The sequence below is a fragment of the Streptomyces sp. NPDC058279 genome (genome assembly GCF_042881255.1).
Taxonomy (GTDB): domain Bacteria; phylum Actinomycetota; class Actinomycetes; order Streptomycetales; family Streptomycetaceae; genus Streptomyces.
Genome location: NZ_JBHVYA010000001.1, coordinates 857,632 through 967,428, shown reverse-complemented (window position 1 = coordinate 967,428; position 109,797 = coordinate 857,632). Strand labels below are relative to the sequence as shown.

Sequence of the window (109,797 nt, the reverse complement as noted above, 5' to 3'; positions counted from 1 at the left end):
CGCGGACGAGCCGCGTCCGGTGTGGACCCGACTGCCCTTCGCGGAGGCCGAGGCCAACTTCGACGCGGCCTGCAGGTACGGGATCGACGCGCGGCTGCACTGGCCGCGCCGGGGTCGGGGCGCGGGCCTGGCGAGCGTGCCCGCGGTGCGCCTGGTACTGGACGAACTGCTGCCCATGGCGGCGGCGGGCCTGGACGCCTGGGGCATCGCCCCCGCCGACCGGGACCGGTACCTCGGGATCATCGAGGAGCGGTGCAGGCGCCGGGTGAACGGCGCGACCTGGCAGGTCGACACCTACCACCAGGCGCTCGCGGGCGGGCTGGAGCGCGGCGCCGCGCTCGCCGCGACGACCCGGCGGTACAGCGAGCTGATGCACCGGGGAGACCCGGTGCACACCTGGCCGGTCGGGCTCCCGGAGCGGGAGACGGACGCCACGGCGGCGATCGGCCGCTGACCCGCCGGGTCCGGTGCGTCCGCGGCCCCGTCCACGAGGCAGTATGGGGATCGTGGCGGACAACGGGACGGCGGGACGGGAGTCGCACGTGCGGGTGGAGCCGGAGCCGGTGGCCGAGGGTCGGCGGGAGGACGGCCGCGGGTACCTGCGGACCGAGACGCTGCTGGTGCTCGCGCTCTCCCTGGGCGCGAGCGCGGTCTCCGCGCTGATCAGTTTCATCGGCTCGCTCACCAAGCCGGGCGGCCTCAGGCACCAGGCCGCCACCCTCAACGGCTCCTACGCTCCCGGGCGGCCCTGGCTGGACCTGGCCTGGCAACTGTTCGGCATCGCGACCGCGCTGGTTCCCGTGCTGCTCGTCGCCCACCTGCTGACCCGCGAAGGCGCGCCGGGCCTGCGGGTGCTCGGCTTCGACCGCACCCGGCCCGGCTGGGACCTGGCCCGCGGCGCGCTCGTCGCCGCCGGGATCGGGAGCGCGGGGCTCGCGTTCTACCTGGCGTCGCGGGCCGCCGGTTTCAACCTGACGGTGGTGCCCGAGGCCCTGCCGGACGTGTGGTGGAAGTTCCCGGTGCTGATCCTCTCCGCCGTGCAGAACGCGGTGGTGGAGGAGATCATCGTGCTGGCGTACCTGCTGCGGCGGCTGGACGGGCTCGGCTGGTCCCCGACGGCGGCGCTGGTGGCCAGCTCGGTGCTGCGCGGTTCCTACCACCTGTACCAGGGCGTCGGCGGCTTCCTCGGCAACGTGGTGATGGGCGTCGTCTTCGTCCTGGCCTACCGCCGTTGGGGCCGGGTGGCCCCGCTGGTCGTCGCCCACGCGCTGCTCGACATCGTGGCCTTCGGCGGGTACGCGCTGCTGGCGGGCCACGTCTCCTGGCTGCCGACGCCCTGACGCGTCAGGGACGGGGGTGCAACTCCCCGTCCAGGACCGTGACGGCGTCGCCGGTCAGGAGCGTACGGTCACCGGCGAGCCGGACGGTGACGAGTCCGGTGCGCGTCCCGCCCTGGCGGCCGACGAGTTCGGTGCGGCCCAGCCGGGCGGCCCAGAACGGGGCGAGCGCGGTGTGGGCGCTGCCGGTGACCGGGTCCTCGGCGATCCCGACGGCCGGGAAGAATCCCCGGGAGACGAAGTCGTACCCGCGGGCGGGGTCCTCGGCGGCCGCGGTGACGATCACGCCGCGGCGGGCGTAGGCGCGCAGGGCGGCGTGGTCGGGCGCGAGGTCCCGTACGGTCCGTTCGTCGGCCAGCTCGACCACCAGGTCCCCGATGTGCGGGGACGTGTCGTGCACTGACCGGGCGGCGGCGCCGAGGGCGCGCTCCACGTCGACGGGCGTCTCGACCGGGGTGAGCGAGGACGTCGGGAAGTCCATGGTGATCCGGCCGTCCTCGTCGGCCAGTGCCGTCAGCACACCGCTGCGCGTGGCGAAGCGGATCAGGCCGTTCGCGAGGCCGTTCGTCGCGAGGACGTGGGCCGTGGCGAGGGTGGCGTGGCCGCACATGTCGACCTCGGTGGCCGGAGTGAACCAGCGCAGCGCCCAGTCGGCGTCCCCGCCGGGCGGCAGGGGGTGGGCGAAGGCGGTCTCGGAGAGGTTGACCTCGGCCGCGACCTGCCGGAGCCAGTGGTCCGGGGGGAACCCGCCGTCGAGGAGCAGCACTCCGGCGGGGTTGCCGCCGAAGGGGCGGTCGGTGAAGGCGTCGACGATTCGGATGCGCATGCCCTCGACCGTAGGGCCGGTCCTTGATCGTCGGCCAAGGCCAATACGCGGTGACTGGCTCTGTCGGCGAACAGTTTCCGATATATCGTTGACGCATCGCGAGTAGTCAACGATAGTAGAGACATCGGAGCCCGCACCTCGGGTCCGAGGGTCGATCGCGACGATCGACATCAAGATCAATCGGTATCGACATCCCCGATGAGAAAGGAGCGCAGTCATGCGTTCACACGGACAGCACGGACATGACCACGGCCACGAGCACGGACGGGGTCACGGGCACTGCGGCCCTGACCGTCGGGAGGAGTTCAAGGGGCGGCGCGCCGCCTTCGGCCCGTTCGGACCGCCCTTCGGCGGCGGCGCCTTCGGTGGACGCGGCGGACGCGGCGGACCGCGCGGCCGCGCCCGCCGCGGCGATGTGCGCGCCTCGATCCTGGCGCTGCTCGCCGACCGGCCGATGCACGGCTACGAGATGATCCAGGAGATCGTCGAGCGCAGCGGCGGGGCGTGGAAGCCCAGCCCGGGCTCGGTCTACCCGACCCTCCAGCTGCTTGAGGACGAGGGCCTCATCACCAGTGAGAGCGACGGCGGCAAGAAGCTGTTCACGCTCACCGACGCCGGCCGCGCCGAGGCCGAGTCGGGCCCGTCGGCCCCCTGGGCCGAGGCGGGCCGGGGCTTCGACTTCGAGGCGATGCACGAGGTCCGGACGGCCGGGATCGGCCTGATGGAGGCGTTCGGGCAGGTCTTCAAGGCCGGCACGCCCGAGCAGCGCGAGAAGGCACTCGCGGTCATCAACGACGCCCGCAAGAAGCTCTACCTCATCCTCGCCGACGAGCACTGAGTCGGCCGCACCTCCCGCACACACGGCCGCGCGCCCCCACGAGAGACTCGTGGGGGCGCGCCGACGTGTGTGCCCGGCGGCCGGGCGGGTGCGGCCGTGTCTGCGGAGAGGTCAGGCGACCAGCGCCGCGAGCCTGCGCAGCGACTCGTTCAGGGCGGCGGTCGCGGAGTCCTTGAGCTTGCCCGCCATCAGCGAGACGGCGGCCCCGGTGAACTCGCCGTCGATGCGGACGGTGGTGGCGCCGCCGTCCGGGACGAGGGTGTAGCGGGTGAGGACGGCCACGCCCATCGGGCCCTTGCCGGTGATGGCGAAGAGGCGTTCGTCCTCCAGCTCCGAGACGGTCCACAGCACCTCGGCCGGGAAGCCCATCATCTTCATGTTCTCGGTGAAGGTGGAGCCGAGCGCGAGGCTCGTCGGGCCGCCCTTCGGGAAGTCGGTGTGGGTCATGCTCCACCGGCCGTAGGCGTCCCAGTCCGTCAACTGCGCCCAGACCTTCGCGGCGGGCGCCTCGATGCGTGATTCCGCGGTGACTTCGGCCATGCGACCACCCCTTCTCGTCGGGTACGTGCGCGGAACGTAGTCCCGGTGGCCGGAACATTCAATACTGACGACCTGTCAGAAATGGCCGGGTCGTCGGCCCTGCCCCGGGGTCCGTCTCAACAGGTGTCACCCGGGTGATACTCCTGTCCGGCCCTGCCATGATGACCCCATGCAAGCGTCAGGGAAGAACGCCGGACTGGGCCTCGCCCTCGTCTCGGCGTGTGCGTTCGGCGGTTCCGGGGTCGCGGCGAAGCCGCTGATCGAGGCGGGTCTGGACCCGCTCCACATGGTGTGGCTCAGGGTGGCCGGGGCGGCCCTGGTGATGTCCCCGCTGGCCTGGCGCCACCGCGACCTGGTGCGGCGCAAACCGCTCCTGCTGGCGGGCTTCGGACTCATAGCCGTCGCCGGTGTGCAGGCCTTCTACTTCGCCTCCCTCTCGCGCATCCCGGTCGGTGTCGCCCTGCTGCTGGAGTACCTGGGGCCGTGCCTGCTCCTCGGCTACATCCGGTTCGTCCAGCGCAAGCCGGTGACCCGGGCCGCCGCGGCCGGCGCGACGGTGGCCGTCGCCGGCCTGGCCTGCGTCGTGGAGATCTGGGCCGGGCTCAGCCTGGACCTGCTCGGTGTGCTGCTCGGCCTCGCCGCCGCCTGCTGCCAAGCCTGCTACTTCGTCTTCGCCGACCAGGGCAGCGGCGAGGGCGACGTGCCGGACCCGCTCGGCGTGATCGCGTTCGGCATGCTCGTCGGAACCCTGGTCATGACCGTGATCGCGCGGCCGTGGCGGATCGACTGGCAGGTGCTGGCCGGTGACGCGGTCATGGGCGACATGACCGTACCGGCGGCGATCCTGCTCGCCTTCGTGGTGCTGGTCGCCACCGTGTTCGCGTACGTCACCGGGGTCGTCTCCGTGCGCAAGCTGTCGCCACAGGTGGCGGGCGTCGTGGCCTGCCTGGAGGCGGTCGTCGCCACCGTGCTCGCCTGGGTGCTCCTGGGCGAGCACCTCTCCACCTGGCAGACGCTGGGCGGCGCGCTCGTCCTGGGCGGGGCCTTCATCGCGCAGTCCTCGCGCCCCACACCGCCGGCGGCCCCCGAGCCGGCCGCGGTGGACCGCGAGGCGACGCATGTCTAAGGTGGCGATCGTGCCTACGACCGCAGTGCTTCCGCCTCCCGCCGCCGCGTAGCGCGGGCGGCCCTCACGCGAACAGACCCGGCCCGGGGAGTGACCCGGGCGGGCTCGCGCTGCCCGCGAAGCGATGACCCGTTCTTCTCATCCTTCACGCATGCGCGGAGACACCTGTGTCGAACCATTCGCCCGCTTCCGGGCGCAGTCTGCTGTACCTCGTCGTCGCCGGAGCCGCCTGGGGCACCGCCGGGGCGGCCGCCTCGCTCCTCTTCCTGACCAGTGACCTCGGCCCGCTCGCCCTCTCGTTCTGGCGGAGCGCGGGCGGCCTCGTGGTCCTGGCGGGGGTGCTCGCCGTACGCCGCCGCCCCGGTCGTGCGCCCCGTCCTTCCGTCCGGTCCCTGATCGGCACCGGTCTGATGTTTACCGTTTTCCAGGCCGCGTACTTCGGCGCCGTGCGGGAGACGGGCCTGGCGGTCGGCACCGTGGTCACCCTGGGCGCCGGGCCCGTGCTGATCGCGCTCGGCGCGCGGTACTGGATGGGCGAGCGGCTCGGCCGGGGCGGGGCCGCGGCGGTCGGCGGGGCGCTGGCCGGCCTCGCCGTTCTGGTGCTGGGCAGCGGCGGCGGTGAGGTGCGGCCGGCCGGTGTCGGCTGGGCGCTGTTGTCGGCGGCGGGCTACGCGGGGATGACCCTGCGCGCCCGGTGGCTGGGGCGGCGCGGGGCGGGCGGGGACCCGCTCGTCACCACCGCCTGGTCGGTGGGGGTGGGCGCGGTGTGCCTGCTGCCGCTCGCGGTGGCGGAGGGGTTGCTTCCGCACACCGCCGAGCCGGCCCGGGTGGGGTGGCTGCTGGTCTACGTCGCCGTGGTGCCGACGGCGCTGGCCTACGCCCTGTACTTCACGGGCGCCGCGGCGGTGCGGGCCGCGACGGTGTCCGTGATCATGCTGATCGAGCCGGTGAGCGCCGCGGTGATCGCCGTCCTGCTGCTCGGTGAGCGGCTGACCGGCGCGGTGGTGCTGGGCACCGTACTGCTGTTGACGGCGGTCGGGGCGCTGATCGTCGCCGAGTCGCGGCGGCCGGCGGGCGGGCCGGAAGAGGTCCGGCCCGCCCCCTTGGCTCAGAGCGCGGCGAGGTAACCGGGGACGGCGATGCCGGGGGCCAGGTCGGCGGCCGGGACCGGGGCTCCGTACGCCGGGGCGACCGGGACCACGCCCGACCAGAAGGGCAGGCCCAGGTCCTCGGCGTCGTCGTTCGGGCCGCCGGTACGGAGCTTCGCCGACACCTCGTCGAGGTCCAGGCGGATCACCGCCGTGGCCGCGAGTTCCTTGGCGTTGGCCGGGCGGGAGTCGGCGGAACGGCCGGGGACGACGTGGTCGACCAGGGCGTCGAGCGCCATGCGGCGCTCTTCCTCGTCGGTGACCTGGTACGCGGTGCCGTGTACCACCACGGAGCGGTAGTTGATCGAGTGGTGGAAGGCGGAACGCGCCAGCACCAGGCCGTCGACGTGCGTGACGGTCACACACACGGGCAGTCCGGGGTCGGTCGTGCCGGCGGCGAGCAGCGGGCGGGAGCCCGTCGAGCCGTGCAGGTAGAGCCGTTCGCCCACCCGGCCGAAGAGGGTCGGCAGTACCACCGGCGCGCCGTCGCGGACGAAGCCGAGGTGGCACAGGTAGGTCTGGTCGAGTATCGAGTGGACCGTCTCGCGGTCGTAGCGGGCCCGTTCCTTGGAGCGGGTCGGGACGGTGCGCGGGGTGGGGGCGTACGAGTCGGTGGGTGCGGCGTCCGTGGTCGCCGGGTCGGTCGGCTGGTCGGTCGGCTCGGTGACGGGCGTGACGCTCATGGTGCGAACTCCGTTGTACTAGTGCATAATCTTGTTTGTGCTAGGAGAGTATCGGATCATCGGGCGTCGCGCATCGGACATCGCGGCCAGCGTCGAGGCGGGCATCGGATCGGGCGCGCTCGCGCCCGGAGCGCTGCTGCCGCCGATGCGGGAGCTGGCGGGCGTGCTGGGGGTGAACCCCAACACCGTCGCCGCCGCGTACCGGACCCTGCGCGAACGCGGGGTCATCGAGACGGACGGCCGGCGCGGCAGTCGCGTACGGGCCCGACCCGCGAGCGCGCCCCGCGACGAACTGCGCGCGGTGGTCCCGGACGGTGCCCGGGACGCCGCCTCGGGCAACCCCGACGTGGCGCTGCTGCCCCCGCTGGACGGCGCCCTCGCCGCCGCGGCCGGCCGGTACGCGAAGGCGCCGACGCTGTACGGGGACGACCCGGTCGCGCCGGAACTCGCCCGGCTGGCCCGGGCCGGCTTCGACGCGGACGGGGTGCCGCCCGGAGCGATGGCGGTGACCTCGGGCGCGCTGGACGGCATCGAGCGGGTGTTGGCCGCGCACCTGCGGCCCGGGGACGCGGTGGCGGTGGAGGACCCGGGTTGGGGCAGTGTGCTGGATCTGGCGGCGGCCCTGGGGCTGCGGGTGCTGCCGGTGGAGCTGGATGACGAGGGGCCGCGGCCGGAGGCGGTGGCGCGGGTCCTGGCGGCCGGCGCGCGGGCGCTGGTGGTGACGTCCCGGGCGCAGAACCCCACGGGCGCCGCGGTCGGCGGGGCCCGGGCGGCGGAGCTGCGCGCCCTGCTGTCCCGCCATCCCGGGGTGCTGGTCCTGGACGACGACCACGGCCACGGCATCGTGGACCTGCCGTTGCACTGCCTGGGCGGGGTGACCCGGCACTGGGCGCTAATCCGCTCGACGGCGAAGGCGTACGGCCCCGACCTGCGGCTCGCGGTGCTGACCGGCGACGCGGTGACGATGGACCGGGTGCGCGGCAGGCAGCGACTGGGGCCGGGGTGGGTGAGCCGACTGCTCCAGTACGCGGTGGTGGAGCTGTGGTCCTCCGGCGCGGTCGACCCCGCGGCGGTGGCCCGGTCCTACGGGGAGCGGCGGGACGGCCTGGTCACGGCGCTCGCGGAGCGCGGGGTAGCGGCCCGGGGGCGCAGCGGGATGAACGTGTGGGTGCCCGTCGCCGACGAGACGGGGACGGTGACGCGGCTGCTGGGCTCCGGGTGGGCCGTCGCCCCGGGGGCGCGGTTCCGGGTGGAGAGCGGCCCCGGGGTGCGGGTGACGGTGTCCGGGGTAGGGCCCGCCGAACTGCCGGGCCTGGCCGACGCGGTGGCGGCGGCGGTGCGGCCGGGGCCCGTGGGGGTGCGCTACGCGTGACGCGGCGCGGGCCCGGGTGTGGGCGGGTGCGCGGGCGGGGGGCGGGTGCGCCCTGCCTCTCGCCGGGAGGCGGCGAGGCGGCCGATCCCCGTACGTTCAGGACGGGCCGGCCGCCGGGAAGGGCTCCGGCCGGGCCCGGCGTCAGCAGGAAGACGGTGCCGTTCATGTGCCCCCGGGCGTCGTGGTGGTCGCCCGGACCGCGGTAGCCGTCAGGCGGCCCCGCGGACCGAGGGTCGGGCCTGGGTGAGGGCGGCGCCCGCGAGGACGACGGCCGCGCCGACCGGGGTGTTCCAGTGCAGCTGCTCGCCGAGGACGAGCACGCCGGCCGTGGTGGCGATGACCGGGACGAAGTACGTGACCATCTGCGCGGTGGTCGGGCCGACCTCCGCCACCAGGCCGTACTGCATCTGCAGGGCCGTGCCCGTGCCGAGGGCGCCCAGGGCCACCACCGCCAGGGTGGGCCAGAGCGGGAAGCCGCTGGGCGCGGAAGTGAACAGCGCGCTCACCAGGAGCAGTTGGAGCGCCGAGACGATGAGCTGGGCGCCGGTCATCGCCACCGGCGAGCCCGGCGTGCCGGCCAGGGTGCGGCGGACGTAGATCCAGCCGATCGGGTAGCAGAGCGAGGCCAGCAGGGCGAGGGCGGCGCCCTTGGCGTCGACGCCGGAGAAGCCCTGCCAGGCGCCGAGCACGGTCAGGACCCCCAGGAAGCCGAGCCCCAGCCCCGCGAAGCGGCGCCTGGTCGGCCGGTCCTCGGACAGCGCCACGAGCGACAGCACCATGCCCCACAACGGCGACGTGGCGTTGCAGATGCCCGCCAGGCCGGACGGGATGCTCTGCTCGGCGAAGGCGAACAGCGAGAACGGCGCGGTGTTGAGCAGCAGCGCGCTCACCGTCAGGTGCGCCCAGGTGCGCCGGCCGCGGGGGAGCGGCTCGCGGCGGACCAGCAACACCGCCAGGAGGGCGAGCGCCCCGCACAGGACCCGCCCGAAGGCCACGTGGAACGGCGCGTAGCCGTCGGTGCCCACCTTGATCAGGAGGAAGCTGAAGCCCCAGATCACCGAGAGGACGGCGAACCGCATGCGCCAGTCGAGGGTGCGGGTGCCGCGGGCGGGGGAGAGGGTGGTGGTCGGGACGGACCTGGTGGTGGCGGGTGCGCTCATGCGTTCACCCTGGTGCCTGAGAACGATTAGAACAAGCGAGATTTTGTGGCCAAGACCCCGTAGCATCGCTTACATGTTGAACCTGGAGCGCCTGCGCACCCTGGACGCCCTCGCCCGCCACGGATCGGTCAGCGGCGCGGCGGACGGCCTGCACGTCACCACCTCCGCGGTCTCCCAGCAGATGGCCAAGCTGGAGCGCGAGGTCGGGCAACCCCTGCTGGCCAAGAACGGGCGCGGGGTCCGGCTCACCGACGCGGGACGGCTGCTCGCCGGTCACGCGGCGCGGATCATCTCGCAGGTCGAACTCGCGCAGGCCGATGTCGAGGCCCGGCGCGGCTGCGCCGTCGGGGAACTAAGCATCGGCGCCTTCCCGACCGCGATGCGCGGCCTGCTGCCGCCGGCCCTGTCCGCGCTGCGCGACGACCACCCCGAACTGCGCCCGCGGGTCCGGGAGCAGGAGCCCGAGGAGGCGATGGCGGCCGTCGTGCGCGGCGACCTCGACATGGCGCTGGCCATCGACTGGTACAACAAGCGGATGCCGGTGCCCGCCGAACTGACCCGCGCGCACCTGCTCGACGACTCCTGTGACGTCGCGGTCCCGGCCGGGCACCCGCTGGCCGGGCGGAGCGAGGTCGCCCTCGCGGACTTCGCCGCCGACGAGTGGATCTCCTGGAACGAGGGCCAGTTCTGCCACGAGTGGCTGGTGTTCACCCTGCGCGGCATGGGCATCGAGCCCCGCGTCGCGCACATCGCCGAGGAGCACCACACCCAACTGGCCTTCGTCGAAGCCGGCCTGGGGGTGTGCGTCACGCCGCGGCTCGGGCGCGGGCCGATGCCCGAGGGGGTCCGGCTGCTGCCCGTCCGGGACGCCGTCCAGCGTCACGTGTACGTGGTCTGGCGCGCCGATGCCGACCGGCGGCCCTCGATCCGGGCCGCCGTGGAGGCCCTGCGGACGGCCGCCCTCGCCCTCTGAGCGCCACCGGCCCGCGGCACCGGCCGGCCTACAGCTTGCGGAAGTCCCAGGAGACGACCGAGTCCGGAGTGAGCCGGATCCAGGCGTGCCGGCCGTCGTGCGGCATCTCCGAGATGCCGAAGTTCTTGGCCGGGAACAGGCGCTCCGGCTCCGCCAGTTCCGGGCAGGGCTCGCCCGTGCGGGGAGCCTCGCCCACGAACACGGCGTCGCCCGAGAGCTCGACCCCGCGCAGTTCGTCGTACGCCTCGCCCGCGTCCACGACCACCGACATCCGCGGGTCCGCGCGCAGGTCCGACCAGCGGCGGCTGCGCGTGATCGAGTACAGCCACAGCGACCGGCCGTCCCAGGCGAACCACAGGGCGCCCACGTGCGGGCGCCCATCGGGGGAGACCGTGGCCACCCGACACGTGCGCTGCTCGCGCAGGAAGACGTCCACCTCCTCGTCGGTCATCATGATGCGCCGGCCCCGCCGCTGTGTCCCGTCCATATGTCCCGTGCCCCTTCACATCTGACTGTGTGTCAGGAATCATGCGGGCTCTTCGGCCGTCACGCCAGGGGGAGCCATGCCGGAACCCGCACCCGCACCCGCACCCGATACCGCGACCACCGCCCTCCTCACCGTCGAATGCCAGAACGGCGTGGTCGGCGACGAGAGCGCCCTGCCCGAACTGGCCGGGGAGGCGCGGGACTCCGGGATGCTGGACCGGGTGGCCGCCCTGGTCGCCGCCGCCCACCGGTCCGGCGTGCAGGTGGTGCACGCGGTCGCCGAACGACGCCCGGACGGCCTCGCGGCCAACACCAACGCCCGGCTCTTCCGGGCCGCCGGGCGACTGCCGGTGCGCCAACTGTCCGGAACGCGGGCGGTGGAAGTGGCCCCGCCCATCGAGGTGGCCGAGCGGGACCTGATCGTGCGCCGGCTGCACGGCCTGTCGCCGATGGCCGGGACCGACCTCGACCCCCTGCTGCGCAACCTCGGCGTCCGCACCCTGGTCGTCACCGGCGTCTCGTCCAACATCGCGATCCCCAACACCGTCTTCGACGCCGTGAACCTCGGCTACCGGGTCGTGGTGCCCTCGGACGCCGTCTGCGGAGTGCCCGCCGCCTACACCGACGAGGTGATCCGCAACTCCCTGTCCCTCGTCGCGACCGTCACCACGACCGAAGCCCTCCTTAACGAGTGGGATCCCCCGCGCTGACCCCCGTAACCTGGGCGGATGCTGTCCGAAGTGATCGCGACCCGTTACGTCACGCCCCTGCGTGAGGGCGGCTCGCTCCCGGGGATCGTCGAGGCCGACGATCTCGGGACCTACGTCATGAAGTTCACCGGAGCCGGCCAGGGCCGCAAGACCCTGGTCGCCGAGGTCATCTGCGGCCTCCTGGGTCAGCGGCTGGGGCTGCGGGTCCCGAGGCTGGTGCGGATGCAGCTCGATCCCGTCATCGGGCTCGGCGAGCCCGACCAGGAGGTGCAGGAGCTGCTCAAGGCCAGCGGCGGGCTGAACCTCGGCATGGACTACCTGCCCGGCTCGATCGGCTTCGACCCGCTCGCGTACCAGGTGGACCCGGTCGAGGCCGGTCGAGTGGTGTGGTTCGACGCCCTGATCAACAACGTCGACCGGTCGTGGCGCAACCCCAACATGCTGGTCTGGCACGGGGACGTCTGGCTCATCGACCACGGCGCCACCATGATCTGGCACCACAACTGGCCCACCGCCCCGAGCGCCGCCGCGAAGCCCTACAACGCCTCCGACCACGTACTGGCGCCCTTCGGCCCGGACATCGCGGCCGCCGCCGAGGTGCTCGCGCCGCTGGTCACGCGGGAACTGCTCACCGAGGTCGCCGCCGACGTCCCCGACGAGTGGCTGGTCGACGAGCCCGGCTTCGACTCGACCGACGCCCTGCGGCTGGCCTACGTGGAGGCGCTGCTGACGCGCGCGGCCACGATCCACGAGAGGATCTCGATGGAGGCAGAGGTGAAGGCCCCGTCCAAGCCGCCGGGCTGGCTGACCGACCACCTGCCCGAATGGCCCCACCAGACCAAGAAGAAGAGCGACAACGAGTGATCAAGCGGGACGTGTTCGAGTACGCGCTGGTGCGTGTGGTGCCCCGCGTGGAGCGCGGCGAGTGTTTCAACGCCGGCGTGATCGTCTACTGCCGGGCGAAGTCCTACGTCGCCGCGCGCACCCATCTCGACGAGGCCAAGCTCCGCGCCCTGGACCCCGGCGCCGACGTGGCGGGCGTACGGGCCGCCCTGCACGCCGTCGAGGGGCTCTGCCGCGGCGGGGAGCGCGCCGGTCAGGCGGCGGGCGACGATCCCGGGCGCCGGTTCCGGTGGCTGATCGCGCCGCGCAGCACCGTCGTGCAGCCGGGCCCCGTCCACACGGGGCTCACGGCCGACCCGGAGGCCGAGGTGGAGCGACTGCTCGACCTGCTGGTGCGCTGAACGCGGACGAGTATCCGTACGACCTGGGGCCCTGGGGCCCGGTGCCGTTGACACCGGGTGCCAGGGCTCCTAGCGTCTCCTCAGCTGAAGCTACTAAGCGGTTGCTCACCCGTGAGACACCGCTCCAGAGGATTCCGAGCGCGAGGAGACCCAGCATGTCCACCACCGAGCAGCGTGTAGCGATCGTGACCGGAGCGGCCCGGGGCATCGGCGCGGCCACCGCCGTGCGCCTGGCCGCCGAAGGCCGTGCGGTCGCGGTGCTCGACCTCGACGAGGCCGCCTGCAAGGACACCGTGGAGGCGATCACGGCGGCGGGCGGCACGGCCCTCGCGGTCGGCTGCGACGTCTCGGACAGCGCACAGGTGGAGGCCGCGGTCGAGCGCGTCGCGAACACGCTCGGCGCGCCGACCGTCCTCGTCAACAACGCGGGTGTGCTCCGGGACAACCTGCTCTTCAAGATGAGCGACACCGACTGGGACACCGTCATGAACGTGCACCTGCGCGGTGCGTTCCTGATGGCCCGGGCCTGTCAGAAGTACATGGTGGAGGCCAAGTTCGGCCGCATCGTCAACCTCTCCAGCAGCTCGGCGCTGGGCAACCGCGGCCAGGCCAACTACTCCGCCGCCAAGGCCGGCCTCCAGGGCTTCACCAAGACGCTGGCCGTCGAACTCGGCAAGTTCGGCGTCACCGCCAACGCCGTGGCCCCCGGCTTCATCGTCACCGAGATGACCGCCCAGACCGCCGCCCGCGTCGGCATGGGCTTCGAGGAGTTCCAGGCCGCCGCCGCCACCCAGATCCCCGTGCAGCGCGTGGGCCGCCCCGACGACATCGCCAACGCCATCGCCTTCTTCACCGGCGAGGCCGCCGGCTTCGTCTCCGGCCAGGTCCTGTACGTGGCGGGCGGCCCGCTCAACTGACCGGGGTCCGGCAACCGACGCGAGGCACGGCAATCGAGGAGAGGCACGGCGCGATGACGACGTACGAAGGAACGGACAGCGGCAAGGTCGCCCTGATCACGGGGGCGAGCCGGGGCATCGGCTACGGCATCGCCGAGGCGCTGGTCGCCCGCGGCGACCGGGTCTGCATCACGGGACGCAACGAGGACGCCCTCAAGGAGGCCGTCGAGGCCCTCGGGGCGGACCGGGTGATCGGCGTGCCCGGCAAGGCGCACGACGAGACCCACCAGGCCCTCGCCGTGGAGCGCACGATGGAAGCCTTCGGGCGGGTGGACTTCCTGATCAACAACGCGGGAACCAATCCCGTCTTCGGACCGATCGCGGACCTCGACCTCGGCGTGGCGCGCAAGGTCTTCGAGACCAACGTGATCTCGGCGCTGGGCTTCGCCCAGCGCACCTGGCACGCCTGGCAGAAGGAGAACGGCGGCGCGATCGTGAACATCGCCTCCATCGCGGGAATCTCCGCCTCGCCCTTCATCGGCGCGTACGGGATGAGCAAGGCCGCCATGGTCAACCTGACCCTCCAGCTCGCGCACGAGATGGCGCCGGGGGTCCGGGTCAACGCGATCGCGCCCGCGGTGGTCAAGACCAAATTCGCGCAGGCCCTGTACGAGGGGCGCGAGCAGGAGGCGTCGGCCGCCTATCCGCTCGGCCGGCTCGGCGTCCCGGAGGACATCGGAGGGGCCGCCGCGTTTCTTACATCTGCACAAGCGGAATGGATCACGGGGCAAACTCTCGTCGTCGACGGGGGGATGTTCCTCAATGCCGGAGTGCACTGACCGGTAACCGGACGCATTTGCCTCCTAAAGGGAGGCAAATGCGTATCGAATGTGCATGAAATCGGTCAAGTGCCTCACCAAACCTGCCCATTGGATTCGTGAGGCACTGCGGTAGGGTCTGCCGCACCCCTGGCTGATCGAGGAGCGTGCACGTGTTCAACCGGACCAGATGCCTGCAGATCACTGCAGCCCTTGCGTCCATATCCCTGCTCGCCGGATGCGGTCTGCTTTCCGATGACAGCGGTGCCGACAAGAAGCCGATCGTGGTCGGTACGACGAGCAAGCCGAGCACCCTCGACCCGGCGGCGGCCTGGGACGGCTCCTGGGAGCTGTACCGGAACATCTACCAGACCCTGCTGGCCTTCCCCACCGGCAGCACCAAGCCCGAGCCGGACGCCGCGCAGAGCTGCGAGTTCACCGACTCCGCCAACGAGTCCTACCGCTGCACGCTGCGCAAGGGCCTGAAGTTCTCCAACGGCGAGGCCCTCGACGCCAAGGCCGTCAAGCACTCCCTGGACCGCATCCAGACGATCGGCGCCAAGACCGGTCCGAAGGACCTGTTCGGCAGCCTGGACAAGATCGAGACCCCGGACGCGTTGACCGTCGTCTTCCACCTGAAGACCCCCGACGCGACCTTCCCCTACGTGCTCGGCTCGCCGGCCGCCTCCCTCGTGCCGCCCGGCGAGTACCCCGCCGACAAGGTCCGCAAGGACGGCAAGACCACCGGTTCCGGCCCGTACGTCCTGACGTCGTACAAGGACGGCGAGGCCGTCCTCGGCCGCAACGACAGCTACGCAGGCTTCGCCAACCGGCGCAACGACTCCGTGACCATCCGCTACTTCACGGACTCCAAGAAGATGGTCGCGGCGCTCAAGGACAAGGAGATCGACGCCACCTACCGTGGCCTCTCCGCCGCCGAGATCAAGGACCTCCAGACCCCCGCCTCGCACGACAAGGGCGTCCAGGTCGTCGACAACGTCGGCTCCGAGATCCGCTACCTGGTCTTCAACCCCAAGGACCCGCAGGTCGCCAAGCCGGCCGTGCGCCAGGCGATCGCCCAGATCATCGACCGCGGCGCCCTCGTCAGCAAGGTCTACCAGGGCACGGCCGAACCGCTGTACTCGATGGTCCCCAAGGGTGTCCTGGGACACAAGACGCCGTTCTACGACATGTACGGGCAGCCCAGCGTCGAGAAGGCCAAGAAGACCCTCCGGGACGCGGGCGTCACCCAGCCCGTCGAGCTGACCTTCTGGTACACCACCGACCGCTACGGCTCCTCCACGGCGGACGAGTTCACCGAGATCAAGCGCCAGCTGGACGAGAGCGGCCTCTTCAAGATCACCCTGCGCAGCAAGCCCTGGGTCGAGTTCCAGGACGGCTACAAGAACGGCGAGTTCCCCGTCTTCGGTCGAGGCTGGTTCCCCGACTTCCCGGACCCGGACAACTTCATCGCGCCGTTCGTCGGCAAGGAGAACGCGGTCGGTACGCCGTACGAGCCGGCCGACATCCTGAACGACCTGCTCCCCAAGTCCCGCCGCGAGAGCGACCGCTCGGCGGGCGTCAAGGAGTTCGAGCAGGCCCAGCAGACCTTCGCGCAGGACGTCCGGCTGCTGCCGCTGTGGCAGGGCAAGCTGTACGTGGCGGCGCGCGACGACGTCGCGGGCGCCGAGCGGGCGCTGGACCCGCAGACCGTCATGCAGATGTGGGAGCTGTACCGCAAGACCAGCTGGTAGCCCGGCCCCACGGGACGGGTCCCGCACGGGCGGATGAGGCGTTGTCAGTGCCTCCGGGTAGGTTCGGATCCAGTCGCACCAAGCAGTTGCACGGACCTGTACCGGAGGATGTAGACGTGAGTCAGATGCTGCCCGAGTCCTGGCTCCCCGCGATCGGCGGGGAGCTGGACCAGCCCTACTTCAAAGAGCTCCTGGAGTTCGTCGAGAAGGAGCGGGCCAACGGGCCGGTCTACCCGCCCCACGAGCAGGTATTCGCCGCCCTGGACGCCACACCGTTCGACAAGGTGAAGGTGCTGGTGCTCGGCCAGGACCCCTACCACGGCGCGGGTCAGGGCCACGGCCTGTGCTTCTCCGTGCGTCCCGGGGTCAAGACCCCGCCGTCGCTCCGCAACATCTACAAGGAGATGAAGGAGGAGCTCGGCCTCCCCATCCCCGACAACGGGTACCTGATGCCGTGGGCCGAGCAGGGTGTCCTGCTGCTCAACGCGGTACTCACCGTCCGCGAGGCCGAGCCCAACTCCCACAAGGGCAAGGGCTGGGAGAAGTTCACGGACGCGGTGATCCGCGCCGTCTCCGCCCGCCCCGACCCGGTCGTCTTCGTCCTCTGGGGCGCCTACGCCCAGAAGAAGATCCCGCTCATCGACGAGGAGCGGCACGTGATCGTCAAGGGCGCGCACCCCTCCCCGCTGTCGGCCAAGAAGTTCTTCGGCTCCCGGCCCTTCACGCAGATCAACGAGGCCGTCGCCGCGCAGGGCCATGAGCCGATCGACTGGCGCATTCCGGACCTGGGCTGACGCCACACCGCGCCTCGGTCTCTGAGCCGGTTGCTCCGGTTAGCGTCTTGATGATCAGACCGGAGCAGGTCTGGCGGAGCAGTCGGAGGTCGCGTTGACGGAGCAGCGGGGGGCGTCGGAGGACGCCGTCATGACCAGGATCGGCCAGGCGGTCATCCTGCTGCACGCCGGTGACCGCGAGGAGGCCCGCAACCGGCTGGGCGAGATCTGGTCCGAGATCGGGGAGGGCGGCCACCTGCTCCATCGCTGCACCCTCGCGCACTACATGGCCGACGCCCAGGACGACCCCGCCGAGGAACTGGCGTGGGACCTGCGGGCCCTGAGCGCGGCCGAGGGGAACGCCGCCGAGGGGATGGCGGTCGAGGGGATCGCGGACGGGCCGCCCCCACGGCGGGAGCCGCAGCAGGCGGTCCGGGTGTTCTACCCGTCGCTGCACCTGAGCCTGGCCGCCGACTACGTGAAGCTGCGCCGCCCCGAGGCCGCCCGGGCCCACCTCGCGCGGGCCCGGGCCGCCGCGGGCGCGCTGGCCGACGACGGCTACGGCAACGGGGTGCGGGCCGCCATCGCCCGGCTGGAGCGGCGGCTCGACGCGGACCGGGCCGGCCGGGCCCGGCCGTTCCCCGAGCAGGGCCCGTAGCCCGGCCGGGCACCCGCGTACCTGGCCTGCCCTGTTCTGCCCTGGCGGGCGCCCCCGTACGGCGTCAGCCGCCGTGGACGCCGGCGCAGATCCGGGCCTCCGGGCTGTCCGGATGCCAGCGGCCGTGGCGCCGCCCGAGGGCGCACACGTCGGCCGGGCGGACCGGCAGCTCCCGCACCACCTCGCGGCCGACCTCCGCCTCGTGCCCGGAGGCGTCGGGCACGGCCCCGGAATGCCGCGGGGCCGCCCCCGCGGGTCGTCGGGGCTCCGGGATGTCGATGAGGGGCGGCGCGGCCTCCTGCGCGCCCGCGGCGGCCCGGCCCGACGGGCGCGGGGCGGGCAGGCGGGAGGCTCCCGAAGCCGCCGGGTGCGCGGACTCCCGCGGCGCCGCCTTCAGCGCCTCCAGCGCGGGGGCCTGGACCACCACCGGTACGGCCCCCGGCCCGCCGCGCGGCTCGTGCCGGGGCGGCTGCCCGCTGGAGCTTCCCGCCGCGGGCTGCGTCGCGGTGGGGCTCACATTCACACAGCCGGAGACGGCCGAGACGGCACAGGCCACTCCGAGCAGCAGTTTTGTCGTGGTTCGGGTTGGATGCACCCGCGCAACTCTGCTGTGCGGGGACCCCGTTGCGAAAACCCGGAGCGGATATTGCCCCCGCACGGGTGACGGCCGGCCGCCGGAGCGCCCCAGGTTGACGCCCGGCCTGGGGCCCGGGCCCGGACCCCCAGGGCCACAGCACTAGTCGCCCGTGGCGCCGTCGATGTGCTCGCGCAACAGGTCCGCGTGACCGTTGTGGCGCGCGTACTCCTCGATCATGTGGGTGTAGACCCAGCGCAGGCTGAACACCTCGCCGCGGTGGTGGCTCTCGGGCTCCGACAGCAGGTCCAGGGACCGGCCCGCGGCGGCCTGCCGGGCCAGCTCGACCTCCGTCTGCCAGACTTCCTCGGACTCGGCCCAGGTGTCGTCGGCGGTGAAGTGGAAGTCGCCGTCCGGGTCTTCGCGCGTGGAGTACAGCTCCGGCAGGTCCGCGCCGAGCATGATCTCCCGGAACCAGTAGCGCTCCACCTCCGCCATGTGGCGTACCAGGCCGAGCAGGCTCAGCTCGGACGGCGCGAGCGGAGTGCTGCGCAACTGCTCCTCCTTGAGGCCCTCGCACTTCCAGGCGAGGGTCGAACGGTGGTAGTCGAGCCAGCCGTCCAGCATCTCCCGCTCGTTCGCGGTGGTGGACGGCTCGTCACGGTGTGATCCAGAACTGGTCATGCCGCTCATCTTCGGCGAACGCGGCCCCTGTCACCAGGGATTAAGCTGCCAGCGTCCCACAAGGAAGCAACCAGGAGGTACCCGGTGAAGGTCGGCGTCATCGGACTCGGCGACATCGCCCGCAAGGCGTACCTGCCCGTCCTCACCACCCGCCCCGACGTCGAGCTGCACCTGCAGACCCGAACCCCCGAAACCCTGCGGCGGATCGGCGACATCCACCACGTCCCCGCCGAACGCCGCCACGCCACCCTCGACGCGCTCATCGCCCAAGGCATGGACGCCGCTTTCGTCCACGCGCCCACCACCGCCCATCCCGAGATCGTGACCCGGCTGCTGGAGGCGGGCGTACCGACCTACGTGGACAAGCCCCTGGCCTACGAACTCGCGGAGTCGCGGGCGCTCGTCGAACTGGCCGAGGCGCGCGGGGTGTCCCTCGCCGTGGGCTTCAACCGCCGTCACGCACCCGGCTACGCGCAGTGCGCCGACCACCCGCGCGAGCTGATCATCATGCAGAAGAACCGGGTGGGCCTCCCCGAGGACCCGCGCACCCTGGTCCTGGACGACTTCATCCACGTCGTCGACACCCTGCGCTTCCTGCTGCCCGGCGAGGCCGACCACGTCGACGTGCGGGCCGTGGTGCGCGAGGGGCTGATGCACCAGGTGGTCCTCCAGCTGTCCGGCGACGGATTCACCGCGCTCGGCGTCATGAACCGCCTCTCCGGCTCGACGGAGGAGATCCTGGAGGTGTCCGGGCAGGACACCAAGCGCCAGGTCGTCAACCTCGCCGAGGTCATCGACCACCGCGGCCAGCCGACCGTGCGCCGACGCGGCGACTGGGTGCCGGTCGCCCGCCAGCGGGGGATCGAACAGGTGGTGGACACCTTCCTGGAAGCCGTCGGCGCGGGCCGGGTCCTCAGCGCCCGCGACGCCCTGCTCACCCATGAGCTGTGCGAGCGGGTGGTGCGCTCGGCTCTGGAGCAGGCCGCCTGAGCGAACTCGCCGCCCGCGCCGCGCAGTACGCGGCCAGGGCGGCGAGGGCCGCGCCCACCGGCCAGTCCCCGAAGCGCACGTAGAGCGTGGTGCCCCGGGCGAGCGGAACCTCGTACACGGCCGCCGTGCTCGCCGAGGTGGGCAGCGCCGGCCCGACCCGCTCCCCGGACGGGCCGTGTACCTCGCTGATCCCGGTCAGGGTGGCGTGCACCACCGGTCGACCGTCCTCCGCGGCCCGCAGGGCGGCCAGCGAAGCGTGCTGGGCCGGCGCCCAACCGTCCTGGAAGCTGGAGGTCGACGACTGGGTGACGAGCAGCTCGGCCCCGTCGCGGGTGAGCCGCCGGCTCATGTCGGGGAAGGCGGACTCGAAGCAGATCAGCGGGCCCAGCCGCACCCCGGGCCGGTCCGGCAGCGCCATCAGGGCGGCGGTGTCCCCGCGCCTGCGGTTCTCGCCCGCCGCCTTGCCGACCGAGGTGACCCAGCCGAGCAGGGCCCTGGCCGGTATGTACTCGCCGAACGGCACCAGCCGCATCTTGTCGTACCGCTCGCCGGTCGGCCCTTCCGGGCCGATCAGCAGGGAACTCTTGTAAATCCCGGGCCGATCACTGCGCCGGGCGTCCACGTTGACCAACAGCGGGGCGCCCACCCGCGCCGACAGCGCCGCGAGCCGCCGGGCGAGGTCCGGCCGGGCCGTCAGGTCCTCCCCGACGCTGCTCTCGCCCCACACCACCAGGTCCGGGCGCCGGTCGGCCGGCCGCTCCGCCAGCTCCAGGGTCAGCCGCTCCCCGACCGCGAACCGCCGCTCCGCGCTGTCCGGACCGTCCGCGACCAGCCCCGGCTGTACGACCGCCACGCGCAACCCGCCCGACACCTCCGGACGCGGCGCCCACAACCACACCGCCCCCGTCAGCAACGCACACCCCGTCATTCCCGCCACCGCGGGCACCCGTGCCCCCGGCACCGCGACCAGCAGCGCCAGCGCACAGTTCACCGCCACCACCAGCAGGCTCACCAGCCACACACCCCCCGCCGACGCCAGCAGCAGCGCGGGCGGCACCTGCCACTGACTGGCCCCGAGCAGCCCCCAGGGGCCGCCCAGCCCCTGCCAGGACCGCACCAGCTCCGGCAGCAACCAACCCGCCGGTAGGAGCACCAGCGCCGCCCCCGCCCGACCGGCCGTCGCGACCCCGCCGAGCAGTTCCCGTACGAGCAGTGCCCAGGGCATCCACAGCACGCCGAGCAAGGCCGACAGCAGGAAGAGGAATACGTGCAGGCTGGGCAGCAGCCAGTGGTGGACGGCGAAGACGAACCCGGTCCCGCCGAGCCAACCCTCCACGGCCGCGCGCCGCCCGGAGGGGGCGGACCTCAGCAGCAGCATCCAGGGCACGAGGGCGACGTAGGCGAACCACCAGAGCGCGGGAGCGGGGAAGGCGAGCGCGGGCAGCGCCCCCGCGGCGACCGCGGCGGCCGCACGCCACCACCCGTTGTGCTCCGGGACCATCAGGCGCCTCCGCTTCCAGTGTGGGACGACCGGGCCGCTTCAGCCCGCCGGGTGCCGCCACTTCTCGTGCACGGTTACCCCGGAGAGCCGCCAGCCATCGCGCGTGCGGGCCAGGGCGAAGGCATAGCGGCCCGCGGCGACGAAGTTGGGGACGGTGACCGCCGGGTCGGACCCGGCGTCGGCCAGCCGCATGGGGTTGAGGAAATCGGCCCTCACCTGCGCCGTGTCGCCGGGGGCGCCGTCGGTGACCTCCAGCCGGACCAGCCGGTTGACGATCAGGTGCTGGCGTACGGGGAACAGGGTCATGGTCCGCGCGAGCCACCGCGCGACCTCCCCGGCCGGGCCCTCCACGCCGCCCGCGGACCGGTAGTCCGCCCGCCCGTCCGGGGTGAAGAGGGCCCGGTAGGCGTCCCAGTCGCCGTCGTCGACGGCCATCGCGTACCCCGACACCACCTCGTCGATCGCCAGCCGGTCCAGCACGGTCGCGAGATCCACACGCTGCGTCATCGGGTCAGTGTGCGGGCGCCCGGCCGCGAGGCCAAGGGGCGTGCGCGAACGTGACCCGGCCGGCCCGTCGCAGCTGCTCCCGGCCGGTCCGTCAGCGGCCGGAATGCGCCTCCCGCTGGCGCACGACGACCAGGAAGGCGTCACTGTCCAGGTCCATCACCACCTCGGCGGGCACACCCTCCCGCATCCGCTGGGCCGCGTACTCCTCGGCCGGCCAGCTTCCCCTCGGACTTCCGGCCGGAAAACGCTCCAACACCACTCGGCGCATGGGACACCCCCTGCTGCTTGCTCTCAGGTCTCTCGTCTCTTTACAGGCACAACGACGCGGAGGCCGTCCGGGAACGTTCCCGGACGGCCTCCGATTCACGCGAAACGGTGATTTACCCCGCCGATTCGCCCGCGTGCGGGCTCAGCACGTTCATGCTGATCAGGACGATCAGGGCGATGCCCAGCAGGATGCGGTAGACCACGAAGGGCATGAAGCTCTTGCTGGAGATGAACTTCATGAACCAGGCGATCACCACATAACCGACGAAGAAGGCGATGACCGTGGCGAAGACCGTCGGGCCCCAGGACACCTGGCCCTCACCCAGCTTCGTCAACTCCATGCCGCCCGAGGCGAGTACCGCCGGGATGGCGAGGAGGAAGGAGTAACGTGCCGCGGCCTCGCGGGTGAAGCCCATCAGCAGACCGCCGGAGATCGTCGCGCCGGACCGGGAGACACCCGGCACCAGCGCCATCGCCTGGCAGATGCCGAAGATCAGACCGTCCTTGACGCCGAGCTCCTTGAGCGTCTTGCGCTCGCGGACGGCGCGGTGCCGGCCGCCCTCCTCGTCACGCGCCGCCAGGCGGTCGGCGATGCCGAGCACGATGCCCATCACGATGAGGGTGGCGGCGGTCAGCCGAAGATCGCGGAAGGGGCCCTCGATCGCGTCCTTGAGTGTGACACCCAGCACACCGATGGGGATCGAGCCGACGATCACCAGCCAGCCCATCTTGGCGTCCTGGTCCCCGCGCAGCGACTTGTCGAAGAGCGAACGGAACCAGGCGGACACGATCCGCGCGATGTCCTTGCGGAAGTAGATCAGCACGGCGGCCTCGGTGCCGATCTGCGTGATCGCGGTGAAGGCCGCGCCCGGGTCCTGCCAGCCGGCGAATGCCGCGGTCAGCCGGAGGTGGGCGCTCGAGGAGATCGGGAGGAACTCCGTAAGCCCCTGGACGAGACCGAGGATTAGGGATTCGAACCAGCTCATGTCGGGGTGCGCTCGTCCTTGTGATCGTCGGGAAGGTCGCGTCCGATGCTAGGGCCCGTGGTTGACACCGGTGACCGCAGGGGGGTGCTGGGGGGCGAGACCGTACGCCGCCGCCGGCGCGGACGGGGGCGCGAGGCGGTGCCGCTTGCGCCAGGCGACCGCCGCCGCGACCACCCCCGACACCGCGATGAATCCGAACGAGACGAGGAACGCGGGGGAATCCGGGGAGGAGGCGCTCGCCCCGGCGATCACGTACGCGGCGGTGTTGGGGACGGTGCCCAGGGCGGTCGCGCAGAGGAAGGGCAGCCAGCCGCAGCGGGACACCGCCGCACAGTAGTTGGCTGCCGCGAAGGGAACCCCCGGGAAGAGGCGGATCACGAGCATCGAGCGAAAGCCGTGGCGGTCGAGCTGTCCGTCGGCCGCGCGCAGCCACCGGCCGCGCACCAGCGGCCGTAGCGCGCCACGGCCCAGTGCCCGGCCCAGGCCGAAGGAGATCGCGGCGCCGAAGACCGTGCCGGCGACCGCCGCGACCAACCCGAGCGGGGAACCGAACACCGCGCCGGCCGCCAGGTTCAGCAACGGCCTCGGGACGAACGCCGCCGTGCACAGGCCGTACACCGTCGCGAACAGCAGCGTCGCCGTCCCCACCGGGAGCCCCGGCGGCAAGCCCTCCGAAAGCAGCCGCTGGGGCTGGTACGACAGCACGCCCACGCCGCCCGCCGCGAGCAGCAGGACGAGCAGCGACAGCCGGGTCCACGGCGCGAGGAGAAGGGACATTCCGGGAGACTAGCCGACGGGTCAGACGAGGCGCCGTCCCGCGGGTCACGCGCGGACGAACGGCGGCCGACACCCACGAGGCCGGCGGTCCGCGCCCCGCGCGGACCGTGACGAAGGCCACGTCGTGCCGGGCGCCGTTCGCCGTCCTGAAAAAGCGTTCGCGGCCCCCGGGCACCCTGAGGCAGGATCAACCGCATGTCCCGGTACGCCTTCCCCGCAGCGCCGTCCGCAGTCGCGGACGCGCCGAAGGCTGCCGTCCTCGCAGAGGCACTGCCCTTCGCCGCATTCGACGGCGCACGAAGCTGACCCTTCCCGGAACGTCCGGCGGACCCCACAGGGGGAGGGTCGGTTCGCTCCGGGGGTCCCGCTCTCAGCTTCGCGACACACGGGAAGACATCATGGCCAAGACGGCCTTCGTGCGTACCAAGCCGCACCTCAACATCGGCACCATGGGACACGTCGACCACGGCAAGACGACCCTCACCGCCGCCATCACCAAGGTCCTCGCCGAGCGCGGCGGAGCCTCCTTCGTCCCCTTCGACCGCATCGACCGGGCCCCCGAGGAGGCCCGGCGCGGCATCACCATCAACCTCACGCACGTCGAGTACGAGACCGACACCCGCCACTACGCCCACGTCGACATGCCCGGCCACGCCGACTACATCAAGAACATGGTGACGGGAGCGGCCCAGCTCGACGGCGCGATCCTGGTCGTCTCCGCGCTCGACGGGGTGATGCCCCAGACCGCCGAGCACGTGCTGCTCGCCCGCCAAGTCGGCGTGAACCACATCGTGGTGGCCCTCAACAAGGCCGACGCCGGGGACCCGGAGCTCACCGACCTGGTCGAGCTGGAGGTCCGCGACCTGCTCACCGCCCACGGCTACGGCGGTGACGGCGCGCCGGTCGTACGGGTCTCCGGGCTCGGCGCGCTCGAAGGCGACCCGCGTTGGACCGCGGCCGTCGAGGCGTTGTTGGACGCGGTGGACACGTACGTGCCGATGCCCGTGCGGTACACGGACGCGCCGTTCCTGCTGTCGGTGGAGAACGTGCTGACCATCACCGGGCGCGGCACGGTCGTCACCGGGGCCGTCGAGCGCGGCGGCGTGCGGACGGGCGACCGGGTCAGCGTGCTCGGCGGCGCCGGCGAGCCGGTCGAGACGGTGGTCACCGGCCTGGAGACCTTCGGCAAGCCGATGGAGTCCGCCGAGGCCGGGGACAACGTGGCCATGCTGCTGCGCGGCGTGCCGCGCGACGGGGTGCGCCGCGGGCACGTGGTCGCGGCGCCCGGCAGCGTCGTGCCCGGCCGCCGCTTCACCGCCCGGGTGTACGTGCTCTCCGGCCGGGAGGGCGGCAGGACGACGCCGGTGGCCTCCGGGTACCGGCCCCAGTTCTACATCCGAACCGCCGACGTGGTCGGGGACGTGGACCTGGGGGCGGTGGCGGTGGCCCGGCCGGGGGAGACGGTCACCATGACCGTCGAACTGGGCCGTGACGTTCCCCTGGAGGCCGGCCTCGGCTTCGCGATCCGCGAGGGCGGCCGCACGGTCGGCGCGGGGACGGTCACCTCGGTGGGCTAGCTCCGGCCCCAGGGGAGCCGGTGGGGCACCCGGTGTGGTGGCGGTGGTGGGGCTGCGTCAGACTGCCGTCACCACAAGGGCGCGACGGGACGAGGGGCGGGCGGCGATGGACGGCAAGACGGCACTGGTGCTCGGCGGCGGCGGACTGACCGGGGTCGGCTGGGAGACCGGCATCCTGTGCGGGCTGGCCGCGGCGGGCACGGACCTGACCACCGCCGACCTCGTGGTCGGCACCTCGGCCGGTTCGGTCGTCGGCGCCCAGCTGACCTCCGGGCTGCTCACGCCGAGGGAACTGTACGAGCGCCAGCTCGGGGACCCGGCCGGCGAGCTCGCGGCGAGGCTGGGAGCCGGCACCTTCGCGCGGTACGCCGTCTCGATGCTGCGTTCCCGGGACGCCGCGACCTACCGGCGCCGGGTCGGTGCCTTCGCGCTGGCCGCCCGGACCGAGCCCGAGGCGGTGCGCCGCGAGGTGTTGAAGGCCCGGCTCGTCTCGTACGAGTGGCCCGAGCGGCGGCTGGTCGTGACCGCCGTCGACGCGCTGACCGGGGAACTGGCGGCCTTCGACCGGGAGAGCGGAGCCGGGTTGGTGGACGCGGTCGCGGCGAGCTGCGCGGTGCCCGGGGTGTGGCCGCCGGTGACCGTGGACGGCCGGCGGTTCATCGACGGCGGCGTCCGTTCCGCGACCAACGCCGACCTCGCCGCCGGCTACGAGCGGGTGGTGATCATCGCGCCGATGTCGCTCGGATCGAAGTTGATCCCCTCGCCCGCCGCGCAGGCCGAGCGGCTGCGGAAGGCCGGGGCGGAAGTCCTGTTGATCACCCCGTCCGCCGAGGCCCGCAAGACCTTCGGGCGCAACGTCCTGGATCCCGCCCGGCGGGACCCGGCCGCCCGCGCGGGGCTGGCCCAGGCGGTGGCGCACGCGGCGGAGGCGGCGCGCGTCTGGGGGGCCTGACCGGCGTCCGGAGGGCCTGACAATGGTGGGGTGAACGACGAGCAGATCCCGGTGATCCGGGACGTGGGCCAGGGAACCGCCAAGCTGATGCCGGACGTGGACCTGGAGCGGGCCTGGCTGCTGACCGTCGACGGGGCGCCGCAGTCGTACGTCGACCTCGACGAGCCCGAGCACCTGGAGTTCGAGTACGTACGCCGCCTCGCCCACGTCCTGGACCGCGCGGCGGAGCCGGGGGCGCCGCTGGACCTGCTGCACCTGGGCGGGGGCGCGCTGACGCTCCCGCGATACGCCGCCGCGACCAGGCCGGGGTCCCGGCAGCAGGTCGTGGAGTTCGACGCGGGGCTGGTGGCCCTGGTGGCGGAGCACCTCCCGTGGGGCGAGGACTCCGGGATCACGGTGCACGCCGCCGACGCGCGGGCCTGGCTGGAGGGCGCTCCCGAGGCGAGCGCCGATGTGGTGGTCGCGGACGTCTTCGGGGGCTCGCGGGTCCCGGCGCGGCTCACCTCGCTGGAGTACGCGCGGGAGGTGGCGCGGGTGCTGAGGCCCGGCGGACTGTACGTGGCGAACCTGGCGGACGGGGCGCCGTTCGCCTTCCTGCGCGGGCAGTTGGCGAACTTCGGGGCGGTGTTCGCGGAGTCGGCGCTGATCGCCGAGCCGGGGGTGCTGCGGGGGCGGAGGTTCGGCAACGCGGTGCTGGTGGCCTCGGACCGGGAGATCCCGGTGGCGGCCCTGGCCCGGCGGTGCGCGGCCGACGCGTTCCCGGCCCGGGTGGAGGCGGGCGCGGCCCTCGCCCGGCTGGTACGGGGCGCGGTTCCGGTGCGGGATGCCGAGGCGGTGGCCTCGCCGGAGCCCCCGGCGGGGGCGTTCAGCGTCGGATAGCCGCACCGCTGTGGGCGGGGCTTCACACGGCTGCGGGCTCGGGCGTCGGTTCGGGGGCCGACTCGGGTGTCGGACGGCGGGTGAGGCGGCGTACGTCCGGGACGGCGAGGACCAGGGCCGTGGCCACGACCACGAGCGTCGCGCATCCCCACAGGGCCCGCGTACGGCCGAGGAGCGTCTCGGCGGGGCCGGCCAGTGCGGTGGCCAGCGGGAGCATCGACACGGAGCCGAACCAGTCGTAGGCGGAGACCCGGGAGAACTTGTCCTCCGGTATCTCCTGGTGCAGGGTCGTCATCCAACTCACGCCGAACACCTCGATGGCCACGCCACTGACGAGCATCACGGCGCACAGCCCCCAGGCCGGCAGCGGCACCGCCAGCGCGGCGGACGGCAGCGCCATCGGGAACACGCACAGCGTGCCGACCAGCAGCAAGCGGCGCGGCTTCCACAGGGTCATGAGGAGCGCCCCGCCGATCGTGCCCAGGCCGAAGAAGGCCAGGGCCGCCCCCCACGGAGCGGGGCCGCCCAGTCGGTCCCGGGCGACCAGGGGCCCGTACACGGCCTCCGCCGCGCCCACGACGGCGACGACGACGGAGAACTGGAGCACGATCCCCCACAGCCAGGAGCGGCTCGTGACCTCGTGCCAACCTTCGCGCAGATCCGCCAGGAGACCTCCGCCGGGGGCCCGGTCGGCGATGTGGCCGACCCGCAGGAAGGCCCGTAGCGCGCCCGCGACGGCGAAGGCGGCGGCGTCCACCGCCAGTACCCAGCCCGGACCGATCGCGGCGATCATCGCCCCGCCGAGGGCCGCGCCGCCGATGCCCGCTCCGTTCACGGCCATCCGGAACAGGGCGAAGGCGCGGCTGGCGTGCTCGCCCGAGACGCCGGCCATCAGCATGCCCTCGGCGGCCGGGTTGAAAAAGGCGGTGCCGGTGCCGCAGAGGGCGGTGAGCAGCATCATCTGCCACAGCTTCGGGTCACCGGCGAGGACGAGCGTGGCGAAGGCGCCCTGGGAAAGGCAGTTGAGGGCGTTGGCCGCGACCATCACCCGGTGGCGCGGCAGCCGGTCGGCCAGCGCGCCGCCGATCAGCAGGAAGAGGACGAGCGGCAGGGTGCGGGCCGCCGCCACCAGACCGACGTCGCCCGTGCTGCCGCCCGCGTCCAGGACGGCGAAGGCGGCGGCGATCAGCGCCCCGTGGCTGCCGAGGTTGGTGACGACGGCGGCGCCGGTCAGCAGGGTGTAGTTGCGGCCGGCCCAGGCGGGCCGGCGGCGGAACGGCGTGCGGGACGGGGCGGCGGGGGGAGAACTCACCCCGGGACTATCCCCCGCCCCTGGTCGGGAATCCAAACGGATTGTCGGCCCGGGGCGGGGGAGACCGTGGATCAGCTGCCGGTGAGGCGGACCGAGCTCAGGATCTTCTCGTACGTCTCCTTGGAGACCTCTCCCGGGACGCCCGCGGCCGCGTAGAGGACCCAGACGGCGAAGTCACCGTTGGCGAGTTTGTACGCGAAGGCGATGCTCTTGCCGTCCGAGGAGCACTTGTTCTTCTTCGGCAGGCCGGTGGCGGTGGCGGTGGAGAAGCTGCCTTTGAGGCCGGAGAGGGTCGTGTAGTCCTTGGCGTCCGTGGACTTGACCGTCTCCTTCGGGTTCGGCGCGTCCTGGGCGTAGGCGGCGTACACCCAGTTCTCGGCCGCGATGCGCGCGGCCTCGGCGGTGTCCTTGGCGCCCTGGGCGCCCTTGGCGCCGGTCCCGGCCAGCTCGGTGGTCTCCTCCTTGCCGTCCTTGTTGGAGTCGACCTTGCACCAGTCCTGCTTGTAGTAGGCCGGCGCCGTCATCATGACGAGCGGCGAGCCGTCGCCCTTCTTCGAGTCCTCGAAGCCGCTGCTCATGCCGGAGCTGGCGACGGTCCAGTCCGCCGGTACGTCGAAGGCCGTGCCGTGCAACGGGTTGACGACGACCTTCCAGCCGGGGATCACCGGCTTGACCTCGCCGCCGGCGCGCGGGTTGCCGCTCGGGGCCGGCGGCGGGGGCGAACTGACGGGGGGAGCCGACGACGCGGTGACCGGCTTGTCGTTCGCCTGGTGGGTGGTCTTGTTGTCGCGCGTGAGGACGAAGGTCCCGGTGACGGCCGCGGTCACGACCACGGCGGCGGCGGCGACGATGGCCACGGTCTTCGTGGCGTACGGGCTCCTGCCGCGGGTCGGCGGCTGCGATGCCGGCTGGGGCTGACCCCACGGCTGAACGGGCGGCGGCGTCTGGTAGCCCGCCTGCGGGTATCCGTAGCCGGGCTGCGACTCACCGAATCCCGGTTGCGGCGGCTGCTGGTACGGGTTCGGCTGTCCCGGCTGCTGCTGGTACGGGTTCTGTTGCGCGTCCCGGGGGTCGGGTTGTCCCCCGGGCGGCTGCTGCTGTCCTGGCCACATGGCCGGTAACGATAGTGGGAGGCAAGGACAGTGGCCACGGCCGCCCCCTCGTCCGGTCTGGTCAAGGGCGCTTACTCGTGGGTAACATCGCGTGTCATGAGCGCAGAACAGATGAACGTGGGCGAACTGCTCGCCGCGACCGTGCCGATGGCCCGCACCTTGAACCTCCAGTTCCTGGAGACGACCCCGGAACGAGCCGTTGTCCGGCTGCCCGACCAGCCCGACTTCCACAACCACGTCGGCGGTCCGCACGCGGGCGCGATGTTCACCCTGGCCGAGTCCGCGAGCGGAGCCATCGTCCTCGCCGCGTTCGGGGACCAGCTCTCGCGCGCCGTACCGCTCGCCGTCAAGGCCGAGATCGGCTACAAGAAGCTGGCCAAGGGCGTCGTCACCGCCACCGCCACCCTCGGCCGCCCGGCCGCCGAGGTCGTGGCGGAACTCGACGCGGGCGGTCGCCCCGAGTTCCCCGTCACCGTCGCGATCCGGCGCGAGGACGAGGCCGTGACCGGCGAGATGACCGTCGTCTGGACCCTGCGGCCCAACGCGTAACACGTCGTCGGCGCCGCCGCGGGGCCGACCCCACGGGCACCGGGGGCGCATCCCGGCGCGGGCCGGCGGGCGCGGGCCGACAGTGGGCGGGGAGCGGTCCGGCGCGGGCCGCTCCAATCGAGCGAACCGCCGCTGAGCGGGAAGGCTGTCGTGGCGAGCGGATAGGCTGCCTGTTCGGCGTGTCACAGGGGGCGCGCCGGGGACGACTCTGGAGGACGTACCGGTGCACATCCAGGAATGGCTGGAGACGATCCCGGCGATCAGCGTCTACCTCCTGGTGGGGCTGGTCATCGGACTGGAGAGCCTGGGCGTTCCGCTGCCCGGTGAGATCATCCTGGTCAGCGCGGCCCTGCTGGCCTCGCAGCAGGGGCACATCGACCCGGTGGTGCTGGGACTGTGCGCCATCGCGGGCGCCGTCATCGGCGATTCCATCGGGTACGCGATCGGGCGCCGGGGCGGCAAACCGCTGCTGGAGCGGCTGGGTCGGCGTTTCCCCAAGCACTTCGGGCCGCAGCACGTCGCCCTCGCGGAGCGCTCTTTCGAGAAGTGGGGCATGTGGGCCGTCTTCTTCGGGCGGTTCGTGGCCCTGTTGCGGATCTTCGCCGGACCGCTGGCGGGCGTGCTGCGCATGCCGTACTGGAAGTTCCTCATCGCCAACGTGCTCGGCGGGATCATCTGGGCGGGCGGCACGACCGCCGTCATCTACACCGTCGGCGTCGTCGCCGAACCCTGGCTGAAGCGGTTCTCGTGGCTGGCGCTGGTCGCGGCCCTGCTGATCGGGCTCACGGTGACCCTGGTGCTGCGCCACCGGATGCGGAAGGCGGCGGCCGCGGCGAGCGCGGCCGAGGACGAACCCGCGGCCCCGGCGCCGGCGTCGATCTCGGACTGAGACCGACGCCGGGCGGCTCCGGTGGGCCCGGTCAGGCGGTCGGGCCCACCGCCGCGCGGTGCTGCTCGGCCAGCCCCGTGTACATCCGGGCGTTGACCCGGATGCCCTCGCGCTCCTCCCCCGTCAGCTCCCGCCGCACCTTGGCCGGGACTCCCGCGACCAGCGAGCCGGGCGGCACCACCATGCCCTGTGGGACCAGGGCCTGCGCCGCCACCAGCGACCCGGCGCCGATCACCGCGCCGTTCAGGACGGTCGCGCCCATGCCGATCAAGCAGTCGTCCTCGACGGTGCAGCCGTGCACGACGGCGTTGTGGCCGATGGAGACGCGCTCGCCGATGGTGACGGGGAACCCGGGGTCCACGTGGACGGTGCAGTTGTCCTGCACGTTGCTGTCGGCGCCCAGGACGATCGGGCCGCAGTCGGCGCGCAGCACCGCCGAGTACCAGATGCTGGAGCCGGCGCCGAGCGTGACGTCGCCGACCACCACGGACGTGGGCGCGGTGAAGGCCGACGGGTCGACGAACGGCCGCTTCCCGCCCACGCCCGCCACGAGTGCCCGGTCCGTCTGCTGTGTCATGTTCTCTTCCCTCGGTTCGCTGTGCTCCGTGCCGCGCTCACAGCACCGTAGGACACGGGGGCGGGGCCTTCGCCGATGGGGTGAAGATCACGGCGCGGTGGCGGCGCGCGGCACGCTACGGTGACCCGGTGCCGAAGAACCAGAACACGTTCTCATCCCTGCGCCGTCGTATGGCCAACCGCGCCGTCCACGCCGGGTGGCGTTGGATGCAACGGGCCGGGGCCGTGACCCCCGAGACGCCCGGGCGGCTGCGCTTCGGCGCGATCGGCCACGGCACGCGCCTCGCCTTCCCCCAGGGAACCGTCTTCGGCGAGCGGTGGATCCGCCTCGGCGACCACTGCATCATCGCCGAGCAGGTCACCCTGACGGCCGGGATGATGCCCGACCTGGACCTCGGCCCCGACCCGTTGCTCGTGCTCGGCAACGGCGTCGTCCTCGGCCGCGGCAGCCACGTCATAGCCGATGCCCGGATCAGTATTGGGGACGACACCTTCTGCGGACCGGGCGTGTACATCACCTCCACCAACCACAGCTACGACGACCCGCACGAGCCGGTCGGCCGGCAGTGGCCGCGCAGCGCGCCGGTGGAGATCGGCCCGGGCTGCTGGCTGGGGACCGGGGCGGTGATCCTGCCGGGCGCGCGGCTCGGCCGCAACGTCGTCGTGGCGGCCGGAGCCGTCGTACGGGGCGAGGTGCCGGACCACGCGGTGGTGGCGGGGGCCCCGGCGCGCATCGTGCGGCGATGGGAGCCCGAGACGGGCTGGCAGCCGCCACTGCGCACCCCGGCGCCGGTCCCGATCGCCGACGGCATCACCTCGGAGCAACTGCGCGGCCTGGCCGCCCTGGCGGAGGCCGAAGCCAAGGCGGAGGCCGCGGCGGAGGCGGAGGCCACGGCGGTGGCAGTGGCAGTGGCCGAGCCGGAGAGGGAGACGGACCCCAAGGGCGAGCGGCTCGGCTCCGGCGCGGGCCGACCGGCGGTGGGCCGACCGGCGGGCTAACCGGCGGCGAGCAGGACGGTGCCCGCGAGGGCGAGGCCGGCTCCGGCGGCCTGGACCGTACGCAGGCGCTCCTTGAGGACGGCGAAGGCGGCGAGCGCCGTGATCACCGGGTAGAGCGAGGAGAGCACGGCGGCCACCGTGACCGGGCCGCTCTGCGCGGCGACGGAGTACGTGCCGTTCGCCGCGACGTCCGCGAGCCCGACGAAGGCCAGCGCCGGCAGCAGCCGCCACAGGACCCGCGGTCCACTGCCGTCCGGCAGGGCGGGCGCGCCCCGCCGCACCTGCGCCCACAGGGCCGTGCCGCCCGCGACCACATTGGTCACGCGCTGCACGAACAGGGCCAGGAAGAGCCCGGTGACGGTGTGGGACGCCTCCGCGATGAGGGCCATCACCGCGCCGAAGCCGAACGCGGCGACCAGGGTGAGCAGGACGGCCCGGCGCTGTACCGGCGCTCCGCGCAGTTCCGGTCCGCCGGCCAGGACGATGCCGACGACGGCCACCGCGATGCCGGCGAACTGACCCGGACCCGGGCGCTCGCCCAGCGCCAGACCGGCTCCGACGGGAACGATCACGCCGAGGGAGCCGAGCGGGGAGACCACGCCCATCGGACCCAGGGCCAGCGCCTTGTAGAAGCTGAGCATCGCGACCGGTCCGACGAGCCCGGCGGCCACCGCGAACCACAGCTGCGGCCCGGCCTCCCGCCAGGCGCCGGTGGCGAGCACCACCGTGCCGAGCACGACGACGGCGACGACCTGTGAGACCACCACCACCGTCAGCGCCGGTATGCGGCGCGTCAGCAGCCCGCCGCCGAAGTCGGCGAGTCCCCACAGCAGGGCTGTCGCCAGGGCGAAGAGGACGGTCATGCGGGGACCTCGCAGTACAGTGTGGTGAACGGTGGGGTGCAGCGTCGAGTACACCACACCGTAGTTCAGTCTGCTGGACTGTGTCATCCAAGATATTGGACGCAGAAGCTGGGGGAATGGTGTCGGACCTGGAACAGCTCACCCAAGCGCTCGCGCGCAACCTCAGGCGTTGGCGAGGTGAACGCGGCTTCACCCTGGAGGCGTTGGCGGCGCGGGCGGGCGTGAGCCGCGGGATGATCATCCAGATCGAGCAGGCCCGCACGAACCCCAGCGTCGGTACCACGGTCAAACTGGCCGACGCCCTCGGCGTGAGCATCACCACGCTGCTGGACCGCGACCGCGGCCCGCGGGTCCACCTCGTGCCGCCCGGCGAGGGGGTGCGGATGTGGTCCACGGACGGGGGCAGCGGCGCGACGATGCTGCTCGGCGACGACCGGCGCGGCCCGCTGGAGGTGTGGGCGTACCGGCTGGAGCCGGGCGAGGGCACGGCGTCGGACCCGCACCCGGCCGGGACCCTGGAGATGTTGCACGTCACGGCGGGACGGCTCACCCTCACCGTCGACGGCGAACCGTACGAGGTGCCGCAGGGCGGGGCGGTCTCCTTCGAGGCGAACGTCCCGCACGAGTACCGCAACGACGGCCCGGAGCCGATGGAGATGACGATGGCGGTCTCCATCCCGCCGGTCGGCGGCCAGGAGCCGCCGGCCTCGCCCTGACGGGCGTCGGCGACGCCGCGGGCGCCGCTACAGGGCGGAGATCTCGATCGCGGGGCACCGGTCCATGACCATCAGCAGGCCCGCCTCGCGCGTCCGCGCGCAGGCGGCCTCGTCGATCACCCCGAGCTGGAACCAGACGGCGCGCGCGCCGATCGCCACCGCCTCGTCGGCGACCGGACCGGCGAGCGAGCTGTTGACGAAGACGTCGACCACGTCCACCGGGAACGGGATGTCCGCGAGCGACGCGTACCCGGGCTCGCCGTGCACCGTCTCCGCCTTGGGGTGTACGGGAACCACCCGCTTCCCGAACCGCTGCAGCACGCGCGCCACCCCGTAGGCCGCCCGCCTCTCGTTGTTCGACAGGCCCACCACGGCCCAGGTGTCCCCGGCCTCGGTGAGGATCCTGCGGATGGTTTCCTGGTCGCCGTACACGCGCACCGCCTCCTGCTGCCCGCCGGCCCGGCTCGTCCCGGCCCGCACGCGGGGATCAACCGCGCGGACGCCTGTCCGATTCCCCGTAGGGTGGAGCGGTGAAGGCAGACCAGTACGTGACGGTGGCCCGGGAGGGCGTGCACGAGGCGGAGATCAACCGCTCGCGGTTCCTGTGCTCGCTCGCGCCCGCCGCGACGGAGCGGGAGGCGCAGGAATTCGTCGCGCGGGTCCGCAAGGAGCACCCCACCGCCTCGCACAACTGCTTCGCCTACGTGATCGGCGCCGACGCCTCCGTGCAGAAGGCCAGTGACGACGGCGAACCGGGCGGCACCGCCGGGGTGCCGATGCTGCAGATGCTGACGCGGCGCGACATCCGGTACGCGGTCGCCGTCGTCACCCGGTACTACGGCGGCGTCAAGCTCGGCGCCGGCGGCTTGATCAGGGCCTACGGAGGGGTCGTCGGCGAGGCCCTCGACGCGCTCGGCACCGTCACCCGTCGGCGCTACCGGCTGGCCACCGTCACCGTCGACCACCAGCGGGCCGGCAAGACCCAGAACGACCTGCGCTCCACCGGCCGGACCGTCGTCGACCTGCGCTACGGCTCCGCCGTCGAGATCGAGGTCGCCCTCCCCGAAGCCGACCTCCCCGCCTTCGAGGCATGGCTGGCGGACAGCACCGCGGGCGGCGCGACCCTCACCCTGGGCGGGGAGACCTACGCGCCCTGACCGCCGGGCACGGACCTGCCGGACCTGCCGGAGCGGCCGTGGCGACCCGCGCGACGGGTTAGCGTAGGGGGCAGAGGGCCAGAGGACGACCACGGGGGACGGGCATGCGCGGCGAGGCCGGCGAGTGAAGTTTCTGCACACCTCCGACTGGCACCTCGGACGGTCCTTCCACCGCGTCAACATGCTCGACGCCCAGGCCGCCTTCATCGACCACCTCGTCGCGACCGTCGAGGAACACGGGGTGGACGCCGTCCTGGTCGCCGGTGACATCTACGACCGGGCCGTGCCCCCGCTGCCCGCCGTCGAGCTGTACGACCGGGCCCTGCACCGGCTCGCCGCGCTCGGCGTGCCCACGGTGATGATCTCCGGGAACCACGACTCCGCCCGCCGGCTGGGGGTCGGCGCCGGATTGATCGAGGGGGCCGGGATATACCTCAGGACCGACCCGGCCGGTTGCGCCGACCCCGTGGTGCTGGCCGACGTACACGGTGACGTGGCGTTGTACGGGCTCCCCTACCTGGAGCCCGCCCTGGTGAAGGAGGCCCTCGGCGCGCCGAAGGTCGGCCACGAGGCGGTCCTGGGCGCGGCCATGGACCGGGTGCGCGCCGACCTCGCCGGCCGGACTCCCGGGACCCGCTCCATCGTCCTCGCCCACGCCTTCGTCACCGGCGGGCAGGCCAGCGACAGCGAGCGCGACATCACGGTCGGCGGGGTCGAGGCCGTCCCCGCCGCCGTCTTCGACGGGGTCGACTACGTGGCCCTCGGCCACCTCCACGGCTGCCAGAAGATCACCGAACGGGTCCGCTACTCGGGTTCCCCGCTGGCCTACTCCTTCTCCGAGACCGACCACCGCAAGACGATGTGGCTGATCGAACTCGGGGCGGCCGGCGAACTCGTCACCGCCGAGCGGATCGACACACCCGTACCGCGCGCCCTCGGCCGGCTCCGCGGCCGGCTGGAGGAACTGCTGGAGGACCCGGCCCTCGACGCCCACGAGGACCGCTGGATCGAGGCCACCCTCACCGACGCCGTCCGCCCCCAGGACCCCATGGCCCGCCTCGCCGCCCGCTTCCCGCACGTCCTCAGCCTCGCCTTCGACCCCGAGGGCCGCGAGGAGGACGGCACCGCCTCCTACGCGCAGCGCCTGAAGGGCCGCACCGACCAGGAGATCGCCGAGGACTTCGTCGCGCACGTCCGCGGTGGCGGCCGCGCCGACGACGCCGAACGCGCGGTGCTGCGGGGCGCCTTCGACGACGTACGCACCCAGGCCGTGGACCAGGAGACCCTCCGATGAGGCTGCACCGGCTCACCGTCACCGCCTTCGGGCCGTTCGCCGAGCCCCAGGAGATCGACTTCGACGCCCTCTCCGGCGCCGGGATCTTCCTGCTCCACGGACCCACCGGCGCCGGGAAGACCTCCGTCCTCGACGCCGTCTGCTTCGCGCTCTACGGCGCGGTGCCCGGCTCCCGCCTCCCCCACCTCACCAGCCTGCGCAGCGACCACGCCGCCCCCGACACCGCGACCGAGGTCACCCTCGAACTCACCGCGGGCGGGCGCCGGCTGGAGATCACCCGGCGGCCCGAGCAGGACCGGCCCAAGAAGCGCGGCAGCGGAACGACGAGGGACCGGGCCCAGAGCCGGCTGCGCGAACGCCTCGACGGCGCCTGGCAGGGGCTCAGCCGCTCCCACCAGGAGATCGGCGAGGAGATCGAGCAACTGCTCGGCATGAGCCGCGAACAGTTCTGCCAGGTGGTGCTGTTGCCGCAGGGCGAGTTCGCCCAGTTCCTGCGCGCCGGCGCCGAAGCGCGCGGCCGGCTCCTGGGGCGGCTCTTCGACACCCGCCGCTTCGCCGCGGTCGAAACCCTGCTCGCCGAGCGGCGCCGAACCGCCGAGGCCAAGGTGCGCGCGGGCGACGAGAAGGTACTCGGCGTCGCCCAGCGCATCGCCCAGGCCGCCGGGGACAGCGCCGACCTGCGGGCCTGGCCGCTGCCCCGGCACCAGCCCGGCGACCCCGGACTCGCCGAGGCCGTCCGCGCCTGGGCGGCGATCGCCCGCTGCGCCGCCCGGGAGCGGCTGACCGTCGCGGAGTACGCGCTGGCCGCCGTGGAGGGCCGGTACGCGGCCGCCCGGCGGGCCGCCGAGGAGGCGCGGGAACTCGACCGGCTGCAACGCCGGCACGCGGAGACCGCCCGCCGGGCCGCCCTGCTCGAAGCCGCCGGGCCCGAACGCGAACGGGTGCGCGCCCTGCTCGACCGGGCCCGCCGCGGCGCCCTCGTCGCCCCCGCCCTGGAGCTGCGCGGAGCGGCCGCCGCCGCGCACCTGACCGCCGCCCACGCGCAGAGCCTCGCCCTCGCCGAACTCCCGTCCGGCTTGGCCGAAGCGGGGGCCGAGCAGCTCGCCGCCTTCGAGCAACGGCTGCGGGAGGAACTCGGCGCCGTCGGCGCGGCCCGACGGGCCGAGCAGCGCAGCGCCGAGATCGGCCGCGAACGGGCCACGCTGGACCGGGAGTCCCGGGACGCCGAGGAACAACGTCAGGAGTCCGCCGAGTGGCTCGCCCACTGGGAGTACACCCGCGCCGAGCTGGCCGGACGCGTCGAAGCCGCCCAGCAGGCCGCCACCCTCGCCGAGCAGCTCGCGGCCCGGCTGGAACCGGCCCGGCTGCACCTGAACGCCGCCCGCCGGCGCGACGCCCTCGCCGCCGACGCCGAGGTCGCGGACGCCGCGCTGCTGCGGCTGCGCGAGGAGTCCGCCGCCGCGCGCGAGAGCTGGCTGGAGCTGAAGGAGACCCGGCTGCGCGGGATCGCCGCCGAACTGGCCGCGGCCCTGGTGGCGGGGGAGCCCTGCGCGGTGTGCGGATCGGCGGAGCACCCGCTCCCCGCGCGCCCGACCGCCGGACACGTCGACCGGGCCGCCGAAGACGCCGCCCACGCCCGCTTCGAGCAGGCCGAGGAGCGGCGGGGCACCGCCGAGCGGAAACTGGCCGCCGTCCGGGAGGCCGAGGCCGAGGCCGCGGCCGCCGCCGGGGACGCCACCACCGCCGAACTCCTGGAGCTCACCTCCGACCTCAGCGCCCGACACGCCGCCGCCCACGCGGAGGCGGCCGGGCTGCACACCGCCCGGGAGCGGCTGGCCCGCGCCGAGCGGGAGTACGCCGCCCGCAGCGCCGACCGGCTCGACGCCGAACGCCGGGCCGCCGCCCGGGCCTCCCGGCGGGAGGCCCTGGACCGGGAGCAGGCCGTGCTGGAGGCCGAGTTGGCTCTCGTACGGGGCGACGCGCCCAGTGTCGCGGCCCGCGCCCGCGTTCTGGAGGACCGGGTCCGGATCGTCACCGCGGCCGCCGCCGCCCTGCGCCGCGCCGACGCCACCGCCGCGCGGCTCAAGGAGGCCGACGACCAACTGGCCGACGCCGCCTTCAAGGCCGGCTTCGACACCACCGGGGCGGCGGCCGACGCCGTACTGCCCGAGTACGAACGCACCGCGCTCCAGCACCGGTTGGACGCCTGGCAGGCCGAGGAGGCCATGCTGGCGGACCGGCGCGCGGAGCGGGAGACCGTCGCGGCGGCCGCCCTGCCGCCCGCCGACCCCGAGGGCGCCGAGGAGTACGCGGCCGTCGCCGCGGCGAAACTGCGGGCGGCGGGCTCGGCCGTCGACGCCGCCCGCGTGCGCTGCGCCGAACTCGACCGGCTCTCACGGCAGGCGGAGCAGGAGCTGCGCGCCTTGGGCCCGTTGCGCGAGGAGTACGACCGGGTGGCGCGGATGGCCGGACTCACCGCGGGCACCTCCGCCGACAACGAGCGCAAGATGCGGCTGGAGTCGTACGTTCTCGCGGCGCGCCTGGAACAGGTCGCGGCCGCGGCCACGGTACGACTGCTGCGCATGTCGGGCGGCCGCTACACGCTGGTCCACTCCGACGCGCGGGCCGGTGGACGGGGCCGTTCCGGCCTGGGACTGCACGTCGTGGACGCCTGGACCGGCAGCGAGCGGGACACCGCCACCCTGTCCGGCGGGGAGACCTTCTTCGCCTCGCTGGCCCTCGCGTTGGGACTGGCCGACGTGGTCACCGACGAGGCGGGCGGCATGCGCCTGGACACCCTCTTCATCGACGAGGGCTTCGGCAGCCTCGACGACCAGGCCCTGGACGAGGTGCTCGACGTACTGGACTCGCTGCGCGAACGCGACCGCAGCGTCGGCATCGTGAGCCACGTCGCCGACCTGCGCAGCCGTGTCCAGGCCCAGTTGGAGATCGTCAAGCAGCGCGGCGGCTCGGTCGTGCGCCACCGTATGGCGGGCGCCGCGGCGAACTGAACCGCCGGCGCCGTCGCACGGGTCCGCTCAAGGACCGAGCGGCCTGCGGGGGAGCGGCGACGAGTAGACGATGCTGGTGGTGACCGGGCCGAGACCGGCGATCCGCCCGGCGATCTCCTCCAGATGCGACATCGAGCGCGCGGCGACCTTGAGGACGAAACAGTCGTCGCCCGTCACGTGGTGCGCCTCCAGGATCTCGGGGGTCGTCTCCAAAAGATCATGGAACGGCTTGTAGTTGCCGTGCGGGTAGCGCAGCCGGATCAGGGCGAGGATCGACTTGCCGAGCTTCGCCGGATCCACGACGGCGGTGTAGCCCGTGATGACGCCCGCTTCCTCCAGCCGCCGCACGCGTTCGGTGACGGCACTGGCGGACATGGACACGGTGCGGGCCAGGTCGGTGAAGCCGGCCCGGCCGTCGTTTTGGAGGGCTTGCAGGATCCGCCAGTCGGTGGCGTCCGGTGAATACTCGGCCATGGTGCAGGTCTAGCGGGGATTTCCCGGCCGAACAAGGGGAAGGCCGAGGAAATCCACTTCCACGGGTGTTCGACGACTCGTAGATTCTCAGCCATGACGACGACACAGGACCACCCCGCCGCCCCCGCGACCGCCGCCCCGGTCTCGGCCAACCCCGTGCTCCGGGTGCCCCCGGCCGCCCCGGCCGCAGCCGCCGCCTACTTCGCGGCGAGCCTGGCCTTCCACGCGGATGTGTCCGATGTCGCCGCCGCCTTCAAGGCCCACCGCGAGCGGGGCGCCGAACTCGGCTTCCAGCTCGTCGACTCCCGCTCCACGCCCGCCTGGGACCAGGCCCACGTGCCCGGAGCGATCCACCTGCCCACCGCCCTCGTCCCCGAGCATGCCGAACGGCTCCTGGACAGGAACGTCCCGGTGGTCACCTACTGCTGGGGCCCCGGCTGCAACGGCGCCGCCCGCTCCGCCCTGGCCCTCGCCGAACGCGGCTTCCAGGTCAAGGAGATGCTCGGCGGGATCGAATACTGGATCCGTGAGGGCTTCGAGGTCGAGACCTGGCAGGGCAGCGAGCGGCGCGCCGAAGCCGACCCGCTGACGGCGCCCACGGGCTCCGACGACTGCGGCTGCTGAAACCGCCGTTCGGCGCGGCGGGCCGCTCGCCCCGGTGGGGAGACGGGCGGCCCGCCGGATCCGTCACAGCTTCGACAGCTCGTCCACCAGGTCGTCCAGGCCCAGCGAGCCCTGGGACAGCGCCGCCATGTGCCACGCCCTCAAGTCGAAGGAGTCGCCGTGCGCGGCGCGCGCGTTGTCCCGACCGAGCAGCCAGGCGCGCTCGCCCAGCTTGTAGCCGATCGCCTGCCCCGGCATCGACAGGTAGCGCGTCACCTCGCTCTCGATGAAGTCCGCCGGCCGGCCGCTGTGCAGGCCGAAGAACTCCTGCGCCGACTCCACCGTCCAACGCTCGCCCGGGTGGAACGGGGAGTCCGCCGGGATCTCCAGGCCCAGGTGCATGCCGATGTCCACGATGACCCGCGCGGCGCGCATCATCTGGCAGTCCAGGTAGCCCAGCCGCTGTTCGGCGTCGCGCAGGTACCCGAGTTCGTCCATCAGGCGCTCCGCGTACAGGGCCCAGCCCTCGACGTTCGCGCTCACCATGCCGACACTGGCCTGGTAGCGGGAGAGCCGGTCCGCCACGTGCGTCCACTGCGCGAGCTGGAGGTGGTGGCCCGGAACGCCCTCGTGGTACCAGGTGGAGACGAGGTCGTACACCGGGAACCGGGTCTGGCCCATGGTCGGCAGCCAGGTGCGCCCGGGGCGGGAGAAGTCCTCGGAGGGGTTGGTGTAGTAGGGAGCCGCGGCGCCGCCCGACGGCGCGATCATGGACTCCACCTTCTTGACCCGCTCGGCGAGTTCGAAGTGGGTTCCGTCGAGGTTCTCGATGGCCTCGTCCATGATGCCCTGGAGCCAGACCCGTACCTCGTCGACGCCCTCGATGTGGGTGCCGTGCTCGTCGAGGTGCTTGAGCGCCTCCCAGGGACCCGCGCCCGGGAGGATCTTCGCGGCCTCCGCCTTCATCTCGGCCAGCAGCCGGTGGTATTCAGCCCAGCCGTAGGCGTACGCCTCGTCCAGGTTCAGGTCGGTGCCGTTGAAGTACCGCGCCCAGCGGGCGTACCGCTCACGGCCCACGGTGTCCGGCCGACCCTCGACGGCGGGGGCGTAGACGTCGCGCATCCAGTCGCGCAGCTCCACGACCGAGGCGGTCGCCCCGGCCGCGGCCTTGTCCAGTTCCGCGCGCAGTGCCTCGGGGCCGGCCGCGGCGAACCCGCCGAAGAAGTCCCGCTCGTCGTCGGCGTCCTGGCCCGCCCAGGTGGTGAGCTGGCCGACGAAGGTGGCGGTGGCGCGGGGGCCGGCGTACAGGCCGCGCTCCAGCCCGACGCGCAGGCTCTCCCGGTAGCCGGCCAAGGACTCGGGAACGGCGCGCAGCCGCCGGGCGATCGCGGCCCAGTCCTCCTCGGTCTCGGCCGGGGTCAGGGTGAAGACCTCGCGGACCGCGTGCGCCGGCGAGTGGATGTTGCTGACCGCGCGCAGATCCTCGTCGGCTTCGTATACGGCGAGTTCCGCCGTCAGCCGCTCGCGCAGCAGCCGGCCGCAGCGCCGCTCGACGTCGGTGTCCGCGCCGGGCAGCCGCTCGGCGGCGTCGAGCCGGGCGAGAGTGGCGCGGGCGAGGTCGGCTACCGCCGCGCGACCGGCGGGGGAGAAGTCGGGGAGTTTGTCGGAGCTGGAGGTGACACCGAGGTAGGTGCCGATGATCGGGTCCATGGCGATCAGGTCGTCGACGTAGGCGTCCGCTACCTGACGGGGAAGCCGGGAGGCGCTGTCACTGTGGAGGGTGTCTGACATGCGGCCATCTTCGTACGGGTGGCCTCCCCGCGTCATCTGCGTTCGCTCTCGGCCTGCTTACCGGGGGGAGGGCGGACCCGGGCCTCCGGGGGGCCGCCCTCCGGGCGTTCAGCCTGCCCTTTCGGGCCGTGTTTCTTTCCGACCGCGGCCGGTCAGTCCCGCCGGCGCCGAACCTCCTGGGCGGGCCGCTCGCGCGGGACTTCGTACGGGACCCGCGAGGCGACCGGCGTCGCGCCCAACCGGGCGGTGATCACCAGTGTGCCTTCCTCGATCTGGTAGTCCAGCGGCAGACCGAGGCCGCGCATGGCGGCCACCATGCCGGTGTTGGAGGCCTGGGTGACGGCGTACACGCTGTCGCAACCCGCCTCGACCGCCATGGCGATGAGGCGGCGCAGCAGCTCGGACCCGATGCCGCGGCGCTGCCAGTCGTCCTCGATGAGCAGCGCCACCTCGGTCTCGTCACCGTCCCACAGCAGGTGGCCGAGGGCGATGAGCTTCCCGGAGGCGGTGGTGACGGCGAGGGTTCGACCGAAGCGGGGGCTCAGCAGGTGCCCGAGGTAGCGGTCGGCGTCGGTCACCGGGCCGTGGTAGCGCAGGCCCAGCGTCCGCTCGGAGCAGCGGTCGTGCATGGCGCGGGCGGCGGCCCGGTCGGAGCCGTCGGCGCGGCGCACGGTGATCTCGTTGCCCTCGGGCAGGGTCAGCACGTCCTGGCTGCGCGGCACGCGCGGGCCCAGCCGGGCGTCGAGTTCGACCAGGGCTCGGGCGCGGGCGAACTCGGTCGGGGTGAAGGGCAGGTAGGGGCGCTCGACGGTGATGGCGCCACCCGACGGATCGCGCAGCCGCATCACCGTGGCCTCCAGAACGCCCTCGACCGGGGCGTCGGCGCCCGCGTTGGGGCGGCCGGAGAGGGTGGTCGCGGGGATCGAGTGGATGGTGCAGCGGCCGAGCAGTTGACGCAGGGCCAGGGGGAGTTCGGCGGCGTCCAGGGCGGTGCGGGTGGCCAGGCCCAGGACCCGGGTGGGGGTGTCGACCAGGTCGTGTGCGTCGGCGCGTTCGATCCAGGTGTCGCGGCCGCCGGCCCCGGCGATGGCCCGGGTCAGGTCGGCGGAGGGCAACTGCAGGGGGGCGCGGAGCAGGAACTCGTCGACGGTGCCGCCCTCGGGCAGCGGGTGGGTCTGGAGGGTCAGGATGTCCGCGCCGTTGCGGGCGAGGGCCGAGCAGAGTGCGGCCAGGCTGCCGGGCTCGTCACGCACCGTCGTGCGCATCCGCCACAGCGCGGCGGTCGTGGACGGGGAGGAGGCGGCGACGGCTGCCCGGCCGCCCGGATCGGGGAGCGCCGTGCCCGGCGGCGGCGCATGGCTGTGCCGGCGCGCCCACCACGTGTGGAACGCCGCCGTGACCAGGAGTGCGACGGCCGAGGCCACCAGCAGTATGGGGCCCCGGGGGCCGTGCGCGACGAGATTGGCGATGCCGTCGGCGACCGCGACGGCGCAGAACAGGGCGGCCAGTTCGACGAGGTCGCGGCGCCAGTGGTGGTGGCGGTGGGCACGCTGGGCGGAGGCGGGGTTACGGTCAGTCATGCACACCACTGTGGCGCAGGGGTGTTGCGTGATCACGAACGATCTGTGACCGACTGGTTAAGTGTCGATCTGGTCGATGTGGTCGATCCGGGGTGTTGGTCCGATTTGGTCCGACCGGGGGCGGCCTACCTGTTTCGAAGCGGTTTCCGAGGGCGGCCCTGGGGGGGGAGGTCTACGCCTGCCCCACGCGCCCCGGCTGGAGCGTGGTGGTGAAGAGTACGCCACCTCCCTCGCGGCGCAAGCGGACGGTCAGCTCGCCGCTGCCGCCGCCGATCGACACCTCTCCGTAGTACGGGGGGTTCTCCGCGGGGGACATGTTGGCGACCGGCGCCGACTGGACGCAGGCCGTGCGCGGGCCGAAGGTGGCGTCGAGCCGGCCCGCCGGGAAACCGCCCGCGCCGATGGGGCCGGAGACGAATTCCCAGAACGGCGCGAAGTCGGTGAAGGCGGCGCGCTCGGGGGCGTAGTGGTTCGCGGCCGTGTAGTGGACCTCGGCGGTGAGCCACAACGTGCCGGTGATGCGCCGGTGCTTGATGTGGCGCAGGAGTTCGGCGATCTGGAGTTCACGGCCGAGCGGTGCGCCGGGGTCGCGGCCCTGGGCGACCGCCTCGAAGTTCGCGACGCCGTCGGGGACGACGATGCCCAGCGGCATGTCGGCGGCGATGACCTTCCAGGTGGCGCGGGAGCGGGACAGCTCGCGCTTGAGCCAGACCAGTTGTTCCGCGCCGAGGATGCCGATCGGGTCCACGGCCTGGGTACCGGGGGAGTTGGCGTCGCGGTACGTCCGCATGTCCAGGACGAACACGTCGAGCAGCGGGCCGTACCGCATCACCCGGTACATCCGGCCCTCGGCGCGGCCACCGCGCAGGTCGGTGACGGGGAAGTACTCCCCGAACGCCTGTCGGGCCCGGGCGGCGAGGGTGTCGGCGTCCCTGACGGTGTAGCGGGGGTCCTCGATCAACCGGGCCCGGGTACCAGTTGTCGCGCACCTCGTGGTCGTCCCACTGCGCGAGCACGGGCTTGGGCGTTGAAGTCGCGGAGGTTGCGATCGAGCAGGTTGTAGCGGAAGTTCCCGCGGAACTCGGCCAGGGTCTCGGCGACCTTGTCCTTCTCCTCGCTGGTGACGTTGTGCCACACGCTGCCGTCGGGGCGGGCGACGGAAGCCTGGAGCGGGCCGTCCGCGTAGATCGTGTCACCGCTGAACAGGAAGAAGTCGGGGTCGTGCAGCCGCATCTCCTCGAAGACGCGGTACCCGCCGAGGTCGGGATTGATGCCCCAGCCCTGACCGGCGAGGTCCCCCGACCACAGGAAGCGCACGTCGTCGCGGCGTGAGACGGGCGTGGTGCGGAAGGTGCCGTGGACCGGCTCCCCGGTGCGGCGCGGGTCGGTGGGATCGGCGAGCAGGACGCGGTAGTGGATCTGCCGTCCGGGCGGCAGGTCGCGCAGGGTGGTGGTGCCGGTGAAGTCGGTCGCGGGTCCGAGGAAGGGGCCGTCGTGGCGGTGCACGCCATAGCGGAACGATTCGCTCGGGGAGGTCTCGACGTACATGCGCGCCGGACGGTCGGAGCGCGTCCAGACGGTGGCGGAGTGAGCGGTGATCTCGCCGGACTGGACGCCCCACTGGGCGCTCGGGCGGCCTGACAGGGCGAGGCCGGAGCCTGGTGGGCGGCGGCGAACGCCGGTGTGGCGAACGCGGGTGCGGCGAACGCGCCGGACAGGGTGACGCCGACCGGGACGGCCGGTGAACTGCCGAGCAGGGACCGTCGGGTGTGCGGCGTGGGTGCCATGGAGTGTCTCCAGGGGCCGGCGGGGGGCGGGCCGGACCAGTGTGCCGTCGCACACCGGCCCGGCCCCGTCGCCCGCGCAAACCGCGGGTGAACACCCGTCAGCCGGCCGTGGTGCTCGCGGAGGAGGCGGACGAGGCGGAGGGGGAGGGCGGGGCGGAGGGGGAGGGTGAGCCGGAGGCGGCGCGCGCCGTGTCGAGGATGACCCGGGCGACGAGGGCCGGGTCGTCGTTCATCGGGACGTGGCCGCAACCCGGCAGCCGGACCAGGCGGGCGCCGGGGATGGTCTGCTTCGCGCGGACGCCCTGGCGGCGCAGGAGCAACCGGTCTCGGTCACCCCAGGCGATGGTGACGGGCAGTCCGGGCAGGCCGGCGGTGAACCGTACGGAGCCGCCCGCAGCCAGGGTCTCGTCGAAGCCGGTGGCGCCGCGCAGGGCCAGCGTCTCGGCGACCACGGCCGCGGGCGAACGGCGCGCAGGGCGGGCGTAGATGGTCCCGGTGAGCGCCACCCGGCCCGGGGCGGTCAGCGAGAGTCGCTCCAGCGCGGGACGGGGCAGTGCGCGGGCCCCGGTGCGCATGGCGCGCAGGGCGGTGAACGCGTAGCGGCGCTCGCTCTCCGACCAGAATCCGGCCGGGGAGAAGGCGGTGACCGAGCACACGAGGCCACCACGGGCCATTTCGAGCGCGAGCAGGCCACCGAGGGAGTTCCCGGCGACGTGCGGACGCTTCACGCCGAGGGCCGAGCAGAGGGCGCCGAGCGCGGGGGCGACCGTGGTCAGGCCGTAGGGGACACCGTGCGGCAGCGGGCCGGAGAGACCGAAGCCGGGCAGATCCACGGCTATGACGTCGTGTTCGGCGGCCAGGATGTCCGTCACGGGGTGCCAGGCCTGGAGGTGGTGGCCGATGCCGTGGAGGAGGAGGAGCGGCTCGCCGGCGCCCTTGCGTTCGTAGGCGACGGTGGCGGTGCGCGGGCCGTGCGGGGAATCGATGGGGAAGGAGACCGTGGCGGTCATGCTGCTCCTCGTCGGATGGACGCGTGTGAGACAGGCTGTCAGTAATGACTACCGCTCAGTAGGTCCCGACGGCAAGGCTCCGGCGGCGGTGTGTGGGTCGATCGGGGCGGACCGCCCTCTCGTGCCCTCTGGTGCGCGCGAACATCCTGTGAACGGCTTGCTACATATGCCCGATCTGCCCGGCAAAGCGGTGAGCATTGGTCTTGACCAAGGTGGGGCGCGGTCCTATCGTCGCAGGGATAGTGCAGGAACCTTTAATAAACAAGGGCGCGGAACTGCGGTGCGGGACTGCGGTGCGGAACTGCCGCCGGAATACGGCGTTGCGGCGATTGCAGGAGGAGTCAGGGTGGGGACCACGCAGCTCGAATCGGTGCCGGAACCGAAGTACTGGCACCTGAAGACCGTGCTCAGCGAGGCGCTGGACCAGGACTTCGCCGTGGGCGAGGTGCTGCCGAACGAGCGCGAGCTCGCCGCCCGCTTCGGCGTCGCCCGTGCCACTCTGCGCCAGGCACTGGAGCAACTGGAGCTGGAAGGCCGACTGCAGCGGCGCCGGGGCGTCGGCACCACCGTCGCCCCGCCCCGGGTGGGGGTGGCCGTGGGCAGTACGGGCCACAGCTGGCCGGGGGAGAGCGCCGACGGCTGGGAGAGCGTGGACGCGGTCGAGGCCGTGGCGCCCGCCGCGGTCCGGACGCTGCTTGCGACCGGGCCGGGTTTCACCGCCGACCAGCCGGTGCAGACGGTACGCCGGACCCGCGTCACACAGGGCCAGGTCGTCGCCGCCGAGCTGCTGTACGTACCCGCCGGGTCGGTGCCCGGGCTCTCCGCCATCGACGTGCCCACCGGCCCCGCCCGGGCCCGGGCCGTCCTGCGGGAGCTCCAGCGGCTCACGCTCGACGGGCAGGACCGTTCCGTGGAACTCGGCTCCGCCCGCGCGGACGACGCCAAGGAGCTCGACCGGCTGCCCGGCGCGCCCGTGCTGCTGGTCACCACCCGCTACTTCACCGCCGAGGGAACGGCCGCCGTTTCGGTGGCCACCTACCGCGCGGACACCTGCCGCCTGACCTTCGGCGACTCCGGGGTCGAGATCACGGAGACCGCCCGCGCCGCTTCCTGAGGGAGTGCCGCGACGGCCCCCTTGTGCGGGGGCGCGTGGGGTGCCTCCGCCTTGCGGCACGCGGCGCCCGCGGCGTGGTGGTGTGTACGGCAGCGCCCGCGCATCGGCGCGGTGGCGCGTGGGCACGCATCGCGCGGGTAACCGGTCGCCCCACACGCGATGGCCGCGTTGTGGCGGGCAGGTCCACCGGGACGGGGCCCCTTTACGGGCGCGGTCGGAGAGCGTGGCAACGCGACGAGAAGGCGTTTGAGCGGGCCGGAGACACCATCGCGCCCTCGTACGGTCTGATGCGGTGCGCCGCCTCGCCTCGCCTTGCCTCGCCTCGCCTCGCCTTGCCTCGCCCCGCTGCGCTGTGCGCGGGAGGTGACCCCATGTCACGGGGTACGGGGCTCCGGCCCACAAGCCGGAGGCCCGGGCGAGGGAGCCAAGCAGCCCCGCCCGAACGTCGCCTGCCGCAGTCCACACCGGCCGCCTCGAACGGGCCGTCCGCGCTGCGCTCGAAGCGACGCGTCGACGGTTGCCGACTCGCGCGCGCCGATGTCGCCGGCGTGCCGCACGGTGACGCGGACGCCGCGCGCAATGACGCTCGCCGGGCACGCGCCAGGGCGCGCTGGAGGGGCCCTGGTGCCTTCCTCGCGGGGACGGCCGCCTCGGTCGTGAGCCCGGCCGGGCAGCGGTGGCGCACCGATGGCGCCGCGGCGGCTTTCTTTTCGCTACGACCCCCTCGGCGGCCGTGGCCCTTCGACGAGCGTCGGCATGCCCCCCGACGGCTTACGGCCACAACGGGTCAGTCGTCACCTCCCGGAGCGCGCCGACCGGAGCCGGCGAGGCCGTGTCGGCACCGGGGGCATGCGCGCGGGCCCGGTGGGAGCGGCCGAAGGCCACCACGACGGGCCCGAGGACCCGGCGCGGAGCCGGGGCCGGGAGGATCGGCGAACAGTTCCGCCCGCCCTCAGCGCCGGCGGGCCGTCACCGTCTTCTCCACCGCGAACAGCTCTTCCTCCACGTGGTCCAGCGCCAGCCGCAGCGCTCCCGTGGCCACTGCCGCCTCACCGAGCAGCGACAGCTCCACCTTCGGCGGGCGCAGGCAGTAGCGCCGCAGTTCGCGGCGCAGCGGTTCGAGCACCCCGTCCAGGCCGGCGGCCCAGCCGCCGACCACGACCAACTCCGGGTCCATCGCCAGGACCAGCGCCGCCACGTCGTGGACCAGCCGTTGCAGGAACCGCTCCACCGCCGCCACGGCCCGCGCGTCGCCGCGCCGGGCCATCGCGAAGACCTCCGCGACCGCCGGCTCGTCCAGCGGGTGCAGCGGCTCGCCGGTGGTCGACAGCAGCCGCTCCGGGGTGGCCTCGCGCCCCAGCAGGTGGAGTGCGCCGATTTCACCCGCCGCCCCGCCGAAGCCACGGTGCAGGCGGCCGCCGATGAGGGAGCCGGCCCCGGGACTGAGGCCCGCCATCACGAAGACCATGTCGTCGGTGTCGCGTGCGGCCCCCTTCCAGTGCTCGGCGACGGCTGCCGCGTTCGCGTCGTTCTCCACCTGCACCGGGCAGCGGAACGAACGCCGCAGCCGGTCGCCGAGTGGCAACCCGGTCCAGCCCGGCAGCGCCGTGCCGAGGCGGACCGTGCCGTCCGCCTCCACGATGCCCGGGCTGCCGACGCCCACCGCTCGCAGCGAGTCCCGCGGTATCCCCGCACGCCGCAGCAGATCGGCCACCGCCGCGCGCACCCGTTCCAGGCGCTCGTCGGCCGAAGCGGTCTCGGCGACGTCCTTGGTGCCGGCGCCGATCACCCGACCGTCCAGCCCGGACAGCAGGACGGCGATCCGGTGGGAGCCGATCTCGATGCCCAGCAGGTGGCCCGCCTCGGCCCGGAAGCGAAAGCGTCTGGCCGGTCGGCCCTGCCGTCGCGCACCTTCCTCGGCGTCGGCCTCCACGACCAGCCCGGCCCCGATCAGCCCTTCGACGACTCCCTCCACCGTCGGCCGCGACAGACCGGTCACCCGGGTGAGGTCGGTGAGGGTCGGCGATCCGGCCGCCCGCAGGGCGCGCAGCACCACGGCCGAATTGATGCGCCGGAGCAGAGAGGGGTCCCCGCCGGTCAGCTGCCCCAACGTGTGTCCTCCCAGCTAGCGGCCCTGTCAGCCGGATCGTACTGCGCAGCCGGTGCGGCGGCGAGAAGCGGCCCCCCATCGGCGGATCCGCCCGGTCCTCTCAGGCCGGCGAGACGAATCCGGACTCGTACGCCGCGATGACCGCCTGCGTCCGGTCCCGCGCACCCAGCTTCGCCAGGATCGCGCTCACATGGGACTTGACGGTCTCCGTACCGACGATCAGCTCGGCGGCGATCTCCACATTGGTCAGCCCCCGCGCCATCAGCCGGAGCACCGCCTCCTCGCGTTCGGTGAGCGCGGCCCGCTCCAGCACGGCCCGTGCCTTCCGATTGCCGTACTCCGCCGCCAGCGCCCGCACCGCGGACGGGAAGAGGAGCGTCTCCCCCTCCGCCACGAGCCGGACGGCATGCACGATCTCCGACGGCCGGGCTCGCTTCAACAAGAACCCGTCGGCACCGGCACGCAGCGCCTGGTAGACGTACTCGTCGTTCTCGAAGGTGGTGACCACGAGGATCTTCGGCGGTGTGTCCACGGAGCGAAGTACCGCGCGCGTCGCCTCGATCCCGTCGAGCAGTGGCATCCGCACGTCCATCGCCACCACGTCCGGTCGCAGCTGCCGTACCAGGGGGACCACGGACGCCCCGTCCGCGGCCTCGCCGACGACTTCGATGTCGGGCTGGGCTTCGAGCACGGCACGCAAGCCCGCGCGCACCAGGGGTTCGTCATCGACGAGCAGTACGGTAACCGGCATCCGATCAGGGTATTCGCTCCAGCGGCAACCGGGCGCGCACCCTCCAACGGCCCTCGTGCGGGCCGGTCTCGGCCTCCCCGCCGAGCAGCGCCGCCCGTTCCCTCATCCCGCGCAGGCCGCCGCCGCCCCCGGTGATGACGCTGGGCCCGTCCGGCAGCGGGTTCGTCACCTCCAAGTCGAGTCGGCCCGGGCCCATTTCGACCCGCACCCGGACCGGCACGGGCCCGCAGTGCCGCAGGACGTTGGTCAGTGCCTCCTGAAGAATCCGGTACCCCTCCCGGGTGACCGGACCCGGCAACGTTTCCAGTGAGCCCTTCAGTTGCGCGTCGACCTCGGCCCCCGAGGCCCGCGCCGACTCCAGCAGCCGGTCCGCCTCGGCCAGGGTCGGACGCCTGGACGGTGGCTGCGCCGACTCCCGCAGGACCAGGAGGACCCGCTCCAGATCCTCCAGCGCCGCCCGGCCCGTCTCCTCGATCGCACAGAGCGCCCGCTCGGTGAAGGCCGGATCACCGGCGGCTCGCGCCGCGCCCGCCTGCACGACGGCCACGGTCAGTGCGTGCCCGATCGAGTCGTGCAACTCCCGCGCCATACGGGTCCGCTCCAGCAATTGCTCCGTCCGTGCCTCCAATGCGGACACCCGGTCGGCAGCGGACGGTCCCAGCAGCCGGCGGGCGATCGCGGTGATCATCTCGCCGAGCAGCACCACGAGGAAGATCAGCGCGGCCAGGGGAACCGGTGCCAGCAGGGCGGCCGCCCAACGCGGCGGGACGGGGAACGGCGGAATGATGTCCGCCGCCATCGGATGTCCGACCGCGATCGCGGTGAGCTGCAAGCCGAGTACCGGCAGGAAGACGCTCGCGAACATGGCGGCGCCCGAGACGACCAGCCGTATCTCCAGCCACAGAAGGGTCCGCCACCGGTCACCCCAACGCTCCGACGCGGCGGCGGCGATGGCGGCCTCGACCGAGTCGCCCTCGTCGGGCGTGAGCAGGAACCGGGCCTGTAGGCCCTCGGCCAGCCGAACCCACGGCACGAAGCCGAACGGGACGACGATCAGCAACGGCACCCACGGCATGTGTGGTGCGATGAACATCCAGAGCGCAAGCAGCAGCAACGGCACACAGAGATGCAGCCAGCGGGAGTACGTCACCGCCTGGAGCGGTGCGCGGAGCAGTCGGTACATGGCTTCATCGTGGCAGTGCCCGGGTGTCCGGCGTCTCCCCCACGTGGGGGAGACGACACCCTCGCGTGGGGGAGGAGGGGGGCGGGGGCCGGCGGCGAGTCTTGAGTCATGAACCGCATCGAGATCCGCGAACTGACCAAGGACTACGGCCACACACGGGTCGTGGACCACCTCACCTTCGATGTCCTGCCCGGGCGGGTGACCGGCTTCCTGGGGCCCAACGGCGCGGGCAAGTCGACGACGATGCGCCTGATCCTCGGGCTTGACCGGCCGACATCGGGCGCCGCCACCATCGGTGGCAGCTCCTTCACCGATCTGCGACGGCCCCTGCACCATGTGGGCGCGCTGCTCGACCCGCAGGCTGCCCATGGCGGTCGCACCGCCCGGGACCACCTGCTCGCCCTTGCCGTCAGCAACGGGATTCCCGCGCAGCGTGTCGACGGGGTGCTGGAGCAGTGCGGCATCGCCTCGGTGTCCCGCCGCCGGGTGAAGACGTATTCACTCGGCATGCGCCAGCGACTGGGCATAGCCGCGGCGCTGCTCGGGGACCCGGCGGTGCTGCTCCTGGACGAGCCGACCAACGGCCTGGACCCGAAGGGCATCATCTGGATCCGGGAACTGATGCGCGGCGTCGCCGCCGAAGGACGAACGGTCCTCGTCTCCAGCCACCTGATGGCGGAGACCGCTTCGTTCGCCGACCACCTCATCGTGCTCGGGCAGGGCAGATTGCTCGCCGACAGCCCGATGAAGGAGTTCATCGACTCCCGGAGCACTCCCCGGACGCGCCTGCGGACCTCCGAGCCCGACCGGCTGCGGGAGACGCTCGCCGGTGAGGGATTCGCACTCCTCGCCGCGGAGGACGGGTCCTGGGCGGTCGAGGGCATACGGGCCGGCCGCATCGGAGCGCTCGCGGCCCGCCACGGTGTGCCGCTGTCGGAGCTGTCCGACGAGCGGGCCTCGCTGGAACAGGCATACCTCGAACTCACCGCCGGTCGAGCCGAATTCTCTGCTACGGCCGCCTGACCCCCCGGATCCCGACATCCCCGACCCCCGAACGGAGCTATCGCCATGAAGGCCGCCGGCCTGCCCACCGTCCCCGTCCTGCATTCGGAGTGGATCAAGATACGATCCGTCCGCGCGACTCTCGGGTCGCTCATAGCCGTGCTGCTCGCGACCACCGGCATCACCCTTCTCATCGCCGCCGCGCTCGGTGCGGGGCAGGCGGAGGCGATGGGCGACGACCGGCTCGCCGCGGCCTTCTACGGCGTCAACTTCGGCCAGATAGCCGCCGTCGCCTTCGGTGCCACCGTCTTCGCCGGAGAGTTCCGGGACGGTGCCCTGCGGGTCTCCCTGACCGCCGTGCCCAACCGGAGCCGGCTGTACCTTTCCAAGGCCGCGATGGTGGCCGTCCTGGCCTTCCTGACCGGGGAGATCACCGGAGTGGTCACCTTCGTCACCGGACAGGCTTTCATGGGGGAGCGCGCCCTGGTCCTGGGTGACCCGGGAACGGTGCGGGCGGTGTTCGGCAGCGGTGTCTACCTGATGCTGATCGCCCTGCTGGCCGCCGGTCTGACGGCGTTGGCGCGCAGCGGCACCCTCGTGATGAGCCTGCTCATACCCTTCCTGCTGATCCTGCCGTTCGTCATTGGGCAGGTGGCGGGTGGGGCGGGGCAGTTCATGCCCGATCGGGCGGGTCAACTGGTCATGCGTATGACGGCGGAGGGGGCGCTGGGCCCGTGGAGCGGACTAGGGGTCGCCGCGCTGTGGTCGCTCGCGGCCTTGGGAGGGGGGTGGCTGGCGGTGCGACGCAGGGCGGCGTGACATCGGGCGGCGTGACGTCCGGCCAGTTGTCAGTGGTCGCCGGGATACTGACGCCATGACCACGGCAGAGCATCTCGACACGATCGACCGGCTCCGGGCGCAGGTGTTTCCTTCCGAGCCGGTCTGGTCCGGCCGGCACCGCAGTGGGCCGGGATACCACTTGGTCCAGCTCGTGGAGACCCGGGACTTCTGGGAGGACGACGGCTCGGGGCGGATCGAGGCGGTCGACCAGATCAGCGCCGAGTACGGGGCGCTGGAGCAGGCGCTCGCCGATCGATGGGGCGAGCCCCAGGTCTTCAGCCTCGAGGGCACGATGCACCGGGGGCTCGACGGGGAGGAGATACCGGAGCCATGGGAGGAACTCAGCAACAGCAGCGACCACGTACACCTGTGGCGGGCCGAGGACCGGTGGCTCGTGGCCTGCGTGGCCCACTCGGAGGCGGAGGGCCCGTACCGGCTCATGGCAGGCGTCACGGTGATCGACCCGCCGTAGGTCCGCCCGCCCCGGCCCCGGCGCCCGCCCCGGCCCGCCCCGGCCCCCGACTCCGACCTCCGGCCGTCATGCCCGGCTCCGGCGGCCCGGCGGCCCCGGACGGACCGGGGGGTCAGAGGCCCGGGGACGCGTCGTGGGGGCCTATGGGGTTCGGTCGACCTCCTCGGCCGCGAGGCGGAGGAGGGCGTATTCCTCCGCCATGGACGCCGCCGTCCAGTGGGCGTTGAGGCCGCTGGGGTTGGGGAGGACCCAGACACGGGTGGTACCGATGGTGCGCTCCTGCGGGCCGATCTTGGCCTTGGGCTCCTGGAAGGCGGTGCGGTACGCGGTGATGCCGACAACGGCCAGCCAGCGGGGGCGCAGGAGTTCCACCTTGGCGGTCAGGAGCCGGCCGCCCTCCCGGTATTCCTCGGTGCTCAACTCGTCGGCGCGCGCCGTTGCGCGGGCCACGACGTTGGTGATCCCGAGGCGGTAGGACAGCAGCTCCTCCTGCTCGGCGGGGGCCAGCCGGCGCGGGGTGAAGCCGGACAGGTGCAGAACCGGCCAGAAGCGGTTGCCGGGGCGGGCGAAGTGGTGGCCCGTCGCGGCGGAGAGGAGGCCCGGATTGATTCCGCAAAAGAGCACCCGCAGGCCGCCCGCGACCACGTCGGGGACGACGCGGTCGCGGGCGGCGTTCAGCTCCTCGGGAGTCAGAGGATCGACCCCGGCGTGTACCCGGCGGCCTCCGGGTGCTGCTTGGCGATGTCCTCGATGCGGGAGATCACCGTGGCGACCTGGTCACCGGCGGCGCCCGTGAAGGACAGCTTGTCGGCCATCAGGGCGTCGAGCTGGGCCCGATCCAGCGGCATCCGCTCGTCGGCGGCCAGCTTGTCGAGGAGCTCGTTGCGCTCGGCACCCTGCTCGCGCATGGCGAGTGCGGAGGCCACCGCGTGCTCCTTGATGACCTCGTGGGCGGCCTCCCGGCCGACCCCCGCCCGTACGGCGCCCATCAGCACCTTGGTGGTGGCGAGGAAGGGCAGGTAGCGGTCCAGCTCGCGGGCCACGACCGCCGGGAAGGCGCCGAACTCGTCGAGGACGGTCAGGAAGGTTTCCAGCAGCCCGTCGAAGGCGAAGAACGCGTCGGGCAGGGCCACGCGGCGGACCACGGAGCAGGAGACGTCGCCCTCGTTCCACTGGTCGCCCGCCAGCTCGCCGGTCATGGAGGCGTAGCCGCGCAGGATGACCATGAGGCCGTTCACACGCTCGCAGGAGCGGGTGTTCATCTTGTGCGGCATCGCGGACGAGCCGACCTGACCGGGCTTGAAGCCCTCGGTGACCAGCTCGTGGCCGGCCATCAGGCGGATGGTCTTGGCGATCGAGGACGGGGCGGCGGCCAGCTGAACCAGCGCGGTGACCACGTCGTAGTCGAGCGAGCGGGGGTAGACCTGACCGACCGAGGTGAACGCCTGGGCGAAGCCAAGGTGGGTCGCGATCCGCTGTTCCAGGTCGGCGAGCTTGGCGGCGTCGCCGCCCAGCAGGTCGAGCATGTCCTGGGCGGTGCCGACCGGGCCCTTGATCCCGCGCAGCGGGTAGCGGGCCAGCAGGTTCTCCAAGCGGTCGTAAGCCACGAGCAGCTCGTCGGCCGCGGTGGCGAAACGCTTGCCGAGGGTGGTCGCCTGGGCCGCGACGTTGTGCGAGCGACCGGCCATGACCAGCTCGGCGTGCTCGCCGGCCAGCTTGCCGAGGCGCGCGAGGACGGCGACCGTACGGTCGCGGGCCAGTTCCAGGGAGAGCCGGATCTGGAGCTGCTCGACGTTCTCGGTGAGGTCGCGCGAGGTCATGCCCTTGTGGACGTGCTCGTGACCGGCGAGGGCGTTGAACTCCTCGATGCGGGCCTTCACGTCGTGCCGGGTGACCTTCTCGCGCTCGGCGATGGAGGCGAGGTCGACGGTCTCCAGGACGCGCTCGTAGTCGGCGAGGGCGGCGTCCGGGACCTCGATGCCGAGGTCCTTCTGGGCGCGCAGCACGGCGAGCCACAGCCGCCGCTCCAGCGTCACCTTGTACTCGGGGGACCACAGGACGGCGAGCTCCGCGGAGGCGTAGCGGCCGGCCAGGACATTGGGGATGCGGGGCTTGGCTGTCACGTGTAGGGATTCTACTTGGGCCGCCGCTGTGCGTTTACGCAGGTACGGGGCCTGCCCCGGATTGTGCCTTGCTACGAGAGCCGGTCGGGCTCGCAGGCCCCGTAGGGCAGCAGCTCCGAGCGTTTCGCCGCGCGGCCGTCGCCGGACGAACGACCGGTGATCCGGCGCCCGATCCAGGGCAACAGATGTCGCCGGGCGAAGCGGAGGTCCTGGGTCCGGCGGACGGACCAGCCCGGGGCCGCGGCGGGCGGCAGCGGTGCCCGCCAGTCCTCCTCCGGGGGCAGGCCCAGCGTCTGCCAGACCGCCTCCGCCACGCGCCGGTGGCCTTCGGCCGTCAGGTGCAGCCGGTCCACGTCCCACAGCCGCGGGTCCCCGAGCACCGGGGCCCCGTACAGGTCCACGAGCAGCGCACCGTGGCGGGCGGCCAGCTCCTCCAGGACGGCGAAGAGTTCCTCCATGCGCGGGCGGAAACGTTCCATCACCGGCCCGTCGCGGCCCGGGGAGCGCATCAGGACCAGCGTCCCGCAGGTGGGGGCGAGCAGGCCCACGGCCTCCTCCAGGTGTCCGCGCACCCGGCCCATGTCGACCTTCGGCCGCAGCGCGTCGTTCAGGCCGCCCACCAGGGTCACCACGTCGGCGCCCATCGCCGCGGCCACGGGGGCCTGGTCGCGCGCGATCTGCCCGATCAGCTTCCCGCGGACCGCGAGGTTCGCGTAGCGGAAGCCCGGCTCCCGCGCGGCGAGACGCGCGGCGAGCAGGTCGGCCCAGCCCCGGTAGGAGCCGTCCGGGAGCAGATCGGACATGCCCTCGGTGAAGGAGTCGCCGATCGCGACAAGACTGGTGTAGGACGCATTTATCTCCATGGCGCAGCGATGCTACCGCGCGGTAGGACGCTCGCGCATGCGGCCCGTGCCCGGGCCCATGCAGGCCCGCGCACGCCTGTCGGATGGCCGCGCCTGGCCGACGTCCGGACGGTACGGCCTACTGGGTGGCCGGCCTGCCGAAGAGTTCGCGCAGGACGTCCTCCATGGTCACCAGCCCCGTCATCGCACCGTCCGCCCCCTGAACCGCGGCCAGGTGGGTGCGGCTGCGCCGCATGGCGGTCAGTACGTCGTCCAGCGGCGTCTCCGCGCGGACCTGAGCGATCGGGCGCAGCGCGGAGGCCGGGAACGGCCGGTCCCGCTGCGTCACGTCCGCGTCGAGCGCGTCCTTGACGTGCAGATAGCCGCGGATCTTGTGCTGCGCGTCGATGACCGGGAAACGGGAGTACCCCGACGTGGCGGCGAGTCGCTCCAGCCCCTCCGGGGTGATGTCCTCGCGCGCCGGGACCACCCGGTCGGCCGGCAGCACCACATCGGTGACCGGCCGTCGGCCGAGTTCCAGGGCGTCGTGCAGCCGCGCGCTCGCCCGGTTGTCGATGAGCCCGGCGGCGCTGGAGTCCTTGACCATCCGGGCCAGTTCGTCATCCGAGAACGTCGCGGCGACCTCGCCCTTGGCGTCCACCCGCAGCAGACGCAGCAGGAAGCTCGCGAACGCGTTGATCGCGAAGATCGCCGGCTTCAGCGCCCGGGTCAGGGTCACCAGCGGCGGCCCCAACAGCAGCGCCGTGCGGACCGGTTCGGACAGCGCCACGTTCTTCGGCAGCATCTCGCCGAAGAGCATGTGCAGGTACGTGGCCAGGGCCAGGGCGATCACGAAGGAGATGGCGTGCGTCAGCCCGCCCGGCACACCGAGGAAGTCGAACACCGGGGCCAGCAGGTGGGCGATGGCGGGTTCGGCGACCACACCCAGCACCAGGGTGCACAGGGTGATGCCCAACTGCGCCGCCGCCATCAGCGCCGACACGTGCTCCAGGCCCCACAGCACCGCGCGGCCCCGCCGGTCGCCCTGCTCGGCGTACGGCTCGATCTGGCTGCGCCGGACGGAGATCAACGCGAACTCCGCGCCGACGAAGAAGGCGTTGACGACCAGGGTCGCCAGACCGATCAGCAACTGGATCACGGTCATCGCGCGTCCCCCGCACCCTCGTCGTCGGCGTTGGCGGGCCGGCGCAGCAGCACGCGGGCCGCCCTGCGTCCACTCGCGTCCACCACATCCAGCCGCCACCCGTCCAGCTCCAGGCTGTCCCCGACCTCCGGGATCCGGCCCAGCTCGGTCGCCATCAGCCCCGCCAGCGTCTCGTACGGGCCGTCCGGCACCCGCAGCCCGATCGTTCGCAGCTGATCGGTGCGCGCGGCGCCGTCGGCCGAGTAGAGGGCGCGACCGCTGTCGTCCGAGCCGGCCGGGGCCAGGTCCGGGGTCTCGTGCGGGTCGTGCTCGTCGCGGACTTCGCCGACGACTTCCTCGACGATGTCCTCCAGCGTGGCCACACCGGCCGTGCCGCCGTACTCGTCGATCACGACGGCCATCGTCTGTTTGCCGGAGAGCCGGTCCAGCAGTCGGTCCACCGTGAGCGACTCGGGCACCAGCAGGGGCGCGCGCAGCAACTGCGACACCGGGTAGCCGTGCCGCTCTTCGGCGGGCAGCGCCAGGACGTCCTTGATGTGCACCGTGCCCACGACGCTGTCGAGGTTGCCCCGGTACACGGGGAAACGGGACAGGCCCGTCGCCAGCGTCGCGTTCGCCACGTCCTCCGCGGTGGTCTGCACGTCGAGTGCGGTGACCTGGACCCGGGGCGTCATGACGTTCTCGGCGGTCAGATCGGCCAGGTTCAGGGTCCGCACGAACAGCTCGGCGGTGTCCTTCTCCAGGGCTCCCGCCTTCGCGGAGTGCCGGGCGAGGGCGACGAGCTCCTGGGGGCTGCGCGCCGAGGCGAGTTCCTCCGCGGGCTCCATCCCGAACCGGCGGACCATGTGGTTCGCCGTCCGGTTGAGCTGGCTGATCAAGGGCCTGAAGGTCCGGCTGAACACCCGCTGCGGGGTGGCCACGCGCTTGGCGACGGCGAGCGGGGAGGAGATCGCCCAGTTCTTGGGAACCAGCTCGCCGACCACCATCAGCACCACCGTGGACAGCACGGTGGCGACCACCAGGGCGGTGGAGGAGGCGGCGCCGACCGACAGGCCCATGGCCTGGAACGGCCCCTTGAGCAGGGCCGCGATCGAGGGCTTGGAAATCATGCCGATGACCAGGCCCGTCACGGTGATGCCGAGCTGTGCGCCGGACAGCTGGAACGTCAGGCTGCGGACGGCGGCCAGGGCACTCTCGGCCCCCCGCTCGCCGCGCTCGACGGCCCCTTCGAGCTCACCGCGCTCGATGGTCGTCAGGGAGAACTCGGCCGCGACGAAGACCCCGCAGGCGAGGCAGAGCAACAGCGCCAGGACGAGCAGGAGCACTTCGGTCATCGGTCGGTCACCTCCGTCCCATGATCGGTCAGGAGGAGGGGTATCGCGCGACGTCGCGCCGGCGGAAATCGGCCGTGGGTACGGGGTGGCTCGCCCATGGGCGGACGCTCACACCTTTCGATCGGGAGGACGTTCCCGACATGGTAAAGGACGGGCAAAGGGAAGTGCTCGCGCTTATGGACCGGTCCACCGGATGATGGGATCACCTTATGAGTGATCTTCGTATCGACGCCGCGACGGTCGCCGACCTCCCCGCCGTGCTCGACTTCTGGAAGGTCGCCGCCGAGGGCGCGAGCATCAGCGACGACCTCGCCGGCGTCGAGCGTCTGCACGCCCGGGACCCCGACGCGCTGCTCCTCGCCCGCCGGGGCGGGGCACTGGTGGGCACCGTGATCGCCGGGTTCGACGGCTGGCGCTGCCACCTCTACCGGCTCGCGGTGCACCCGGAGCGCCGCCGGCAGGGCATCGGCGCGGCCCTGCTGTCCGCCGCGGAGGAGCGTTTCTCCGCGCTCGGCGGCCGACGCGCCGACGCGATGGTGCTCGACCGGAACACGCCGGCGCACGGGGCGTGGCAGGCGGGCGGCTACCACCCCGAGGACCACTGGACGCGCTGGGTCAAGCCGCTGAACGGCTGACGCCCACGGCCGGGCCGCCGGTCGCCGCCCGGTCCGGACCGCTCAGCCCACGCCCACCCGGCCGGGACCGGCTCGGCCGAGCCCCGCCCGGTCGAGGTCCGCGCAGGGGCTCCGCTCGGCCGGGCAGCCCCGCTCAGTCGACGCCCCGGCGGGCCGTGCCCAGGACGCAGTACGACGTCGGCAGCGCCGGCCCCCGTTCGGGCAGGCGGAACGTCCGCTGCGAGACGATCCGGAATCCGGCGGCCTCGATCGAGGCGAGCGGGTCGCGCGCGGTGTGGCAGTTGCCGAACAGGCGCGGCCAGACCGTCCGGTCCAGCGCGCGCTGCACACCGGCCATGCCCGGCCCCGGCGCCAGACCGTGCTCGAAGAAGCGCAGCTCGCCGTCGGGGCGCAGGACGCGGTACAGCTCGGCGAGCGCGCGGGGCAGGCTCCGTACGGTGCACAGCACGAGCGAGGCGACGGCGGCGTCGAACGCCTCGCTCTTGACCGGGAGGGCCTCGGCGACACCGGGGACCAGGTCCACCGGGACCTCGGCGCGCAGCGCGGCCGCGGCGGCGCGCCGGCGCAGCAGGCGCTCCGGTTCGACGGCGACGACCTCGGAAACGGCACGGGGGTAGTGGGCGAAGTTCAGCCCGTTGCCCGCGCCGATCTCGATGACGCGACCGGACACCCCGTGCAGCAGCTCGTGCCGGACCGCGGCGATACCGCCCCGCGTGTCGGCGGTGGGGCTGACGCGGGCGTAGAACCGGGCGAAGAGGGGGTGGTGGACGGAATCCGAACTGAGGGGTGAAGCGGGCATGACGGGCCTCCGGGCGGGTGCGACGGGTGCGGTTGCCCTGCCGGGCTGTTCCCCGTCCGGGCGGCCGGCGAAACCGGTGGCACGACCGGTGGCGCGTGCTACCGGCCAGCACGGTGGGGGAGTTGAGGCCGCGTGAGGTGAGTACGCGTACTCAGGACCCCGGCCGGGCCGTGCGGATAATCGGATGAACCGGCCCCTGTCGTAGGGCTGCCCGAGACGTGGAGACGCCGTGAAGTTCCGCACCGACCCGGCCCGCACCGTGCTGCTCACGGCGGGGCTGCTCGCGTTGACCGCCTGTGGAACCACAGTAGCCCCGGGCGCCGGGCCGGCGGCCGTATCCGCCACCCCTTCCGCGACGCCGGGCACCGACGACGCGGCGCGGGCCGCCGCCGCGGTCGAGCGCCACGACAGGCTGTTCCCCGAGGTGGCCGCGCGGTGCGCGGGCAAGGCCGAGACCCTCCCGACCGTGCCGAGCACCCCGGCAGAGCTGCCCACGGACCCGGCGGCGCGCAAGTACGCCGAGAACCACGGCTACAAGACCCAGGCCAGGCTCAGCCCGGCGGCCCAGTGCCGGGGCGAGGCACACGCCGCACGCATCAAGGCGGCGCTGGACGGTACCGGCGGGGAGGGCGTGCCGCGCACCACGGAGGAGCTCCGCGTGCTGCTGACGGGGCTGGGCTACCGCGTCGAGAGCGGTGACGTGTTCGGGTCGGAGCCGCAGTACCTGACGTTCGTCCTGTCGATCCCGGAGAGCGGGCCGTGCGTCACGGGCTACCTGGGGACCCCGTTGAAGATCGAGGCCCACGGGGTCTACCTGGAGGGCGGCTGTCACGAGCCGCGCGGCGGTCACTGAGCCGGGAGGGCCGCGCGCCGCCGCCCGGCCCAGGTCCCACGCCTCGATCGGCGGCGGGACCGGGGCCGGGCGGGTGCCGGCCCGGGAGCGCCCGTCAGGCCGGCCAGGCGGCCTGGAAGGACCGCGCCGACCACTCACCGTGCAGAGCGGGGGCGAGCCACGTCGGGGCCGCGGCCCGGAACGCGACGGGCGCCAGCGCGCCGGAGCCCTGCGGCACCGCGCCCAGCAGCGGGAGCCCCGACACCTTCGGCAGGTCGGCGAGGTTGCACCGCGACGCCAGGTCGGGCGAGACCGGCCAACCGCCGATCACCACGCCCGGCGAGGTGAGCTCCCGCGCCGCCAGCGCCTCGGCCGTCAGGGTCACGGAGTTGAGGGTGCCGAGGGCCGCGGGGGCCACGATCAGCACCGGCGCGTCGAGCAACCGCGCCGCGTCGGCCAGCGTGTGCCCCTCCTCGTCGAAGCGGACGAGCAGACCGCCCGCGCCCTCCACGAGCACCAGGTCGTGGGAGGCCGCCAGCTTCCGGGCCGCCTCGGCGACGGCGGCGGGGGACAGGGTCGGCAGGCCGGAGCGGCGGGCCGCGGTGTCCGGGGCCAACGGCTCCGGGTAGCGGGCCAGTTCCGCCGCCGTGACGGAGGGGCCCGCGAGCCGGACGACCTCCGCCGCGTCACCCGGCTCGTCCGGACCCACGCCCGTCTGCGCGGGTTTGAGCACCGCCACCGACCGGCCGGCGGCCACCGCCGCCGAGGCGACCGCCGAGGTCACCACCGTCTTGCCGATCTCCGTGCCCGTGCCGGATACGAAGAGGATCGTCATGTCAGCCCTCCTGCGCGGCCGCACGGACGGCGCGGCAGACGCGCGCCACGTCCTCGTCGCCCGTCACGAACGGCGGCATCGTGTAGATCAGGTCGCGGAACGGGCGCAGCCACACGCCCTCGCGAACCGCCGCCCCGGTGGCGGCGGCCATGTCGACCTCGTGGTCGAGCTGGACCACGCCGATCGCACCCAGCACCCGTACGTCCTTGACGCCGGGCAGGGCCGCGACCGGGGACAGTCCCTCCGAGAGGGCCGCCTCGATCCGCTTGACCTCCACCGCCCAGTCCTGGCTCAGCAGCAACTCGACGGAGGCCAGCGCGACCGCCGTGGCGAGCGGATTGCCCATGAAGGTCGGCCCGTGGGCCAGGATCGGCACCTCGCCGCGCGAGATCCCGTCGGCCACCCGGGCCGTGCACAGCGTCGCCGCCAGGGTGAGGTAGCCGCCGGTCAGCGCCTTGCCCAGGCACATCACGTCCGGGGTGATCCCGGCGTGGTCGGCGGCGAACAGGGTGCCGGTGCGGCCGAAGCCCGTGGCGATCTCGTCCAGGACCAGGAGCACGTCGTACTCGTCGCAGAGCTCCCGCAGCACGCGCAGGTAGCCGGGATTGTGGAAGCGCATGCCGCCCGCGCCCTGTACCACCGGCTCCACGATCACGGCGGCCAGCTCGTGCGCGTGAGCGGAGATCAGGGCCCGCAGGTGCGCGGTGTAAGCCGGGTCCAACGGGGTGTCGAACCCGCCGGGCGGCACGTCGGCGAACACCTGCCGGGGCAGTTGCCCCGACCACAGCTCGTGCATTCCGCCCTCGGGGTCGCAGACCGCCATCGGCTGCCAGGTGTCCCCGTGGTAGCCGCCGCGCCAGGTCAGCAGCCGGGTCTTGCCGGTCCGACCGAGGGAGCGCCAGTACTGGAGGCACATCTTCACGGCGACCTCGACCGAGACGGAGCCCGAGTCGGCGAGGAAGACGTGCTCCAGACCGGCGGGGGTGATCTCGACCAGCTTCGCGGCCAGCCGGACGGCGGGCTCGTGCGTGAGCCCGCCGAACATCACGTGCGACATCCGGCCCAGTTGGGTGGTGACGGCCTCGTTCAACACGGGGTGGTTGTAGCCGTGGATGGCCGACCACCAGGAGGACATGCCGTCGACCAGTTCCTCCTGCCCGTGCGCCGGGGCGCCGAGCCGCAGCCGGACCCCCGCGGCGGAGGAGACGACCAGCGGATCCCGGCGCCCGGGCATGGGGCCGTACGGGTGCCAGACGTGCTGCCGGTCCAGTGCGAGCAGACCGGCGGCCGACAGGTTGTGCTGATCAGGCATTGGGGGCGAGATCCGTCCCCGCGCCGCGGCGGCGGACCGCCACCAGGTCCGAGCGGACTTCGCCGGCCTCCGCCTGTACGGGGGCGGGAGCCTCCTGCGACGCCGCGGGCGCGGAGTGTCCCGAGCAGCCGCCGCACGCGGACCCACAGCCCGCGCTCTCGACGGCGTCGCCGGGGGCCGCCGAGCCGCAGACCGAACCGCCCGCGCCGGGCGAGCCGCAGCCGCCGCCCGCGGTCCGCCCCGAGCGGTGGGCCGGAAGGGTCGTCGAGCCGGCCCCCTCCACCTCGAAACCGGCGTCCGCGATCATGTCCAGGTCGGCCTGACCGGCCTGGCCCTCACTCGTCAGGTAGTCGCCCAGGAAGATGGAGTTCACCAGGTGCAGGGCGAGCGGCTGCATGCTGCGCAGATGCACCTCACGGCCGCCCGCGAGGCGGACCTCGACGTCGGGGCAGACGAAGCGCACCATCGCGAGGATGCGCAGGCAGCGCTGGGGGGTGAGGTTCCACTCCTTGGCCAGCGGGGTGCCCTCGAAGGGGATGAGGAAGTTGACGGGCACCGAGTCCGGGTCCAGTTCGCGCAGCGAGTAGACGACGTCGACGAGGTCCTCGTCGCTCTCGCCCATGCCCGCGATCAGGCCGGAGCAGGCGGACAGGCCCGCGGCGTGCGCCTTTTGTACGGTGTCGACCCGGTCCGCGTAGGTGTGCGTCTTGGTGATCTGACCGTACGTCGCCTCGGACGTGTTGAGGTTGTGGTTGTAGGCGTCGGCGCCCGCGTCCTTGAGGCGTTCCGCCTGGCCCGCGGAGAGCAGGCCCAGGCAGGCGCAGACCTCGACGCCCTCGTTCTGCTCCTTGATCGCCTCGATCGTCTTGCCGACCCGCTCCACGTCACGGTCCGTCGGACCGCGTCCGCTCGCCACGAGGCAGACGCGCTTCGCGCCGCCCGCGACACCGGCCGCGGCGGCCTGGGACGCCTCCTCGGGCTTCAACCAGGTGTACTTGAGGATCTCCGCTTTCGACCCCAGACGCTGGGAGCAGTACGAACAGTCCTCCGGGCACAGTCCCGACTTCAGGTTGACCAGGTAGTTCAGCTTCACCCGCCGTCCGAACCACTGGCGGCGTACCTTGCCGGCCGCGGCCACCACGTCGAGCAGTTCGTCGTCGGAAGTCGCCAGTACGGCGAGTGCCTCATCGCGGGTCGGCAGCTCGCGCCGCAGCCCCTTTTCCACCAGGGTGTTCAGCAGGTCCATGACGCCGATCCTGGACCACGCGACCGCTCAGGGCCAAGGAGAGATCGCACAACATCGCCCGAAGACAGTGTGTGTATCGCCACACCCGGCGCTCGCGCCCCGGCGGGCTAAGGTCTAGCTGGCCTGTGGACAGCCGACAAAACGCGAGGACTCCCCGATGCTCCAGCACACCCCCGAGCCCCCGGACGTCTTCGGCTGGATCGACGACGCGGAACGGGCGCGCGAACGGGCGGGGCTCGTCCGGACGCTGCGGCCGCGCCCGGCCTCCTCGCCGCTCCTGGACCTCGCGAGCAACGACTACCTCGGGCTGTCCCGGCACCCCGAGATCATCGCCGGCGCGCAAGCGGCGGCCGAGCGCTGGGGCGGTGGGGCCACCGGCTCCCGCCTGGTCACCGGCACCACCGAACTGCACGCCACGCTGGAGCGCGAACTCGCAGCGTTCTGCGGCTTCGAGGCCGCTCTGGTGCTTTCGTCCGGGTATGCGGCCAACCTCGCCGCCGTCACGGCGCTGAGCGACCGGGGCACGCTCGTCGTCTCGGACGCGGGCAACCACGCCTCGATCGTCGACGGCTGCCGACTCGCGCGCGCCGACGTCGCCGTCGTGCCGCACGGTGACGCGGACGCCGCGCGCAAGACGCTCGCCGGGCACGAGGGGCGTTCCCTGCTGGTCAGCGATTCGGTGTTCTCCGTCGACGGGGACGCCGCCCCGCTCGCCGGGTACGCCGCCGCCTGCCGGGAGGAGGGGGCCGCCCTGGTCGTGGACGACGCGCACGGGCTCGGCGTCCTCGGCGAGGGCGGCCGGGGCGCCCTGCACGCGGCCGGACTCGCGGGGGCGCCGGGCGTGGTGGCGACGATGACCCTCTCCAAGTCCCTGGGCAGCCAGGGTGGCGCCGTGCTCGGACCGGCCAAGGTGATCCGGCACCTCGTCAACACGGCTCGGACGTTCATCTTCGACACGGGGCTGGCCCCGGCCGCCACGGGAGCGGCGCTGGCCGCGCTGCGCCTGCTCGGACGGGAGCCGGAACGCGCCGCGCGGGCGCGTGAGGTGGCCGCCGAGCTGTACGGGCGGCTCACCGCGTCCGGCCTGACCTCGGCCCGGCCGGACGCGGCCGTGGTGTCGGTGCGGGCCCCGTCGGCTTCGGCGGCACTGCGCTGGGCCGCCGACTGCCGCGAGGCAGGTCTGTCCGTGGGGTGTTTCCGGCCGCCGTCGGTTCCGGACGGCATCTCCCGGTTGCGGCTGACCGCCCGGGCCGATCTCACGGGGGAGGAGATCAGTCGGGCCGTCGCGGTGATCCTGCGTACCGCTCCCGCCGGGGCCACGGACGGCTGAACGTCACGCCGGGGCGTCCGCCCTGACCGAGGCGAGGAAGCCGTCCCAGGCGGGTCCGGTGAAGAGCACGGCCGGGCCCTCCGTCCGCTTGGAGTCGCGGACGGCCAGGAGACCGCCACTGAGGACGGCCGCTTCCACGCAGTTGTTCATTCCGGTGCTGCGGCTGCTCCGCCGCCACCGCGCGCTGATCAGAAGTCCGCGGGCGGATAAGGGGGTTGCGGACACGGGGGTGCCTCCTTACGCGTCGTCAGCGATAGAGCTGATCAGGTCCGACGAGTCCTGGGGCGGGAGGGCGTGCGCCTGGATGGTGCGGAACGCGGCGCTGTACGCCTCAAGGTCTTCCTTCCGCTCCAGGTAGAGGCTACTCGTCAAATGGTCGAGGACCACCACATCCAGATCGGCGATGTTCGGAAATGAGAAAATTACGAACGGTCCGGTCAGGCCGAGATGCCCCCCCACGCTGAACGGCAGCACCTGGAGCCGCACTTGCGGCAGCCGCGCCACCTCCACCAGGTGCCGCAACTGCTCCCGCATCACCCCCGGGCCGCCGATCTGACGCCGCAGGACCGCCTCGTCCAGCACCGCGCTCAGCTCCAGCGGAGGGTCGGCCCGCAGCACCGACTGGCGGGCCAGGCGTACGTCGACCAGCGCGTCCACCTTCGGTTCCGGCAGCCCGCCCAGCGCGGCCCGGGTCACGGCGCGCGCGTACTCCGGGGTCTGCAGCAGCCCCGGGACCACCGAGAGTTCGACGGTCCGTGCGGAGCGGGCCCCCGCCTCCAGGTTGATGAAGTCCCGGTACTCCTGGGGCAACAGGCCCCGGTAGTCGTGCCACCACTGGCGGCCCGGCCCGCCCTCGCCCCCCGCGCCCGGGCCCGCCGCCGAGGCGACCAACGCCTCCAGCAGAGCCCGCTGTTGGGTGCTGACCACGTCCCCGTAGGCATCGAGCAGGAGCCGGATGTCCTCCGTCTTCACGCCACTTCGACCCGTTTCGATGCGGCTGATTTTCGACTGGTGCCATCCCACCAACCGGGCGGCCTCACCACTGGTGAGACCGGTACGGTCACGGAGCGCACGTAATTCCTCGCCCAGCTTGCGGCGGCGTACCGCGGGACCGTGCTGCATACCCGCTCTCCTTCCACACCGGCACACCTCGCACCAGTCTGCCGTCCAAATACGCTCTTCCGTAGCAGAGTTCACCGCATTGAGCGACAGATATATGCATATCTTGGGGGAACGACGGAAACGGCGGCACGATGGGTGCACTCTGACGCTCAGCGTAGATCCGGGGCGGCTGCGCCCCGGTGGGAAAGGGACGTCGCCATGGCAGACCACCAGGAAGCATCCGTCACTCTGCCGAGCGACCCGGCCGCGGTCGCCGCTGCCCGCCGGTACGTCGCGGAGGTGCTCGGTGAATGGGGACTGCCCGAGGACTCCGAGACCGCCGACACCGTCCGGCTGATCGTCTCGGAGCTGGCGACCAACGCGGTACAGCACACCTTCGGCCAGTCGCCCACCTTCACCGTCGACGTCCGGCTGGAGCGCGGCGAGTGGCTGCGGGTCGGGGTGACCGACAGCCACCCGCGCCGACCCCGGCGGCTGCCGGCCGCCGTCCAGCAGGACAACGGTCGGGGGATGGTCATCATCCGCTGGCTCGCCGCGGAGGCGGGCGGCCGACTCTCGGTCACCCCGACCGAGGACGGCGGCAAGACGGTGTGGATCGCGCTGCCTTGGGCGGCGGCCCCGGCGCGGAGCGCCACCGGCTGTTGAGGGCACCGCGGACCCGAGGCCGTGGACGGCCTCCGTATACGGAAGTCCGCGCAAGGCGTACGGAAGCCCGCGGAAGGCGGCTTCCGGGGTGAACCGGGTGCCTCCCGGAAACGTGGGTTAACTCGGCGGAAAAGTGCGGGTACTACTCTGACGCCCGCGCCCTTCCGCCAATGATCACCCATGGGCTGGTAAAGCACTGGTGATCGGGATGGAAAAGCCTGTCCCCGTGTTGGGCAAGACATGCTTGGCACGGATATGTGCAGGTCAACAAAGTGTTGAAGGCGATTAGGGTCTTCTTGGCGCGAAGTTGATCTTGTCCCGGAAACTTGGTGATACGTGTGCAACTGACACCGCACGAGCAGGAGAGACTGCTCATCCACGTCGCGGCCGACGTGGCCGAGAAGCGTAGGGCACGGGGGGTGCGCCTCAACCACCCCGAGGCGGTGGCCCTGATCACCTCGCACATCCTCGAAGGCGCCCGCGACGGGCGGACCGTGGCCCAGCTCATGGCCTCCGGTCGCACCGTGCTGCGCCGCGAAGAGGTCATGGAGGGGATTCCCGAGATGATCCACGACGTCCAGGTCGAGGCGACCTTCCCGGACGGCACCAAGCTCGTCACAGTCCACGATCCCATCGTCTGAACGGGAGCACCCACATGATCCCCGGCGAAATCGCCTTCGGGGACGGTCCGGTGCGCCTGAACGAAGGTCGCGCCATCACCCGTCTCACCGTGCTCAACGCCGCCGACCGCCCCGTGCAGGTCGGCTCGCACTACCACTTCGCCGAAGTCAACCCGGGCCTCGACTTCGACCGCGCCGCCGCCCACGGGCTCCGGCTCAACATCGCCGCCGGTACCGCCGTCCGCTTCGAGCCGGGCATCCCCGTCTCCGTCGAACTCGTCCCGCTGGGCGGCCTGCGGACCGTGCCGGGCCTGCGCGGGGAAACCGGAGGGCCGCTCGATGGCTGAGATCTCGCGCCAGACGTACGCGGACCTCTTCGGCCCGACCAAGGGCGACCGCATCCGGCTCGCCGACACCGACCTCTTCGTGGAGATCGAGCAGGACCTCAGCGGCGGCCCCGGACGCTCGGGCGACGAAGCCGTCTTCGGCGGCGGCAAGGTCATCCGCGAGTCCATGGGCCAGGCCCGCACCACCCGCGCCGAGGGCGCCCCCGACACGGTGATCACCGGGGTGGTGATCCTCGACCACTGGGGCATCGTCAAGGCGGACCTCGGCATCCGCGACGGCCGGATCTGCGGCATCGGCAAGGCCGGCAACCCCGACACCATGGACGGGGTCGACCCCTCCCTGATCATCGGTCCCGAAACCGAGATCATCGCCGGCAACGGGAAGATCGTCACCGCCGGCGCCATCGATGCCCACGTGCACTTCATCGCCCCCACCGTGATCGACGAGGCCCTCGCCTCCGGCATCACCACCCTCGTCGGCGGCGGCACCGGACCCGCCGAGGGCTCCAAGGCCACCACCGTCACGCCCGGACCCTGGCACCTGGCCAGGATGTTCGCGGCGCTGGAGGCGTACCCCGTCAACATCGGCCTGCTCGGCAAGGGCAACACCATGTCCCGCGAGGGCATGTACTCCCAGCTGCGCGGGGGCGCCCTCGGCTTCAAGATCCACGAGGACTGGGGCGCCACGCCCGCCGCCATCGACGCCTGTCTGACCGTCGCGGAGGAGACCGGCGCCCAGGTCGCCATCCACACCGACACCCTCAACGAGGCCGGCTTCGTCGCGGACACCCTCGCGGCCATCGCCGGGCGGACGATCCACTCGTACCACACCGAGGGCGCGGGCGGCGGCCACGCGCCCGACATCATCACCGTGGTCTCCGAGCCGAACATCCTGCCCAGCTCCACCAACCCCACCCGGCCGCACACCGTCAACACCATCGAGGAACACCTCGACATGCTGATGGTCTGCCACCACCTCAACCCGGCCGTCCCGGAGGACCTCGCCTTCGCCGAGTCCCGGATCCGCCCCTCCACCATCGCCGCCGAGGACGTCCTGCACGACCTCGGGGCCATCTCCATCATCTCCTCCGACTCCCAGGCCATGGGCCGGGTCGGCGAGGTCGTGCTGCGCACCTGGCAGACCGCCCACGTGATGAAGAAGCGGCGCGGCTTCCTGCCCGGCGACGGCCCGGCCGACAACCACCGGGCGCGGCGCTACGTCGCCAAGTACACGATCAACCCCGCGGTCGCACAGGGCCTCGCCCGCGAGATCGGCTCGGTCGAGGTCGGCAAGCTCGCCGACCTGGTCCTGTGGACCCCCGCCTTCTTCGGGGTCAAGCCCGAGGTCGTCGTCAAGGGCGGCCAGATCGCCTACGCCCAGATGGGCGACGCCAACGCCTCCATCCCCACCCCGCAACCCATCCTGCCCCGCCCGATGTACGGGGCCATGGGGCGCGCGCCGGCCCTCAACTCGCTCAACTTCACGGCCCAGGCCGCCCTCGACGACGACCTGCCCGAACGCCTCGGCCTCGACAAGCGGTTCGTGGCCATAGAGAGCACCCGCAAGGTGAGCAAGACGGACATGCGCAACAACGACGCCATGCCCAGGGTCGAGGTCGACGCCGACACCTTCACCGTCACCATCGACGGCGAGGTCGTGGAACCCGCCCCGGCGGCGGAACTGCCCATGGCACAGAGATACTTCCTCTTCTGATGAGCCTCGCAGCACTGCTCGTCCTCGCGGACGGCCGCTTCCCCGCCGGAGGGCACGCCCATTCCGGCGGGGCGGAGGCCGCCTGCAAGGCGGGCCGGATCCACGACGCCGCCACCCTCGCGGAGTTCTGCCGGGGCCGGCTGCACACCTCCGGCCTCGTCGCCGCCGGCCTCGCCGCGGCCGCCGCGCACGGCCTCGACCCGGCCGACCTCGATGCCGCCGCCGACGCCCGCACCCCCTCGCCCGCGCTGCGCCTGGCCGCGCGGCGGCTGGGCCGACAATTGCTGCGGGCCGCCCGGGCCACCTGGCCGGCCGCGGAACTCGACGCGCTGGCCGCCGCCTTCCCCCGCGGGGTCCACCAGCCCGTGGTGCTCGGCGTCACCGCCCGGGCCGCCGGGCTGGGTCCCCTGGACGCCGCGCACGTGGCGGCGTACGAGAGCGTCAGCGGCCCGGCCACCGCGACGGTCCGACTGCTGGGCCTGGACCCCTTCGAGGCGAGCGCGGTCCTGGCCGGCCTCGCCCCCGAACTCGACGCGGTGTCCGGTTGGGCGGCGAGCGCCGCCCTGCTGGCCCGGCACGAGGGCCTGGACGCACTGCCGGCCGCCTCCTCGCCGCTGCTCGACATCGCGGCGCAGGTCCACGCCGACTGGCCGGTCCGGCTCTTCGCCTCCTGACCGCCGCCCCCACATCAAGGAGAACCATGCACCTCGACCACGGCGGGAGCTTCCCCCACCGCCACACCCACAGCGCCGAGCCCGTACGCCCCGACGGCACCCGCCGCGCCCTGCGCGTCGGCCTCGGCGGACCGGTCGGCTCCGGCAAGACCGCCACCGTCGCGGCGCTCTGCCGGGCCCTGCGCGCCGAACTGTCCATGGCCGTCGTCACCAACGACATCTACACCCGTGAGGACGCCGAGTTCCTGCTCCGCGAGGCGGTCCTGCCGCCCGAGCGGATCAGCGCCGTCGAGACCGGGGCCTGCCCGCACACCGCCATCCGCGACGACATCTCCGCCAACCTGGAGGCGGTCGAGGAACTGGAGGAAGCACACCGGCACACCGCGCCCCTGGACCTGATCCTCGTCGAGTCCGGCGGTGACAACCTGACCGCTACTTTCTCCCGCGGCCTGGTCGACGCCCAGATCTTCGTCATCGACGTGGCCGGTGGTGACGACATCCCGCGCAAGGGCGGCCCCGGCGTCACCACCGCCGACCTGCTCATCGTCAACAAGACCGACCTCGCCCCCTACGTCGGCTCCGACCTGGACCGGATGGCCCGCGACGCCGCAGACCAGCGGGGCGACCTGCCCGTGGCGTTCCAGTCCCTGCGCGGGCCCGAAGGCGTCACCCCGGTCGCCGACTGGGTGCGCGGCCGGATCGCGGCCTGGGCCGCACGGTGACCAGCGCGCCCGCCGTCGCCCCGGCGGGTTTGCGGGCCACCGCCCGGATCGCCGCCGTCGCCGACGGCCGGGGCGGCACCGCGCTGCCGCTGCTGGTGGGGGACGGCCCGCTCGCGCTGCGCCGCACCCGCGGCGAGGGCGCCGAGGCCGGCGTCATGCTGGTCGGCGCGATGAGCGCGCCGCTCGGCGGGGACCACCTGTGCGTCGAGGCCGACGCCGGGCCGGGGGCCCGGCTCGGGCTCCGCTCGGCGGCGGCCACCCTGGCCCTGCCCGGCCGCGGCGGCGCGCCCGCACGGTACGACGTACGGCTGACGCTGGCCGAGGCGGCGGCGGTGCGCTGGCTACCGGAACCGCTGGTCTCCGTGCGCGGCAGCGACCTGCGGGTGCGCACCCGCGTGGAACTCGCCCCCACGTCGAGACTGTTGCTGCGCGAGGAGCAGGTGCTCGGCCGCACCGGGGAGGACCCCGGCCTGCTCCGCAGCCGGCTCACCGTCACCCGGGGCGGCGGTCCGCTGCTGGACCAGGAACTGGCCTGCGGGCCGGGCGCCCCCGGCGGTTGGGACGGCCCGGCGGGACTCGCGGGCCACCGGGCGCTCGGGCAGCTCCTCGTCGTGGACCCGGCCTTCGCCGAAAACCCGCCGGCCGCCGGGGTGCTGGGCGAGTTCGCGGCGGTGACCCCGCTCGCCGGACCGGCCGTCCTGGTGACGGCACTCGCGCCGGACGCCCTGCGGCTGCGTGAACTGCTCGACACGGCCTGCGCGACATACGGCTGGTAACAGGAGGGCGGACCCGGGGCGAACCGGACACCGCTCAGCGGTACACCCCCGTCCGCATATCGGGTTGGCAAAGAACCGGACCATGCACTGTCGCCCGGTCATGGTCAGGCGCAAGGATCCCCCTGCACGTCAACGACCGAATCCGACCAAGACGGCTGCCCGCGACGGCAGATGACGCAGGGGGAACAACCACGTGATACGCACCGCGGCGCTGGGGAGCGCCGCCACTCTGATCACCGGCGCACTGGCGGCGAGCCTGCTGCTCGCCCCGACCGCCGAGGCCGCCCCGGCCTCCGGTGACAACGGCTACAACGAGGCGATCGGCGTCCAGGTCGCCGCCGCCCGCGCGGCCCGCGCCGGGATCGATTGGAAGGACTGCCCTGCCGACTGGGGCTTCGAGAAGCCGATCCAGTGCGGCTGGGTGAAGGTCCCGATCGACTACGCCAAGCCGTACGGCAAGACCATCGAGCTCGCCGTCGACCGCGCGGTCAGCACCGGGACCAAGGAGGAGCGCCAGGGCGCCCTCGTCTACAACCCCGGTGGCCCAGGCGGTTCCGGCATGCGCTTCCCGCGCCGGACCACCACCAAGTCCCCGCTGTGGGTCAACACCGCCAAGGCGTACGACTTCGTGGGCTTCGACCCGCGCGGCGTCGGCCACTCGGCGCCGATCTCCTGCGTCGACCCGCAGGAGTACGTGAAGGTCCCCAAGGCGGACCCGGTCCCGTCCAACGAGGCCGACAAGCGCGCCCAGCGCAAGCTCGCCGCGGAGTACGCGGACGGCTGCAAGGAGCGCAGCGGCGAGATGCTGCCGTTCATGACCACGCCGAACACCGCGCGTGACCTGGACGTCATCCGGGCCGCGCTCGGCGAGAAGAAGCTGAACTACCTCGGCGTCTCCTACGGCACCTACCTCGGCGGGGTCTACGCGACCCTGTTCCCGGGCCACGTGCGCCGCATGATCGTCGACAGCGTGGTCAACCCGGAGCAGGACAACATCTGGTACCAGGCCAACCTGGAACAGGACGTCGCCTTCCAGATGCGCTGGAACGACTGGGAGGACTGGGTCGCCAAGAACGACAACGTCTTCCACATCGGCGACACCCGCGCCAAGGTCGAGGCCAAGTGGCTGGAACTGCGCGCCAAGGCCAAGGCCAACCCGCTCGGTGGCGTGGCCGGTCCGGCGGAGCTCATCGGCTTCTTCCAGAACGCCCCGTACTACGACTCCTCCTGGGTGCCCACCGCCCAGGCGCTGAGCGCGTACGTCGCCGGTGACGAGAAGCCGCTGATCGACGCGATCACCCCGGACCTCTCCGACATCAAGGGCAACATCAGCACGGAGAACGGCAACGCCGTCTACACCGCGGTCGAGTGCGCCGACGCCAAGTGGCCCACCAGCTGGGCCAAGTGGGACAAGGACAACACCGCGCTGAACAAGAAGTACCCCTTCTTGACCTGGTCCAACGCGTGGATGAACCTGCCCTGCGCGACCTGGAAGTCCAAGCAGAGCAGCCCGATCGAGGTCGGCGCGAGCGCCAAGCGCGGCCTGCCGCCGGTCCTGGTCGTCCAGAGCGAGCGCGACGCGGCCACCCCGTACGCGGGTGGCGTCGAGATGCACCGCCGCCTTGGCGGTTCGCGTCTGATCACCGAGAAGGACGCGGGCTCGCACGGTGTCACCAGCCTGGTGAACCCCTGCATCAACACCCGCGTCGAGGGCTACCTGCTGACCGGCAAGGTCGACGCCCAGGACGTGACGTGCGGACCGCACGCCGCCCCGGTCGCCCCGGCCCCCGCCGCCGCCAAGTCGACGGCCCGGTCCCAGGGCGCCGAGCTCGCGCCGCGTGAGGAGCTCCCGGCCGTCCGCTAGGACCGCCGGCAGCACCGCACCACGGAGCAAGCACGCAGCACCGCAGCACGGAGAAGGCTCAGCGCGTCCCGCGCCGGGCCTTCTTCCGTGCCTGCTCCTGCTCCGCCTTCACCTCGGCCGCGTACCGGTCGACGTATTCCTGGCCGGACAGCTCCATGACCGCGTACATGATCTCGTCGGTGACGGCCCGCAGGATCGCCCGCTCGCCTTCCAGGCCCGCGTACCGGGAGAAGTCCAGCGGCCGGCCGAAGCGGATCGTGACCCGCCGGATGTTCGGGATCTTCTGTCCGGGCGGCTGGATCTCGAAGGTGCCGACCATCGCGCAGGGCACGACCGGCACGCCCGCGCCGAGCGCCATCGCGGCCACTCCGACCTTGCCCTTGTAGAGCCGGCCGTCGTGCGAGCGGGTGCCCTCCGGGTAGATGCCCAGCAGCTCGCCCTTGGCCAGTACCCCGAGTCCCTCGCGCAGCGCCGCCCGCCCGGCGTCCTTTCCGGAACGGTCCACCGGGATCTGCCCGGCGCTGCGGAAGAAGGCCGCCGTCAGGCGCCCTTTGAGGCCCGGGCCGGTGAAGTACTCGGCCTTCGCCAGGAAGGTGATCCTGCGCTTGAGGATCGCCGGCATCAGGAAGTGGTCCGAGAACGACAGGTGATTGCCGGCGATGATCGCCGCGCCCTCCGGCGGGACGTTCTCCAGGCCCTCGATCCGCGGCCGGAACAGCAGCCTCAGCAGCGGGCCGAGCAGCACGTGCTTGAGCAAGTGGTAGAACACCGGCCGTTTCCCTTCACCCGGCGGACAGGTCGGCGTGGCGCCCGCCGTACCGGACGACTCCGGCGAACGTCCGCATCAGGAGACTGCCCGCGCGGGGCCGCGCACACCGGGGGAAGGGCCGTGTGGGTCACATACGTCACGTACGGCGCGTGGCGGCCAGGCCGGCGGTCAGCAGGCCCAGCAGCACCCACACGAACCACAGCCAGCCGTTGCTGCCGAGGGCCACGGAGTACGCGGCGACGGCCACCAGGGAGGCGACGGTCATCAGGGCCATCGCCTTAACGGATCCGCTCATGCCCCATGGTGGCGCGGGGAGGGGCCGCAGCGCTACCGGCCACGCCCCTGGAGGGAGGCCAGATACGAGTTGTACGCCGCCAGCTCCTGGTCGCCGTTGCGGTCCGCCGCCCGGTCCGAGCGCTTGGCGGTCCGCTGCTCCGAGCGGTACCACTGGTAGACGAGCGCGATCAGCACCAGCACCGAGGGGATCTCACTGAACGCCCAGGCGATCCCGCCGCCCCACTGCTGGTCGAGCAGCGCGTCGACGCCCAGGGAGGCCGGCGGGTTCTCGTACGTCTTGATCATCGGCTCGCTCGCCATCATCAGCGCGATGCCGAAGAAGGCGTGGAACGGCATCCCGGCGAACAGCTCCAGCATCCGCATCAGGTAGCCGGGACGGTGCGGCCCCGGGTCGACGCCCATGATCGGCCAGAAGAAGATCAGACCGACGGCCAGGAAGTGGACCATCATCCCGATGTGCCCGGCCCTGCTCTGCATCAGCGAGTCGAACAGCGGGGTGAAGTAGAGGCCGTAGAGGCTGGCGATGAACAGCGGGATCGTGAACGCCGGGTGTGTGATCACCTTCAGGTAGCGGCTGTGCAGCAGCATCAGCAACAGCTCGCGCGGTCCCTTGACGCCCCGGGCGGCCGGCGCGAGCGCACGCAGCGTCAGGGTCACGGGAGCGCCGAGCAGCAGCAGGATCGGGGAGAGCATGCTGATCACCATGTGCTGCACCATGTGCACGCTGAACATGACCATGCCGTAGTCGTTCAGCTTGGTGCACATCATCAGGGCCACCGTCAGGACGCCCGCGGTGAAGGAGACGGTCCGGCCCACCGGCCACGCGTCCCCGCGCCGGCGCAGTCGCGCCACGCCCCACAGGTACAGGCCGAGGCCGAGCACCGAGCCGATCAGGAAGAAGGCGTCGAAGGAGAACTCCAGCCCGCGCCCGAGAGTGAACGGCGGCAGGTCCATGTCCATGTCCATATTCATGTCCATGCCGTGACCGCTGTGATCCATCTGTTCACTCCCTTGACTGTGGCGCTCCACCACAGTAGTGCCGCCCCCGGACACCGAAGCGTCCGGGGGCGGTGTCAGAAGGGGGGAAACATCACAGAACGGTCTCCGCCTCGTCGTAACGCTCGACCGGGACCGTCTTGAGGGTCCGCACGGCGTCGGCGAGCGGCACCATCACGATGTCGGTGCCGCGCAGCGCGGTCAGCATGCCGAACTCGCCGCGGTGCGCGGCCTCCACCGCGTGCCAACCGAAGCGGGTGGCCAGGACGCGGTCGTACGCGGTCGGCGTGCCGCCCCGCTGCACGTGGCCGAGGATGACCGGGCGGGCCTCCTTGCCGAGGCGGTCCTCCAGCTCGACGGCGAGCCGATTGCCGATGCCGGCGAACCGCTCGTGGCCGTACATGTCGGTGCCGCCCGCCTCCAGCGCCATCGAACTGCCCTCGGCGGGCTTGGCGCCCTCGGCGACCACCACGATCGCGAACCGCTTGCCGGCCGAGAACCGCTCGCCGACGATCGCGGTCAGCTCGTCGATGTCGAACGGACGCTCCGGCACGACGATGGCGTGCGCGCCCGCCGCCATGCCCGAGTGGAGCGCGATCCAGCCGGTGTGCCGGCCCATGACCTCGACGACCATGACCCGCTGGTGCGACTCGGCGGTGGTCTTCAGCCGGTCCAGGGCCTCGGTGGCGACGCCGACGGCGGTGTCGAAACCGAAGGTGACGTCGGTCGAGGCGATGTCGTTGTCGATGGTCTTGGGAACGCCGACGATGGGCAGACCGCCCTGGGACAGCAGGTTCGCCGCCTTGAGGGTGCCCTCGCCGCCGATCGGGATGATGGCGTCCAGGCCGAGGTCGGCGAGGTGCCCGCGGGCCCGTTCCACGCCGTCGCGCAGATGCGCGGGCTGGACCCGGGAGGAGCCGAGGATGGTGCCGCCGCGGGCCAGGATGCCGCTCACGGCGTCCAGGTCGAGCTTGCGGTAGTCGCACTCCAGCAGGCCCCGCCAGCCGTCGTGGAAGCCGATCACCTCGTCACCGTGGTCGACGACGGCGCGGTGCACGACGGAGCGGATGACGGCATTGAGGCCGGGGCAGTCGCCTCCGGAAGTGAGCACACCAATGCGCATGGCAGGAAGAACCTTTGCAACGTGGGCCGACGACCGGACCACGTCGTCCGGTTGGTACTGCCCGCCAGCCTACAAGCGGATTCCCACTGGACTGAACCAACCTCCACATGCTGGTCACATCCGTCGTGCGAACGCACGTCGGCCCGGACCCCCCAAGGGGAATCCGGGCCGAACGGGGTGTGACGGACGCGTTACGCGGGCTGCGTGGCCGCCGCGATGCGCTCGTCGCGCAGCGCCTCGTACCAGCGGTCGTCGAGGCCCGGCAGCGCGTTCACGTCGAGGGCCAGCTTCAGCAGCAGGTCCGCGATCTGCGGGTTGCGGGCCATCACGGGACCGTGCATGTAGGTGCCGAACACCGTGTCGTTGTACGCGCCTTCGGTGCCGTCGCCGGTGCCGTTGCCCCGGCCCAGCCGGGTGCGGGCGAACGGCTTGGCCGTCGGACCGAGGTGCGTCACGCCCTGGTGGTTCTCGAAGCCGGTCAGCGGGGGCAGGTTCAGGCGCGGGTCGATGTCGGCGAGCACGTCGCCGACGCACCGCTCGCCCTCGCCGCGCACGGTGACCACGTCCAGCAGGCCCAGGCCCTGCTGGCGCTCGCCCACGTCGTTGACGAACTCGTTGCCGAGGATCTGGTACCCGGCGCAGACCGAGAAGACGATCGCCCCGTTCGAGACGGCCCGCTCCAGGCCGCCGTCGCGCAGCAGCCGCTCCGCCGCCAGGCGCTGCGGCCGGTCCTCGCCACCGCCGATCAGGTAGATGTCGCCCGAGGTGGGGATGGGCTGGTCGCTGCGCACGTCCACGCGCTGCACGTCCAGGCCGCGCTGGCGCGCCCGGCGCTCCACGACGAGGGCGTTGCCCTGGTCTCCGTACGTGCTGAGCAGGTCCGGGTAGACCCACACCAGACGCAGGCTGTTGTCGCTCATGCTCTTGTGTCCTCTGGAGGTATGAGTACTAGTTGCCGACGCGGCGGCGCACGTCCTGGAAGGCGGTGTAGTTGGCGATCAGCTCGATCTGTCCGGGCGGGGCGAGCTGTACGGCCTCGTCCAGGGTCTCGCAGACCCGGAAGTCCAGGCCCGCGACCTCCAGGCGGACCGCGAGGTCCAGCTTGCGGTCGCCGATCACGAAGATGGGGTGCCCGGCCAGGCGCGGGTAGTCCACGTCCCAGAGCCAGGAGGTGTCCGTGCCGTCGGCGCCGCGCGCGTTGACGGACAGGATCACCGGCGTCGGCGGCGGGTCGATCAGCGAGAACGTCTCCAGCCAGCCCGCGGGGTTCTTGGCGAGCAGCAGCCGCAGTTCACGGCCCTGGAAGGAGACCACGTCGTAGCGGCCGGCGACCGCCTGCACCTGGTACATCCGCTCCAGCGCGACCTGCGGCGGGACACCGAACACGGCGGCCACGGCGGCCGAGGTGGCGGCGTTGGCCTTGTTGGCGCGGCCGGGTAGCTGGAGGTGGATCGGCCACGCGCTGCCGTGCGGGTCGAGGACGTGGTCGCCGGAGAGCACCCAGCTGGGCGTGGGGCGGCGGAAGCCGCACTCGCCGCAGAACCAGTCGTCGCCGGGGCGCTGCATGACACCACCGCAGGAGGGGCACGACCAGGCGTCGTCCTTCCACTCCTGGCCGGCCGCGACCCACACCACGTTCTGCGAGGAGGACGCGGACCACACGATCAGCGGGTCGTCGCAGTTGGCCACGATGACGGCCTTGGAGCCCTGGAGCCCTTCGCGCCACTTCTCGGCGAGCATGCGGGTCTCGGCGGCGCGGTCCAGCTGGTCGCGGGAGAGGTTGAGCAGGGCGATCACCTTGGGGGTGACGTCCCTGGCCACTCCGGCGAGGTACTTCTCGTCGACCTCGATGACGCCGTACTTGGCGTCCGAGCCGCCCGCCAGGGCGGAGGTGATGCCGGCCGGCATGTTCGCGCCGAGGGCGTTGGAGACCACCGGACCGCTGGCCCGCAGGGCCTCCGCAATCAGGCGCGTCGTGGTGGTCTTGCCGTTCGTCGCGGAGACGAGGACGACATCGAGATGCTGCGCCAGCGCGCCGAGGAGATCGGGGTCCAGCCTGAGTGCGACCTTGCCACCGATCACCGATCCGCTTCCGCGTCCCGCGGCCCGCGACACCGCCGCCGCGGCCTTGCCCGCCGTCACGGCCAGCTTGGCCCGCGGCGAAAGCGGCTCCGTGTTGCCTGCCATCGTCCCTTGTCCTCCTTGCGTCGGTCGGCCCCAGCCTATCCAGTACCTGCCGGGGCCTTGACCGCGGCGCCCCAGGGGCGGCGCGGATCTGCTCATATCTTCGCCCGTCGTACGCTTACGGCCATGCGACAGCGCCTCATCCCCGGTACCACCGGACTCGTCCGCACCATGAGCCTGCTGGGCGATCCGGTGCTCCACTCGCCGTGCGCCGAGGTCACCGAGTTCGGGCCCTCCCTCGACCGGCTCGTCGAGGACATGTTCGCGACCATGTACGCGGCGCAGGGCGTCGGCCTCGCCGCCAACCAGATCGGGGTCGGGCAGCGGGTGTTCGTCTACGACTGCCCCGACGACGAGGACGTCCGCCATGTCGGACACGTCGTCAACCCGCGGCTGGTGAGCGCGGACGGGGACGAGTTCCGCGGTCCCGAGGGCTGTCTGTCGCTGCCGGGCCTGGAGGCCGGCACGGTCCGCTTCGACCACGCCGTGGTCGAGGGGGTCACCTCCGACGGCGCGCCGGTACGGATCTCGGGGACCGGGTTCTTCGCCCGCTGCCTCCAGCACGAGTGCGACCACTTGGCGGGCACCGTCTACGCGGACCGGGTCACCGGGTTGCGGGCGCGCCGGCTGCGGCGGGCGATCGCCAAGACGGCCTGGGGCGCGCGGGCACTCGCCGCGGAACCGGGCCCGCGGGCCTGACGCGAGTCGGGCGGCGCTCAGAATCCGGGGCCGCCCACGCGGTTGCCCGCCGTGGCCAGGCGCCCCCACAGCAGGTCCGTGAGCCCGGCCACCAACTCGGCGCGCTCACAGGGACGTTCGCCGAGCCACCAGTCGCCCGCCGCGTGCATCATGCCGACGATGCCGTGGCCCCACACCCGGGCCAGGCGTTCGCCGCCCGGACCGAGGTCCACGCGTTCGCCGATGACCTGGGCCAGCTCCTCGCCCAGGCGGCGCAGCAGCGGGGCCGAGTGCAGGCCGACGTCGAAGCCGCGCTCCGCGGACTGCGAGTCCTCCGCCGGGTGCATGAGGAACCGGTACACCTGGGGCCGGGCCTCGATGGCCGCGAGGTAGGTGTCGAGGGTGGACTCGACCCGGCTGCGCCGCTCGGCCGGGGCGTCCAGGGCGGCCCGCAGGGAGTCCAACAGGGCGTCGGTGTGCCGGACGGCGAGGGCCTGGTAGAGGCCGGCCTTGTCGCCGAAGTGCCGGTAGAGGATGGGCTTGGTGATGCCCGCCTCCGCGGCGATGGCGTTCATCGAGGCTTTGGGGCCGTCCCTGAGCACGACGCGGTCGGCCGCTTCGAGCAGCTCCCGCCGTCGGCGCTCGGCCGCTCCCGGTTCGCCGGCCTGCTGCGTGGTCTCCATGACGTGTTTCTCTCCCCGCCCTTGCGATGTGCGTGACGCCCACGCAACGTAACACCCCGCACACCGTGGCGATCGACCGGCGGCGGTCCGGTGGCCGGTCCGGGCCCCGCTTGACAGTGCTTACTCGTCGGTAACAGACTGGGCCGCCGTGGCTGGTTACCGCAGGTAACGGCCTGCCGGTGAACGGCACGGGTACGCGAGACAGCTGGAGGGGACATGGCGGAGTTCACCATGGAGCTCAACGACGACCAGAAGCAGGTGCGTGACTGGATCCACGGTTTCGCCGCCGATGTGATCCGGCCCGCGGCCGCCGAGTGGGACGAACGCGAAGAGACTCCCTGGCCCGTCATCCAGGAGGCCGCCAAGGTCGGCATCTACTCCCTCGACTTCTACGCCCAGCAGTTCTTCGACCCGACCGGTCTCGGCATCCCCATGGCGATGGAGGAACTCTTCTGGGGCGACGCCGGCATCGCCCTGTCGATCGTCGGCACCGGCCTCGCGGCCATCGGCGTCCTCGCCAACGGCACGGAGGAGCAGATCGGCACCTGGATTCCGCAGATGTACGGCGACGCGACCGACGTCAAGGTCGCCGCGTTCTGCTCCTCCGAGCCGGACGCCGGCTCCGACGTGGGGGCCATGCGCACCCGCGCCGTCTACGACGAGGCCAAGGACGAGTGGGTCCTGAACGGCACCAAGACCTGGGCGACCAACGGCGGCATCGCCAACGTCCACATCGTCGTCGCCGTGGTCGACCCCGAACTCGGGACGAAGGGCCACGCCTCCTTCATCGTGCCGCCGAACACGCCGGGCCTGTCGCAGGGGCAGAAGTTCAAGAAGCACGGCATCCGCGCCTCGCACACCGCCGAGGTGGTCCTGGAGGACTGCCGCGTCCCCGGCTCCTGCCTGCTCGGTGGGAAGGAGAAGCTGGACGAGCGCCTCGCCCGCGCCCGTGAGCGGGCCAAGGCGGGCGGCGGCGAGCGGCTGAAGAACGCGGCCATGGCCACCTTCGAGGCGTCCCGGCCGGCCGTGGGCGCCATGGCCGTCGGCACCGCGCGCGCCGCCTACGAGGTCGCCCTCGACTACGCCAAGACCCGGACCCAGTTCGGCCGTCCGATCATCGACAACCAGGGTGTGGCCTTCCAGCTCGCCGACATGCGCACGCAGATCGACGCGGCCCGGCTGCTGGTGTGGCGGGCCTCGTGGATGGCCGTCGCGGGCAAGCCGTTCACCTCGGCGGAGGGCTCGATGTCCAAGCTCTTCGCGAGCGAGGTCGCCAAGAAGGTCACCTCCCAGGCGGTCCAGATCCTCGGCGGGAACGGTTTCACCCGGGAGTACCCGGTGGAGCGCATGCACCGGGACAGCGCGATCTACACCATCTTCGAGGGCACGAGCGAGATCCAGCGCCTCGTGATCGCCCGGACGATCTCGGGGATGCCCATCCGCTAGTCCTCGCGCCTCCGGCCGCCCCCGTCCCCGCGTCTTCGAGCGGCGACGGGGGCGGTCGGCGTTCAGCCCGTCGCGGCGCCGATCACGACGAGGGCGACGATCGACAGGGCGACCAAGACCATCGGTGTCGCGATGATCAGCGCGGGCGGCCGCTGCCAGAGCGGCTTGCCCGGGTCGAGCGGGGGCCGGAAACCGCCCACCGGAGGGGCGAGCTTGCGGAACGCGGAGCGCGGCACGAGGTTGATCAGCACCGTCAGCGGCGTGATGAACAAGGACGCCGGGCCCCACCAGCCCTGCCACAGGGTCTTCGCCGACATGTCGCGCACGATCGAGGTACCGCAGTCCCGGCAGAACGGGCCGTGCGTGCTCAGGAACCGCATCATCACCAACAGACCCTGGTGTCCGCGCACGGTGCCCGGCGCGGCCGGTCGGGCCCCGCAGCAGCGGCAGGCGTACCCGGGCTGTCCGGCGTGCTGCGGCTGCTGCTGGTAGGCGGCGTAGGGGTTCCCGTACGGAGCCCCCTGCGGCTGCGGCTGCGGCTGTGGCTGATGGGGCATCGCGTACGGATTGTGCTGCGGGGCCGCGCCCTGCTGCGGCGGCATGCCGTACGGGTTCTGCGGGGCGGCGCCCTGCTGCGGCGGTGGCGGAGTGGCCATGGAGGTCCCCCTGGAGACGTGACGTGATCACCGGGCGCGGTGATCACGGCACCCTAGCCCCACTTGTCAGGAACCCAGCAACCGGGAGAGGGCGCGGCCGAACAGCAGTCGGCCGGCCGCCGCCACGAGCGGGTCGAAGGGCCGCCCGAGCCCCCGTACCCGCAGGTCCTCCCGCCACCGCACCTCCGCGCCGGCCGGCTCCAGCGGCCGGACCTCGATCTCCGCCCACCCCAGGACCACGCGGCCCCGCTTGACGAGGCGCACCCGCCCCGCCGAATCCGCCGTCGGGGGCTGCCAGACGGTGACTTCCATCGGGTCGTCGAAAGTGACCCTCCCCACCCCGGTACGCGCCGTGAAGCGCGTCCCCACGCGGGTGGGCGGCACCGTTTCGACCGTCGTCCGGGTCAAGGGGACCTGGGACCCGTGGCGCGTCCAGTCCGTCAACCTCCGCCACGCCTCGGGCGCGGGGAGGGAGGTGCGGTGAACGATCCGGATCGGGGGCATGAGCGCATGGTAATCGGGCATACACACCGTGAACTCGACCGCGAATATGGGTTCCGTCAGGGGGCGGCGATCAGTAATACTCACCGCCACCGTGGATCGCGGATTCGACCGGGTGACCACCGGCCCTCCCGCCCCACACTGCGAGGAGGTGCGCCATGTGCTCCCACCAGCCCCCCTGCCCGTCCGCCGACAGCGCCGATCACGACGCTGCCCGCACCGTGGCCTTCCACCCCGAACAGGGATGGAGCCTGCTCTGCAACGGTCTGGTGGTCTTCGACGACACCGGGGAGCTGCTCCCCGACGGCCGCACGGTGGAACCCCGCCGACCGGCCCTGGTCTGAGCCAGGAGGCAGCATGCGCCAGCAGCTGATCCGCAAGCCCGTCCCCAAGCCCGCCCCCCGAGACCTGGACCTGCGCACCCCGTCGGGCAGGCCCCTCCCGTACTGACGGCGGCCCGCCCGCCGCCGGTCCGGGAGACGGGGTGCCCACGGGCGCGCGGTCAGGCGGTCGCCGCCGCCGCGCCGCCCCGGAACGCGCGCTCGTACGCGGCGTCGCCGATCGCGGCGCGGGCCCGCCGCTCGCCCTCGTCCCGTAGCGCCGTCAGTGACGGGGAGCCCATCTGCGGGCGCCCCACGGTGCGCCACCACGCGTGCCCGGTGCCCAGCAGTCGCGCCGCGAGTTCCCCGTCGCCCAGCCCCGCCACGGCCGCCGCGAGCAGATCGAGGCCGAGAGCGATGCCGAAGCGGTCGCCCAGCAGTCGCTTCCCGGACAGCATGGCCCGTGCGTGCCGGGCCGCCTCCCCGTGGTCGCCGACTCCCAGCGCCGCGACCGCCAGGATGTAATCGGCGTAGGCGCGGAGCCACCGCTCACCCAGCGCCGCGCACGCCTCGCGCAGCCCCCGCGCCTCCTCGGCGGCCTCTTCGAACCGCCGCTCGTCGCACAGCGCGAAGCCGGAGGCCAGCCGGCACAGCAGCCGGCCCGTCCCGTCGGTGCGGCCGCCGTGGGCCGCCCGCGCCCGCGGTCCCGCCAGCCCGAGCGCCCCCACCGGGTCCCCCGGCATCATCACCGCCACCGCGTGCAGATAGGCGGCCCGCAGCTCCGGTTCGGGGTCCCCGAGCCGGGACGCCTCGCGGGCGCACCGCCGGCCGAGCTCCACGGCCGTGCCCATGTCGCCCTGGAGGAGGGCGGTGAGCCCCAGCGCCCACACCGCCTGGGTGTACGCGGGGCCCGTGCGCGGACCGGCCGCGAGCGCCCGTTCCAGGAAGGCGCGGCCCTCGTGGACGTGCCCGCAGGCGAACCAGAAGAACCACAGCGCCCCGGCCATCTCCTGGGCCGCCTCCGGGTCGGTGCCCAGCAGGTGCTCCAGGGCGGTCCGCAGCTGCGCGTGCTCGGCGCTCATCCTGCGGTACCAGTCCACCTGTCCCGGCCCCATCCAACCCCGTTCCGCCGCGTGGCACAGGGCCGCGTACCAGTGGGCGTGCCGGTCCGCGACGGCGCGCAGCTCCCCGAGTTCGGCCAGCCAGTCGCGCCCGTACTCGCGGATCGTGTCCAGCATCCGGTAGCGGGCGCCCGCGCCGCGCTCCTCGGTGCGCCGGACCACGGACTTCGCGACCAGTCCGGCCAGCACCCGCTCCACGCGGGCGGCGGGCAGGGGACCGCCCGCGCAGACCGTCCGGGCGGCGGCCACGTCGAAGTCGCCGGTGAACACGGACAGTCGGGCCCACAGCAACCGCTCCACCGGCTCGCACAGTTCGTGGCTCCAGCCGATCGCGGTCCGCAGGGTCTGGTGGCGCGGCAGCAGCGCCCGGGCGTCGGTCAGCACCTCGAACCGGGCGTCCAGCCGGCTGACCATCTGCTCCAGCGTCCACATCCGCATCCGCGCGCCCGCCAGTTCCAGGGCGAGCGGGATCCCGTCGAGCCGGCGGCACACCTCGGCTGCCAGCAGAGCCCGTTCGGGATCCAGGAACGCGTCCGCGGCCTCCGGCATCACCGCGACGGCGCGGGCGCGGAACAGGGCGAGGGCGTCGCTGTCCGGTGCCTCGTACGGCAGGGGGCACACCTCGAAGACCATCTCGCGCGGACTGCCCAGCGGTTCGCGCGAGGTGACGAGCACCGTCAACCCGGGCGCGGACTGGAGCAGTTCGCCGACGAGGTGGCGGCACGCGGGGATCAGGTGCTCGCAGGTGTCCAGAACCAGGAGCAGTTCCTTGTCGGCCATCCACGCGCAGAGTTCCTCGTCGAGGGGGCGCGGGGAGTGGCCCGCGAGCCCCACGGCCTGCGCCACGGTGGTGGTGAGCAGGCCGGGATCGCGCAGCGGTGACAGCTCGACCCACCAGATCCCGTCGGGCCGGGGCCGGCCGGTCGAGGCGGCGCGGAGGGCGAGCCGGGACTTGCCGACTCCGCCCACCCCCGTCAGGGTGACCAGCCGCCCCATGTCCAAAAGCGCTCGCAAATCGTTCAGTTCACGCTCCCGGCCGATGAACCCCGCCGATTCCGGCGGCAGGTTTCCCGCCACGGCGCGAGAGGCCGGCTCAGGGGCCCCACCTGCGGAGGGTGCCTGACTGTTGTTGACCGAGTACTCACCGAACACGGATGTATTGTGCGTGATCTTCTTTCGTGGCCATGCCGTTCACGCCAGAATCACCACCGGATCTCAAGTGGATCGCTCAGCGGACGAGGACGGTCCGCCGCTCCGGGGTGAAAGCGCCCCAGTTGCCGTCGGGCAGTCTGGCCCGCAGTTTCAGGGACCAGACCGTACCGGCCGGCTCGGTCACGGTCAGCCGGTGCTCCACCCTGCCGCGCGGAACCGCTCCGGCTCCGAACCGGATGACGGTGACGGGCTGCCCGTTGACGTACAGCTGGTACTCGTCGGTTTCGTGCCCGGTGTCGGGCGCGGTCCAGGACAGGGTGACGGTGCCCGGGGACGCGACCGCCGTGAAGTCGGAGGGCGCCGTGTCCGGCCCCTGCCCCGGATCGGACGGTGTGGTCACCTCGGCGACCGGGCCGTCCGGGGAGGTGTTGTCGGATCCGTCCCGGGCCCGGACGGTGAACTCGTAGCGGGTCCCGGGCTGGAGGCCGGTCAGGGCGGTGGTGGTCTCGCCGGGGCCGGTCGTGTGGACGCGGACACCGCCCTGGTAGATGTCGTACGCGGTCACCCCCGTGTCGTCGTCGGCCGGGGCCCAGGTCAGCCGGGCCGCGCGGGGCCCGTCGGCGCGGCCGGTGGTGGTGGTCGGGGTGGTGGGGGGTCGGTGGTCCTCCGCCCGCGCGGCCGGGGTGGTGACGCGGGCGGCCGCACTGCGGGCGGAGCGGTGCCCGCCGGCGTCCTCGGCCCGGACGGTGAAGGCGTAGGAGGTGAGCGGGCTGAGCCCGGTGATGTCCACCATCGTCTTGTCGGCGGGCAGGTTCCGGATCAGCCGGTCGCCCTGGAACACCTGGTATCCCGTCACCGGTGCCCCGGCGGCGGCCGGCTCCCACATCACGTGGACCGAAGTGGCGCTACCCGCCTGGGCGGTGATGTCGACCGGGGCGCCGGGAGGCTCGGCGCCGCCCGAGCAGGCGGCCAGGGCCGCGCAGAGGCAGAGCGCGGTGGTGGTCCGGCCCCAGGGGTGTCGCGCGGGCTGTCGCACGGGAGCGCCTTCCGCCGCGGGCTCGTAAAGGTCTAGACATATATGGCATGGGCTGCCGGGACCGGGCAAGTCCCGTGCGTCATCCGCCTCGCGAGGGTCACGCAGGGTCAACACCCGTACGGCCGACGCGTGTTTCACCCCGGGGGCCCCTCCGCTGCGCCACCATGGCGGCGCCCGAAGGAGGCTTCGATGGTGATTTCCCTCTCCGTGATCGTCCTGCTCCTCGTCCTCGCCTGGATCTTCCTGCGGGGCGGCGGTCTCAAGTTCTCCCACGCCCTCGTCTGTGTCCTGCTCGGCTTCTACCTCGCGAGCAGCAGCATCGCCGCGACCATCCACAGCGGTCTCGCCGCCACGGCGAACGTGGTCTCCGGCCTCGACCCCTGACCCGGCGGGGGTGATCGACTGTTGCGCGTTCGTGAATCATCCGGCTCCTCCATGGACTCCTCCGACGGTTCGACCTAGCGTCTGGCGGCGGCGCGGTATCAGACGTGGTGTCAGCAGAACCGGCGGAAACCGATGAGAACCCATAGGAATCGAGGACGTCCGGATGTTCCGAAGAGCGCTGAACTGCGCCGTGATCCCCGCCGTCGCCGTGTTCGTGGCGATGTACGGGATCTCCCCGGCGCAGGCGGAGGAGATACCCAAGGCCCCCGGCCATCGCCTGGTCAGCCAGTACGACGGCAGCCCGGCCGGCGCCCTCCCGCTGCCCGGTGAGGCGCCGCCGCAGCACCCCTACCTCGCGCCCAACGGCCGCAGCGGCATGCATTCCGACGCCGCCGGCAGCGCCACCTCGCCCTGGTCCGGCCCGCTCGGCAGGAACCCGAAGGTGACCAGTGAGAAGATCGCCGCTCTCGGCGGCGAATGCGCGACCGCCACCTTCGACTCGGCCGGCCGCCTGGTCACCGTCTGCGGCACCTCCTCCGGCTTCAAGGTCAAGCTGCTCGACCCGCGGACCCTGGCCACGCTCGCCGAACACCAACTCCCGCAGCGCTCCTCCACCGTCGAGGCGATCACCACCCTCGACTTCTCCAAGATCTTCAAGGACACCTCGGGCGGCGCCTACTTCTACCTGGACAACCAGGACCGGGCCGTGCTGGCCGACTCGCGCCAGCACGTCCTGCGCCTCGCCCACTCCCAGAACCCCGACGGCACCTGGAAGTTCACCGTCGACGCCGACTGGGACCTCACCGGCCAGGTCCCGCACGACTGCGTCGGCTGGACCAACCTGTGGCCCAGCGGCACATGCGACCCCGTCACCTCCGTGATGCCCGACTGGAACGGCCGCATCTGGTGGGTCACCCGACAGGGCCGCGTGGGCACCGTGGACCCGACGACCTCGAAGATCCGATCCGTCCGCCTGGACGGCGAGGAGATCCAGAACTCCTTCTCGGTCGCCGAGGACGGGGTGTCCATCGTCACCGACCACGCGCTCTACGGCTTCCGCGCCGCCGCGGACGGCACCCCCGAGGCACAGTGGCGCCAGATCTACGACCGCGGGACCGGGACCAAACCCGGCTCCGTCAACCAGGGTTCCGGCACCACACCGGACCTCTTCGGTGACGGTTACGTCGCCATCACCGACAACGCCGACGACCGGATGAACGTACTGGTCTACCGGCGGGGCGCGGACGTCCCGGCGGACCGGCGACTGGTCTGCAAGGTGCCCGTGTTCGGTTCCGGCGCCTCCACCACCGACAACTCCCTGATCACCTGGGGCAACAGCCTCGTCGTCGAGAACAACTACGGCTACGAGAACCCCTCCAGCCTGCTGCTCGGCAAGTCGGTCGTCGGCGGAGTCAGCCGCATCGACGTCCGTCCCGACGGCAGCGGCTGCGACACGGTCTGGCAGAGCGCCGTCCGTTCGCCCTCCGTCGTACCCAAACTGTCCACCGGCAACGGGCTGCTCTACTTCTACGAGAAGGAGCCCAACGCCTGGGGTATCGACGCCTGGTACCTGACCGCCGTGGACTTCCGCACCGGTGAGCGCCGCTGGCGGCAACTGACCGGTACCGGCCCCCTGTACGACAACAACTGGGCGCCGATCACCCTCGGCCCCGACGGTACGGCCTACGTCGGCGTCTTCAACGGCATCGTCGCGGTGCGCGACGGGAGCTGACGGGACGGGCTCGGGCGGGACCGGGCTCGGACGGGACCGCCCGCGGGCGGGACTGCGCGACGGCGGATCGGGGTGGCGCCGCGCGGTGGCGCCGCCGCCGGAGCGCAGCCCGTCACCCGTCGTGCCGCCACAGCGGATGCTCGCGCTCCGCCCACCTCCGGTCGACGGAGCCGGTGCGCAGGCCGCGCCGGGCCTCCGGATCGAGCAGGGCCATGCGGATGTGCCCGGCGAGGACGACGCCCAGGGTCAGGGCCAGCCAGTCGTGGACGAACGTGGCACCGGTCCGCAGCACCAGCGGGGCGAGCCCGGTCAGCCACATCGACAGCCCGGTGCCCAGCATGACCAGGACCGCCCCGGCCAGCCAGCCCGCGTACAGCTTCTGCCCGGCGTTGAACTTCCCGGCGGGCCGCTCCCGACCCCGTCGCAGGGCGCCGCGCAGCCAGACCCGGTCGTGCGGGCCGAACCGCCCGAGGCGGCCGAGGTCGGCGCGTACGGCGCGGGATGCCAGGCCGGCCAGGACCGGGACCACCAGCAGCGTCCCGGACCACTCGTGGACCGTGACCACCAGGTGGCGGCGCCCCACCAGCTCCGCGAGCGGCGGCAGGTAGAGGCATCCGGCGGACGCCACGCACACGCCCATCAGTGCGGCCGTGCCCCGGTGGACCCAACGCTGGGCGGCGCCGAACCGGTGGACCCGCTCGGCGGTTTCAGACCGTAGGGGCATCGTCGCGTCCGTTCGATGTGCCGACCCACGCGTCGACGTCGTACCCGAGCCGCTCCCAGTACCCCGGCTCCACCTCGTCGGTGACGGTGATGCCCGAGAGCCACTTCGCGGACTTGTAGAAGTACATGGGGGCCACGTACAGCCGCGCCGGCCCGCCGTGGGAGTGGTCCAGTGGCTCGTCGCGCATGCGCAGGGCCACCATGACGTCGTCCCGGCGGACCTGCGGGAGCGTGAGGCTCTCGGTGTAGGCGCCGTCGAAGCAGCTGAACCGGATGGCCCGCGCGTTCGGTCGCACCCCGGCGGCGTCGAGCAGCCGGGACACCGGGACGCCCTCGAATGGGGTACCCGGCACCCGCCAGCCGGTGACGCACTGGACATCGCGGACCACGCGGGTCTGCGGGAGCCGCCGTAGCGCGTCGAGGTCGTACGTGGCCGGTCGCTCGACCAGACCGTCGACGGTCAGCCGGTAGTCCGCGGGGCCGCGTTCGGGGACGGAGGAGGCGACCGAGTAGTAGCGGAACCCGCCGCCGTTGGGGAGGAGTTCCGTGAGCCCCGTCGGATCCTTGTCGGCGGCCGCGCCAAGCGCGGTCTCGACGCCGCGCCGCAGCACGGGCGCGGCCAGCAGCGAGGTGGCGCCGAGTCCGACCATGCCGAGGATCAGCCGCCGACCGACCGGCGCGCCGGTCGCATCGGGGTCTGGGCCGGGATCAGGGCCGGGATCGGGGTCGTTTCCGGATGGCGGCGGCGGACCGGTCTGCTCTGTGCTCACGCGCTGATTCGACCACCGAACCGCCCCCGCCACCAGGGGCGAGGGCGCGCCGTCAGACTTCCGTCACATCCTCCGGCTGCTCTTCGGCGGTAACGGCACGTGCTACCGGAGAGCATGTGTTCGCGCCGTAGATGCGATGTAAGGAGCCTGTTTGAGTCCGCAGGCACAATGCAGGTGAGGGCGGCGAACCGGCCGTTCCGTATCCGGCCCCGCCATCCCGGGGCCCCTCCCCAGCGGGCCGACCCCGGCTCGGCCGCCCTCACCGCGCGCGTTCGGCACCTCCGCGTTCACGGCGCTCCCGCACACCCCGCCGTGCCGCGTTCCCCGCCGCGCATCCCACAAGGGAGAATCCATGATCAAGGGGCTTTTGCTCCGCCGTGTCACCGGGAAGGCGCTCGTCATCGGCGCCGCACTGGCCTTGGCCGTCCAGGCGACCGCGTACGCCAACACCGTGGGCGTGACCGTCAAGACGCCCGGAGCCACCTCCGGCCCGGCCGCCGCCTTCGCCGAGATATCGACCCACGCGGACTGTTTCACCGGACTCGTCGCCGGCGGTGGCATCAACCAGGCCATCGGCACCGGCACCTCGTCCAACGGCAACAAGATCAACGGCACTTCGCCGAGCCCCGACGGCACCACCGAGTACACCGGTTCGACCGGCGTCGTCGGCACGGACGTCACGCACTGGCTCGGCATCGGCGGCAGCGGCGGCGCCGTCAACGCCTCGTTCTCCTCCACCCCGTACGCGATGTGTTTCAGCAGCAACCTGATCAACCACACCCAGGTGGTCATGAACAAGGTCGCCGGACCCACCTCCGCCTCGACCGTGGGCCTGGTCACCGCCGGCTGCCCGGCCAACACCCGCCTGCTGGGCGGCGGCGCCCGGATTACCCCCGCCGATGTCGGCAGCCTCAAGCCGATCGCGAGCTTCCCGACCTTCGACAACGCGGCCCACGATTACGGTCGGAAGGCCGCCGCGAACGGCGAGACCAACCCCGACTCCTGGACGGCGGTGGGTTGGAACGGCGGTGGCGGCGGCACGAGCAACGAAACCTACGCCTACGCCATCTGTAGCGGGAACGGCATCAACGTCGGCGGCGCGACCGTGACCGTCCGCTTCACCGAGGTGAGCGGCCCCACCGCGGCCACCGCCGGCCAGAGCGCGACCGCGGGCTGCTCCGGCAACGACGGCAAGCTGATCAGCGGCGGCGCCGCCGTCAGCGGAGGCAGCGTCACCACCACCGACTTCACCGGACCGGGTTCGCCCGGTGACCACCTCAACGGCGACTACCCCAGCGACTCCGGCGGCAGCCCGGTCGCGGACGGCGCCACCACGACCGCCTACTGGACCGGCTACGCCCACACCGGCGGCGGCAGTTCGCCGAGCACGTACACCGACGCGTGGGCCCTCTGCGCCAACGACGGAGTCTGAGCCGTGCACGACAGAACGAAGAGCAGGACCATGGCGCTGGCGCTCCTGGGGGCAGGCGGCCTCCTGGCGGCCCTGGCCACCCCCCTCACCGCGACCGCCGACACCCTCGCCGCGGACGGCCCGTGCGGCGCCGCCGGCGCCTTCACCGCCGACGCGCCCTCCTGCGTCTACACGGCGCCGGGCACGGACACCTTCACGGTGCCCCGGGGCGTGAGTGCCGTCGACATCGACCTGTTCGGCGCGGAAGGCGGCAGCGCGGCCGGCTACGTCGACCCCAACCCGCCGAACACCGGAGCCCGCGGCGGCCTCGGCGGCGAGACCCGGGCGACCCTGTCCGTGACCCAGGGTCAGAACCTGCGGATCACCCTGGGCGCCGCCGGAATCCCGGGCTCTTCCCGGCACGGCGAATTCGCCCGCCTCGGCGGCTACGGCCACGGGTCCGGCGGCGGTGGGGCGCACGGCGGCGGAGGCTCCGGCGGCGGTGGTTCGGACGTACGCGCCGACGGATTCGGCCGGGCCGACCGCGTCCTCGTCGCGGGCGGCGGCGGAGGCGCCGGCAACGGCGGGCCGCTGCTGCGCGGAGGCGACGGCGGCGGCCTCACCGCCGAGTCCGGCGGCGACGGCGGCGGGCCGGCGGCTCCGGAATCGGCGGCACGGGCGGCACCCAGACCGCACCGGGCACCGGCGTACGGACCTCCCCGCTCGGCGCGCCCGGCGGCAACGCGAGCGACACCGACCAGAACACCGGCCTGCCCAACCCCGGCAGCGGTGGTACCGGCGGCAACGGAGCCCGGGGAGGCAACGGCGGCGGCGGCGGAGGCGGCGGCTACTTCGGTGGTGGCGGCGGCTCCGGCGGCGGAAACCCGGGCAACCTCTACGCCGCGGGCGGCGGCGGGGGCAGCAGCTTCGCGGCCCCCGCCGCCACCGGGGTCACCCTCGTCTCCGGAGTGCGCCACGGCGACGGCAAGGCGGTCGTCTCGTTCCGCTACGGGACGGCGACCACTCTCACCGCCGACACCACCACCCCGCTGTTCGGACACCCCGTCACCCTCACCGCCACCGTGACGCCGGCGAACCCGGCGGCCGCCCCGACCGGGTCCGTCACCTTCTTCGACGGAACGCGGCCGCTGGCGACCGTCCCGCTGACGGACGGTCGGGCGTCGTTCGGCACCGGCGCGCTCCGACCCGGACCGCACGCCCTCACCGCCTCCTACGGCGGGGACGCGGCCGACGTGGCGAGCACCACGGAGGCCCCGGCCGACGTCACGGTCGGCTTCAGCGGTCCCTGCGTCACCGCGAACCGCTCCGGCCCCCTGACGGTTGGCGCCGACCAGGCCGTCTGCCTGTCCGCCGGTGCCAGGCAGTCCGGCCCGGTCACCGCACGGCCGGGCGGTGCGTTGGCCGTCCTGGACGCCGAGATCACCGGCCCGGTCTCGGTGGACGGCGCCCGCGCCCTCACCGTCTGCCGGTCTCGGCTGACCGGCCCCCTCGCCGTACGGGACAGCACCGGCCAGGTGCTGCTCGGTTCCGACGACGACGGCGGCGCGGACGCGTCGGCGTGCGGCGGCAACCGGATCACGGGTCCCGTGAGCCTGGACGCCAACGCCGGGGGAGTGGCGTTCCAGGGCAACCAGGTCACCGGCCCCCTGCGCTGCGAGGGCAACGCGCCGGCGCCGCGGCTTACGGACAACACCGTCACAGGGCCCCGATCCGGCCAGTGCCGCTGAGCCGGACCGGCGCCGGTCGCGGCCGGCGGGACGTGCCGGGCAGGGGTGGTCGCCTCCGCCCGGCACGGGTCGACCCCCACCCGGCAGGGTGAACCCGCCGGGGCGACCGTCCGCGTAAGAAGTCCGTCAGCGCGGGGCCGCCTGCCGTCAACGCGGCGTCAGGAGGCCCTGCCGGCGTAGGCGGTGCGCATAGCGTCGGGGGCATGCCCCGGCGCCTCCCCGCGCCGGGGCCCCTCCCGACCAGGGTCCCTCCAGGAGGAATCCCATGGCAGCGCTCTTGTGCGGCGAAGACCCCGAACCCTGCGAACGCGTCCCGGCCGGACCGCTGTGCGTCCCCGTCCGGCCGGGACCCGCGACCTGGGCGGCGGCCCGGGTGTTCCGCACGCCGCTCGGCGGTCGTACCGCCGTCGGTTTCACCACCGCCGACCGGTTGGCCGCCGTCCTCGGCCCCGACCAACGGTGGATCCGGCTCGCCGAACCCGCGTTGCGGGCGCTGGTCCGGCCGCTCGGCGTCACCACCGTCACCGTCGACCCGCAGCTGTGCATCCCGCGCCCGACACCCGAACGCCCCGCATACGGCGCGGCCCCGGCGTCCGTGGACGCGGAGCCCGTCGGGGCGGCACTCGCCCTGCGGACCGGCTGACGGCGCCCACGAGCAGAAGGGAGACCCACGTCATGACCACCCTGCACGTGCCGCCCGATGCTCCGCCCGCCGCCCCGGACGACCTGTCCGTGTGGCCGGCCTCCACCGCCCGGACCTCGGGCGACGGCATCTGCGTCGCCGGCGTCGCGCTGACCGAGATAGCCGAACGCTTCGGCACCCCCGCGTACGTCCTGGACGAGGGAGAGATCCGCGAACGGTGCCGGCGCTACCGCCGGGCCTTCCCCGACGCCGACGTCCTCTACGCCGCGAAGGCGTTCCTCTGCCGTGCCGTGGTCCGCTGGATCGACGAGGAAGGTCTCGGCCTCGACGTCTGCTCGGCCGGTGAGCTGGAACTCGCCGTCACCGCCGGCTTTCCGCCCGAGCGGATCACCCTGCACGGCAACGCCAAGTCCCCGCACGACCTGGACGTCGCCCTGCGTCTCGGCGTCGGGCGCGTCGTCATCGACAGCGCGTCGGAGATCGCCCGGCTGGCAGCCGCGATCGGGCCGCGCGGAACCCAGCGGGTGATGGTGCGCATCACCCCGGGCATCGCCGCGGGAGCCCACGAGAAGATCCGTACCGGCACCGACGAGCAGAAATTCGGCCTCTCCCTCACCGACGGCTCCGCCCAGCACGCCATCGCCCGCATCCTGGCCCAGCCGCGACTGGAACTCACCGGCCCGCACTGCCACCTGGGATCGCAGATCACCTCCGTGAAGCCGTACCTCGCCGCCGTCCGCAGGATGGTCGGCCTGCTCGCCCGGGTGCGCGACACCCACGGGGTCGTCCTGCCCGAACTCGACATGGGCGGCGGCCACGGCGTCGCCTACCGACCCGGCGAAGCGGTCCTCGACGTCGACGCGTTGGCCGACCGGATGCGTACGGAACTCACCGGAAGCTGCGCGGCCGCCCGGCTGCCGGTGCCCAGGCTGACCGTGGAACCGGGCCGGGCGGTGGTCGGCCCGGCCGGAGTGGCGCTCTACCGGGTGCTCGCCGTCAAGCGGACCGGCGAGCGGGTGTTCGTCGCCGTCGACGGCGGCATGAGCGACAATCCCCGGCCCGCCCTGTACGGGGTGCGGTACGCGCCCCGGCTGATCGGGCGCCGTTCGTCCGCCCCGCCCGGGCGGGCGACGGTGGTGGGGCGGCACTGCGAGGCCGGTGACGTGCTCGCCGCCGATGTCGACCTCCCCGCGGACGTCCGGGCCGGCGACCTGCTCGGGGTCCCCGTGGCGGGCGCCTACCAGCTGTCCATGGCCTCCGGCTACAACCTGGTCGGACGGCCTCCGGTGATCGCCGTCGCGGACGGCCGCGCCCGGCTCCTCGTGCGGCGCGAGTCGCTGGACGACGTCCGGGCCCGCGACGTCGGCCTCTGAACGGCGGGGCCGGCGGCCCGGACAGCCCGGGGCCGGGGCGAGTGGCGGACCGGTCAGCGGGTGGTCCGGTGAGCGGCCGGTCCGGGCCGTGCAACGTCGGCGCAACCTCCCGGCTCCTACCCTTCCCACCGAGCGCCGGCCGACGGCGGCCCGCGCCCGGCAAAGGGGAGGAACCATGGCCCGTTACGCTGCGCCCGGTACCGAAGGCGCGCTCATGAACTACGCGCCCCGCTACGACCACTTCATCGGCGGCACCTACGTACCGTCCGCCCGCGGCGCGTACTTCGCCAACCCCTCACCCGTCACCGGCGAGCCGTTCACCGAGGTCGCGCGCGGCACCGCCGAGGACGTGGAGCGCGCCCTGGACGCCGCGCACGCCGCCGCGCCCGCCTGGGGCCGCACCTCGGTCGCCGAACGCTCCGCGATCCTGCTGCGCGTCGCGGACCGGATGGAGGACAACCTGGAGGCCCTCGCGGTCGCGGAGACCTGGGAGAACGGCAAACCGGTCCGCGAGACCCTGGCCGCGGACCTGCCGCTCGCCATCGACCAGTTCCGCTACTTCGCCGGCGCCCTGCGCGCCCAGGAGGGGGCGCTCAGCCAGCTCGACGACGACACGGTCGCCTACCACTTCCACGAACCGCTCGGCGTGGTCGCCCAGATCATCCCGTGGAACTTCCCGATCCTGATGGCGGTGTGGAAGCTGGCGCCGGCGCTCGCGGCCGGCAACACGGTGGTGCTCAAGCCGGCGGAGCAGACTCCCGCGTCCGTGCACTACTGGCTGAGCCTGGTATCGGACCTGCTGCCGCCCGGTGTGGTCAACGTCGTCAACGGCTTCGGCGAAGAGGCCGGGAAGCCGCTCGCGTCCAGCCCGCGCGTGGCGAAGGTGGCGTTCACGGGGGAGACCTCCACGGGGCGGCTGATCATGCGGTACGCGGCGGAGCACCTCAAGCCGGTGACGCTGGAACTCGGGGGGAAGAGCCCCAACCTGTTCTTCGACGACATCTGGGCGACGGACGACGACCTGCGCGACAAGGCGCTGGAGGGCTTCACCATGTTCGCCCTCAACCAGGGCGAGGTGTGCACCAGCCCCTCGCGCGCGCTGATCGAGCGGGGGCGCTACGGGGACTTCCTCGACGCGGCCGTCGCCCGTACGGAACTGATCGCGCCGGGGCATCCGTTGGACACCGAGACGATGATCGGTGCCCAGGCGTCGGAGGAGCAGCTGCGGAAAGTCCTGTCGTATGTGGAGATAGGCCGCCAGGAGGGAGCGAAGATCCTGACGGGCGGCGAGCGGGTGGAACACGGCGGCGAGTTGGCGGGTGGCTTCTACGTCCAGCCGACGATCTTCGAGGGCGACAACCGGATGCGGATCTTCCAGGAGGAGATCTTCGGCCCGGTGGTGTCCGTGACCTCCTTCCACGACTTCGACGACGCGGTACGGATCGCCAACGACACGGCGTACGGCCTGGGCGCCGGAGTCTGGACCCGCGATATCAACACCGCCTACCGGGCCGGCCGCGCCATCCAGGCCGGCCGGGTCTGGACGAACTGCTACCACGCCTACCCGGCGCACGCCGCGTTCGGCGGCTACAAGCAGTCCGGCATCGGTCGAGAAACGCACAAGATGATGCTGGAGCACTACCAGCAGACGAAGAACATGCTGGTCAGCTACTCCCCGAAGAAGCTCGGCTTCTTCTAGCGGGCCCGCCGAGGGTGCCGGGCGGGCGCGTTGCCGCCCGTCGGGCACCCTCGGCGCCGCCGGCCGGCCGAGTACCTCGCCGACCCGCGCGGCAACACCGAGCCGACCGGCTCGCCGGGCGACGTCGGCCGCGAGCGGTACCTGTCGGACGGCTACGGCGACCACCTGATGCGGGACGTGACCTCGATCCGCCTCGCGGTCACCGCGCGACCGCGCCCACCCCGGGCCGCTGCTCCGGGCCGGCGGTTCGGCGTCCGGGAGGTGGCAGGCAGAGGCGTCGTGCCGCAGGGCGGCGGCACCACCATCCGCCTGGACGCCGTCGCACGCGACAAGGCCGGGCTGCGCCGGGTCGAGCTGTCCCTCAACAGCCCGTCGCGTACCGTCACGAGGAGCGCATCGGTCACTCGGCCCTTGTTGTCGGCCCGGTCGCGCGCCGTGTGGACGTTCGCCGGGGCCGCGTAGCAGCGTGCCCCGGGAGGCCGCTGGTCCGCCCCGTGGCCCGGCCGTCCCGTCGTAGCGGGCAGCGGCCACACGGGGGCGGTTGCCGGAGCCGAGCGATCCGACGGGTCGTCAGGTCAAGCGTCCCGGACTCTTGACTCTTGTGGCGGCAGTCGGGATTCTCGGGGCACATTGCGCGGACATGACAATCCGACGCGCCGTCCGTCGACCGGAGACATGGTGATGGCCGTGACCCGACAGCCGCACAGCGGAGGCAGGCCGATCGCGGTCCTGTCCTTACTCCTCGCCATGCTCGCCATGGTTCTCGGCCCCACCCAAGGGGCCGCCGCGGCCGACCCCAACTGGTGGGACCCCGTCGCCCGCCCGACGCCGGACTCGGCGATCAACGTCACCGGCGAGCCCTTCACGGGCACCGACGCGCAGGGCAACGTACGCGGCTTCGTCGACGCCCACGACCACATCATGTCCAACGAGGGCTTCGGCGGCCGCCTCATCTGCGGCAAGCCCTTCTCCGACCTCGGCGTCGCCGACGCCCTCAAGGACTGTCCCGAGCACTACCCCGACGGCTCCCTCGCCGTCTTCGACTTCATCACCAAGGGCGGCGACGGCAGGCACGACCCCGTCGGCTGGCCCACCTTCAAGGACTGGCCCGCCCACGACTCGTTGACCCACCAGCAGAACTACTACGCCTGGATCGAGCGCGCCTGGCGCGGGGGTCAACGGGTGCTCGTCAACGACCTCGTCACCAACGGGGTCATCTGCTCGGTCTACTTCTTCAAGGACCGCGGCTGCGACGAGATGGCCGCCATCCGCCTCGAAGCGCAGAAGTCCTACGACATGCAGGCATTCATCGACAAGATGTACGGCGGCCCCGGAAAGGGCTGGTTCCGCATCGTCACCGACTCCGCCCAGGCCCGCGAGGTCGTCAAACAGGGCAAGCTCGCCGTGGTCCTCGGCGTCGAGACCTCCGAACCGTTCGGCTGCAAGCAGATCCTCGACATCGCCCAGTGCGGCAAGGAAGACATCGACCGCGGCCTGGACGAGCTCTACCGCCTCGGCGTCCGCAGCATGTTCCTCTGCCACAAGTTCGACAACGCCCTCTGCGGAGTCCGCTTCGACGAAGGCGCGCTCGGCACGGCCATCAACATCGGGCAGTTCCTGTCGACCGGTACCTTCTGGCAGACCGAGAAGTGCGCCGGCCCGCAGCACGACAACCCGATCGGCCTCGCCCCGGCGCCGCAGGCGCAGGGCGAACTCCCGCCGGGCGTCACCGTCCCGGCCTACGCGGCCGACGCCCAGTGCAACACCCGGGGGCTCACCGCACTCGGCGAATACGCGGTCCGGGGCATGATGAAACGCAAGATGATGCTCGAAGTCGACCACATGAGCGTCAAGGCGGCAGGCCAGGCGTTCGACATCCTGGAGACCGAGTCCTACCCCGGCGTGATCTCCTCGCACAGCTGGATGGACCTCGGCTGGACCGAGCGGCTCTACAAGCTAGGCGGGTTCGCCGCCCAGTACATGAACGGCTCCGAAGGCTTCAGCGCGGAGGCGCAGCGGACCAAGGCGCTGCGCGAGAAGTACCACGTCGGCTACGGCTACGGCACCGACATGAACGGTGTCGGCGGCTGGCCCGGCCCGCGCGGCGCCAACACCCCGAACCCCGTGACGTACCCGTTCCGCAGCACCGACGGCGGGTCCGTCATCGACCGGCAGACCGCCGGACAGCGCACCTGGGACCTCAACACCGACGGAGCCGCGCACTACGGGCTCGTCCCGGACTGGATCGAGGACATCCGCATCGTCGGCGGCCAAGGCGTCGTGGACGATCTCTTCCGCGGCGCCGAATCGTATCTCCGAACATGGGGCGCGGCCGAGCACCACCAGGCCGGGGTCAACCTCGCGGCGGGCGCGGCGACCACCGCCAGTAGCGCCGAATGGAACCCGTTCATCAGCTACGCGCCCGGCCGGGCCGTCGACGGCGACCGGGGTACCCGCTGGGCCGGCGACTGGAGCGACGACCAGTGGCTGAGCGTCGACCTGGGCTCCCCGAGGCTCGTCAAGCGCGTCACCCTGGACTGGGAACGCGCCTACGGCAGGGCCTACCGCATCGAAACCTCCGCCGACGGCACCGACTGGCAGACGGTCTGGTCCACCACCACCGGCGACGGCGGCCTGGACACCGCCCAGTTCGCCGGCGTCCCGGCCCGCTACGTCCGCGTCCACGGGCAGGGCCGGGGCACGCAGTGGGGCTACTCGCTCTACGAGGTCGGCGTCTACAGCAGCTGACCTCGCGCGGCAGGCGTCCCGGCGGCGAACGCGTACGAAAGGAACACCCGTGGGACGCATGCCCCTGGCCGACCGGCGGCGTCAGCTCACCGAGGCGGCGATCCGGGCGATGACGCGCGACGGCGTCGCCCGGACGAACGCCAGCGAGTGCGGGTGGGCCAGCCCGTCCCCGCCCGTGATGTCCACGGCGCCGAGCAGCCCACCGGTGCGGGGGTCGTACACGGGGGCCGCCGCGCAGGTCCAGGGGTGGACGCGACGGTTGAAGTGTTCGGCGCCGAAGACCTGGACGGGTTCCCCGACCGCGACCGCCGTACCGGGCGCGTTGGTTCCCATCGCCGTTTCCGCCCAGAGCGCCCCGGGGACGAAGCCCAGCCGCTCGGCCCGGCGGAGCGTGCCCGGCTCGCCCTCCACCCAGAGCAGCGTGCCCCGAGCGTCGCAGACCGCCAGCAGGTGCGCGCCGTGCGCGGCGAAGGTACCGACCAGGTCCCGGAACAGGGGCATCACCCGGGCCAGTGGGTGCCGGTCGCGGTACGAGCGAAGCTCCGCCTCCGCCAGGTCCACCCGCGGCGCGCACTCCGGGCTCACCCGGGCCCGGGCGCACCGCCGCCAGGACTTCGCGATCACCGACCGCACGGGGGGATCGACCCGCCCGTCGCTGGTGAAGGCGTCGTGCGCCCGGCGCAGCACACGGGTGCGCTCGGCGGGATCGGCCCCGCCCGGCAACGCCACCGACGGCTCGCGCATGTCACTCTCCCCTGCTGCCGCGGTGGCCGGAGCCCGCGTCCACCGTAGTGCGCCGGTCGCGGCGACGGTGCGCGGTCGCGGATCTGTCCGGAAGGCGGCGCGTCCGGCACGTCCGGTGGCCGGGAACGCCCCCCGCCCCGGGGAACGCACGGGGGTGGTCGCGCGTTGAAGGGGACAGTGGCCGACGCAGAAGGAGGTGTCCGCAGATGTCCACAGGCGGAAAGGTCGCGGTTGCCGGAGTGGTGGCAGCCATCGTGCTGTTCGCGACGGTCGGATTCTGGGCCGGGCTCCTGGTCTTGATCGGGGTGCCCACCGTGGCGTACTTCATGCTGGACTCCTCTCAGCGGCGTCGGCTGCGGGGCATCTCCAGGAAGCAGATCGGCCGCTGACGGCGGCCAGGGGGACGTACATGAACAGCGCGCAGGTCATGGCGGTCAGCAGCAACGGGGTCTACTCGTTCACCAAGCCGAGGCGCGAGAGCATCACGCTGCTCGCCGGGCTCGGGGTCGAGGGAGACGTCCACGCCGGGGTCACCGTCAAGCACCGTTCACGTATGGCGCAGGATCCGACCCGGCCGAACCTGCGGCAGGTCCACCTGATCCACCGGGAACTGTTCGAGGAGGTCGCCGGCTCCGGATTCACCGTCGAACCGGGCCAGCTCGGGGAGAACGTGACCACGGAGGGCATAGACCTCCTGGGCCTGCCGGTCGGGACGCTGTTGCGGCTCGGCGAGGAAGCGGTGGTGGAGGTGACCGGCCTGCGCAACCCGTGCCTGCAGATCGACAGGTTCCAGAGCGGGCTGCTCAAGCAGGTCGTCGGCCGGGACGAAGAGGGACGTCCGGTACTCAAGGCGGGCATCATGAGCGTGGTCCGCCGCGGTGGCACCGTCCGTCCGGGCGATCCCATCACGGTCACCCTGCCGGCGCCCCCGCACGTCCGGCTCGAACGCGTCTGAGGCGCTCCTGCGAGACATCCGACCGGACGCACTCCCGCGCATCGAGGCGAGCCCTCGTCGGCCCTCAGGCGGGTCGCGCCGCGACGCGGTGCAAGCCGGTCAGGACGTCGGTCAGTTCCGGCAGGTCAGGGTGGTCGGGAAAGCCGTCCCGCGGGATGGCCAGAACCACGCCCGGCTCCTCGTCGAGCAGGACGAACGCCGCCTCGCCGGTGCGTGCCACGAGCGACCAACCGGGCCCGTCCGCCCGGAGCGTCCGCTCGCCCTCCTCCGCGAAGGAGGACCGCACGCGGCCCGGCGGCGGCGCTTGTCGCGCGTAGGCCCCGGCCTCCTCCAGAGCCCGCGCGAGGCCGGGGTGCGCGGCAGCCGCGGTCCCACCGTCGGTCGCGGCCCGCTCGCGCCAGTCGGCCCACTCCCGCGCGATCTGGTCCGCGCCCAGTCTCCGCTGGACTGGTCCCCACACCTCCGCCGAGGGCGGGGCCAGCGGCACGCGTCCGGTACCGTCCGCGCCCTGCTCGGGGTCGTGCGGTTCGGGAAGACCGGAGGCGGATACCGTGAGCTCCAGCGGCCAGCCCGCCAGGGAGACGACTATGCTCCGCTCGTCGGGGGACAGGTCGTACTCCATGCCGCAGTCCCAGGAGGCGATCGCGGTGGCGACCAGCGCGACGTCGTCCACGACGACCGTCCAGCGCGCGCCGTCCTCGTCCTGCCCGAGCACCAGTCCGTATCCGTCCGCCACCGGCTTCACGCCCAGCAGCGCGCACGCCTCGGGAAAGTCGTCGCCCAGCACAGCCGGAAACCGGGTGGGGGTCACCAGCAGGGCGGTCAGCACGTACAGCGAACCCCCGTCCTCCGCTTCTGACACGTGGGCCTCCTCCCGATCCGGTCGCTCGCTCGTCGGCGCACCTTAGCCAGTGGGTAACTCACCCGTCGAGGGCCGGCGACCGTCGAATTTCAAGCCGCGCACCCGGGCGCGGAGTTGAGGGCGTCCCACCCGGAAGGCCTCCTCCACGCCGACCGGCACCAACCGGCCGGCAGGTGGTCGGCGGCGTGGGAGCGCCACCGGAGCCGGCCGGAGCGGCCGGCGCGGCAGCGCGACAACGGCTGATCCGTCCGTGTGGGTCCCGTACCGCGCCGGCCCCGGTCCGGACCGCCGCGCCCCGGGGTCAGGGGGGCGAGGTCAGGGGCGGCGGGTGGCCAAGGCCAGGAACCGGTCGTCCTCGTCGGCGTACGAGGTCAGCTCCCAGCCCGCCGACGACAGCAGCGGGCGCAGATTGGGCTCGGCCCGCCGGTCGTCCGGGGACAGTGCGCGACAGTGGCGCGCGGCGAGCGCCGCCCGGCCGATCGGGTGGAACAGCGCGAGGCGCCCACCGGGGCGGACCACCCGGGCGAGTTCGCGCAGGTTCGACTCCGGATCGGGCAGGTGCGCGATCAGGCCCGCCGCGAACACCGCGTCCAGCACCCCTTCACGCAGCGGCAGCCGGGTGACGTCGGCGAGCAGCAGCGCCGCCGCCCCGGCCCGTCCGGCGTCGTGCGCGGCGGCCAACATCTGCGGGGTGAGGTCCGCGCCGATCACCGTGCCGGAGGGCCCGACGGCCGCGCGCAGCGCCGGAAGGGCCCGCCCGGTGCCGCAGCCCGCGTCGAGCACCCGGTCTCCCGTTCGCAGACCGAACTCGGCCACGGCGCGCGCGAAGGCCGGGCCGTCCGCGGGGAACTTGCGGTCCCAGTCCGCGGCCCTGGCCCCGAAGAACTCCCGGACATGCGTGTGGTCTTCGCTCATGAGCCCATGATCTCCCACGCCCGCGCCGTCCGGACCCCGTCCCGCGCGGGTGAGCACGGACAAGGTGACATGCGGCCCGATCGAAGAAGAACGTAGCTCTGTCATATTCCAGCAGTTCCAGCGGCTTTCGAAATGCGCCCCTTGTTCGCGCCCTCACCCGCACTAGCGTCCGTTGGCCATGGGACACCTGCACCACGCCGCCTATGGCTGGCTGACACCCGCGCTGTCATACGTGATGGCCTGCATCGGCGCCGCCCTCGGGCTGCGCTGCACCGTCCGCGCCCTCGCCGCGACCGGCCCCACCCGCCGCAACTGGCTCCTGACCGCCGCCTCCGCCATCGGCACCGGCATCTGGACCATGCACTTCGTCGCGATGCTCGGGTTCGAGGTCACGGGCACCGACATCCGCTACGACGTCCCGCTGACCATCCTCAGCCTCCTCGTCGCCGTACTGGTCGTCGGCGCGGGCGTCTTCGCGGTCGGCTACGGCAAGGGCCGCGGCAGGGCCCTGGTCCTCGGCGGCCTCACCACCGGCCTGGGCGTCGCGAGCATGCACTACCTCGGCATGGCCGCCTTGCGCCTGCACGGGACGGTCTCCTACCGACCGCTCACCGTCGCACTCTCGGTGGCCATCGCCGTCGTCGCCGCGACCGCCGCCCTGTGGGCCGCGCTCCACATCAAGTCGCCGCTGGCCGTCGTCGTCGCCTCGCTCGTCATGGGGGCGGCGGTCAGCAGCATGCACTACACCGGCATGTTCGCCGTCGCCGTCCGCGTCACCCCCTCGGACGCGGCGCTGCCCGGTGCGACCGCCATGCAGTTCATCTTCCCCCTCGCCGTCGGGCTCGGCTCCTACCTCTTCCTCACCTCCGCGTTCGTGGCCCTGTCCCCGACCGCCGACGAACGGGCCGCGTCGGCGTCGGCACGGCACCTCGGGGAGAGCGCCGTGGGAGCCCGCTGAGCGCCGGGCGGCCCCGGCCGGCCGCCGGCCGCCCGCTCCTCCAGCGCCCGATCCGACCACCCTCTCCGTACCGCCCCGACCGAGGAGCCCCATGCGCCCACCCCGCAGGAGACCGGAAGCAGCGCCGCCGAGGACGCCCACGCCCCCGGCGCGCGGCCGTCGGGCGCACGCCGGGCCGCCCACCGAGGAGCCGGCGGCCGGGGCGGCCGGTGACGCCGCACGGACCCCGGCCCCGACCGGCCCGGCAGCCGGGGCGCGCCTGCGCCCCGGCACCGTACGCGCCAAGGTCGTCTCCCTGCTGATGGTCCCCGTCGTCTCGCTGCTCGGCCTGTGGGCCTTCGCGACGGTGAGCACCGCCCAGGACATCGCCCGCCTCGCTCGCGTCCAGCGGGTCGACCAGCGGATACGCACCCCCCTGACGACCGCGCTCACCGAACTGCAAGCCGAACGGCGGGCAGCGGTCCGCTACCTCGCCGATCCCGCCGCCGACCAGGGCGCCGCGCTGGAGCAGCAGGCCCGCCGTACCGACGCGGCCGTACGCGGACTGCGGCTCGGCGACCGGAACACGGTGGCCGACTCCGGTGACCAACCGAGGGAGGTGGCCACCCGGCTCGGCGCCTTCGTGGTCGCCGCCGAAGCGCTCGGCCCGTTCCGCGCGGAAGTCACCGACCGGCGCACGAGCCCGGACACCGCCTACGAGACCTACAGCCGCGTCGCCGACTCCGCCCTCGCCGCCGTCGGGTCCCTGTCCGGCGGCCACGATCCCGAACTCGGTGCCGGCGACCGGGTGCTGCTGGAATTCGGCCGGGCCGGGGAGTTGCTCTCCCGGGAGGACGCGTTGCTCGCCCTGCCGGAGGCACGGAGTCAGGAGGCACTGCGTCGCCTGACCGGAGTCGTCGAGACCCGGCGCGCGGTCACCGATTCGGCCGCGCGGGACCTGCCCGACGCCGGCCGGCGCGCCTGGGAGGCCGTGGCCGGCAGCGCCCGGTACGCCGAGCTCACCGACGCCGAGGAACGGGCGCTGGACGCGGCCGCCACGCCCGTGAACGGGACGACCGTGAACGGGACGACCGTGAGCGGGACGACGGCGAAGGAGACGACGACGAAGGAGGCCCACCGTGCGCCCGCCGGATGGGACTCCGCCTACACCGGCGTCAGCGCCTCCCTGCGCGAGATCGCGGACGCGGCCCACACCGGGGCCGCCGACCGGGCCGGCCCGTTCGCCGAGGGCGCGTCCGGCCCGTCCGGCGCCGCCGTGCTGCTGGGGCTGGCCGCTGTAGCCGCATCCCTGGTCATCTCCGTACGCATCGGGCGAGCCTTGGTCGTCGAGCTGGTCTCGCTGCGCAACACCGCCCTGGAGATCGCCCACCACAAGCTCCCGCACGCCATGGAGCGGCTGCGGGCCGGCCAGGACATCGACATCGACGCCGAGACCGCCCCCGGACCTGCGGCGGACGACGAGATCACCCAGGTCGGTGAGGCGCTGTCCACCGTCCACCGGGCCGCCCTGAGCGCTGCCGTCGAGCGCGCCGAACTCGCCGACGGAGTCAGCGGCGTCTTCGTCAACCTCGCCCGACGCAGCCAGGTCCTCGTGCACAAGCAACTCACCCTGCTCGACTCGATGGAGCGGCGCGCCGACGACCCGGGCGAACTCGGGGACCTCTTCCGGCTCGACCACCTCACCACCCGGATGAGGCGGCACGCCGAGAGCCTGATCATCCTCTCCGGCGCCGCCCCCGGTCGGGCGTGGCGGTTGCCGGTACCGCTGACCAGCGTCGTCCGCGCCGCCGTCGCCGAGATCGAGGACTACCCGCGCGTCGAGGTCCGTCGGCTCGCCGAGGCCGCCATCGTGGGCGGCGCCGTCGCCGACCTGACCCACCTGCTCGCCGAACTCATCGAGAACGCCGCCCAGTTCTCGCCGCCCCACACCAAGGTCCGGGTCAGCGGTGAGCCGGTGGGCGCCGGGTACGTCATCGAGGTCGAGGACCGCGGACTCGGCATGGGCAGTACGTCGCTCGACGAGGCGAACCGCCGCATCGAGCAGTCCGAGGCCCTCGACCTCTTCGACAGCGACCGCCTCGGACTGTTCGTCGTCAGCCGGCTCGCGGCCCGGCACGGTATCCGGGTGCACCTGCGCACGTCGCCGTACGGGGGGACTACCGCGGTGGTGCTGCTGCCGAACTCCTTGATCCGGGGCGCCATCACGGCCGGCGACGTACGGGAACCCGCAGGCGGGATCCGGGAGCCGGAACCGGGACCGGACGCGGGCCCGGACGCGGGCCCGGGTCGGGTCGAGGAGCCGGAACGCGGGCGGCCCGCCCCGGTGGCGTCGCTGCGACCGCGCGGACCCGGGCGCGTCGACACGGCCGTCCCGCCGCCCGCCGGCGCGTCGTCCGGGTCCGTCCCGCCGCCCGCCGGCGTGGCGGTGACCGAACTGCCGCGCAGGGTCCGACAGGCCGCCCTGGTCCCACAACTGCGCGAGGTGCCCGCCCCGATGGACCCGGCCGGGACCGGCCGCTTCGGGGAACCCCCGGGCCGCAGTCCCGAGGAGGTCCGCGACCGGATGGCGGCGTACCAGGCCGGCTGGACCCGCGGCACTCGGGAGCAGTCCCCCCACGACGGCAGCGAAGGAGAATCGCGATGATCGAACCACAGAGATCCGACCCGGACGAGGTCCACGGGTCCGGCGAGTTGGACTGGTTGCTGGACGACCTGGTGGTACGGGTCCGGGAGGTCCGCCACGTGGTGGTGCTGTCCAACGACGGCCTGGCGGTGGGTTCCTCCAGCCAGTTGAGCCGTGAGGACGCCGAGCACCTGGCGGCCGTGGCGTCGGGCTTCCAGAGCCTCGCCAAGGGTACGGGGCGACACTTCCGCACCGGGGACGTGCGCCAGACGATGGTGGAGATGGACGAGGGGTTCCTGTTCGTCGCGGCCGCCGGCGAAGGCTCCTGCATGGCCGTGCTCAGCGCCGCCGGCTCCGACATCGGGCTGATCGCGTACGAGATGGCCCGGCTGGTGAAACGGGTCGGCGAGCACCTCTACACCCCGCCGCGGTTCACGGCGCGGCCGCCGGCCGCCGGTTGAGCGCGGCGGTCGCGCGGATGGAAGGCCACTGGTACGACGCGGCGGCGGGCCCGCTCGTGCGTCCGTACGCCATGACCGGGGGGCGCACCAAGCCCGGCCCGCATGGGGTCAGGTTCGACCTGATCGCCCTGGTCGTGGTGGACCGGGCCGGCCCCGACGCGGCGGACGAGGCGTTGCTCGGTCCCGAACACCGGACGCTGCTCGGGCTCTGCCGGGCGCAGACGCAGTCGGTGGCGGAGCTCGCCGCGGACGCCGACCTGCCGGTGGGCGTCGTACGGGTGTTGCTCGGGGACCTGCTGGAGGGCGGCCATGTGAAGGTCAGCCGTCCGGTACCGCCCGCCCAACTGCCCGACGAACGGATTCTGCGGGAAGTCATCGAAGGATTGCGAGCACTGTGATGGGACTGCGGGACGACGGGCCGGGCGCGGCCGACGCGGTGGACGCCGAGTCGGCTCCACTTGCCTTGAAGATCCTGGTGGCAGGCGGATTCGGAGTCGGCAAGACCACCCTGGTCGGGTCGGTCAGCGAGATCAGGCCGCTGCGGACCGAGGAACTGCTCAGTCGGGCGGGGGAACACGTCGACGACACCGGAGGCGTGGGCCGCAAGACGACCACGACGGTGGCCATGGACTTCGGGCGGATCACCATCCGGGCCGGGCTGTCGCTCTACCTGTTCGGGACGCCGGGACAGGACCGGTTCTGGTTCCTCTGGGACGAGTTGTCGCAAGGCGCGCTGGGCGCGGTGGTGCTCGCGGACACCCGCCGCCTGGAGGACTGTTTTCCGGCCGTGGACTACTTCGAGCACCGACGGATCCCGTTCGTTGTGGCCGTCAACTGCTTCACCGACGCGCGGCGGTACGGGGCGATCGAGGTGGCGCGGGCCTTGGACCTGGAGCAGGGGACACCGGTGGTGCTGTG

General features: G+C 72.9%; 112 protein-coding genes and 2 pseudogenes (2 of these 114 cut by a window edge). 62 read left to right on the top strand and 52 right to left on the bottom strand.

Annotated features, from left to right (window positions below):
• Both ACFVXJ_RS04675 and ACFVXJ_RS04670 read left to right on the top strand, forming a co-directional pair.
• On the top strand, nt 1-454 hold the 3' end of the coding sequence (locus ACFVXJ_RS04675; RefSeq protein ID WP_389658479.1) for a glutamate-cysteine ligase family protein. Its footprint begins 1,082 nt before the window's first position; 454 of the gene's 1,536 nt are visible here — the last part of the coding sequence; its start codon lies off the left edge, out of view; it ends in the stop codon at nt 452-454.
• 88 nt (nt 455-542) lie between these two features.
• Entirely contained in the window at nt 543-1,340 is a 798-nt protein-coding gene (locus ACFVXJ_RS04670) for a CPBP family intramembrane glutamic endopeptidase (RefSeq protein ID WP_389658643.1), read from the top strand.
• 4 nt (nt 1,341-1,344) lie between these two features.
• Here the strand turns inward: ACFVXJ_RS04670 and ACFVXJ_RS04665 are convergent, their stop codons facing one another.
• The gene (locus ACFVXJ_RS04665) at nt 1,345-2,163 is read right to left on the bottom strand and encodes a PhzF family phenazine biosynthesis protein (protein ID WP_389658476.1); all 819 of its coding nucleotides are present in this window, start codon (nt 2,161-2,163) and stop codon (nt 1,345-1,347) included.
• Nucleotides 2,164-2,380: 217 nt separating this feature from the next.
• Between ACFVXJ_RS04665 and ACFVXJ_RS04660 the strand changes: the two genes are divergently transcribed.
• On the top strand, nt 2,381-3,001 hold the full coding sequence (locus tag ACFVXJ_RS04660) for a PadR family transcriptional regulator (protein WP_389658473.1): 621 nt from the start codon (nt 2,381-2,383) through the stop codon (nt 2,999-3,001).
• A gap of 111 nt (nt 3,002-3,112) precedes the next feature.
• Here ACFVXJ_RS04660 and ACFVXJ_RS04655 read toward each other — a convergent pair whose 3' ends face one another.
• Nucleotides 3,113-3,541 (bottom strand): SRPBCC family protein, encoded by a 429-nt coding sequence (locus tag ACFVXJ_RS04655; protein WP_389658470.1) that lies wholly within the window; start codon nt 3,539-3,541, stop codon nt 3,113-3,115.
• A 169-nt stretch (nt 3,542-3,710) separates the two neighbouring features.
• Here ACFVXJ_RS04655 and ACFVXJ_RS04650 point away from each other — a divergent pair, with 169 nt between their 5' ends.
• Together ACFVXJ_RS04650 and ACFVXJ_RS04645 are read left to right on the top strand one after the other, a co-directional pair.
• Nucleotides 3,711-4,667, top strand: a complete 957-nt coding sequence (locus ACFVXJ_RS04650) for a DMT family transporter (RefSeq protein WP_389658467.1) — start codon at nt 3,711-3,713, stop codon at nt 4,665-4,667.
• 167 nt (nt 4,668-4,834) lie between these two features.
• Nucleotides 4,835-5,794, top strand: a complete 960-nt coding sequence (locus ACFVXJ_RS04645; RefSeq protein WP_389658464.1) for a DMT family transporter — start codon at nt 4,835-4,837, stop codon at nt 5,792-5,794.
• On the opposite strand, the gene ACFVXJ_RS04640 is transcribed toward ACFVXJ_RS04645, so the two are convergent.
• Nucleotides 5,776-6,498, bottom strand: coding sequence for a pyridoxamine 5'-phosphate oxidase family protein (locus ACFVXJ_RS04640; protein ID WP_389658461.1), 723 nt, complete (start codon nt 6,496-6,498; stop codon nt 5,776-5,778). The two genes, ACFVXJ_RS04645 and ACFVXJ_RS04640, sit on opposite strands and share 19 nt — an antisense overlap.
• A gap of 37 nt (nt 6,499-6,535) precedes the next feature.
• On the opposite strand from ACFVXJ_RS04640, the gene ACFVXJ_RS04635 reads away from it, so the two are divergent.
• Nucleotides 6,536-7,870 (top strand): aminotransferase class I/II-fold pyridoxal phosphate-dependent enzyme, encoded by a 1,335-nt coding sequence (locus ACFVXJ_RS04635; RefSeq protein ID WP_389658458.1) that lies wholly within the window; start codon nt 6,536-6,538, stop codon nt 7,868-7,870.
• A 209-nt stretch (nt 7,871-8,079) separates the two neighbouring features.
• Here ACFVXJ_RS04635 and ACFVXJ_RS04630 read toward each other — a convergent pair whose 3' ends face one another.
• On the bottom strand, nt 8,080-9,030 hold the full coding sequence (locus tag ACFVXJ_RS04630; protein ID WP_389658455.1) for a DMT family transporter: 951 nt from the start codon (nt 9,028-9,030) through the stop codon (nt 8,080-8,082).
• Between the two features lie 73 nt (nt 9,031-9,103).
• On the opposite strand from ACFVXJ_RS04630, the gene ACFVXJ_RS04625 reads away from it, so the two are divergent.
• Nucleotides 9,104-10,003: a LysR family transcriptional regulator gene (locus ACFVXJ_RS04625; RefSeq protein ID WP_389658452.1), complete on the top strand. Its 900-nt coding sequence runs from the start codon at nt 9,104-9,106 to the stop codon at nt 10,001-10,003.
• A gap of 28 nt (nt 10,004-10,031) precedes the next feature.
• Here ACFVXJ_RS04625 and ACFVXJ_RS04620 read toward each other — a convergent pair whose 3' ends face one another.
• Nucleotides 10,032-10,490, bottom strand: coding sequence for a pyridoxamine 5'-phosphate oxidase family protein (locus tag ACFVXJ_RS04620; protein WP_389658449.1), 459 nt, complete (start codon nt 10,488-10,490; stop codon nt 10,032-10,034).
• A 76-nt stretch (nt 10,491-10,566) separates the two neighbouring features.
• Here ACFVXJ_RS04620 and ACFVXJ_RS04615 point away from each other — a divergent pair, with 76 nt between their 5' ends.
• The 8 genes from ACFVXJ_RS04615 (at nt 10,567) to ACFVXJ_RS04580 (ending at nt 17,342) form a co-directional block, all read left to right on the top strand.
• Entirely contained in the window at nt 10,567-11,199 is a 633-nt protein-coding gene (locus tag ACFVXJ_RS04615) for a cysteine hydrolase (protein WP_389658446.1), read from the top strand.
• An 18-nt stretch (nt 11,200-11,217) separates the two neighbouring features.
• Complete coding sequence (locus ACFVXJ_RS04610) at nt 11,218-12,063, top strand: HipA family kinase (protein WP_389658443.1); 846 nt, start codon at nt 11,218-11,220, stop codon at nt 12,061-12,063.
• A complete protein-coding gene (locus ACFVXJ_RS04605; RefSeq protein ID WP_389658440.1) occupies nt 12,060-12,443 on the top strand; it encodes a DUF3037 domain-containing protein in 384 nt (127 codons plus the stop codon). The genes ACFVXJ_RS04610 and ACFVXJ_RS04605 overlap by 4 nt, the downstream gene beginning before the upstream one ends.
• 155 nt (nt 12,444-12,598) lie before the next feature.
• Complete coding sequence (gene fabG, locus ACFVXJ_RS04600; protein WP_361315122.1) at nt 12,599-13,360, top strand: 3-oxoacyl-ACP reductase FabG; 762 nt, start codon at nt 12,599-12,601, stop codon at nt 13,358-13,360.
• Nucleotides 13,361-13,413: 53 nt separating this feature from the next.
• Entirely contained in the window at nt 13,414-14,178 is a 765-nt protein-coding gene (locus tag ACFVXJ_RS04595; protein ID WP_389658437.1) for an SDR family oxidoreductase, read from the top strand.
• 152 nt (nt 14,179-14,330) lie between these two features.
• Nucleotides 14,331-15,911 carry an ABC transporter substrate-binding protein gene (locus ACFVXJ_RS04590; RefSeq protein ID WP_389658434.1) on the top strand — a complete coding sequence of 527 codons (1,581 nt, stop codon included), beginning with the start codon at nt 14,331-14,333 and terminating at the stop codon, nt 15,909-15,911.
• A gap of 125 nt (nt 15,912-16,036) precedes the next feature.
• A complete protein-coding gene (locus ACFVXJ_RS04585) occupies nt 16,037-16,705 on the top strand; it encodes a uracil-DNA glycosylase (protein ID WP_361315220.1) in 669 nt (222 codons plus the stop codon).
• 94 nt (nt 16,706-16,799) lie between these two features.
• A complete protein-coding gene (locus ACFVXJ_RS04580; protein ID WP_389658431.1) occupies nt 16,800-17,342 on the top strand; it encodes a hypothetical protein in 543 nt (180 codons plus the stop codon).
• 64 nt (nt 17,343-17,406) lie between these two features.
• Here the strand turns inward: ACFVXJ_RS04580 and ACFVXJ_RS04575 are convergent, their stop codons facing one another.
• Complete coding sequence (locus ACFVXJ_RS04575) at nt 17,407-17,937, bottom strand: hypothetical protein (RefSeq protein ID WP_389658428.1); 531 nt, start codon at nt 17,935-17,937, stop codon at nt 17,407-17,409.
• A 141-nt stretch (nt 17,938-18,078) separates the two neighbouring features.
• The gene (locus tag ACFVXJ_RS04570) at nt 18,079-18,600 is read right to left on the bottom strand and encodes a DinB family protein (protein ID WP_361315110.1); all 522 of its coding nucleotides are present in this window, start codon (nt 18,598-18,600) and stop codon (nt 18,079-18,081) included.
• Nucleotides 18,601-18,684: 84 nt separating this feature from the next.
• On the opposite strand from ACFVXJ_RS04570, the gene ACFVXJ_RS04565 reads away from it, so the two are divergent.
• The gene (locus tag ACFVXJ_RS04565) at nt 18,685-19,590 is read left to right on the top strand and encodes a Gfo/Idh/MocA family protein (protein WP_389658425.1); all 906 of its coding nucleotides are present in this window, start codon (nt 18,685-18,687) and stop codon (nt 19,588-19,590) included.
• On the opposite strand, the gene lnt is transcribed toward ACFVXJ_RS04565, so the two are convergent.
• From lnt to ACFVXJ_RS04540, 5 genes are all read right to left on the bottom strand, one after another.
• Nucleotides 19,535-21,091 carry an apolipoprotein N-acyltransferase gene (gene lnt / locus ACFVXJ_RS04560; protein ID WP_389658422.1) on the bottom strand — a complete coding sequence of 519 codons (1,557 nt, stop codon included), beginning with the start codon at nt 21,089-21,091 and terminating at the stop codon, nt 19,535-19,537. The two genes, ACFVXJ_RS04565 and lnt, sit on opposite strands and share 56 nt — an antisense overlap.
• 39 nt (nt 21,092-21,130) lie before the next feature.
• A complete protein-coding gene (locus ACFVXJ_RS04555) occupies nt 21,131-21,598 on the bottom strand; it encodes a nuclear transport factor 2 family protein (RefSeq protein WP_389658419.1) in 468 nt (155 codons plus the stop codon).
• Nucleotides 21,599-21,689: 91 nt separating this feature from the next.
• Complete coding sequence (locus ACFVXJ_RS04550) at nt 21,690-21,866, bottom strand: hypothetical protein (protein WP_190186999.1); 177 nt, start codon at nt 21,864-21,866, stop codon at nt 21,690-21,692.
• A 112-nt stretch (nt 21,867-21,978) separates the two neighbouring features.
• The gene (locus tag ACFVXJ_RS04545) at nt 21,979-22,851 is read right to left on the bottom strand and encodes an undecaprenyl-diphosphate phosphatase (RefSeq protein ID WP_389658415.1); all 873 of its coding nucleotides are present in this window, start codon (nt 22,849-22,851) and stop codon (nt 21,979-21,981) included.
• Between the two features lie 48 nt (nt 22,852-22,899).
• Nucleotides 22,900-23,628 (bottom strand): TVP38/TMEM64 family protein, encoded by a 729-nt coding sequence (locus ACFVXJ_RS04540; protein ID WP_389658412.1) that lies wholly within the window; start codon nt 23,626-23,628, stop codon nt 22,900-22,902.
• 398 nt (nt 23,629-24,026) lie between these two features.
• On the opposite strand from ACFVXJ_RS04540, the gene tuf reads away from it, so the two are divergent.
• The 3 genes from tuf to ACFVXJ_RS04525 all read left to right on the top strand — a co-directional run bounded on the left by tuf (nt 24,027) and on the right by ACFVXJ_RS04525 (nt 27,036).
• Nucleotides 24,027-25,205 (top strand): elongation factor Tu, encoded by a 1,179-nt coding sequence (tuf, locus tag ACFVXJ_RS04535; protein WP_389658409.1) that lies wholly within the window; start codon nt 24,027-24,029, stop codon nt 25,203-25,205.
• A gap of 106 nt (nt 25,206-25,311) precedes the next feature.
• The gene (locus ACFVXJ_RS04530) at nt 25,312-26,157 is read left to right on the top strand and encodes a patatin-like phospholipase family protein (RefSeq protein WP_389658405.1); all 846 of its coding nucleotides are present in this window, start codon (nt 25,312-25,314) and stop codon (nt 26,155-26,157) included.
• A gap of 87 nt (nt 26,158-26,244) precedes the next feature.
• Nucleotides 26,245-27,036 (top strand): spermidine synthase, encoded by a 792-nt coding sequence (locus ACFVXJ_RS04525; protein ID WP_389658640.1) that lies wholly within the window; start codon nt 26,245-26,247, stop codon nt 27,034-27,036.
• A 22-nt stretch (nt 27,037-27,058) separates the two neighbouring features.
• Here the strand turns inward: ACFVXJ_RS04525 and ACFVXJ_RS04520 are convergent, their stop codons facing one another.
• Entirely contained in the window at nt 27,059-28,348 is a 1,290-nt protein-coding gene (locus ACFVXJ_RS04520; protein WP_389658402.1) for an MFS transporter, read from the bottom strand.
• 71 nt (nt 28,349-28,419) lie between these two features.
• The gene (locus ACFVXJ_RS04515; protein ID WP_389658399.1) at nt 28,420-29,460 is read right to left on the bottom strand and encodes a hypothetical protein; all 1,041 of its coding nucleotides are present in this window, start codon (nt 29,458-29,460) and stop codon (nt 28,420-28,422) included.
• Between the two features lie 96 nt (nt 29,461-29,556).
• Here ACFVXJ_RS04515 and ACFVXJ_RS04510 point away from each other — a divergent pair, with 96 nt between their 5' ends.
• Nucleotides 29,557-30,009, top strand: a complete 453-nt coding sequence (locus ACFVXJ_RS04510; RefSeq protein ID WP_206308643.1) for a DUF4442 domain-containing protein — start codon at nt 29,557-29,559, stop codon at nt 30,007-30,009.
• 223 nt (nt 30,010-30,232) lie between these two features.
• On the top strand, nt 30,233-30,898 hold the full coding sequence (locus ACFVXJ_RS04505; RefSeq protein ID WP_389658396.1) for a DedA family protein: 666 nt from the start codon (nt 30,233-30,235) through the stop codon (nt 30,896-30,898).
• Between the two features lie 31 nt (nt 30,899-30,929).
• On the opposite strand, the gene ACFVXJ_RS04500 is transcribed toward ACFVXJ_RS04505, so the two are convergent.
• Complete coding sequence (locus tag ACFVXJ_RS04500) at nt 30,930-31,475, bottom strand: gamma carbonic anhydrase family protein (protein WP_389658393.1); 546 nt, start codon at nt 31,473-31,475, stop codon at nt 30,930-30,932.
• A gap of 128 nt (nt 31,476-31,603) precedes the next feature.
• Here ACFVXJ_RS04500 and ACFVXJ_RS04495 point away from each other — a divergent pair, with 128 nt between their 5' ends.
• On the top strand, nt 31,604-32,473 hold the full coding sequence (locus tag ACFVXJ_RS04495; protein ID WP_389658390.1) for an acyltransferase: 870 nt from the start codon (nt 31,604-31,606) through the stop codon (nt 32,471-32,473).
• On the opposite strand, the gene ACFVXJ_RS04490 is transcribed toward ACFVXJ_RS04495, so the two are convergent.
• Nucleotides 32,470-33,336, bottom strand: coding sequence for an EamA family transporter (locus tag ACFVXJ_RS04490; protein ID WP_389658387.1), 867 nt, complete (start codon nt 33,334-33,336; stop codon nt 32,470-32,472). The two genes, ACFVXJ_RS04495 and ACFVXJ_RS04490, sit on opposite strands and share 4 nt — an antisense overlap.
• A gap of 119 nt (nt 33,337-33,455) precedes the next feature.
• Here ACFVXJ_RS04490 and ACFVXJ_RS04485 point away from each other — a divergent pair, with 119 nt between their 5' ends.
• Nucleotides 33,456-34,052: an XRE family transcriptional regulator gene (locus ACFVXJ_RS04485; RefSeq protein ID WP_389658637.1), complete on the top strand. Its 597-nt coding sequence runs from the start codon at nt 33,456-33,458 to the stop codon at nt 34,050-34,052.
• Nucleotides 34,053-34,079: 27 nt separating this feature from the next.
• On the opposite strand, the gene ACFVXJ_RS04480 is transcribed toward ACFVXJ_RS04485, so the two are convergent.
• The gene (locus ACFVXJ_RS04480) at nt 34,080-34,484 is read right to left on the bottom strand and encodes a CoA-binding protein (RefSeq protein WP_389658634.1); all 405 of its coding nucleotides are present in this window, start codon (nt 34,482-34,484) and stop codon (nt 34,080-34,082) included.
• Nucleotides 34,485-34,582: 98 nt separating this feature from the next.
• Between ACFVXJ_RS04480 and ACFVXJ_RS04475 the strand changes: the two genes are divergently transcribed.
• The 3 genes from ACFVXJ_RS04475 (at nt 34,583) to ACFVXJ_RS04465 (ending at nt 39,514) form a co-directional block, all read left to right on the top strand.
• Nucleotides 34,583-35,209, top strand: a complete 627-nt coding sequence (locus ACFVXJ_RS04475; RefSeq protein ID WP_389658384.1) for a YigZ family protein — start codon at nt 34,583-34,585, stop codon at nt 35,207-35,209.
• Nucleotides 35,210-35,333: 124 nt separating this feature from the next.
• The gene (locus ACFVXJ_RS04470) at nt 35,334-36,503 is read left to right on the top strand and encodes an exonuclease SbcCD subunit D (protein ID WP_389658381.1); all 1,170 of its coding nucleotides are present in this window, start codon (nt 35,334-35,336) and stop codon (nt 36,501-36,503) included.
• Nucleotides 36,500-39,514: an AAA family ATPase gene (locus ACFVXJ_RS04465; protein ID WP_389658378.1), complete on the top strand. Its 3,015-nt coding sequence runs from the start codon at nt 36,500-36,502 to the stop codon at nt 39,512-39,514. Before ACFVXJ_RS04470 ends, ACFVXJ_RS04465 begins: the two co-directional genes overlap by 4 nt.
• A 27-nt stretch (nt 39,515-39,541) precedes the next feature.
• Here the strand turns inward: ACFVXJ_RS04465 and ACFVXJ_RS04460 are convergent, their stop codons facing one another.
• Nucleotides 39,542-39,988 carry an Lrp/AsnC family transcriptional regulator gene (locus tag ACFVXJ_RS04460; protein WP_389658375.1) on the bottom strand — a complete coding sequence of 149 codons (447 nt, stop codon included), beginning with the start codon at nt 39,986-39,988 and terminating at the stop codon, nt 39,542-39,544.
• Nucleotides 39,989-40,081: 93 nt separating this feature from the next.
• Between ACFVXJ_RS04460 and ACFVXJ_RS04455 the strand changes: the two genes are divergently transcribed.
• Nucleotides 40,082-40,612 (top strand): rhodanese-like domain-containing protein, encoded by a 531-nt coding sequence (locus ACFVXJ_RS04455; RefSeq protein ID WP_389658371.1) that lies wholly within the window; start codon nt 40,082-40,084, stop codon nt 40,610-40,612.
• A 63-nt stretch (nt 40,613-40,675) separates the two neighbouring features.
• On the opposite strand, the gene ACFVXJ_RS04450 is transcribed toward ACFVXJ_RS04455, so the two are convergent.
• From ACFVXJ_RS04450 to ACFVXJ_RS04435, 4 genes and pseudogenes are all read right to left on the bottom strand, one after another.
• Complete coding sequence (locus ACFVXJ_RS04450) at nt 40,676-42,382, bottom strand: DUF885 domain-containing protein (RefSeq protein ID WP_389658368.1); 1,707 nt, start codon at nt 42,380-42,382, stop codon at nt 40,676-40,678.
• Between the two features lie 152 nt (nt 42,383-42,534).
• On the bottom strand, nt 42,535-43,962 hold the full coding sequence (locus ACFVXJ_RS04445) for a GNAT family N-acetyltransferase (RefSeq protein WP_389658365.1): 1,428 nt from the start codon (nt 43,960-43,962) through the stop codon (nt 42,535-42,537).
• 172 nt (nt 43,963-44,134) lie between these two features.
• Nucleotides 44,135-45,749, bottom strand: a pseudogene (locus ACFVXJ_RS04440) (alkaline phosphatase D family protein).
• Between the two features lie 98 nt (nt 45,750-45,847).
• Nucleotides 45,848-46,759 (bottom strand): alpha/beta fold hydrolase, encoded by a 912-nt coding sequence (locus ACFVXJ_RS04435; RefSeq protein WP_389658362.1) that lies wholly within the window; start codon nt 46,757-46,759, stop codon nt 45,848-45,850.
• A 346-nt stretch (nt 46,760-47,105) separates the two neighbouring features.
• Between ACFVXJ_RS04435 and ACFVXJ_RS04430 the strand changes: the two genes are divergently transcribed.
• A complete protein-coding gene (locus tag ACFVXJ_RS04430) occupies nt 47,106-47,873 on the top strand; it encodes a GntR family transcriptional regulator (protein ID WP_389658359.1) in 768 nt (255 codons plus the stop codon).
• 952 nt (nt 47,874-48,825) lie between these two features.
• Here the strand turns inward: ACFVXJ_RS04430 and ACFVXJ_RS04425 are convergent.
• The 3 genes from ACFVXJ_RS04425 to ACFVXJ_RS04415 all read right to left on the bottom strand — a co-directional run bounded on the left by ACFVXJ_RS04425 (nt 48,826) and on the right by ACFVXJ_RS04415 (nt 51,917).
• Entirely contained in the window at nt 48,826-49,983 is a 1,158-nt protein-coding gene (locus ACFVXJ_RS04425) for an ROK family transcriptional regulator (RefSeq protein WP_389658356.1), read from the bottom strand.
• Nucleotides 49,984-50,083: 100 nt separating this feature from the next.
• Nucleotides 50,084-50,734: a response regulator gene (locus tag ACFVXJ_RS04420; protein ID WP_389658353.1), complete on the bottom strand. Its 651-nt coding sequence runs from the start codon at nt 50,732-50,734 to the stop codon at nt 50,084-50,086.
• Nucleotides 50,735-50,738: 4 nt separating this feature from the next.
• Nucleotides 50,739-51,917: a sensor histidine kinase gene (locus tag ACFVXJ_RS04415; RefSeq protein ID WP_389658350.1), complete on the bottom strand. Its 1,179-nt coding sequence runs from the start codon at nt 51,915-51,917 to the stop codon at nt 50,739-50,741.
• 108 nt (nt 51,918-52,025) lie between these two features.
• On the opposite strand from ACFVXJ_RS04415, the gene ACFVXJ_RS04410 reads away from it, so the two are divergent.
• The 3 genes from ACFVXJ_RS04410 to ACFVXJ_RS04400 are packed head-to-tail and all read left to right on the top strand — an operon-like array spanning nt 52,026 to nt 54,231.
• The gene (locus ACFVXJ_RS04410) at nt 52,026-52,940 is read left to right on the top strand and encodes an ATP-binding cassette domain-containing protein (protein ID WP_389658347.1); all 915 of its coding nucleotides are present in this window, start codon (nt 52,026-52,028) and stop codon (nt 52,938-52,940) included.
• A gap of 45 nt (nt 52,941-52,985) precedes the next feature.
• Nucleotides 52,986-53,738 (top strand): ABC transporter permease, encoded by a 753-nt coding sequence (locus ACFVXJ_RS04405; RefSeq protein WP_389658344.1) that lies wholly within the window; start codon nt 52,986-52,988, stop codon nt 53,736-53,738.
• 55 nt (nt 53,739-53,793) lie between these two features.
• On the top strand, nt 53,794-54,231 hold the full coding sequence (locus tag ACFVXJ_RS04400) for a hypothetical protein (protein ID WP_389658341.1): 438 nt from the start codon (nt 53,794-53,796) through the stop codon (nt 54,229-54,231).
• A gap of 141 nt (nt 54,232-54,372) precedes the next feature.
• On the opposite strand, the gene mug is transcribed toward ACFVXJ_RS04400, so the two are convergent.
• From mug to ACFVXJ_RS04375, 5 genes are all read right to left on the bottom strand, one after another.
• The gene (gene mug, locus ACFVXJ_RS04395; RefSeq protein ID WP_389658631.1) at nt 54,373-54,924 is read right to left on the bottom strand and encodes a G/U mismatch-specific DNA glycosylase; all 552 of its coding nucleotides are present in this window, start codon (nt 54,922-54,924) and stop codon (nt 54,373-54,375) included.
• Nucleotides 54,921-56,354, bottom strand: coding sequence for an adenylosuccinate lyase (purB, locus tag ACFVXJ_RS04390; protein ID WP_389658338.1), 1,434 nt, complete (start codon nt 56,352-56,354; stop codon nt 54,921-54,923). Before purB ends, mug begins: the two co-directional genes overlap by 4 nt.
• A gap of 71 nt (nt 56,355-56,425) precedes the next feature.
• Nucleotides 56,426-57,217: an SGNH/GDSL hydrolase family protein gene (locus tag ACFVXJ_RS04385; RefSeq protein WP_389658336.1), complete on the bottom strand. Its 792-nt coding sequence runs from the start codon at nt 57,215-57,217 to the stop codon at nt 56,426-56,428.
• Nucleotides 57,218-57,335: 118 nt separating this feature from the next.
• Nucleotides 57,336-58,361, bottom strand: a complete 1,026-nt coding sequence (locus ACFVXJ_RS04380; protein ID WP_389658333.1) for a hemolysin family protein — start codon at nt 58,359-58,361, stop codon at nt 57,336-57,338.
• Nucleotides 58,358-59,695 carry a hemolysin family protein gene (locus tag ACFVXJ_RS04375; protein WP_389658330.1) on the bottom strand — a complete coding sequence of 446 codons (1,338 nt, stop codon included), beginning with the start codon at nt 59,693-59,695 and terminating at the stop codon, nt 58,358-58,360. The genes ACFVXJ_RS04380 and ACFVXJ_RS04375 overlap by 4 nt, the downstream gene beginning before the upstream one ends.
• Nucleotides 59,696-59,904: 209 nt before the next feature.
• On the opposite strand from ACFVXJ_RS04375, the gene ACFVXJ_RS04370 reads away from it, so the two are divergent.
• A complete protein-coding gene (locus ACFVXJ_RS04370; RefSeq protein ID WP_389658327.1) occupies nt 59,905-60,330 on the top strand; it encodes a GNAT family N-acetyltransferase in 426 nt (141 codons plus the stop codon).
• A gap of 133 nt (nt 60,331-60,463) precedes the next feature.
• Here the strand turns inward: ACFVXJ_RS04370 and ACFVXJ_RS04365 are convergent, their stop codons facing one another.
• Complete coding sequence (locus ACFVXJ_RS04365; protein WP_361315035.1) at nt 60,464-61,129, bottom strand: class I SAM-dependent methyltransferase; 666 nt, start codon at nt 61,127-61,129, stop codon at nt 60,464-60,466.
• 229 nt (nt 61,130-61,358) lie between these two features.
• Here ACFVXJ_RS04365 and ACFVXJ_RS04360 point away from each other — a divergent pair, with 229 nt between their 5' ends.
• Entirely contained in the window at nt 61,359-61,982 is a 624-nt protein-coding gene (locus ACFVXJ_RS04360; protein WP_389658324.1) for a hypothetical protein, read from the top strand.
• A gap of 94 nt (nt 61,983-62,076) precedes the next feature.
• Here ACFVXJ_RS04360 and bioD read toward each other — a convergent pair whose 3' ends face one another.
• From bioD to bioB, 3 genes are read right to left on the bottom strand one after another with little or no spacing between them, the layout of a single operon-like run.
• Nucleotides 62,077-62,796: a dethiobiotin synthase gene (gene bioD / locus ACFVXJ_RS04355; protein ID WP_389658321.1), complete on the bottom strand. Its 720-nt coding sequence runs from the start codon at nt 62,794-62,796 to the stop codon at nt 62,077-62,079.
• A gap of 1 nt (nt 62,797) precedes the next feature.
• Nucleotides 62,798-64,108 (bottom strand): adenosylmethionine--8-amino-7-oxononanoate transaminase, encoded by a 1,311-nt coding sequence (locus ACFVXJ_RS04350; RefSeq protein WP_389658318.1) that lies wholly within the window; start codon nt 64,106-64,108, stop codon nt 62,798-62,800.
• The gene (gene bioB, locus ACFVXJ_RS04345; RefSeq protein ID WP_389658315.1) at nt 64,101-65,354 is read right to left on the bottom strand and encodes a biotin synthase BioB; all 1,254 of its coding nucleotides are present in this window, start codon (nt 65,352-65,354) and stop codon (nt 64,101-64,103) included. Before bioB ends, ACFVXJ_RS04350 begins: the two co-directional genes overlap by 8 nt.
• A 157-nt stretch (nt 65,355-65,511) precedes the next feature.
• Between bioB and ACFVXJ_RS04340 the strand changes: the two genes are divergently transcribed.
• Entirely contained in the window at nt 65,512-66,684 is a 1,173-nt protein-coding gene (locus ACFVXJ_RS04340; protein WP_389658312.1) for an 8-amino-7-oxononanoate synthase, read from the top strand.
• A gap of 3 nt (nt 66,685-66,687) precedes the next feature.
• Here the strand turns inward: ACFVXJ_RS04340 and ACFVXJ_RS04335 are convergent, their stop codons facing one another.
• Both ACFVXJ_RS04335 and ACFVXJ_RS04330 read right to left on the bottom strand, forming a co-directional pair.
• Nucleotides 66,688-66,909: a DUF397 domain-containing protein gene (locus ACFVXJ_RS04335; RefSeq protein WP_361315020.1), complete on the bottom strand. Its 222-nt coding sequence runs from the start codon at nt 66,907-66,909 to the stop codon at nt 66,688-66,690.
• 12 nt (nt 66,910-66,921) lie between these two features.
• Nucleotides 66,922-67,806 carry a helix-turn-helix domain-containing protein gene (locus ACFVXJ_RS04330; protein WP_389658309.1) on the bottom strand — a complete coding sequence of 295 codons (885 nt, stop codon included), beginning with the start codon at nt 67,804-67,806 and terminating at the stop codon, nt 66,922-66,924.
• A 198-nt stretch (nt 67,807-68,004) separates the two neighbouring features.
• Here ACFVXJ_RS04330 and ACFVXJ_RS04325 point away from each other — a divergent pair, with 198 nt between their 5' ends.
• The 8 genes from ACFVXJ_RS04325 (at nt 68,005) to ACFVXJ_RS04290 (ending at nt 75,168) form a co-directional block, all read left to right on the top strand.
• Complete coding sequence (locus ACFVXJ_RS04325) at nt 68,005-68,451, top strand: ATP-binding protein (protein WP_361315015.1); 447 nt, start codon at nt 68,005-68,007, stop codon at nt 68,449-68,451.
• A 338-nt stretch (nt 68,452-68,789) separates the two neighbouring features.
• Entirely contained in the window at nt 68,790-69,092 is a 303-nt protein-coding gene (locus ACFVXJ_RS04320) for an urease subunit gamma (protein ID WP_389658305.1), read from the top strand.
• 14 nt (nt 69,093-69,106) lie between these two features.
• Nucleotides 69,107-69,418, top strand: coding sequence for an urease subunit beta (locus tag ACFVXJ_RS04315; protein ID WP_136211536.1), 312 nt, complete (start codon nt 69,107-69,109; stop codon nt 69,416-69,418).
• Entirely contained in the window at nt 69,411-71,132 is a 1,722-nt protein-coding gene (locus ACFVXJ_RS04310; RefSeq protein WP_389658302.1) for an urease subunit alpha, read from the top strand. Before ACFVXJ_RS04315 ends, ACFVXJ_RS04310 begins: the two co-directional genes overlap by 8 nt.
• Nucleotides 71,132-71,806, top strand: a complete 675-nt coding sequence (locus tag ACFVXJ_RS04305) for an urease accessory protein UreF (protein WP_389658299.1) — start codon at nt 71,132-71,134, stop codon at nt 71,804-71,806. Before ACFVXJ_RS04310 ends, ACFVXJ_RS04305 begins: the two co-directional genes overlap by 1 nt.
• A gap of 26 nt (nt 71,807-71,832) precedes the next feature.
• Nucleotides 71,833-72,528 (top strand): urease accessory protein UreG, encoded by a 696-nt coding sequence (gene ureG, locus ACFVXJ_RS04300; protein WP_389658296.1) that lies wholly within the window; start codon nt 71,833-71,835, stop codon nt 72,526-72,528.
• Nucleotides 72,525-73,304: an urease accessory protein UreD gene (locus ACFVXJ_RS04295; protein WP_389658293.1), complete on the top strand. Its 780-nt coding sequence runs from the start codon at nt 72,525-72,527 to the stop codon at nt 73,302-73,304. The genes ureG and ACFVXJ_RS04295 overlap by 4 nt, the downstream gene beginning before the upstream one ends.
• A 193-nt stretch (nt 73,305-73,497) precedes the next feature.
• The gene (locus ACFVXJ_RS04290) at nt 73,498-75,168 is read left to right on the top strand and encodes an alpha/beta hydrolase (RefSeq protein WP_389658290.1); all 1,671 of its coding nucleotides are present in this window, start codon (nt 73,498-73,500) and stop codon (nt 75,166-75,168) included.
• A 58-nt stretch (nt 75,169-75,226) separates the two neighbouring features.
• Here the strand turns inward: ACFVXJ_RS04290 and ACFVXJ_RS04285 are convergent, their stop codons facing one another.
• From ACFVXJ_RS04285 to ACFVXJ_RS04260, 6 genes are all read right to left on the bottom strand, one after another.
• Nucleotides 75,227-75,937: a lysophospholipid acyltransferase family protein gene (locus tag ACFVXJ_RS04285; RefSeq protein ID WP_389658287.1), complete on the bottom strand. Its 711-nt coding sequence runs from the start codon at nt 75,935-75,937 to the stop codon at nt 75,227-75,229.
• Between the two features lie 136 nt (nt 75,938-76,073).
• The gene (locus ACFVXJ_RS04280; RefSeq protein WP_389658284.1) at nt 76,074-76,232 is read right to left on the bottom strand and encodes a hypothetical protein; all 159 of its coding nucleotides are present in this window, start codon (nt 76,230-76,232) and stop codon (nt 76,074-76,076) included.
• A 32-nt stretch (nt 76,233-76,264) separates the two neighbouring features.
• Nucleotides 76,265-77,233, bottom strand: coding sequence for a cytochrome c oxidase assembly protein (locus tag ACFVXJ_RS04275; RefSeq protein ID WP_389658281.1), 969 nt, complete (start codon nt 77,231-77,233; stop codon nt 76,265-76,267).
• 91 nt (nt 77,234-77,324) lie between these two features.
• The gene (locus ACFVXJ_RS04270; RefSeq protein ID WP_361314993.1) at nt 77,325-78,353 is read right to left on the bottom strand and encodes a 6-phosphofructokinase; all 1,029 of its coding nucleotides are present in this window, start codon (nt 78,351-78,353) and stop codon (nt 77,325-77,327) included.
• A 191-nt stretch (nt 78,354-78,544) separates the two neighbouring features.
• Entirely contained in the window at nt 78,545-79,273 is a 729-nt protein-coding gene (locus tag ACFVXJ_RS04265) for a type 1 glutamine amidotransferase (protein WP_136211518.1), read from the bottom strand.
• A gap of 28 nt (nt 79,274-79,301) precedes the next feature.
• On the bottom strand, nt 79,302-80,540 hold the full coding sequence (locus tag ACFVXJ_RS04260) for a MurT ligase domain-containing protein (RefSeq protein ID WP_136211516.1): 1,239 nt from the start codon (nt 80,538-80,540) through the stop codon (nt 79,302-79,304).
• Nucleotides 80,541-80,663: 123 nt separating this feature from the next.
• On the opposite strand from ACFVXJ_RS04260, the gene def reads away from it, so the two are divergent.
• Entirely contained in the window at nt 80,664-81,236 is a 573-nt protein-coding gene (gene def / locus ACFVXJ_RS04255; RefSeq protein WP_389658277.1) for a peptide deformylase, read from the top strand.
• 17 nt (nt 81,237-81,253) lie between these two features.
• Here def and ACFVXJ_RS04250 read toward each other — a convergent pair whose 3' ends face one another.
• Entirely contained in the window at nt 81,254-81,898 is a 645-nt protein-coding gene (locus tag ACFVXJ_RS04250; RefSeq protein WP_389658274.1) for a TetR family transcriptional regulator, read from the bottom strand.
• Between the two features lie 216 nt (nt 81,899-82,114).
• Between ACFVXJ_RS04250 and ACFVXJ_RS04245 the strand changes: the two genes are divergently transcribed.
• Nucleotides 82,115-83,344, top strand: coding sequence for an acyl-CoA dehydrogenase family protein (locus ACFVXJ_RS04245; protein WP_389658271.1), 1,230 nt, complete (start codon nt 82,115-82,117; stop codon nt 83,342-83,344).
• A 62-nt stretch (nt 83,345-83,406) separates the two neighbouring features.
• Here ACFVXJ_RS04245 and ACFVXJ_RS04240 read toward each other — a convergent pair whose 3' ends face one another.
• Nucleotides 83,407-84,000, bottom strand: a complete 594-nt coding sequence (locus ACFVXJ_RS04240) for a hypothetical protein (RefSeq protein WP_389658268.1) — start codon at nt 83,998-84,000, stop codon at nt 83,407-83,409.
• Between the two features lie 66 nt (nt 84,001-84,066).
• The gene (locus ACFVXJ_RS04235; protein ID WP_389658265.1) at nt 84,067-84,504 is read right to left on the bottom strand and encodes an SRPBCC family protein; all 438 of its coding nucleotides are present in this window, start codon (nt 84,502-84,504) and stop codon (nt 84,067-84,069) included.
• 155 nt (nt 84,505-84,659) lie between these two features.
• On the opposite strand from ACFVXJ_RS04235, the gene ACFVXJ_RS04230 reads away from it, so the two are divergent.
• Nucleotides 84,660-84,845 carry a DUF5999 family protein gene (locus tag ACFVXJ_RS04230; RefSeq protein WP_136211506.1) on the top strand — a complete coding sequence of 62 codons (186 nt, stop codon included), beginning with the start codon at nt 84,660-84,662 and terminating at the stop codon, nt 84,843-84,845.
• A gap of 158 nt (nt 84,846-85,003) precedes the next feature.
• Here ACFVXJ_RS04230 and ACFVXJ_RS04225 read toward each other — a convergent pair whose 3' ends face one another.
• Both ACFVXJ_RS04225 and ACFVXJ_RS04220 read right to left on the bottom strand, forming a co-directional pair.
• On the bottom strand, nt 85,004-86,956 hold the full coding sequence (locus ACFVXJ_RS04225; protein ID WP_389658261.1) for an ATP-binding protein: 1,953 nt from the start codon (nt 86,954-86,956) through the stop codon (nt 85,004-85,006).
• A 214-nt stretch (nt 86,957-87,170) separates the two neighbouring features.
• Entirely contained in the window at nt 87,171-88,130 is a 960-nt protein-coding gene (locus ACFVXJ_RS04220) for a fibronectin type III domain-containing protein (protein ID WP_389658258.1), read from the bottom strand.
• Between the two features lie 189 nt (nt 88,131-88,319).
• Between ACFVXJ_RS04220 and ACFVXJ_RS04215 the strand changes: the two genes are divergently transcribed.
• Both ACFVXJ_RS04215 and ACFVXJ_RS04210 read left to right on the top strand, forming a co-directional pair.
• Nucleotides 88,320-88,514 (top strand): hypothetical protein, encoded by a 195-nt coding sequence (locus ACFVXJ_RS04215; protein ID WP_361314974.1) that lies wholly within the window; start codon nt 88,320-88,322, stop codon nt 88,512-88,514.
• 163 nt (nt 88,515-88,677) lie between these two features.
• Nucleotides 88,678-90,246, top strand: coding sequence for a hypothetical protein (locus tag ACFVXJ_RS04210; protein ID WP_389658255.1), 1,569 nt, complete (start codon nt 88,678-88,680; stop codon nt 90,244-90,246).
• Between the two features lie 112 nt (nt 90,247-90,358).
• On the opposite strand, the gene ACFVXJ_RS04205 is transcribed toward ACFVXJ_RS04210, so the two are convergent.
• Nucleotides 90,359-90,970 (bottom strand): cytochrome b/b6 domain-containing protein, encoded by a 612-nt coding sequence (locus tag ACFVXJ_RS04205; RefSeq protein WP_389658252.1) that lies wholly within the window; start codon nt 90,968-90,970, stop codon nt 90,359-90,361.
• Nucleotides 90,954-91,739: a molybdopterin-dependent oxidoreductase gene (locus tag ACFVXJ_RS04200; RefSeq protein ID WP_389658249.1), complete on the bottom strand. Its 786-nt coding sequence runs from the start codon at nt 91,737-91,739 to the stop codon at nt 90,954-90,956. Before ACFVXJ_RS04200 ends, ACFVXJ_RS04205 begins: the two co-directional genes overlap by 17 nt.
• 352 nt (nt 91,740-92,091) lie before the next feature.
• Here ACFVXJ_RS04200 and ACFVXJ_RS04195 point away from each other — a divergent pair, with 352 nt between their 5' ends.
• From ACFVXJ_RS04195 to ACFVXJ_RS04160, 8 genes are all read left to right on the top strand, one after another.
• Nucleotides 92,092-93,171 (top strand): hypothetical protein, encoded by a 1,080-nt coding sequence (locus tag ACFVXJ_RS04195; protein ID WP_389658246.1) that lies wholly within the window; start codon nt 92,092-92,094, stop codon nt 93,169-93,171.
• A 30-nt stretch (nt 93,172-93,201) separates the two neighbouring features.
• Complete coding sequence (locus tag ACFVXJ_RS04190; RefSeq protein ID WP_389658628.1) at nt 93,202-94,236, top strand: glycine-rich protein; 1,035 nt, start codon at nt 93,202-93,204, stop codon at nt 94,234-94,236.
• Complete coding sequence (locus tag ACFVXJ_RS04185) at nt 94,119-94,898, top strand: Ig-like domain-containing protein (protein WP_389658243.1); 780 nt, start codon at nt 94,119-94,121, stop codon at nt 94,896-94,898. Before ACFVXJ_RS04190 ends, ACFVXJ_RS04185 begins: the two co-directional genes overlap by 118 nt.
• Before the next feature lie 265 nt (nt 94,899-95,163).
• A complete protein-coding gene (locus tag ACFVXJ_RS04180; protein WP_389658240.1) occupies nt 95,164-95,541 on the top strand; it encodes an SAV_915 family protein in 378 nt (125 codons plus the stop codon).
• A gap of 32 nt (nt 95,542-95,573) precedes the next feature.
• Nucleotides 95,574-96,914, top strand: a complete 1,341-nt coding sequence (lysA, locus tag ACFVXJ_RS04175; RefSeq protein WP_389658237.1) for a diaminopimelate decarboxylase — start codon at nt 95,574-95,576, stop codon at nt 96,912-96,914.
• Between the two features lie 175 nt (nt 96,915-97,089).
• The gene (locus tag ACFVXJ_RS04170; RefSeq protein WP_389658234.1) at nt 97,090-98,613 is read left to right on the top strand and encodes an aldehyde dehydrogenase family protein; all 1,524 of its coding nucleotides are present in this window, start codon (nt 97,090-97,092) and stop codon (nt 98,611-98,613) included.
• A 30-nt stretch (nt 98,614-98,643) separates the two neighbouring features.
• On the top strand, nt 98,644-99,075 hold the full coding sequence (locus ACFVXJ_RS04165; protein WP_389658231.1) for a DUF5829 family protein: 432 nt from the start codon (nt 98,644-98,646) through the stop codon (nt 99,073-99,075).
• A gap of 219 nt (nt 99,076-99,294) precedes the next feature.
• The gene (locus tag ACFVXJ_RS04160) at nt 99,295-101,361 is read left to right on the top strand and encodes a discoidin domain-containing protein (RefSeq protein WP_389658228.1); all 2,067 of its coding nucleotides are present in this window, start codon (nt 99,295-99,297) and stop codon (nt 101,359-101,361) included.
• 96 nt (nt 101,362-101,457) lie between these two features.
• Here ACFVXJ_RS04160 and ACFVXJ_RS04155 read toward each other — a convergent pair.
• Nucleotides 101,458-102,105, bottom strand: a pseudogene (locus tag ACFVXJ_RS04155) (transcriptional regulator); the annotation flags it as partial.
• A 206-nt stretch (nt 102,106-102,311) separates the two neighbouring features.
• Here ACFVXJ_RS04155 and ACFVXJ_RS04150 point away from each other — a divergent pair.
• Together ACFVXJ_RS04150 and ACFVXJ_RS04145 are read left to right on the top strand one after the other, a co-directional pair.
• Complete coding sequence (locus ACFVXJ_RS04150) at nt 102,312-102,494, top strand: hypothetical protein (RefSeq protein WP_190186935.1); 183 nt, start codon at nt 102,312-102,314, stop codon at nt 102,492-102,494.
• 20 nt (nt 102,495-102,514) lie between these two features.
• On the top strand, nt 102,515-103,060 hold the full coding sequence (locus ACFVXJ_RS04145) for an MOSC domain-containing protein (RefSeq protein WP_389658225.1): 546 nt from the start codon (nt 102,515-102,517) through the stop codon (nt 103,058-103,060).
• A 64-nt stretch (nt 103,061-103,124) separates the two neighbouring features.
• Here ACFVXJ_RS04145 and ACFVXJ_RS04140 read toward each other — a convergent pair whose 3' ends face one another.
• A complete protein-coding gene (locus ACFVXJ_RS04140; RefSeq protein ID WP_389658222.1) occupies nt 103,125-103,922 on the bottom strand; it encodes a hypothetical protein in 798 nt (265 codons plus the stop codon).
• Nucleotides 103,923-104,237: 315 nt separating this feature from the next.
• On the bottom strand, nt 104,238-104,837 hold the full coding sequence (locus ACFVXJ_RS04135; protein ID WP_389658219.1) for a class I SAM-dependent methyltransferase: 600 nt from the start codon (nt 104,835-104,837) through the stop codon (nt 104,238-104,240).
• 178 nt (nt 104,838-105,015) lie between these two features.
• Between ACFVXJ_RS04135 and ACFVXJ_RS04130 the strand changes: the two genes are divergently transcribed.
• The 5 genes from ACFVXJ_RS04130 to ACFVXJ_RS04110 all read left to right on the top strand — a co-directional run.
• Complete coding sequence (locus ACFVXJ_RS04130; RefSeq protein WP_389658216.1) at nt 105,016-105,795, top strand: MHYT domain-containing protein; 780 nt, start codon at nt 105,016-105,018, stop codon at nt 105,793-105,795.
• A 91-nt stretch (nt 105,796-105,886) separates the two neighbouring features.
• Nucleotides 105,887-108,439, top strand: a complete 2,553-nt coding sequence (locus ACFVXJ_RS04125) for a nitrate- and nitrite sensing domain-containing protein (protein ID WP_389658213.1) — start codon at nt 105,887-105,889, stop codon at nt 108,437-108,439.
• The gene (locus ACFVXJ_RS04120; RefSeq protein ID WP_389658209.1) at nt 108,436-108,879 is read left to right on the top strand and encodes a roadblock/LC7 domain-containing protein; all 444 of its coding nucleotides are present in this window, start codon (nt 108,436-108,438) and stop codon (nt 108,877-108,879) included. The genes ACFVXJ_RS04125 and ACFVXJ_RS04120 overlap by 4 nt, the downstream gene beginning before the upstream one ends.
• Nucleotides 108,880-108,896: 17 nt before the next feature.
• Nucleotides 108,897-109,277, top strand: a complete 381-nt coding sequence (locus ACFVXJ_RS04115; RefSeq protein ID WP_389658206.1) for a DUF742 domain-containing protein — start codon at nt 108,897-108,899, stop codon at nt 109,275-109,277.
• Nucleotides 109,277-109,797, top strand: partial view of an ATP/GTP-binding protein gene (locus ACFVXJ_RS04110; protein ID WP_389658203.1) — the 5' portion only. 118 nt of this gene lie beyond the right edge of the window; 521 of the gene's 639 nt are visible here — the first part of the coding sequence; its start codon is at nt 109,277-109,279; its stop codon lies beyond the right edge, outside the window. The genes ACFVXJ_RS04115 and ACFVXJ_RS04110 overlap by 1 nt, the downstream gene beginning before the upstream one ends.

What these genes read in the sequence shown, in the direction of transcription:
- ACFVXJ_RS04550 (WP_190186999.1), bottom strand. Translation starts at nt 21,866, where the DNA reads ATGCGCCGAGTGGTGTTGGAGCGTTTTCCGGCCGGAAGTCCGAGGGGA.
- ACFVXJ_RS04615 (WP_389658446.1), top strand. Translation starts at nt 10,567, where the DNA reads ATGCCGGAACCCGCACCCGCACCCGCACCCGATACCGCGACCACCGCC.
- ACFVXJ_RS04610 (WP_389658443.1), top strand. Translation starts at nt 11,218, where the DNA reads ATGCTGTCCGAAGTGATCGCGACCCGTTACGTCACGCCCCTGCGTGAG.
- ACFVXJ_RS04450 (WP_389658368.1), bottom strand. Translation starts at nt 42,382, where the DNA reads ATGTCAGACACCCTCCACAGTGACAGCGCCTCCCGGCTTCCCCGTCAG.
- bioD (WP_389658321.1), bottom strand. Translation starts at nt 62,796, where the DNA reads ATGACGATCCTCTTCGTATCCGGCACGGGCACGGAGATCGGCAAGACG.
- ACFVXJ_RS04400 (WP_389658341.1), top strand. Translation starts at nt 53,794, where the DNA reads ATGACCACGGCAGAGCATCTCGACACGATCGACCGGCTCCGGGCGCAG.
- ACFVXJ_RS04405 (WP_389658344.1), top strand. Translation starts at nt 52,986, where the DNA reads ATGAAGGCCGCCGGCCTGCCCACCGTCCCCGTCCTGCATTCGGAGTGG.
- ACFVXJ_RS04280 (WP_389658284.1), bottom strand. Translation starts at nt 76,232, where the DNA reads ATGAGCGGATCCGTTAAGGCGATGGCCCTGATGACCGTCGCCTCCCTG.
- ACFVXJ_RS04210 (WP_389658255.1), top strand. Translation starts at nt 88,678, where the DNA reads ATGTTCCGAAGAGCGCTGAACTGCGCCGTGATCCCCGCCGTCGCCGTG.
- ACFVXJ_RS04385 (WP_389658336.1), bottom strand. Translation starts at nt 57,217, where the DNA reads ATGGAGATAAATGCGTCCTACACCAGTCTTGTCGCGATCGGCGACTCC.
- ACFVXJ_RS04130 (WP_389658216.1), top strand. Translation starts at nt 105,016, where the DNA reads ATGGGACACCTGCACCACGCCGCCTATGGCTGGCTGACACCCGCGCTG.
- ACFVXJ_RS04235 (WP_389658265.1), bottom strand. Translation starts at nt 84,504, where the DNA reads ATGCCCCCGATCCGGATCGTTCACCGCACCTCCCTCCCCGCGCCCGAG.
- ACFVXJ_RS04555 (WP_389658419.1), bottom strand. Translation starts at nt 21,598, where the DNA reads ATGACGCAGCGTGTGGATCTCGCGACCGTGCTGGACCGGCTGGCGATC.
- ACFVXJ_RS04460 (WP_389658375.1), bottom strand. Translation starts at nt 39,988, where the DNA reads ATGGCCGAGTATTCACCGGACGCCACCGACTGGCGGATCCTGCAAGCC.
- ACFVXJ_RS04415 (WP_389658350.1), bottom strand. Translation starts at nt 51,917, where the DNA reads ATGTACCGACTGCTCCGCGCACCGCTCCAGGCGGTGACGTACTCCCGC.
- ACFVXJ_RS04630 (WP_389658455.1), bottom strand. Translation starts at nt 9,030, where the DNA reads ATGAGCGCACCCGCCACCACCAGGTCCGTCCCGACCACCACCCTCTCC.
- ACFVXJ_RS04435 (WP_389658362.1), bottom strand. Translation starts at nt 46,759, where the DNA reads ATGACCGCCACGGTCTCCTTCCCCATCGATTCCCCGCACGGCCCGCGC.
- ACFVXJ_RS04205 (WP_389658252.1), bottom strand. Translation starts at nt 90,970, where the DNA reads ATGCCCCTACGGTCTGAAACCGCCGAGCGGGTCCACCGGTTCGGCGCC.
- ACFVXJ_RS04215 (WP_361314974.1), top strand. Translation starts at nt 88,320, where the DNA reads ATGGTGATTTCCCTCTCCGTGATCGTCCTGCTCCTCGTCCTCGCCTGG.
- ACFVXJ_RS04655 (WP_389658470.1), bottom strand. Translation starts at nt 3,541, where the DNA reads ATGGCCGAAGTCACCGCGGAATCACGCATCGAGGCGCCCGCCGCGAAG.
- ACFVXJ_RS04595 (WP_389658437.1), top strand. Translation starts at nt 13,414, where the DNA reads ATGACGACGTACGAAGGAACGGACAGCGGCAAGGTCGCCCTGATCACG.
- ACFVXJ_RS04490 (WP_389658387.1), bottom strand. Translation starts at nt 33,336, where the DNA reads ATGACCGTCCTCTTCGCCCTGGCGACAGCCCTGCTGTGGGGACTCGCC.
- tuf (WP_389658409.1), top strand. Translation starts at nt 24,027, where the DNA reads ATGGCCAAGACGGCCTTCGTGCGTACCAAGCCGCACCTCAACATCGGC.
- ACFVXJ_RS04330 (WP_389658309.1), bottom strand. Translation starts at nt 67,806, where the DNA reads ATGCAGCACGGTCCCGCGGTACGCCGCCGCAAGCTGGGCGAGGAATTA.
- ACFVXJ_RS04530 (WP_389658405.1), top strand. Translation starts at nt 25,312, where the DNA reads ATGGACGGCAAGACGGCACTGGTGCTCGGCGGCGGCGGACTGACCGGG.
- ACFVXJ_RS04310 (WP_389658302.1), top strand. Translation starts at nt 69,411, where the DNA reads ATGGCTGAGATCTCGCGCCAGACGTACGCGGACCTCTTCGGCCCGACC.
- lnt (WP_389658422.1), bottom strand. Translation starts at nt 21,091, where the DNA reads ATGGTCCCGGAGCACAACGGGTGGTGGCGTGCGGCCGCCGCGGTCGCC.
- ACFVXJ_RS04640 (WP_389658461.1), bottom strand. Translation starts at nt 6,498, where the DNA reads ATGAGCGTCACGCCCGTCACCGAGCCGACCGACCAGCCGACCGACCCG.
- ureG (WP_389658296.1), top strand. Translation starts at nt 71,833, where the DNA reads ATGCACCTCGACCACGGCGGGAGCTTCCCCCACCGCCACACCCACAGC.
- ACFVXJ_RS04545 (WP_389658415.1), bottom strand. Translation starts at nt 22,851, where the DNA reads ATGAGCTGGTTCGAATCCCTAATCCTCGGTCTCGTCCAGGGGCTTACG.
- ACFVXJ_RS04665 (WP_389658476.1), bottom strand. Translation starts at nt 2,163, where the DNA reads ATGCGCATCCGAATCGTCGACGCCTTCACCGACCGCCCCTTCGGCGGC.
- ACFVXJ_RS04375 (WP_389658330.1), bottom strand. Translation starts at nt 59,695, where the DNA reads ATGACCGAAGTGCTCCTGCTCGTCCTGGCGCTGTTGCTCTGCCTCGCC.
- ACFVXJ_RS04260 (WP_136211516.1), bottom strand. Translation starts at nt 80,540, where the DNA reads ATGGCAGGCAACACGGAGCCGCTTTCGCCGCGGGCCAAGCTGGCCGTG.
- ACFVXJ_RS04195 (WP_389658246.1), top strand. Translation starts at nt 92,092, where the DNA reads ATGATCAAGGGGCTTTTGCTCCGCCGTGTCACCGGGAAGGCGCTCGTC.
- ACFVXJ_RS04650 (WP_389658467.1), top strand. Translation starts at nt 3,711, where the DNA reads ATGCAAGCGTCAGGGAAGAACGCCGGACTGGGCCTCGCCCTCGTCTCG.
- fabG (WP_361315122.1), top strand. Translation starts at nt 12,599, where the DNA reads ATGTCCACCACCGAGCAGCGTGTAGCGATCGTGACCGGAGCGGCCCGG.
- ACFVXJ_RS04515 (WP_389658399.1), bottom strand. Translation starts at nt 29,460, where the DNA reads ATGTGGCCAGGACAGCAGCAGCCGCCCGGGGGACAACCCGACCCCCGG.
- ACFVXJ_RS04585 (WP_361315220.1), top strand. Translation starts at nt 16,037, where the DNA reads ATGCTGCCCGAGTCCTGGCTCCCCGCGATCGGCGGGGAGCTGGACCAG.
- ACFVXJ_RS04275 (WP_389658281.1), bottom strand. Translation starts at nt 77,233, where the DNA reads ATGGATCACAGCGGTCACGGCATGGACATGAATATGGACATGGACATG.
- ACFVXJ_RS04620 (WP_389658449.1), bottom strand. Translation starts at nt 10,490, where the DNA reads ATGGACGGGACACAGCGGCGGGGCCGGCGCATCATGATGACCGACGAG.
- ACFVXJ_RS04380 (WP_389658333.1), bottom strand. Translation starts at nt 58,361, where the DNA reads ATGACCGTGATCCAGTTGCTGATCGGTCTGGCGACCCTGGTCGTCAAC.
- ACFVXJ_RS04455 (WP_389658371.1), top strand. Translation starts at nt 40,082, where the DNA reads ATGACGACGACACAGGACCACCCCGCCGCCCCCGCGACCGCCGCCCCG.
- ACFVXJ_RS04160 (WP_389658228.1), top strand. Translation starts at nt 99,295, where the DNA reads ATGGCCGTGACCCGACAGCCGCACAGCGGAGGCAGGCCGATCGCGGTC.
- ACFVXJ_RS04350 (WP_389658318.1), bottom strand. Translation starts at nt 64,108, where the DNA reads ATGCCTGATCAGCACAACCTGTCGGCCGCCGGTCTGCTCGCACTGGAC.
- lysA (WP_389658237.1), top strand. Translation starts at nt 95,574, where the DNA reads ATGACCACCCTGCACGTGCCGCCCGATGCTCCGCCCGCCGCCCCGGAC.
- ACFVXJ_RS04305 (WP_389658299.1), top strand. Translation starts at nt 71,132, where the DNA reads ATGAGCCTCGCAGCACTGCTCGTCCTCGCGGACGGCCGCTTCCCCGCC.
- ACFVXJ_RS04365 (WP_361315035.1), bottom strand. Translation starts at nt 61,129, where the DNA reads ATGCCCGCTTCACCCCTCAGTTCGGATTCCGTCCACCACCCCCTCTTC.
- ACFVXJ_RS04125 (WP_389658213.1), top strand. Translation starts at nt 105,887, where the DNA reads ATGCGCCCACCCCGCAGGAGACCGGAAGCAGCGCCGCCGAGGACGCCC.
- ACFVXJ_RS04325 (WP_361315015.1), top strand. Translation starts at nt 68,005, where the DNA reads ATGGCAGACCACCAGGAAGCATCCGTCACTCTGCCGAGCGACCCGGCC.
- ACFVXJ_RS04540 (WP_389658412.1), bottom strand. Translation starts at nt 23,628, where the DNA reads ATGTCCCTTCTCCTCGCGCCGTGGACCCGGCTGTCGCTGCTCGTCCTG.
- ACFVXJ_RS04510 (WP_206308643.1), top strand. Translation starts at nt 29,557, where the DNA reads ATGAGCGCAGAACAGATGAACGTGGGCGAACTGCTCGCCGCGACCGTG.
- ACFVXJ_RS04170 (WP_389658234.1), top strand. Translation starts at nt 97,090, where the DNA reads ATGGCCCGTTACGCTGCGCCCGGTACCGAAGGCGCGCTCATGAACTAC.
- ACFVXJ_RS04265 (WP_136211518.1), bottom strand. Translation starts at nt 79,273, where the DNA reads ATGAGCGACAACAGCCTGCGTCTGGTGTGGGTCTACCCGGACCTGCTC.
- ACFVXJ_RS04135 (WP_389658219.1), bottom strand. Translation starts at nt 104,837, where the DNA reads ATGAGCGAAGACCACACGCATGTCCGGGAGTTCTTCGGGGCCAGGGCC.
- bioB (WP_389658315.1), bottom strand. Translation starts at nt 65,354, where the DNA reads ATGGACCTGCTGAACACCCTGGTGGAAAAGGGGCTGCGGCGCGAGCTG.
- ACFVXJ_RS04270 (WP_361314993.1), bottom strand. Translation starts at nt 78,353, where the DNA reads ATGCGCATTGGTGTGCTCACTTCCGGAGGCGACTGCCCCGGCCTCAAT.
- ACFVXJ_RS04240 (WP_389658268.1), bottom strand. Translation starts at nt 84,000, where the DNA reads ATGGCCACTCCGCCACCGCCGCAGCAGGGCGCCGCCCCGCAGAACCCG.
- ACFVXJ_RS04625 (WP_389658452.1), top strand. Translation starts at nt 9,104, where the DNA reads ATGTTGAACCTGGAGCGCCTGCGCACCCTGGACGCCCTCGCCCGCCAC.
- ACFVXJ_RS04465 (WP_389658378.1), top strand. Translation starts at nt 36,500, where the DNA reads ATGAGGCTGCACCGGCTCACCGTCACCGCCTTCGGGCCGTTCGCCGAG.
- ACFVXJ_RS04410 (WP_389658347.1), top strand. Translation starts at nt 52,026, where the DNA reads ATGAACCGCATCGAGATCCGCGAACTGACCAAGGACTACGGCCACACA.
- ACFVXJ_RS04570 (WP_361315110.1), bottom strand. Translation starts at nt 18,600, where the DNA reads ATGACCAGTTCTGGATCACACCGTGACGAGCCGTCCACCACCGCGAAC.
- ACFVXJ_RS04250 (WP_389658274.1), bottom strand. Translation starts at nt 81,898, where the DNA reads ATGGAGACCACGCAGCAGGCCGGCGAACCGGGAGCGGCCGAGCGCCGA.
- def (WP_389658277.1), top strand. Translation starts at nt 80,664, where the DNA reads ATGCGACAGCGCCTCATCCCCGGTACCACCGGACTCGTCCGCACCATG.
- ACFVXJ_RS04340 (WP_389658312.1), top strand. Translation starts at nt 65,512, where the DNA reads ATGCTCCAGCACACCCCCGAGCCCCCGGACGTCTTCGGCTGGATCGAC.
- ACFVXJ_RS04525 (WP_389658640.1), top strand. Translation starts at nt 26,245, where the DNA reads ATGCCGGACGTGGACCTGGAGCGGGCCTGGCTGCTGACCGTCGACGGG.
- ACFVXJ_RS04150 (WP_190186935.1), top strand. Translation starts at nt 102,312, where the DNA reads ATGTCCACAGGCGGAAAGGTCGCGGTTGCCGGAGTGGTGGCAGCCATC.
- ACFVXJ_RS04500 (WP_389658393.1), bottom strand. Translation starts at nt 31,475, where the DNA reads ATGACACAGCAGACGGACCGGGCACTCGTGGCGGGCGTGGGCGGGAAG.
- ACFVXJ_RS04370 (WP_389658327.1), top strand. Translation starts at nt 59,905, where the DNA reads ATGAGTGATCTTCGTATCGACGCCGCGACGGTCGCCGACCTCCCCGCC.
- ACFVXJ_RS04145 (WP_389658225.1), top strand. Translation starts at nt 102,515, where the DNA reads ATGAACAGCGCGCAGGTCATGGCGGTCAGCAGCAACGGGGTCTACTCG.
- ACFVXJ_RS04445 (WP_389658365.1), bottom strand. Translation starts at nt 43,962, where the DNA reads ATGACTGACCGTAACCCCGCCTCCGCCCAGCGTGCCCACCGCCACCAC.
- ACFVXJ_RS04230 (WP_136211506.1), top strand. Translation starts at nt 84,660, where the DNA reads ATGTGCTCCCACCAGCCCCCCTGCCCGTCCGCCGACAGCGCCGATCAC.
- ACFVXJ_RS04315 (WP_136211536.1), top strand. Translation starts at nt 69,107, where the DNA reads ATGATCCCCGGCGAAATCGCCTTCGGGGACGGTCCGGTGCGCCTGAAC.
- ACFVXJ_RS04120 (WP_389658209.1), top strand. Translation starts at nt 108,436, where the DNA reads ATGATCGAACCACAGAGATCCGACCCGGACGAGGTCCACGGGTCCGGC.
- ACFVXJ_RS04245 (WP_389658271.1), top strand. Translation starts at nt 82,115, where the DNA reads ATGGCGGAGTTCACCATGGAGCTCAACGACGACCAGAAGCAGGTGCGT.
- ACFVXJ_RS04190 (WP_389658628.1), top strand. Translation starts at nt 93,202, where the DNA reads ATGGCGCTGGCGCTCCTGGGGGCAGGCGGCCTCCTGGCGGCCCTGGCC.
- ACFVXJ_RS04420 (WP_389658353.1), bottom strand. Translation starts at nt 50,734, where the DNA reads ATGCCGGTTACCGTACTGCTCGTCGATGACGAACCCCTGGTGCGCGCG.
- ACFVXJ_RS04180 (WP_389658240.1), top strand. Translation starts at nt 95,164, where the DNA reads ATGGCAGCGCTCTTGTGCGGCGAAGACCCCGAACCCTGCGAACGCGTC.
- ACFVXJ_RS04660 (WP_389658473.1), top strand. Translation starts at nt 2,381, where the DNA reads ATGCGTTCACACGGACAGCACGGACATGACCACGGCCACGAGCACGGA.
- ACFVXJ_RS04115 (WP_389658206.1), top strand. Translation starts at nt 108,897, where the DNA reads ATGGAAGGCCACTGGTACGACGCGGCGGCGGGCCCGCTCGTGCGTCCG.